Annotated in this window: 102 protein-coding genes and 1 pseudogene; 42 read left to right on the forward strand and 61 right to left on the reverse strand. The window is 59.3% G+C overall.

Going from position 1 to position 111,994, the window contains the following annotated elements:
- From CVS29_RS15280 to CVS29_RS15305, 6 genes and pseudogenes are all read right to left on the reverse strand, one after another.
- Positions 1-617 (reverse strand): annotated as a pseudogene (locus CVS29_RS15280) (hypothetical protein); the annotation flags it as partial.
- Positions 614-1,033, reverse strand: coding sequence for a PadR family transcriptional regulator (locus CVS29_RS15285; RefSeq protein ID WP_110107277.1), 420 nt, complete (start codon positions 1,031-1,033; stop codon positions 614-616). The gene CVS29_RS15285 and the pseudogene CVS29_RS15280, both read right to left, overlap by 4 nt.
- 123 nt (positions 1,034-1,156) lie before the next feature.
- Positions 1,157-1,810 carry a CatB-related O-acetyltransferase gene (locus tag CVS29_RS15290; RefSeq protein WP_110107199.1) on the reverse strand — a complete coding sequence of 218 codons (654 nt, stop codon included), beginning with the start codon at positions 1,808-1,810 and terminating at the stop codon, positions 1,157-1,159.
- An 87-nt stretch (positions 1,811-1,897) separates the two neighbouring features.
- Entirely contained in the window at positions 1,898-2,596 is a 699-nt protein-coding gene (locus CVS29_RS15295) for a DUF4166 domain-containing protein (protein ID WP_110107200.1), read from the reverse strand.
- Positions 2,597-2,604: 8 nt separating this feature from the next.
- Complete coding sequence (locus tag CVS29_RS15300; protein ID WP_170121004.1) at positions 2,605-3,351, reverse strand: hypothetical protein; 747 nt, start codon at positions 3,349-3,351, stop codon at positions 2,605-2,607.
- 193 nt (positions 3,352-3,544) lie between these two features.
- Entirely contained in the window at positions 3,545-3,946 is a 402-nt protein-coding gene (locus CVS29_RS15305; RefSeq protein ID WP_110107278.1) for a LexA family protein, read from the reverse strand.
- 127 nt (positions 3,947-4,073) lie between these two features.
- On the opposite strand from CVS29_RS15305, the gene CVS29_RS15310 reads away from it, so the two are divergent.
- The 4 genes from CVS29_RS15310 to CVS29_RS15320 all read left to right on the forward strand — a co-directional run bounded on the left by CVS29_RS15310 (position 4,074) and on the right by CVS29_RS15320 (position 7,537).
- Complete coding sequence (locus tag CVS29_RS15310) at positions 4,074-5,285, forward strand: MFS transporter (RefSeq protein ID WP_110107279.1); 1,212 nt, start codon at positions 4,074-4,076, stop codon at positions 5,283-5,285.
- A 362-nt stretch (positions 5,286-5,647) separates the two neighbouring features.
- The gene (locus tag CVS29_RS18980; RefSeq protein ID WP_245932275.1) at positions 5,648-5,866 is read left to right on the forward strand and encodes a hypothetical protein; all 219 of its coding nucleotides are present in this window, start codon (positions 5,648-5,650) and stop codon (positions 5,864-5,866) included.
- A gap of 54 nt (positions 5,867-5,920) precedes the next feature.
- Positions 5,921-6,787 (forward strand): AarF/ABC1/UbiB kinase family protein, encoded by an 867-nt coding sequence (locus tag CVS29_RS18985; protein ID WP_306457064.1) that lies wholly within the window; start codon positions 5,921-5,923, stop codon positions 6,785-6,787.
- 255 nt (positions 6,788-7,042) lie between these two features.
- Entirely contained in the window at positions 7,043-7,537 is a 495-nt protein-coding gene (locus CVS29_RS15320; protein WP_110107202.1) for an AAA family ATPase, read from the forward strand.
- A gap of 136 nt (positions 7,538-7,673) precedes the next feature.
- On the opposite strand, the gene CVS29_RS15325 is transcribed toward CVS29_RS15320, so the two are convergent.
- A complete protein-coding gene (locus CVS29_RS15325) occupies positions 7,674-8,378 on the reverse strand; it encodes a ferritin-like fold-containing protein (RefSeq protein WP_110107203.1) in 705 nt (234 codons plus the stop codon).
- A 64-nt stretch (positions 8,379-8,442) separates the two neighbouring features.
- Here CVS29_RS15325 and CVS29_RS15330 point away from each other — a divergent pair, with 64 nt between their 5' ends.
- Both CVS29_RS15330 and CVS29_RS15335 read left to right on the forward strand, forming a co-directional pair.
- Complete coding sequence (locus CVS29_RS15330) at positions 8,443-9,927, forward strand: RNB domain-containing ribonuclease (RefSeq protein ID WP_110107204.1); 1,485 nt, start codon at positions 8,443-8,445, stop codon at positions 9,925-9,927.
- Positions 9,928-10,267: 340 nt separating this feature from the next.
- Entirely contained in the window at positions 10,268-11,914 is a 1,647-nt protein-coding gene (locus CVS29_RS15335; RefSeq protein WP_373366724.1) for a DEAD/DEAH box helicase, read from the forward strand.
- 114 nt (positions 11,915-12,028) lie between these two features.
- Here the strand turns inward: CVS29_RS15335 and CVS29_RS18715 are convergent, their stop codons facing one another.
- The 3 genes from CVS29_RS18715 to CVS29_RS15345 form a co-directional block, all read right to left on the reverse strand.
- Positions 12,029-12,160: a putative transporter small subunit gene (locus CVS29_RS18715; RefSeq protein WP_211315159.1), complete on the reverse strand. Its 132-nt coding sequence runs from the start codon at positions 12,158-12,160 to the stop codon at positions 12,029-12,031.
- 9 nt (positions 12,161-12,169) lie between these two features.
- Complete coding sequence (locus tag CVS29_RS15340) at positions 12,170-13,861, reverse strand: sodium:solute symporter family protein (protein ID WP_110107206.1); 1,692 nt, start codon at positions 13,859-13,861, stop codon at positions 12,170-12,172.
- A gap of 360 nt (positions 13,862-14,221) precedes the next feature.
- Positions 14,222-15,070, reverse strand: coding sequence for a PHP domain-containing protein (locus CVS29_RS15345; protein ID WP_110107207.1), 849 nt, complete (start codon positions 15,068-15,070; stop codon positions 14,222-14,224).
- Positions 15,071-15,135: 65 nt separating this feature from the next.
- Between CVS29_RS15345 and CVS29_RS15350 the strand changes: the two genes are divergently transcribed.
- Entirely contained in the window at positions 15,136-16,710 is a 1,575-nt protein-coding gene (locus CVS29_RS15350) for an aminopeptidase P family protein (protein WP_245932276.1), read from the forward strand.
- Between the two features lie 125 nt (positions 16,711-16,835).
- Here the strand turns inward: CVS29_RS15350 and CVS29_RS15355 are convergent, their stop codons facing one another.
- The 3 genes from CVS29_RS15355 to CVS29_RS15365 all read right to left on the reverse strand — a co-directional run bounded on the left by CVS29_RS15355 (position 16,836) and on the right by CVS29_RS15365 (position 18,593).
- Entirely contained in the window at positions 16,836-17,123 is a 288-nt protein-coding gene (locus CVS29_RS15355) for a transcriptional regulator (RefSeq protein WP_110107208.1), read from the reverse strand.
- Positions 17,120-17,575, reverse strand: a complete 456-nt coding sequence (locus tag CVS29_RS15360) for a hypothetical protein (protein WP_110107209.1) — start codon at positions 17,573-17,575, stop codon at positions 17,120-17,122. The genes CVS29_RS15355 and CVS29_RS15360 overlap by 4 nt, the downstream gene beginning before the upstream one ends.
- A 217-nt stretch (positions 17,576-17,792) precedes the next feature.
- Positions 17,793-18,593 (reverse strand): YflT domain-containing protein, encoded by an 801-nt coding sequence (locus CVS29_RS15365; protein ID WP_110107210.1) that lies wholly within the window; start codon positions 18,591-18,593, stop codon positions 17,793-17,795.
- A gap of 166 nt (positions 18,594-18,759) precedes the next feature.
- Here CVS29_RS15365 and CVS29_RS15370 point away from each other — a divergent pair, with 166 nt between their 5' ends.
- From CVS29_RS15370 to CVS29_RS15380, 3 genes are read left to right on the forward strand one after another with little or no spacing between them, the layout of a single operon-like run.
- Positions 18,760-20,043: a magnesium transporter MgtE N-terminal domain-containing protein gene (locus tag CVS29_RS15370; RefSeq protein WP_110107211.1), complete on the forward strand. Its 1,284-nt coding sequence runs from the start codon at positions 18,760-18,762 to the stop codon at positions 20,041-20,043.
- Entirely contained in the window at positions 20,036-20,689 is a 654-nt protein-coding gene (locus CVS29_RS15375; protein ID WP_179442468.1) for a DUF1003 domain-containing protein, read from the forward strand. Before CVS29_RS15370 ends, CVS29_RS15375 begins: the two co-directional genes overlap by 8 nt.
- A 12-nt stretch (positions 20,690-20,701) precedes the next feature.
- Positions 20,702-21,829, forward strand: a complete 1,128-nt coding sequence (locus CVS29_RS15380; RefSeq protein WP_110107212.1) for an Mrp/NBP35 family ATP-binding protein — start codon at positions 20,702-20,704, stop codon at positions 21,827-21,829.
- 108 nt (positions 21,830-21,937) lie between these two features.
- Here CVS29_RS15380 and CVS29_RS15385 read toward each other — a convergent pair whose 3' ends face one another.
- Both CVS29_RS15385 and sigE read right to left on the reverse strand, forming a co-directional pair.
- Positions 21,938-22,363, reverse strand: coding sequence for a twin-arginine translocase TatA/TatE family subunit (locus tag CVS29_RS15385; RefSeq protein ID WP_110107213.1), 426 nt, complete (start codon positions 22,361-22,363; stop codon positions 21,938-21,940).
- 111 nt (positions 22,364-22,474) lie between these two features.
- Entirely contained in the window at positions 22,475-23,122 is a 648-nt protein-coding gene (gene sigE, locus CVS29_RS15390) for an RNA polymerase sigma factor SigE (RefSeq protein ID WP_110107214.1), read from the reverse strand.
- A gap of 183 nt (positions 23,123-23,305) precedes the next feature.
- Here sigE and CVS29_RS15395 point away from each other — a divergent pair, with 183 nt between their 5' ends.
- Positions 23,306-23,938, forward strand: coding sequence for an O-methyltransferase (locus CVS29_RS15395; protein WP_110107215.1), 633 nt, complete (start codon positions 23,306-23,308; stop codon positions 23,936-23,938).
- Between the two features lie 87 nt (positions 23,939-24,025).
- On the opposite strand, the gene CVS29_RS15400 is transcribed toward CVS29_RS15395, so the two are convergent.
- The 5 genes from CVS29_RS15400 to CVS29_RS15420 form a co-directional block, all read right to left on the reverse strand.
- A complete protein-coding gene (locus CVS29_RS15400; RefSeq protein ID WP_082000207.1) occupies positions 24,026-24,193 on the reverse strand; it encodes a DUF3117 domain-containing protein in 168 nt (55 codons plus the stop codon).
- Positions 24,194-24,344: 151 nt separating this feature from the next.
- On the reverse strand, positions 24,345-25,613 hold the full coding sequence (locus CVS29_RS15405) for a hypothetical protein (protein WP_110107282.1): 1,269 nt from the start codon (positions 25,611-25,613) through the stop codon (positions 24,345-24,347).
- On the reverse strand, positions 25,606-26,259 hold the full coding sequence (locus CVS29_RS15410) for a DNA-3-methyladenine glycosylase I (protein ID WP_110107216.1): 654 nt from the start codon (positions 26,257-26,259) through the stop codon (positions 25,606-25,608). The genes CVS29_RS15405 and CVS29_RS15410 overlap by 8 nt, the downstream gene beginning before the upstream one ends.
- On the reverse strand, positions 26,216-26,608 hold the full coding sequence (locus CVS29_RS15415; protein ID WP_110107217.1) for a DivIVA domain-containing protein: 393 nt from the start codon (positions 26,606-26,608) through the stop codon (positions 26,216-26,218). Before CVS29_RS15415 ends, CVS29_RS15410 begins: the two co-directional genes overlap by 44 nt.
- Positions 26,609-26,740: 132 nt before the next feature.
- Positions 26,741-27,514: an LOG family protein gene (locus CVS29_RS15420; protein WP_110107218.1), complete on the reverse strand. Its 774-nt coding sequence runs from the start codon at positions 27,512-27,514 to the stop codon at positions 26,741-26,743.
- Between the two features lie 128 nt (positions 27,515-27,642).
- Between CVS29_RS15420 and CVS29_RS15425 the strand changes: the two genes are divergently transcribed.
- From CVS29_RS15425 to CVS29_RS15440, 4 genes are all read left to right on the forward strand, one after another.
- Entirely contained in the window at positions 27,643-28,401 is a 759-nt protein-coding gene (locus CVS29_RS15425) for an amino acid ABC transporter ATP-binding protein (protein WP_110107219.1), read from the forward strand.
- Between the two features lie 60 nt (positions 28,402-28,461).
- Complete coding sequence (locus CVS29_RS15430; protein WP_373366698.1) at positions 28,462-29,391, forward strand: glutamate ABC transporter substrate-binding protein; 930 nt, start codon at positions 28,462-28,464, stop codon at positions 29,389-29,391.
- Positions 29,392-29,483: 92 nt separating this feature from the next.
- Positions 29,484-30,134 (forward strand): amino acid ABC transporter permease, encoded by a 651-nt coding sequence (locus CVS29_RS15435; RefSeq protein ID WP_110107220.1) that lies wholly within the window; start codon positions 29,484-29,486, stop codon positions 30,132-30,134.
- A complete protein-coding gene (locus CVS29_RS15440) occupies positions 30,131-30,973 on the forward strand; it encodes an amino acid ABC transporter permease (RefSeq protein ID WP_110107221.1) in 843 nt (280 codons plus the stop codon). The genes CVS29_RS15435 and CVS29_RS15440 overlap by 4 nt, the downstream gene beginning before the upstream one ends.
- 88 nt (positions 30,974-31,061) lie before the next feature.
- Here the strand turns inward: CVS29_RS15440 and dapE are convergent, their stop codons facing one another.
- Positions 31,062-32,180 carry a succinyl-diaminopimelate desuccinylase gene (gene dapE / locus CVS29_RS15445; RefSeq protein WP_110107222.1) on the reverse strand — a complete coding sequence of 373 codons (1,119 nt, stop codon included), beginning with the start codon at positions 32,178-32,180 and terminating at the stop codon, positions 31,062-31,064.
- 174 nt (positions 32,181-32,354) lie between these two features.
- On the opposite strand from dapE, the gene CVS29_RS15450 reads away from it, so the two are divergent.
- The 5 genes from CVS29_RS15450 (at position 32,355) to dapD (ending at position 37,305) form a co-directional block, all read left to right on the forward strand.
- Positions 32,355-33,041 carry a fasciclin domain-containing protein gene (locus CVS29_RS15450; protein ID WP_373366699.1) on the forward strand — a complete coding sequence of 229 codons (687 nt, stop codon included), beginning with the start codon at positions 32,355-32,357 and terminating at the stop codon, positions 33,039-33,041.
- 79 nt (positions 33,042-33,120) lie between these two features.
- On the forward strand, positions 33,121-33,702 hold the full coding sequence (gene sigK / locus CVS29_RS15455) for an ECF RNA polymerase sigma factor SigK (protein WP_110107285.1): 582 nt from the start codon (positions 33,121-33,123) through the stop codon (positions 33,700-33,702).
- A complete protein-coding gene (locus tag CVS29_RS15460; RefSeq protein WP_110107223.1) occupies positions 33,699-34,538 on the forward strand; it encodes an anti-sigma factor in 840 nt (279 codons plus the stop codon). Before sigK ends, CVS29_RS15460 begins: the two co-directional genes overlap by 4 nt.
- A 126-nt stretch (positions 34,539-34,664) precedes the next feature.
- Complete coding sequence (locus CVS29_RS15465) at positions 34,665-36,254, forward strand: molybdopterin-dependent oxidoreductase (protein WP_110107224.1); 1,590 nt, start codon at positions 34,665-34,667, stop codon at positions 36,252-36,254.
- Between the two features lie 37 nt (positions 36,255-36,291).
- The gene (dapD, locus tag CVS29_RS15470) at positions 36,292-37,305 is read left to right on the forward strand and encodes a 2,3,4,5-tetrahydropyridine-2,6-dicarboxylate N-succinyltransferase (RefSeq protein WP_110107225.1); all 1,014 of its coding nucleotides are present in this window, start codon (positions 36,292-36,294) and stop codon (positions 37,303-37,305) included.
- Between the two features lie 33 nt (positions 37,306-37,338).
- On the opposite strand, the gene CVS29_RS15475 is transcribed toward dapD, so the two are convergent.
- From CVS29_RS15475 to fdxA, 6 genes are all read right to left on the reverse strand, one after another.
- Positions 37,339-37,950 (reverse strand): hypothetical protein, encoded by a 612-nt coding sequence (locus CVS29_RS15475; protein ID WP_110107286.1) that lies wholly within the window; start codon positions 37,948-37,950, stop codon positions 37,339-37,341.
- Between the two features lie 158 nt (positions 37,951-38,108).
- Positions 38,109-38,732 carry a TetR/AcrR family transcriptional regulator gene (locus CVS29_RS15480; RefSeq protein WP_110107226.1) on the reverse strand — a complete coding sequence of 208 codons (624 nt, stop codon included), beginning with the start codon at positions 38,730-38,732 and terminating at the stop codon, positions 38,109-38,111.
- A gap of 56 nt (positions 38,733-38,788) precedes the next feature.
- Positions 38,789-38,974 carry a hypothetical protein gene (locus CVS29_RS15485; protein ID WP_110107227.1) on the reverse strand — a complete coding sequence of 62 codons (186 nt, stop codon included), beginning with the start codon at positions 38,972-38,974 and terminating at the stop codon, positions 38,789-38,791.
- Positions 38,975-39,077: 103 nt separating this feature from the next.
- Positions 39,078-40,361 carry a citrate synthase gene (locus CVS29_RS15490; protein WP_110107228.1) on the reverse strand — a complete coding sequence of 428 codons (1,284 nt, stop codon included), beginning with the start codon at positions 40,359-40,361 and terminating at the stop codon, positions 39,078-39,080.
- Positions 40,362-40,577: 216 nt separating this feature from the next.
- A complete protein-coding gene (gene dapC / locus CVS29_RS15495; RefSeq protein WP_110107229.1) occupies positions 40,578-41,717 on the reverse strand; it encodes a succinyldiaminopimelate transaminase in 1,140 nt (379 codons plus the stop codon).
- 64 nt (positions 41,718-41,781) lie between these two features.
- Positions 41,782-42,105 (reverse strand): ferredoxin, encoded by a 324-nt coding sequence (gene fdxA / locus CVS29_RS15500; protein ID WP_110107230.1) that lies wholly within the window; start codon positions 42,103-42,105, stop codon positions 41,782-41,784.
- 108 nt (positions 42,106-42,213) lie between these two features.
- Between fdxA and CVS29_RS15505 the strand changes: the two genes are divergently transcribed.
- Positions 42,214-42,459: a putative acetyltransferase gene (locus CVS29_RS15505; RefSeq protein WP_245932277.1), complete on the forward strand. Its 246-nt coding sequence runs from the start codon at positions 42,214-42,216 to the stop codon at positions 42,457-42,459.
- A 48-nt stretch (positions 42,460-42,507) separates the two neighbouring features.
- Here CVS29_RS15505 and CVS29_RS15510 read toward each other — a convergent pair whose 3' ends face one another.
- The 9 genes from CVS29_RS15510 to CVS29_RS15550 all read right to left on the reverse strand — a co-directional run bounded on the left by CVS29_RS15510 (position 42,508) and on the right by CVS29_RS15550 (position 54,718).
- Positions 42,508-42,924, reverse strand: coding sequence for a hypothetical protein (locus tag CVS29_RS15510; RefSeq protein ID WP_110107231.1), 417 nt, complete (start codon positions 42,922-42,924; stop codon positions 42,508-42,510).
- Positions 42,921-43,934 (reverse strand): PIG-L family deacetylase, encoded by a 1,014-nt coding sequence (locus tag CVS29_RS15515; RefSeq protein ID WP_146213076.1) that lies wholly within the window; start codon positions 43,932-43,934, stop codon positions 42,921-42,923. The genes CVS29_RS15510 and CVS29_RS15515 overlap by 4 nt, the downstream gene beginning before the upstream one ends.
- A 125-nt stretch (positions 43,935-44,059) precedes the next feature.
- Entirely contained in the window at positions 44,060-45,826 is a 1,767-nt protein-coding gene (locus tag CVS29_RS15520; RefSeq protein WP_110107289.1) for a dipeptide ABC transporter ATP-binding protein, read from the reverse strand.
- Positions 45,827-45,846: 20 nt separating this feature from the next.
- Positions 45,847-46,860, reverse strand: a complete 1,014-nt coding sequence (locus tag CVS29_RS15525; RefSeq protein ID WP_110107232.1) for an ABC transporter permease — start codon at positions 46,858-46,860, stop codon at positions 45,847-45,849.
- Complete coding sequence (locus tag CVS29_RS15530; protein WP_110107233.1) at positions 46,853-47,779, reverse strand: ABC transporter permease; 927 nt, start codon at positions 47,777-47,779, stop codon at positions 46,853-46,855. Before CVS29_RS15530 ends, CVS29_RS15525 begins: the two co-directional genes overlap by 8 nt.
- 228 nt (positions 47,780-48,007) lie before the next feature.
- On the reverse strand, positions 48,008-49,654 hold the full coding sequence (locus CVS29_RS15535; RefSeq protein WP_110107234.1) for a peptide ABC transporter substrate-binding protein: 1,647 nt from the start codon (positions 49,652-49,654) through the stop codon (positions 48,008-48,010).
- 272 nt (positions 49,655-49,926) lie between these two features.
- Positions 49,927-51,843, reverse strand: coding sequence for a translational GTPase TypA (typA, locus tag CVS29_RS15540; protein WP_110107235.1), 1,917 nt, complete (start codon positions 51,841-51,843; stop codon positions 49,927-49,929).
- Positions 51,844-52,214: 371 nt separating this feature from the next.
- Positions 52,215-52,862 (reverse strand): hypothetical protein, encoded by a 648-nt coding sequence (locus CVS29_RS15545; protein WP_110107236.1) that lies wholly within the window; start codon positions 52,860-52,862, stop codon positions 52,215-52,217.
- A 50-nt stretch (positions 52,863-52,912) separates the two neighbouring features.
- Complete coding sequence (locus CVS29_RS15550) at positions 52,913-54,718, reverse strand: ABC transporter family substrate-binding protein (RefSeq protein ID WP_110107237.1); 1,806 nt, start codon at positions 54,716-54,718, stop codon at positions 52,913-52,915.
- 97 nt (positions 54,719-54,815) lie between these two features.
- Here CVS29_RS15550 and CVS29_RS15555 point away from each other — a divergent pair, with 97 nt between their 5' ends.
- Positions 54,816-55,100 carry an NAD(P)H-binding protein gene (locus CVS29_RS15555; protein ID WP_110107238.1) on the forward strand — a complete coding sequence of 95 codons (285 nt, stop codon included), beginning with the start codon at positions 54,816-54,818 and terminating at the stop codon, positions 55,098-55,100.
- A gap of 352 nt (positions 55,101-55,452) precedes the next feature.
- Here CVS29_RS15555 and CVS29_RS15560 read toward each other — a convergent pair whose 3' ends face one another.
- The 4 genes from CVS29_RS15560 to CVS29_RS18255 are packed head-to-tail and all read right to left on the reverse strand — an operon-like array spanning position 55,453 to position 58,015.
- Positions 55,453-56,034 (reverse strand): DUF2238 domain-containing protein, encoded by a 582-nt coding sequence (locus CVS29_RS15560; RefSeq protein WP_110107239.1) that lies wholly within the window; start codon positions 56,032-56,034, stop codon positions 55,453-55,455.
- The gene (locus CVS29_RS15565) at positions 56,031-56,915 is read right to left on the reverse strand and encodes an endonuclease/exonuclease/phosphatase family protein (RefSeq protein ID WP_245932278.1); all 885 of its coding nucleotides are present in this window, start codon (positions 56,913-56,915) and stop codon (positions 56,031-56,033) included. Before CVS29_RS15565 ends, CVS29_RS15560 begins: the two co-directional genes overlap by 4 nt.
- On the reverse strand, positions 56,912-57,745 hold the full coding sequence (locus CVS29_RS15570) for a glycosyltransferase family 2 protein (RefSeq protein ID WP_110107241.1): 834 nt from the start codon (positions 57,743-57,745) through the stop codon (positions 56,912-56,914). Before CVS29_RS15570 ends, CVS29_RS15565 begins: the two co-directional genes overlap by 4 nt.
- A gap of 42 nt (positions 57,746-57,787) precedes the next feature.
- Positions 57,788-58,015 (reverse strand): hypothetical protein, encoded by a 228-nt coding sequence (locus CVS29_RS18255; RefSeq protein ID WP_146213077.1) that lies wholly within the window; start codon positions 58,013-58,015, stop codon positions 57,788-57,790.
- Positions 58,016-58,100: 85 nt separating this feature from the next.
- On the opposite strand from CVS29_RS18255, the gene CVS29_RS15575 reads away from it, so the two are divergent.
- The 3 genes from CVS29_RS15575 to CVS29_RS15585 are packed head-to-tail and all read left to right on the forward strand — an operon-like array spanning position 58,101 to position 60,139.
- Positions 58,101-58,793 carry a histidine phosphatase family protein gene (locus CVS29_RS15575; protein ID WP_110107242.1) on the forward strand — a complete coding sequence of 231 codons (693 nt, stop codon included), beginning with the start codon at positions 58,101-58,103 and terminating at the stop codon, positions 58,791-58,793.
- 24 nt (positions 58,794-58,817) lie between these two features.
- Positions 58,818-59,372, forward strand: a complete 555-nt coding sequence (locus tag CVS29_RS15580; protein ID WP_110107243.1) for a DUF3090 domain-containing protein — start codon at positions 58,818-58,820, stop codon at positions 59,370-59,372.
- Positions 59,372-60,139, forward strand: coding sequence for an SCO1664 family protein (locus tag CVS29_RS15585; protein WP_110107244.1), 768 nt, complete (start codon positions 59,372-59,374; stop codon positions 60,137-60,139). Before CVS29_RS15580 ends, CVS29_RS15585 begins: the two co-directional genes overlap by 1 nt.
- Here the strand turns inward: CVS29_RS15585 and CVS29_RS15590 are convergent.
- Both CVS29_RS15590 and CVS29_RS15595 read right to left on the reverse strand, forming a co-directional pair.
- Positions 60,113-60,577 (reverse strand): hypothetical protein, encoded by a 465-nt coding sequence (locus CVS29_RS15590; RefSeq protein ID WP_110107245.1) that lies wholly within the window; start codon positions 60,575-60,577, stop codon positions 60,113-60,115. The genes CVS29_RS15585 and CVS29_RS15590 overlap by 27 nt on opposite strands.
- A gap of 603 nt (positions 60,578-61,180) precedes the next feature.
- On the reverse strand, positions 61,181-61,621 hold the full coding sequence (locus CVS29_RS15595; RefSeq protein WP_110107246.1) for a YtoQ family protein: 441 nt from the start codon (positions 61,619-61,621) through the stop codon (positions 61,181-61,183).
- A gap of 551 nt (positions 61,622-62,172) precedes the next feature.
- Here CVS29_RS15595 and CVS29_RS15600 point away from each other — a divergent pair.
- Positions 62,173-62,583 (forward strand): TA system antitoxin ParD family protein, encoded by a 411-nt coding sequence (locus tag CVS29_RS15600; protein ID WP_110107247.1) that lies wholly within the window; start codon positions 62,173-62,175, stop codon positions 62,581-62,583.
- Between the two features lie 3 nt (positions 62,584-62,586).
- A complete protein-coding gene (locus tag CVS29_RS15605; RefSeq protein ID WP_110107248.1) occupies positions 62,587-63,153 on the forward strand; it encodes an ATPase in 567 nt (188 codons plus the stop codon).
- A gap of 705 nt (positions 63,154-63,858) precedes the next feature.
- On the opposite strand, the gene ychF is transcribed toward CVS29_RS15605, so the two are convergent.
- Positions 63,859-64,944: a redox-regulated ATPase YchF gene (ychF, locus tag CVS29_RS15610; protein WP_110107249.1), complete on the reverse strand. Its 1,086-nt coding sequence runs from the start codon at positions 64,942-64,944 to the stop codon at positions 63,859-63,861.
- A 107-nt stretch (positions 64,945-65,051) separates the two neighbouring features.
- Here ychF and CVS29_RS15615 point away from each other — a divergent pair, with 107 nt between their 5' ends.
- Positions 65,052-66,314, forward strand: coding sequence for a DNA recombination protein RmuC (locus CVS29_RS15615; protein WP_110107250.1), 1,263 nt, complete (start codon positions 65,052-65,054; stop codon positions 66,312-66,314).
- A gap of 73 nt (positions 66,315-66,387) precedes the next feature.
- Here CVS29_RS15615 and CVS29_RS15620 read toward each other — a convergent pair whose 3' ends face one another.
- Positions 66,388-67,467, reverse strand: a complete 1,080-nt coding sequence (locus tag CVS29_RS15620) for a 4-hydroxy-3-methylbut-2-enyl diphosphate reductase (protein WP_110107251.1) — start codon at positions 67,465-67,467, stop codon at positions 66,388-66,390.
- Positions 67,468-67,477: 10 nt separating this feature from the next.
- Positions 67,478-68,311 (reverse strand): hypothetical protein, encoded by an 834-nt coding sequence (locus tag CVS29_RS15625; RefSeq protein WP_110107252.1) that lies wholly within the window; start codon positions 68,309-68,311, stop codon positions 67,478-67,480.
- A gap of 161 nt (positions 68,312-68,472) precedes the next feature.
- Here CVS29_RS15625 and xseA point away from each other — a divergent pair, with 161 nt between their 5' ends.
- Together xseA and CVS29_RS15635 are read left to right on the forward strand one after the other, a co-directional pair.
- Positions 68,473-69,789: an exodeoxyribonuclease VII large subunit gene (gene xseA, locus CVS29_RS15630; protein WP_110107253.1), complete on the forward strand. Its 1,317-nt coding sequence runs from the start codon at positions 68,473-68,475 to the stop codon at positions 69,787-69,789.
- A complete protein-coding gene (locus tag CVS29_RS15635; RefSeq protein WP_110107254.1) occupies positions 69,786-70,013 on the forward strand; it encodes an exodeoxyribonuclease VII small subunit in 228 nt (75 codons plus the stop codon). The genes xseA and CVS29_RS15635 overlap by 4 nt, the downstream gene beginning before the upstream one ends.
- A gap of 54 nt (positions 70,014-70,067) precedes the next feature.
- Here CVS29_RS15635 and CVS29_RS15640 read toward each other — a convergent pair whose 3' ends face one another.
- The 4 genes from CVS29_RS15640 to CVS29_RS15655 form a co-directional block, all read right to left on the reverse strand.
- A complete protein-coding gene (locus tag CVS29_RS15640) occupies positions 70,068-70,922 on the reverse strand; it encodes a PPK2 family polyphosphate kinase (RefSeq protein WP_110107255.1) in 855 nt (284 codons plus the stop codon).
- A gap of 12 nt (positions 70,923-70,934) precedes the next feature.
- Positions 70,935-72,152 (reverse strand): pyridoxal phosphate-dependent aminotransferase, encoded by a 1,218-nt coding sequence (locus CVS29_RS15645; RefSeq protein ID WP_110107256.1) that lies wholly within the window; start codon positions 72,150-72,152, stop codon positions 70,935-70,937.
- A gap of 92 nt (positions 72,153-72,244) precedes the next feature.
- Positions 72,245-73,204: an ABC transporter substrate-binding protein gene (locus tag CVS29_RS15650; protein WP_146213078.1), complete on the reverse strand. Its 960-nt coding sequence runs from the start codon at positions 73,202-73,204 to the stop codon at positions 72,245-72,247.
- A 39-nt stretch (positions 73,205-73,243) separates the two neighbouring features.
- Entirely contained in the window at positions 73,244-75,196 is a 1,953-nt protein-coding gene (locus CVS29_RS15655; RefSeq protein ID WP_245932279.1) for a glycoside hydrolase family 35 protein, read from the reverse strand.
- A gap of 206 nt (positions 75,197-75,402) precedes the next feature.
- On the opposite strand from CVS29_RS15655, the gene CVS29_RS15660 reads away from it, so the two are divergent.
- Positions 75,403-76,422, forward strand: coding sequence for a LacI family DNA-binding transcriptional regulator (locus tag CVS29_RS15660; protein WP_245932280.1), 1,020 nt, complete (start codon positions 75,403-75,405; stop codon positions 76,420-76,422).
- Between the two features lie 89 nt (positions 76,423-76,511).
- On the opposite strand, the gene CVS29_RS15665 is transcribed toward CVS29_RS15660, so the two are convergent.
- Entirely contained in the window at positions 76,512-77,426 is a 915-nt protein-coding gene (locus tag CVS29_RS15665; RefSeq protein ID WP_245932281.1) for an N-acetylglucosamine kinase, read from the reverse strand.
- A 17-nt stretch (positions 77,427-77,443) separates the two neighbouring features.
- Between CVS29_RS15665 and CVS29_RS15670 the strand changes: the two genes are divergently transcribed.
- The 3 genes from CVS29_RS15670 (at position 77,444) to corA (ending at position 80,244) form a co-directional block, all read left to right on the forward strand.
- Entirely contained in the window at positions 77,444-78,475 is a 1,032-nt protein-coding gene (locus CVS29_RS15670) for a nitronate monooxygenase (RefSeq protein ID WP_110107258.1), read from the forward strand.
- Positions 78,476-78,690: 215 nt separating this feature from the next.
- A complete protein-coding gene (locus CVS29_RS15675) occupies positions 78,691-79,206 on the forward strand; it encodes an Lrp/AsnC family transcriptional regulator (RefSeq protein WP_110107259.1) in 516 nt (171 codons plus the stop codon).
- Between the two features lie 42 nt (positions 79,207-79,248).
- On the forward strand, positions 79,249-80,244 hold the full coding sequence (gene corA, locus CVS29_RS15680) for a magnesium/cobalt transporter CorA (RefSeq protein ID WP_110107260.1): 996 nt from the start codon (positions 79,249-79,251) through the stop codon (positions 80,242-80,244).
- A gap of 45 nt (positions 80,245-80,289) precedes the next feature.
- On the opposite strand, the gene CVS29_RS15685 is transcribed toward corA, so the two are convergent.
- Positions 80,290-81,576, reverse strand: coding sequence for an ATP-binding protein (locus CVS29_RS15685; protein ID WP_110107261.1), 1,287 nt, complete (start codon positions 81,574-81,576; stop codon positions 80,290-80,292).
- A 205-nt stretch (positions 81,577-81,781) separates the two neighbouring features.
- Between CVS29_RS15685 and CVS29_RS15690 the strand changes: the two genes are divergently transcribed.
- Together CVS29_RS15690 and CVS29_RS18260 are read left to right on the forward strand one after the other, a co-directional pair.
- A complete protein-coding gene (locus CVS29_RS15690) occupies positions 81,782-82,411 on the forward strand; it encodes a malonic semialdehyde reductase (RefSeq protein ID WP_110107293.1) in 630 nt (209 codons plus the stop codon).
- Positions 82,412-82,736: 325 nt separating this feature from the next.
- Positions 82,737-87,191 (forward strand): family 20 glycosylhydrolase, encoded by a 4,455-nt coding sequence (locus CVS29_RS18260; protein ID WP_245932285.1) that lies wholly within the window; start codon positions 82,737-82,739, stop codon positions 87,189-87,191.
- A 991-nt stretch (positions 87,192-88,182) separates the two neighbouring features.
- Here CVS29_RS18260 and CVS29_RS15725 read toward each other — a convergent pair.
- The 3 genes from CVS29_RS15725 to CVS29_RS15735 all read right to left on the reverse strand — a co-directional run bounded on the left by CVS29_RS15725 (position 88,183) and on the right by CVS29_RS15735 (position 97,663).
- A complete protein-coding gene (locus CVS29_RS15725) occupies positions 88,183-92,790 on the reverse strand; it encodes an endo-alpha-N-acetylgalactosaminidase family protein (RefSeq protein WP_211315160.1) in 4,608 nt (1,535 codons plus the stop codon).
- Between the two features lie 398 nt (positions 92,791-93,188).
- The gene (locus tag CVS29_RS15730; RefSeq protein ID WP_110107262.1) at positions 93,189-96,416 is read right to left on the reverse strand and encodes a right-handed parallel beta-helix repeat-containing protein; all 3,228 of its coding nucleotides are present in this window, start codon (positions 96,414-96,416) and stop codon (positions 93,189-93,191) included.
- 215 nt (positions 96,417-96,631) lie between these two features.
- Positions 96,632-97,663, reverse strand: a complete 1,032-nt coding sequence (locus CVS29_RS15735; protein WP_110107263.1) for a LacI family DNA-binding transcriptional regulator — start codon at positions 97,661-97,663, stop codon at positions 96,632-96,634.
- A gap of 231 nt (positions 97,664-97,894) precedes the next feature.
- Between CVS29_RS15735 and CVS29_RS15740 the strand changes: the two genes are divergently transcribed.
- The gene (locus CVS29_RS15740; protein ID WP_110107264.1) at positions 97,895-100,033 is read left to right on the forward strand and encodes a beta-galactosidase; all 2,139 of its coding nucleotides are present in this window, start codon (positions 97,895-97,897) and stop codon (positions 100,031-100,033) included.
- Between the two features lie 94 nt (positions 100,034-100,127).
- On the opposite strand, the gene CVS29_RS15745 is transcribed toward CVS29_RS15740, so the two are convergent.
- Positions 100,128-100,505 carry a hypothetical protein gene (locus CVS29_RS15745; RefSeq protein WP_110107265.1) on the reverse strand — a complete coding sequence of 126 codons (378 nt, stop codon included), beginning with the start codon at positions 100,503-100,505 and terminating at the stop codon, positions 100,128-100,130.
- Entirely contained in the window at positions 100,477-100,698 is a 222-nt protein-coding gene (locus tag CVS29_RS15750; protein WP_110107266.1) for a hypothetical protein, read from the reverse strand. The genes CVS29_RS15745 and CVS29_RS15750 overlap by 29 nt, the downstream gene beginning before the upstream one ends.
- Before the next feature lie 135 nt (positions 100,699-100,833).
- Here CVS29_RS15750 and CVS29_RS15755 point away from each other — a divergent pair, with 135 nt between their 5' ends.
- Positions 100,834-101,829: a malate dehydrogenase gene (locus CVS29_RS15755; RefSeq protein WP_110107267.1), complete on the forward strand. Its 996-nt coding sequence runs from the start codon at positions 100,834-100,836 to the stop codon at positions 101,827-101,829.
- Between the two features lie 649 nt (positions 101,830-102,478).
- Here the strand turns inward: CVS29_RS15755 and CVS29_RS15760 are convergent.
- Both CVS29_RS15760 and CVS29_RS15765 read right to left on the reverse strand, forming a co-directional pair.
- Positions 102,479-102,688 (reverse strand): PLDc N-terminal domain-containing protein, encoded by a 210-nt coding sequence (locus CVS29_RS15760; protein WP_110107268.1) that lies wholly within the window; start codon positions 102,686-102,688, stop codon positions 102,479-102,481.
- A 51-nt stretch (positions 102,689-102,739) separates the two neighbouring features.
- On the reverse strand, positions 102,740-103,450 hold the full coding sequence (locus CVS29_RS15765; protein WP_110107269.1) for an NUDIX hydrolase: 711 nt from the start codon (positions 103,448-103,450) through the stop codon (positions 102,740-102,742).
- An 82-nt stretch (positions 103,451-103,532) separates the two neighbouring features.
- Between CVS29_RS15765 and CVS29_RS15770 the strand changes: the two genes are divergently transcribed.
- The 4 genes from CVS29_RS15770 (at position 103,533) to CVS29_RS15785 (ending at position 107,403) form a co-directional block, all read left to right on the forward strand.
- The gene (locus tag CVS29_RS15770; protein ID WP_170121005.1) at positions 103,533-104,213 is read left to right on the forward strand and encodes a TetR/AcrR family transcriptional regulator; all 681 of its coding nucleotides are present in this window, start codon (positions 103,533-103,535) and stop codon (positions 104,211-104,213) included.
- 10 nt (positions 104,214-104,223) lie between these two features.
- Positions 104,224-105,177 carry an ABC transporter ATP-binding protein gene (locus CVS29_RS15775; protein WP_110107271.1) on the forward strand — a complete coding sequence of 318 codons (954 nt, stop codon included), beginning with the start codon at positions 104,224-104,226 and terminating at the stop codon, positions 105,175-105,177.
- An 8-nt stretch (positions 105,178-105,185) separates the two neighbouring features.
- Entirely contained in the window at positions 105,186-106,826 is a 1,641-nt protein-coding gene (locus CVS29_RS15780; protein WP_110107272.1) for an ABC transporter permease, read from the forward strand.
- A gap of 106 nt (positions 106,827-106,932) precedes the next feature.
- Complete coding sequence (locus CVS29_RS15785) at positions 106,933-107,403, forward strand: hemerythrin domain-containing protein (RefSeq protein WP_110107273.1); 471 nt, start codon at positions 106,933-106,935, stop codon at positions 107,401-107,403.
- A 66-nt stretch (positions 107,404-107,469) separates the two neighbouring features.
- Here the strand turns inward: CVS29_RS15785 and CVS29_RS15790 are convergent, their stop codons facing one another.
- The 3 genes from CVS29_RS15790 to CVS29_RS15800 all read right to left on the reverse strand — a co-directional run bounded on the left by CVS29_RS15790 (position 107,470) and on the right by CVS29_RS15800 (position 111,761).
- Entirely contained in the window at positions 107,470-109,350 is a 1,881-nt protein-coding gene (locus tag CVS29_RS15790) for a DUF2264 domain-containing protein (protein ID WP_110107274.1), read from the reverse strand.
- 110 nt (positions 109,351-109,460) lie between these two features.
- Positions 109,461-109,739, reverse strand: a complete 279-nt coding sequence (locus tag CVS29_RS15795) for a DivIVA domain-containing protein (protein WP_110107275.1) — start codon at positions 109,737-109,739, stop codon at positions 109,461-109,463.
- Between the two features lie 72 nt (positions 109,740-109,811).
- Complete coding sequence (locus tag CVS29_RS15800) at positions 109,812-111,761, reverse strand: penicillin-binding transpeptidase domain-containing protein (RefSeq protein ID WP_110107276.1); 1,950 nt, start codon at positions 111,759-111,761, stop codon at positions 109,812-109,814.
- Between the last annotated feature and the right edge of the window lie 233 nt (positions 111,762-111,994).

A 111,994-nucleotide genomic window follows, 5' to 3' on the forward strand; every position in this document is an offset into this window, starting at 1 on the left:
TAACAGGCTTTTATCAAGAAAAACCCCGAAAAATCGACGAACCCCGAACCCGTCACCAGAGCGTGTCCAGAGTCCTGGGTACACCAGGTGAGCAGGATCAACAAAAGGCCTGCCGAAGCGAACCATGTTCTCGCTGTACCGGCATCGGCTTCCTCGAAACCAAGGGCCACACTCATGGCTGCCAAGGCCGTGAAAGTAAAGGTTGGCACGGTGCCCATGGCCGCGCATAGGGCAGCGGGGGCAGAGAGTGTTCCTCTCCTATGCAGAATCACGATGGCGGCAACGGCCAAGGTGAGCGGTCCCACCAAAACTGCTAAGAGAGTTCGCACAACGCCCACTTCTGGAACTAAGAGGGTGTTGCTCAAGAGAATTACTGCGGCCCCCAAAAAAGCCACCAGCGAAAGAGCCGCGAAGACTACTGCCCAGCGATAGCTTGCCCGCTCACCCATTCCATGGGAGCGGATGGACCATGCCTCAGCCATCGATGGCCGCATGATCCCCTGATCACTGGCATATTCATCCAATGTGTCCAGCATGAAACGGCCATGTTCTGCGCGCCAGCGTTGCGGATACCAGCGGAGCAGGCGTGCATACTTTTTGCGTCTCGGACTGCTCATCCTGTGAACCCCCAACCCAAAGTGGCAGGTGCTGCACGGCCAGGCACAGCACGGCCAGCAGTACTTGTTCCCGGCAGAACGCTGCCTGGCAAAGTACCGCCCGCAGTAGTAGCGGTGCCTGCCAACCGCTTTTCCGCAGCCCCCAAGCGAACAGAGAGCCGCTCCTTTTCCAACGTCAGTATTTGTATGCCGGCGTCCGTCAGATCGTAATAGCGGCGAGCCCTGCCATCAACTATTTCCTCGCCAGCGCGGCGCACAAGCCCGTCCCGTTCCAGACGCTCCAACGAGGCGTAGAGGGTTGTCACCCGCAGCGATACTGCACCATCCGTCAAACTCTCTACGTCACGCAGCACGGCGTAGCCATGTGCACGCCCGCCCGCAAGGGAGGTGAGTATCCAAAACGTATTCTCATTCATGAACATTAATATACCCGTTATGGGAATATCCCGGTAGGAGAAGTAATAACGTGGAGCCGCAGGGTATCGAGGTGAGGCAGAGCCTTCCAGCGGCCCCCATCAAAAGGCTGTGGCCTGGCCTGATCAGCTGTCGATCGATGCCGCTATAGCACTGAGTGCGGCTACTGATCCGTCCGCAATGGCACGGAGGTTCTCAGTAATTTTCGGTAGCGGCCAGTTCCACCAGGCAAGCTCAACGAGGGTTCGGATGTCCGGTTCTTGGTACCTGCGTCTGATAAGCGTGGCCGGGTTTCCTCCTACAATTGCGTAGTCCGGCACGTCCTTAGTAACCACAGCTCCTGTGGAAATCACGGCTCCATGGCCGATCCGTACCCCTGGCATGATCGTTGCGTTCGCGCCGATCCAGACATCGTTGCCAACTATTGTGTCCCCACGGGAGGGTAGATCTGTGATCAGATCACGGTGTTCGCCCCACGCCCCGCCCATGATGGGGAACGGATAGGTGGATACTCCGTTCATGCGGTGGTTTGCACCATTCATGACGAACGTAGTGCCGGAGGCAATGGCGCAGAACTTCCCGAGCACCAGCTTCTCTGGACCGTAGTGATGGGTGACGTTCCTGGTCTCAAATTCAGCGGAATGCAGAGGATCGTCATAGTAGCTGTACTCCCCAACCTCAATCAGTGGGTTCTGAATCAGCGGTTTGAGGAAAACCACTCGGTCCTGCCCCGCGATTGGATGGATCTGCATGGGGTCAGGAGCGCCAACGGTAGACATCCCGTTAGCTTAGCCCGTTGGGCTGATATACCCATCTGGGAGCCAAGAAGAATCTGATGACAGGACCGGCCCACAAGGGGACATGAGTTACTCGCGGACTTCTTCCCGTACCGGTTTGAGATGGCTAGGCACCGCTTTTCCCACCATGGCCGGGAATTCGCAGCTGAACTCGCCCTTATATCCGAAGAGGAAACCAAAGTAGGGGTTGCGTACCTGCATCTGGACGGTGAACACCCCACGTGCCTCGTCATAACCTTCGTAGAGGTCCGCCGTGCCGGTGCCAATCCGCGGAAAGTTGAAGGCCACGGGTCCCTCATAAAAACGCTGGCCAGTGGTTTGCAGGTGCAGGGAGCCATCATCAAGAACTTTCAGGACAAGATCCGTGGCTAGATGCTGGTGAGTGCCGAGATAGTCCACAATGGTTCCACGCGCTTTGCTGTACACCATGGTGGCGTCAAAGCGGCGCTTCTTCGCCTTCTCTGCCCTGGCGCTGGGCATGTCCAAGGTCCGGACAAAGGTCACGGTGGGACGGCCAAAACCATCAACGTAAGGATAGTTCTCCACCGTGAACGGGATGTTATTTCCGTGGTCAGGGAACAAGATGTTGCGGAAGGCACCCAACCGCAGAAATGGTACCGTCCACCAGGCACCGCGCCGCACCTGCGTGAAGACTCCCGTCCCCACGCAGCCATAGCCGGCTTCAACACCCACACCGAAGCGCTTTTGCATCATGGGGTGCAGCCGTTGAAAGTCTTCGCCCAAGGCAGTTTCAAAAATTGATGCCATGAGCTTTCCTATCCCTGCCGGCCGGTCCCGGTGTTTGATTGTTCGGGTTCTTGTAAGTCTGCGAGAGCAGCAGGGGCACGTGCTGCCTGTTCATCAGGTGCGCGGCGCAGGCAACGCCCAGCCCGCGGGACGGACCAATGCCTTGGAAACAGAAGAGCGGCAACGGCAGCCCCGGCACCCAGCGCTCCCAAGCCCGCTTCTTGCTTCTGCACTGCCCGGACCAACAAGCCGGCGCCGGCAAGTACCCCGCCTGCACGGACACCCGCGTCAAGGAACCAGCGGTTGCGGGCAGTGCGCGGATCCAGATCCGTCTCGGCCCACAGCCGGAGGCGGTCAAAGCTGATGGCCGTAGCCCAGCCGAGCGCCGGACGGATGAGACGCACATCCACGGCTTTCCCGACGAGGCCCATCCCGGGCCTGTAGTTGTAGCCGGTGACGAAGCGGAGCCCGCAGCTGGTGGGGATGTAGCGCCAGTAGCCTGAACCCGGGCCGATGGGTGAAAGCGAGTCGGCGGTGTCAAACTTCAGCACCGATGTGGCTTGGCCATCCGCACGGTGCCGGTGGCCGAGGGAAGTCCCCGTACCTCTGATCGCATGGAAGGGCAGCAGAAATTCGTAGCGGAACCGGACCTGTCCCTGCTCGTCCTGGTCGAGGGGAATGATGCGGGAGAACCGCAGGTCCCAGCGCGGATGTTTCTCCGGGTTCTGACTCAGCTCCCACACACGCTCCATGGAGGCCCGGATATGCGCTTCCACGTACAGTGGTTTCCCGGGTTTCCCCAGTTTCCCGACTTTTTGCTCTCGCCCCAGAGTTCTCCCCATCAAGCCATCTTATGGGCCCAGCGAATGAGCCCAGGCAACGGCAGGCATCGAAAGCAGTTACTCCATCTCATGCCTGTAGCCCTTCCCTTCTCCGATTGCCAACCCAGGCCTGCCGCCCTAGCTGCGCCTAGACGTGGTGCAGGCACCGGGTGACAACGCCCCACACGGCAGCCTCGCCAGTCAGGAAAAGCACCTCCGCAGCAGCCGGGGACGGAGCAGTGGCGGGCGCGGTGAGCAAGGAGGTCACGCCGTCGTGCATGGAAAGGCGGCGGATGAGCAATTCACCCTCCACAACCACCACCACCACGGAGCCGTCACGCGGGGTGAGCGCCCGGTCCACGATAATCTCATCGCCGCTGGCAATGCCGGCACCGGCCATGGAATCGCCAGCCACACGCATGAGGAATGTGCTGGTGCGGTCACGAATCAGGTGGCGGTTGAGGTCGATCCCGCCGTCGAAGTAGTCGCGGGCGGGCGAGGCGAAGCCTGTGGGTTCGGCGCTCTGATGTCTGGGTGCGGGCACGTCCATACCAAACACAACACCACCGCCTAGAACAAAGATTCGAAACATAAGCGTATCACTGCTCAGGCAGCGCCGTTTGGTGCTGCGGGGTGCGCGTTCTACGGTTGGAGTTGTGAATGTTGCAAGCACTGTCATGCCATGGGACGGCCACCGGCGGGGCAGCACCGGGTACCGCCGGGTACTGGCCGCGCTGGCATGTGCCGGGGTGGCGACATTCGCTCAACTGTATTCATTGCAGGGCCTGCTTCCCCTTGTTTCACGGGATCTAGGAGTCACAGCGGCGCAGGCCTCGCTCACGGTTTCCATGGCGACGATCGGGCTGGCCGTGGCCGTCCTGCCGTGGTCCTTCGCCGCCGATCACTGGGGCCGGATCCGCACTATGGGCCTTGCCGTTATTCTGGCCACTGTGTTTGGCCTGCTGGTCCCGGCGGCCCCGAACTTTGAAATCCTGCTCCTCCTGCGAGCGCTGGAAGGCGCAGCCCTGGGCGGCATACCGGCCCTGGCCATCGCGTATCTGACGGAGGAAGTCAGCCGCTCCAACGCTGCTGCCGCCGCCGGGGCCTACGTTGCCGGGACAACGCTGGGCGGGCTTTTTGGCCGCCTGCTGGCAGGGCCCGTCGCCGACCTCGCCGGCTGGCGGATAGGCACTCTTGCCGTCTCCCTCTGTGCAGCGGCCGCCGCCGTGGCGTTTCTGCTGTTGGCACCCAAGCCCAGGGGGTTTGTGCCGTCCCCGAGGGAAGGGTTTGGCTCCGTGCTGGGCAAGCTCCTGCCACAATTACGCAGCACTTCACTGTTGGCGCTCTACGCCCAGGCATTCCTGCTGATGGGCTCCTTTGTCAGCGTGTACAACTACTTGGGGTTCCGGCTCGAAGCGCCTCCGTACTTGTTCCCGGCGTCGGCCGTGGCGCTACTGTTTCTGGCGTACCTGGCCGGGACGGTGTCCTCGCGCATGGTGGCCGGCGTGGCCGCCCGCTGGGGCCGGCGGGCCGTGCTCTTGGTATCCGCCGGGGTCATGGCCGCCGGATTGGCCATGACGTTGGCGGCCCCGATCCCCGTCATTCTGGTGGGGCTGGTCCTCTTCACGGCCGGGTTCTTTGGTGCCCACAGCATCGCCTCGGGGTGGACTGGCGCCTTGGCGCTCATGGGCGGGGCGCAGGCCTCATCGCTGTACAACCTGAGCTACTACGCCGGCTCCAGCGTGGTGGGTTGGAGCGCGGGGCTGGTTTTCCAGCAGTTCGGCTGGACCGCGATGGCCGGCGCCTTGGCAGTACTGATCGCCCTCGCCGTAGTTGCCGCGGTGACGCTGCTGCCGCGGTCTGCCGGGCGGGCGGGCGGCACCCGCTAGGCGCTTGGGGCTGCCGGCGCCACTAGGCGCTAGGCGCGGGCGGAGCCGTGGCTGATGGCCGCCCTGGATGTATTGCTGATCGTGCTGCTGAGCATTGCCGCGGTCCTGTTTTTAGCGTTGCAGTCATGGCTGGCCGTCACTGTGGTCCGGCGCGTGGTGGACCGGCACCGATACCAACACCACCGGGCTGGATGTCTCACCCCTGGTGGCGCTGCTTCTGCTGGTCCTGGCCGTGTGCTGAATTTTTGCCTTGGGTGTGGCTGTGCTCGTGTTCATCGAGGCGGCGTTCACCACCGGCACATTGCCATCCCTCGCGCATTTTTTCACTGGCGCGAAGGCACGACGGCGGCGCACCCGGCGGTATGGGCGAAGTCATCTCCATCGCGGTGCGGCACGGGCTCGGTTCACGGCTGCGCGGCTTCGGCCGGGACGACGGGTTCGGTCAGGAGGCGAAAACGGCCCGGGCCCTGCGTCATGCCTTGGACGAAGCAGGGGTCACGTTCGTCAAGCTTGGTCAGATGCTCTCCACCCGGCGTGACCTTTTGCCGGAAGCGTTCATCAAGGAACTAGAACTGTTGTAAAGTGACGCCTCCCCTGCCCCGCGGGAATTCATTGAACCAGCCATTGAAAAGAGTCTGGGCCAGCCACTGCCGGCGGTCTTCTCCCACGTGAACCCGGCGCCGCTGGCCGCAGCCTCGGCCGCACAGGTGCACCAGGCCACCTTGCTGGACGGGTCCGACGTCGTGCTTAAAGCCCAACGCCCCAACGCCCTGGATCAGGTCACCCTGGACACGGACATCATCTTGCGCCTGGCCCGCTGGCTGAACACCACCACGCCGTGGGGCAAGTCGCTGGGTGTGCTGGCGCTGGCCCGTGGCTTTGCCGATTCGCTCGAGGAGGAGCTCGATTACCGGATCGAGCTGAATAACATGCGCAGCATTGAGGCGTCGCTGGCACACTCGGGCAAGTTCTCCGTCACTGTCCCGCACGCCTGTCATCAGCTCTCCAGCGAGCGGCTGCTGGTCATGGAACAGCTGCCAGGGAGCCCCGTGAGTTCCGCCGGCACACTACTAACTGAGATCTCCGGCGGCGAGCGCACGGCCCTGGCGCAGACCCTACTGGGCGCCACGCTGGAGCAGATCATTTCCGACGGCGTCTTCCACGCAGACTTACACCCCGGCAACATTTTCATCACCCCCGAAGGCACACTGGGGCTGTTGGACTTCGGCTCCGTGGGCAGGCTGGACCCAGCCACGCAAACCGCGCTGGGCATGATGCTCTACGCCATTGATAAGCACAACGCCGCCGGGGCCACGGACGCCGTGATCGAACTCCTGGACCGGCCCGAGAATCTGGATGAGCGTGCGCGTCTTGAACGACCCCTCCGACCGCTGCTTCCTCACCGGCCTGTTCCAGCAGCTCATTGTTGCAGTGCTGGCAGGATCCGCAGTGCTGGGCGCCATCTTGCTGATAACCAACAACGGCGGACCTGTCCTCACTGAGGGCATCAACCTTTACGGTTTCTTCGGCTTCGTCCTACTGTTCCGCGGGTTTGTGCTGGGCATGCGCGCCCTCATGCTCGTCTTCAAGAGCACGTCGGACGAATAACGCAAAGCTGCCCGGCGGCAGAACCAGCCCGGCGGCGAGCTGGCTGCGGCAGAACCAGCCCGGCGGCGAGCTGGCTGCGGCAGAACCAGCCCGGCGGCGAGCTGGCTGCGGTAGGCGCCATCCGCCGTCGAACGTGCTTGGATTGAGTCATGTCCACACTCATTGTGCTGCGCGGTAATTCCGGCTCGGGCAAGAGCACCGTGGCCCGCGCGCTGCAACGGGATCTGGGCGCGGTGTGGATTGAACAGGATTATCTCAGGCGCACCGTACTGGGTGAAAGTGGCAACTATTCCCCGCTGAGCGTGGAGTTGTTGGAGCAGTCGGCAGCGCTGGCGCTGGCACACGGGCGCACTGTCATTGTGGAGGGCATGCTGAACCCGCGAAAATACAGCTGCGTCCTGCACCGCCTGTGCGGCGGACATTCTGGCCGATGCCTGTTTTACGCCTGGGACCTGAGCCTGGCTGAGACGCTGCACCGGCACGCCACACGCCCGGGGAAGCAAATGGACTTCGGGGAGAAACAAATGCGCAGCTGGTACCGGGGCTGGGATCCCCTCGAGGGAATCGCCGAACGGCGCATCACAGCGGAGGAAAGTGCGTTGGAGACCGTGGCGCGCATTGAGCGCGACGTCCGCCAAGAGTGAGATTTGGCGATGAGAGCCATGGAAGCGCTGAAATATGTGCTGCGCACAATCGATCCGTGAGATAAGGCTGCTTTGGGACGTCAAAGCGACCTTTTCTCACGGATCGATTCACGGGGACACGCGTAGAGCCGCGAAGCTACGCGGTCAGGCCCAGCTGGCTCATCCGCCTGGAGTGGTTGCGGGTCAGCGTACTCAAAATGGTGGCAATGTCGGCCGCGGCCTGCTCTTGCGTGGCATCAGCTCGCAACCCCATCAAGAAGCTGTGCTTGGCGCCGATCCGCTGTACCTGCGTCAGAGCCTCCCCCACCAGGCGGCGCCCCCACAACGCCAGACGGGAGGACAACCGGGGGTCCTGGGCCAGCATCTTCTTCAACAAGGTGGTCAGTTCCTGCAACTGCTCATCGCTGGTGCGCACCTTGGCTACGGCCTCACGGGTGGACTCATCCAGACGCTCGGCTATAGCCGCGTAAAACTCTTCCGTGATGGCCTCCACCACATAGGCCTTCATCAAGGATTCATGCCAGTCCGCGGGCCGGGTCCGTTCGTGAAAAGAATCAACCATGCGCTGATAAGGAGCCATGGCCAGTTCCGGGTCCATGCCCATTTCCACCAGCCGGGCGCACATGGCCTCATAGTGGCCAAACTCTGCAACAGCCATTTTCCCCAGAACCGCCCTATCGGAGAGCGACGGGGAGTGACGGGCATCAGTAGCCAACCGCTCAAAGGCTGAGAGTTCGCCATAGGCGATACTGCCCAGCAAATCCACCACAAAGTTGTCATAGCGGGCGCTCAGTTCACCCGCGGAAACACAATCGTCAGGCTCGGACGCTGAAATACTCATAGACACCAGCGTAGTCCGTGCCGCGCCGCGCTCGTTCCGGCGGGGAATCGTTTACGCTGAAATAGTGCCGTACTCCTACATTGGCGTTAGACGCAGCGCCGCGCAAGCCTCCCTTGCCCAAGCCCTAGCCGCCTTGAGCGAGGAATTCAGACTGCCGGACGGATTTGGCCCGGAGGTGCTGGCGGAGGTTGAAACGGTCATCGCCGGCCACCAATTGCCCGCACCGGATCTGACCGCTTTGCCCTTCATCACCATTGATCCGCCCACGTCCTTGGACCTGGACCAAGCCATGTATCTGGCGCGCAGCGGCGACGGCTACGTGGTCTATTACGCCATCGCCGACGTGCCCGCCTTTGTCCCCGCTGGCGGTCCGCTGGATACCGAGACACGCCGCCGCGGCCAAACCATTTACACCCCCGGCCAGCGCATCCCGCTACACCCGCTGCGCCTGAGCGAGGGCGCCGCGAGCCTCTTCGCCAATGATCCGCGCTCGGCTTACGTCTGGGAAATCCAACTCGCCGCGGATGGTTCCCAGACCAGCTGTTCGGTCCAGCGCGCCACTGTGCGCAGCATTGCCAAGCTTGGTTATGAGCAAGCTCAGGAGATGTACGACGCCGGGACCGGACCATCCGCGGTGGCTGGCATCTTGGCGCTTTTGGCTGAGATTGGGACAAAACGCATCACGTTGGAACGGGCCCGCGGTGGTGCCAGCCTGAACGTACCGGCACAAGAAGTTGAGTTAGTTGAGGGCAAGTACGTGCTTGAGTTCCGCCCCAACCTGCCCATCGAGGACTGGAACGCGCAAATTTCACTACTCACCGGAATGGCCGCGGCCCAGGTCATGATTGAGGGCAAGGTGGGCATATTGCGCACCATGCCGGCCCCTGACGAGGAAGCCATTGCAGCGTTCCGCCGTCAGAGTCTCGCGTTGGGCAAACCGTGGGGTCATGACATGGCTTATGGGGCGTACTTACGCACGCTGGATACGGCAGATCCGAAGCATCTCGCGTTGATGCACGCCGCCACCACACTGTTCAGGGGCGCCAGCTACACCCCGTTCAACGGAACCGTCCCGGAACAGATTTTACAGGCGGCCGTTGCGGCACCCTACGCCCACACCACCGCGCCGCTGCGCCGGCTGGTGGACCGTTTTGTACTGGCCATTTGTGCCGCTCTCTGCGCCAAAGAGGCCGTTCCGGAATGGGCCATTGCAGCACTGGACGAACTTCCAGAGATCATGGCCGCCTCGAATCAGCTGGCCAACAAAGTGGACAAGGCAGCCATTGACACAGTGGAGGCCGCACTGCTCAGCCATCAGGTGGGAGGCGAGTTTGACGCCGTGGTACTTGCCGGGCCCAATAAGAACGGCCACACCACCAAAGCAGCCCCAGCCCGCTCCTTCATCCAGATCACGGTGCCGGCCGTGAGTGCATATTGTGAAGGTGATCTGGAGCCGGGTTCGGTGGTTCGGGTCAAACTGGAGTCCGTGGACATCGCCACCCGGAAGGTGAAGTTCGTTCTTGCGCAAGCCGCCACCCCTGTCATATGAGCCTGGGCAGCAAATTTTTTCAAGTGGTAAGGCTAGACTGAGGGTGTAGACATGGATGCCCGGTCGTTGATTATTAGTATTTGTTTCAACAAGCCCGCCCCTACGCGCGTCTTATCAGCTGTTCCCATACCCGCCTTTCTGGCTTTGGGACGGCACGAATTTGCAAGCCCGCGATCGGCTTCCCCTAAGGTAGTGCCGCTGTTCTGCGGTTCCGTGAGGCCTCTTGTGCCCGCGTTGAGCCCGGTTGGCGGCACCTTGTATAGACGAATTGAATGGTAAGCATTTGAGCATTGAAACAGATTCCCTGCTGCAAGCAGAGGACAGCAACGAAAAAGTTGAAATTGACGGCACGCTCAGCAGTAACGAGCCGGCACGCCAGGAAGAAAAGGAAACGTTCGCCAGTTTTGGCGTGCACCACGAGATTGTTTCCTCCCTCACGGAAGCCGGGATCACCCACCCCTTCCCCATCCAGGCCATGACACTGCCCATCGCCTTGACCGGCCATGACATCATTGGCCAGGCGAAGACAGGTACCGGCAAGACGCTGGGCTTCGGCATCCCCGCTCTTAACCGCATTGTGGCTCCCAAGGATGAGGGCTTTGAAAAGCTGGCAGCCCCGGGCGCACCCCAAGCCATGATCATTGTGCCCACGCGTGAACTGGCTGTCCAGGTTGCCGGCGACCTCACCACAGCGTCCAAGCACCGTGGCATTCGTATCGCCACCATTTACGGCGGCCGTGCGTACGAACCCCAGGTCGAAGCCCTGCAGAAGGGTGTGGAACTTGTTGTTGGCACCCCCGGCCGTTTGATCGATCTGCTCAAGCAACGCCACCTGAACGTCAAGCACGTTCGCATGGTCATCTTGGATGAGGCCGACGAAATGCTGGATCTGGGCTTCCTACCGGATGTTGAAACGCTGATTGCCGGCACTCCGGCGGTCCGCCAGACCATGTTGTTCTCGGCCACCATGCCCGGCCCTGTAGTGGCCATGGCCCGGCGCTACATGACCCAGCCCACGCACATCCGTGCGGCTGATCCGGATGACGAGGGCCTGACCAAGCGCGATATCCGCCAGCTCATCTACCGCGCCCACAACCTAGACAAGATCGAGGTCCTGGCCCGGATCCTGCAGGCCAACGGCCGCGGCCGTTCCATCATCTTCACCAAGACCAAGCGCACCGCCGCGAAGGTTGCCGAGGAACTCGTTGACCGCGGCTTCGCCGCCGCTGCCATTCACGGCGATCTGGGCCAGGGTGCCCGCGAACAGGCCCTGCGTGCCTTCCGCAACAACAAGGTGGATGTTCTTGTTGCCACAGATGTTGCTGCCCGCGGCATTGACGTTGATGATGTCACGCACGTGGTCAACTACCAGTGCGTTGAAGACGAGAAGATTTACCTGCACCGTGTGGGCCGTACGGGCCGCGCCGGTAACAAGGGTACGGCCGTGACGTTTGTGGACTGGGATGATATGCCCCGCTGGGCGCTCATCAACAAGGCCCTGGGCCTGAGCGTACCCGAACCCATAGAAACGTACTCCTCCTCCCCGCACCTGTACACGGATCTGGATATTCCGGTGGGCACCAAGGGCCGTCTGCCGCGCGATAAGCGCACGCACGCCGGCATTGACGCCGAGGTTCTGGAGGATCTGGGCGAGACAGGCAAGCGCAATTCCCCCAAGACAGATTCGGGCCGGGGCCCCCGTGAAGGTGAGCGGGGAGGCAACCGTGGAGGGAACCGCTCAGGGGCCCGCCATGGTGAGAAGCGCCGTGATGAGAGCCGCACGGGGGATAAGCGAAGCGATGAGAGCCCCACAGGCGAGAAGAACGACGGCGGCCGCAACCGCCGCCGGACATCCTCCGCAGCGCCTGCCCAGGCGCAGAGCTCTCCGGTTGAGGCAGGCGCTCCTGCGGATGCTCCCCGGGCACGGCGCACCCGGACCCGCCGCCGCAATGGGGAGACAGTGAATAAGCCCGCTACGGGCGAATAAGCACCCCGACTAAACACCGCTTAAAGAACTTTGCTCCCACCACCCGTTCCGGGTGGTGGGAGCAAAGTTCTTTAAGCTTTAAATCAGTAGGCTCCTGGATCAGGCGGCCACTGACTAGATCAGCGGGCGGCCCTCACGCTTGGCTGCCCGAATTTCTTGGATGAATGCTTTGCCCAGGACATAGAGCACCCCGGCCACAATGACGGGCCAGATCAGGATGTAAAGGGTCAGAAAAAATACGCTCATGCCTGTTCCCTACGCTTTCTTTTCAAGAAGTGAACCGGAGTCGGTGTGGTCAGCTTCGGCGCGGTCGTCGAAGTCGCCAATGCGCTTCTTGATGCTGTCGAAGTCGAACGTGGCGTTGTTGCTAAAGCACATGAAGTAGCAGACAAGGGTACTGACGGCGTAGGCCACGAGCGAACCGGACAAGACTGTGTAGCCGTGCAAGAAGCCGATGGCGAAGGGTGCCGCGGCCACCATCGCCACACCGGCCACAATCTTGGCGGTCTTTAGCCCAAAGAAGCCAAAGGCCATCAAGCCCAGCACCACACCGATGCCAATGACCGAGAGCACATCAACAATGATGCCGGTGGCACCGGTCATGGGTATCCATTCGAAACGGATCGGCAGGAAGAAGGCCAAAGCCACCAGGACCGAGACCGTGAACGCCTTGTTGGTGACCTTTTGCCAGTAGAAACTGGCGATGACGGGGAACACCAGGGCACCCCACAGTGCACCGACAAAAACCAGCAAGTCCAAAATATTCAGCTTGCCGCTGGCGAAGTATAGGCCCGCGCCGGTGGCCACAATCATGGTGATGCGGCCTACGAACAGCATGGTCTTGGGATTCGCTTCACCCTTCTTGGCAATGTTTTGCCCGTAGATATCGGCCATCATGATCGAGGACATGGCGGAGAGGTCCGAGTCCGCCGTCGAGGAGAGCGCGCCGATGATCATGATCAAGAAGATGCCCAACAAAACGGGACTCAGGTAGGTGGCCGCCATCTGCGGGATCAGGTTATTCGTATCCCCATCCAGCGGGGCAACGCCAGCGTACAGGGCCATGACACCGAGCATGCCAATGCCAATGATCGTGGCCCCGTAGCCCACCGTGGCCGTGATAAAGGTCTTCTTGATCAGATCCTCACGGACGGCAAAGAGGCGCTGCGCAATGGTCTGGTTGCCAATAGCGTACGCCAGAACGGCAGCAATGTACGGGGCGCCCTGGTTCAGGAATGCCTCGGAGGAGAAGAAGTTGGACTGCTGCGGTGTCAGCTTGGACGCCCCCGTCACCAACATGTCCGTGCCACCCGCAGCAAAGAACACCACCGGGATGATAATGACCACAGCACCCAGCATGGCAAACACCTGGATGGCATCGGTGAGCACCGAGGCACGGAATCCGGACCACAGCGAGTACAGCAGGATTCCGCCACCAATGAACAGGATGCCCTGGGTGAAACTGAAGGGCGAAAGCAGCGAAATTAGTGCCCCGCCGGCAATGAAGTTGGAGGTGATACTGACCATTGAGCCAACAATGTTGGACCCCGCAAGCATGAGCTGGCTGGACTTGCCGTGGCGTGCGTACATAACCTCAGCCAAGGTGTGGGCTTTCGGTGCCACTGCCCGGATCCTCTTACCGAAGGGGTAGATGAACAAGATCATCAACGCCCCCCACAGGCCATAGTGAATGGGCCCTGAAATCCCATAGGTGTATCCGGAGGTGGCTGAGGCGTACATTGAGGACGCCCAGATCCACGTGGCCGTCATACTGCCGGCCGAAATGCCGAACCCCACCTTGTTCCCGGCGGTCATGTAGCCGTCTGCGTTTTCTTTTTTGCGACCAATGAACAAAGTCATCATGAAAGTGCTGCCAAAAAACAACACTAAAAGCCCTATTACTGTCCAGCCCCCAAGCTGGTGAAGTCCTGCGCCATCCGGCACCATGCATATCCTCTCGCAAGGACGGAACTCACCGGCATTCCGCCACAAAATAGCGTGCGCCGCCCAAAAAAGATGCATAAGCAATCCGGTGAAGGATCCAACAGGCGCACTTCCCCGCCCGGGACCAGCCGCCAAGGCAAGCAGTTTTATCTGCGCAGGCGGCCCAAAGCAGAGCACCGACAAGGTGCATCCACTACCGGAAATTCAACGGCTGACGTTCAGCCGGCAACGGGAATACAACGGGCTCGAGAGCAGTGTTGATTGCCCAGTCGAACCAATAACGTGCTTCACACTAACAGCCTCAGTCTGCGCCATGATGGATATTACGAGCATCAAAGGATAACAATGATGCAACCATTGGCGCTATGGCAGGAAGGGCGCCGTTCCTGTGCCCCACTCCAGAAGCCGTTCCAGTGCGTCGGGTGAGGTGAGGTTTTCGCCGAGCAGATTGGGTTTTCCCGCCCCGTGGTAATCGGAAGAGCCTGTCATAAACAGTCCGCGCTCACGGGCAAGCACCCGCAGCCACGCACGTCCCTCAGGAGGATTGTCCCGGTGCTCAACCTCCAAACCCAGCAGGCCGGCGTCGATCATGTCATGAAAAATCTCAGGTTCAACCACGCGGCCCCGGCCCGTAGCCACGGGATGGGCAAAAACGGGCACGCCCCCGGCGGCGCGGACAAGTTCCACAGCCAGCACCGGGTCCACGGCATAGTGGCTGACAAAGTACCTCGAGTGCGAGGTAAGAATGCTGGCGAAGGCCTCATTGCGGTCGGACACAATGCCTGCCGCCACCAAGGCGTCCGCAATGTGGGGCCGGCCCACGGTGGCACCCGGGGCAACATGGGCACTGACGTCATCCCAATTCAGCGGGTAGTCCTCGGCGAGGCGCTCCACCATGCGCTCGGCGCGAGTCTGCCTGGCCACCTTGGCCTTGGAAATCTCCTCCAGTAGGCCAGGATGGAGGGGGTCTTGGAGGTAGCACAGCAAGTGCACGCTGATGCCTCGAGCTGTTTTGCACGAGATTTCCATGCCTGGAATCAGCCCTACACCGTGCAGCTTGGCGGCGTGCAGCGCTGGGGCCCAGCCATCCGTTGAGTCATGATCCGTCAACGCCATGACATCAAGGCGGGCCGCTGCAGCCGCGGCCACTAATTCGGCGGGCGGCTGTGTACCGTCGGAAACATTTGAGTGCGTGTGCAAATCGATCTTCACGCTCCAAGCGTACGTCGCTTCGCCCCACCTTTGTCCCAATGCGTAAGCGGTGGGAGACTTAAGGGGTGAACCAGACAGAGCAAACCTCCGTGCACCCCGACCCTTCAAGCGAGCTGCCCCTTGAGGAGCGCGTGAACAACCGTTCGCACCGCCCCGATTCGGACGCCTTCCGTACTTTCATGGCCTCCAGCTGGGCCCCCACATCAGCTGAACTCCCGGCCCGCGCCGAGGTGGCAGACCACGCCGCACGCCGCCGCCACGGAATTTCATTACAATTCCCAGGCGAACGCCTGGTCATCCCGGCCGGGCCGCTAAAGGTTCGCTCCAATGACTGCGACTACCGTTTCCGCCCGCACTCCGCCTTCGCGCACCTGAGCGGCCTGGGCGTGGACCATGAGCCCGACGCCGTGCTGGTGCTGGATCCCGTGGCAGAAGGTGAAGGGGACAACGGCTCCAATCACAGAGCCACCCTCTATTTCCGTCCCATGGCTGGCCGGGACACCAAGGCGTTCTACGCTGATTCGCGCAGCGGCGAGTTCTGGATTGGCCGCCGCCCCACCCTGGCCGAATTTGCGGCACAATTGGGACTGCCCACCGCTGACGTTACCGAGTTGGAAGTGGGCATCACCAAAAATGTTGGTGAGACCAGCGTGGGCGGCACCTCCATCCGCCTAGTACGCAAGGTTGATGAGAACATTGACGCACTGGTGGACACGGCCCGCTACAACACTGCAGCGAATCCCGACGCCCTCGATTTCGGGGCCCTCGATGACCTCGACGGCAAGCTGGCGGAAGCCTTGTCCGAGCTGCGCCTGATCAAGGACGCTTGGGAGATTGAACAGATGAAGGTGGCTGTAGCAGCCACCATCAACGGTTTCGAAGACATCGTGAAGGCACTGCCGCGCGCAGTAGCCCACCAACGCGGTGAACGCATAGTGGAAGGGGCCTTCTTCGCCCGCGCCCGCGAAGAAGGCAACGAGCTCGGCTATGACACCATTGCCGCAGCCGGCAATAACGCCACCGTGCTGCACTGGAACCGCAACACCGGCACCGTCAAACCGGGTGACATGCTGCTGGTGGACGCCGGCGTCGAGGCTGATTCCCTCTACACGGCGGATGTCACCCGCACACTGCCCATCAACGGAAAGTACTCAGAGGTCCAGCGCAAGATCTACCAGGCCGTCCTGGATGCTGCCGATGCCGCCTTCGCCGTAGCCGTCCCCGGACGGAAGTTCCGCGACGTTCACACCGCCGCCATGGAAGTTTTGGCCAGCCGCCTCGCTGACTGGGGCCTCCTGCCAGTTTCTGTGGAAGAGGCACTATCAGCCGATGGCCAGCAGCACCGCCGTTGGATGCCGCACGGCACCAGCCACCACCTGGGGCTGGATGTCCACGACTGTGCCCAGGCCCGAGCAGAGCTCTACCTTGACGGTGTCATCACCGAAGGCATGATCTTCACCATTGAGCCTGGCTTGTATTTCAAGGATGAGGATCTGGCCATCCCGGCCGAGTACCGCGGCAACGGCGTGCGCATTGAGGATGACATCCTCATCACCGCCAACGGGCCCGTGAACCTCAGCGCGGCACTGCCCCGCACCCCGGATGACGTCGAGGAGTGGATGGCGAACCTCTCCGACTAACTCCCCTGGCGCACTTTTGCCGCTGCTTGCCGTACCTTGCCGCAGGACTTCCTGAGGCATAATGCGCCAAGCGGCGGCATTTTTGCCTTTCAAGTACGACGCCGGGAGCCCGCCTCACGCTGCTCTCACACCCCGGCGATGAGCGCCTTGAGTGCCGTGACATGGTCCTGGTAGGCGAGTTGTCCTTCGGGAGTCAGCGCCGCCCATGTCTTGACCCGTCCCTTGCCTGTTGGTTTGCTCAGCGTGAGGTAGCCGGCATGTTCTAGGACCTTCAAGTGTTTGCTCGTCACGGAATCGGCCACGCCAAGCATGTCCCTGATAGTGCCGAATTCAGCTTGGCTGACGCCGCTGAGGAACGCACAGATCTGCAGCCGGTTGGGAGCATGGATGACCTCGTTGAGTTGGACGGTCACAGCTTCTCCCGCAGCTGTTTGCGCAGTGCCACGTCGAAGCCCCGGCCAAAGACATTCACAGCAACAAAAACAACGATTCCGGCCACCCAGGCCGGCCAGTCGAGCCCCTTCTCGGCGTGAAAATAGTACGCACCGGCCATGCCGCCAACCACGACCACAAGCAGGGGAAGCGTCCACCAGCTGGCCTTGCCTGCCGTGAGGCCGTTGATCCACATCCCGGTCTTCTTTTTATATGCACCCATGAGGACGCCCAGGCCTAGGAAATACACCACGGTCACGGCGATGATTGCCACGGTGCCGCCAATCGTGATGGTCACGACAAACATGGCAGCCAGCAAGCCCAGCACGGGGTGGTACCACCACGGTGTGGTGAGCCGTTCGGCGGCGTTGCTTCTAGCGCTGGCGATGGCGGTCAGTGCTTCTTGGGCCTCGCGGGCTGATTGATTTTCCATAGTGGAAAGTCAAGCACATTCCATAACGGAAAGTCAACGGCGCCTCCCCACCGCGCTGGCGCGGCGATCCCCGCCCCGCCCGCCACCGCTGCACTCCGCGTCCTCCCCCTGAGGATCGAGTACGCGCCCATATTAAGGTACGACGGCGGGAGGTCACCTTTTCACAAAAAGGTGACCTCCCGCCGTCGTACCTCAGATGGGGCTACTTCAGGTGGGGCTACTGCTGCGGCCCGTTGGGCTCCTCGGGAGCAGAAGGCGCCGGCGCGGGCTCTACCCGGATGCCGTACTGCGGGCGGCCATCCGGCAGATCATGGAACTGGCCCCGGGGAGTGGCCCCTGACTGGGCTCCGTCAGCGTCCTGACCCGCGTGAGCTGTCTCAGCACCAGGCTCAGCCGGCGCATAGGGGTCATGCCAACCCTCGGGGCGGGAAGGAGCTTGCTGCGTCGATGCAGGGGGCTGAACGGGCGGACGGTAACCGCCTTGTCCCTGAAAAGTGTGGGGCCGCTGTGCCGTGGAGTTCATGGGTAGCTGGGTCAGCAGGCGGCGTGCTTCACCGGCCACATCGGGGGTGACAATCACGTCATAGCTGGAAGCTAACACCTGGTTGGTGGAGGTGAAGTCACGCTTACCGCGCTGTGCCGCGTAGCCAATGATCGCGAAAAGCATCCACAGGGCAGCACCGAGGAATACTGAGGTGATGACATTGATGTACGGGGCACCGCCATTGCTTCCTGAGTCAAAGAAGCTGAGCATGACGCCAATGAACAAGCCAAACCAAGCCCCTGTCATGGCTCCAGTGAGGGCCACCCGGGGGTAGCTGAGCTTGCCCGTGACACGTTCCACCATTTTCAGATCGTTGCCCACAATGGAAACGTGCCGGACGGGGAATTTCTCATCGGCTAAGTAATCGACCGCTTTCTGCGCATCCAAGTAGGAAGTATAAGAACCGATTGTTTCTCCAGCGGGAACAATGCGGGCCTCATCCAGGGGTCGAGAGCGTCCAAAAAGGTTTGCCATCTCTCTATTGTCCCCCATTTTCCTGCACGTTGGCTGGAGTATCGCTGGCAGTGAAATGAACAATGTCAGTGTGCCTGCTCCGCTTCTCCGGCACGGGCGCCACTTTTTGCGCTTCGTTGGGCCTTTCTGTTGGGCCATTCTTTGGCATGGGAAGTAGCCTGTAAGAGTGAGCACACAACCTACCCGCATCTTTGTGGCCCGTCTGTTGGGCCTTGACGTCTTTGACCCCCTCGGCGACAGGCTCGGCAAGCTCCGTGACGTGGTGGTGTTGGGCCGTGGCGCACAGTCAGCCCCCCACGCAGTGGGCATTGTGGTGGAGGTACCGGGCAAGAAGCGTGTTTTTGTGCCCATGACACGGCTGACTTCCATGGACCAATCACAAATTATTTGCACGGGACTAGTCAACTTGCGCCGCTTTGAACAGCGCGGGGCCGAGCAACTGGTTCTGGGCGGCATTTTTGACCGCAAGGTGACGTTGGTGGACGGTAGCGGCTTTGCTGTTATTGAAGACATTGCCATGGATAAGCAGCGTCACGGGGACTGGCTGGTGACCAAGCTATTTGTGAGGCGTGGTGCCTCCACCTCACGTCTGCGCGGGCTGCGCCGTGGCCACACCATGCTCATTGACTGGGCCGAGGCCCGCACGGAAGATGAGGCAGAGCCACAAAGCGCCACATTCTTTGTAGCTACACATGAGGATCTTAAGGCCGCCGATTTCGCCGATGCGCTCCAGGAAATGAGTGACAAACGCCGGGTGGAGGTTGCCAGCGAACTCCAAGATGAGCGCCTGGCTGACGTCATGTCCGAGCTCCCGGAAGATGACCAGGTCACGCTGCTCTCCGCATTGGATAATGAACGCGCAGCAGACGTCCTTGAAGAAATGGACCCCGACGACGCTGCGGACCTCCTTGCCGATCTTCCCCAGGCCAAGGCCGAGGAACTGCTTTTGCTGATGGAACCGGATGAAGCCAAGGATGTCCGCCGCCTGCTCCAGTATGCGGAAGGCACCGCTGGCGCACTGATGACCCCTGTGCCGGTAATTCTGCCCCCGGAAGCCACCGTGGCAGAAGCCTTGGCCCATGTGCGTAGTGAAGATATCTCCCCCGCTCTCGCCTCAGCCATCTTCATCTGCCGTCCCCCCTTGGAGACACCCACGGGACGTTTCCTTGGCGTGGTGCATATCCAGCAACTGCTGCGCAGCGCCCCACCGGAACTGTTGGGCACCATTGTGGATAAAAACTTAGAACCTGTCTCGGACCAGGATGACATCTCCGTGGTCAGCCACATCATGGCTTCCTACAACTTGAACTCTCTCCCCGTAGTCAGCAAAGAGGGCCGCCTGGTGGGGGCTGTGACCGTTGATGACCTACTAGATCACCTTTTGCCCGAGGATTGGCGAACCCATGAAGATGGTGCCCCCATCAAGAAATTAGGAGGACGCATTGGCTGAGCGGCATCACGCCAGGGACGGCGGTCTGGACACACCCTTGGAGCTCAAATCTCGGCTCCTGCCCAACCTGACCAGTGATCCGGACCTTTTTGGCCGCTTCGCCGAACGGTTCGCCCGCTACATGGGAACAGCCAACTTCCTGCTGTACATGACCATTTTTGTGATCGTCTGGATCGCGATCAACGTCATTGGCCTCTTTGGACTCAAATGGGACCCCTACCCGTTCATCTTGCTGAACTTGTTCTTCTCCACGCAGGCTTCCTACGCAGCCCCACTGATTCTGCTGGCCCAGAACCGTCAAGATGACAGGGATAGGGTTCAGATTGAGCAGGACCGCTCCCGCAATGAGCGTAATTTGGCTGACACCGAATACCTGACACGTGAAGTGGCCGCGTTGCGGATTACGTTGCGTGAAGTTGCTACCCGTGATTTTGTTCGCTCAGAGCTGCGCGGCCTCTTGGAGGACCTTCTAGCGCTTCAGGAGGAGGGTGTGTCAGATTCCTTCGACGGCGGCGCTCAAGACAATGGCGATACCCTAAAGGAGTCGCGTGCAGCAGCGCGCCGGCCGGCCACGAGTTCATTCAAGGCCGTTTCACCCAAAAAATCAGCCAAGGGTGCCGCCCCGAAGCGCCCCACCGATCCTTAAGGCCAGCATTTCATGACCGCCCCGTCCGAATCCGCTCTCCTCGCCGCGCTGGCAACTGTCATTGATCCGGAACTGCGCCGCCCCATCACCGACTTGGGGATGGTTGCCTCCGTTGAAGCGTTCGAGAACGGCGCGGTTACGGCCGGCATTCGGCTCACCATTGCGGGGTGTCCCTTGCGTGAAACCATCACTGCGGATGTCACAGCGGCCCTGTCACAGCTCCACGGCGTCACTGATGTCCGCGTGGAACTTTCTGTGATGACCCCCGAACAGCGCGCCGAGCTCAAGGAACGGCTCAAGGGCAGCACCCCGGAGCGCGGCATCCCCTTCAACGCAGAAGATTCCCTCACCAGGGTCTATGCGGTAGCCAGCGGCAAGGGCGGGGTGGGCAAGTCATCGATCACCGTGAATTTGGCCTGCGCACTAGCGGCCCAGGGATTGCGCGTGGGCATTGTCGATGCGGATATTTACGGTTTCTCCGTGCCCGGGCTAATGGGCATCACACAGGCCCCCACCCGGGTCGATGAAATGATCTTGCCGCCCGTGGCCCATGGAGTGAAAACAATTTCCATTGGCATGTTTGTGGCAGGCAACCAGCCCGTTGCCTGGCGCGGACCCATGTTGCACAGGGCGCTGGAGCAGTTCCTGGCCGATGTCTACTTTGGTGATCTGGACATCCTGCTCCTGGATCTGCCGCCCGGCACGGGAGATGTAGCCATTTCGGTGGCGCAACTATTGCCTAAGGCGGAGATCCTGGTGGTCACCACTCCTCAGGCAGCAGCCGCAGATGTGGCCGAACGTGCCGGCGCCATTGCTGTGCAGACAGGCCAGAAAGTGGCTGGCGTCATTGAGAACATGTCATTTTTGACGCTCCCGGACGGCAGCACCATGGAGTTGTTTGGCTCCGGTGGCGGAAAAATTCTCTCCAAACGGTTGAGTCAAACTGTGAATGCGCCGGTGGAACTGCTGGGGCAGATCCCGTTGGATGTTTCCTTGCGTGAGGGCGGCGATGCGGGTCTGCCGATCGTCTTGTCCAACCCGGAATCACCAGCGGCCGCGGCACTTTTGGCCATAGCGGGAAAGCTGGCTGTTCGCCCCCGCGGACTGGTGGGGCGCCAGTTAGGCGTCACTCCCAAATAACGCTATCCCACCAATGGTGCCATTTTGACGTACGCTATCCCACGGTGTGGGATAGCGTACGTCAAAATCAGGCCATTGGTGGGATAGCGTTGAGAATTGGTGGCTGGTTTAGGTCGCTTCAGTGTCGTAAGGGGCCATCTGCCCGGCAGGGAGGCGTTCCACCTCGGGCAACGCGGGTCCGGCGTCGGTTGTTTTATTCGACTCAGCGGAGTCCTTGCCCATCATGCTGGCAATAGCCGCACCCGGAGCCGTCTTGAGCGATTTTAGAGTGTCCAGATCCTCGTCATCAATGAGCGCTTCGCGGATGATGCGGCGGGGATCGTACTGGCGCGGATCGAGCTTCTTCCAGTCGATATCGTCAATATCAACCCCGGCTTCTTCCTTGATGGTTTCGCGCGCGCCGGAAGCCATCTTGCGCACCTCACGGATGAGGTTCTTCAGCTTTTCCACATATCCAGGAAGCCGGGAGGGACCGATCACCAAAACTGCCACAATGACAATCAGGACCAGCTCAGGGGTATTGATACCAAACACGTTAGGAAGATTACCCTCTCAGTACTCAAAGCAACGATTCCTAGCGGTAACGCTTGAAAGTTTACGTACTTGTTCTGTGCACCAGTGATGGCGGACGCCGTCCAGATGATTCTAGCGTGCGCCAGAAATCCTCGGCATCGACAGCAGCGGCTTACGCGCTGGGCGCAGATCCTCACGCCGGTTCGGTGCCCGGTCCGCGAGAGATTCGCGCAACATGGCCCTTCCCCTGTGGATACGCGAGCGAACGGTACCCAGCTTGATGTTCAACGCGTGCGCCACCTCGTCATAGGAGAGGCCTTCCATGTCACAGAGCACAACGGCGGCCCGGAAGTCAGGCGGCAACGCCTCCAGCGCGGCGGCAATGTCCAGGTCCAGATTGTTGAACTCAAAGGTGCGTTCTGGCCCGGGATCGTTCCCTGCCAAGCGGGCCGTGGCATCCTCCGAGAGCGCATCAAAACGGATGCGTTGCTTCCGGCGGGCCTGATCCAGGAACAAGTTGGTGGTGATGCGGTGCAGCCAGCCGTCCAGGGTGCCAGGCTTAAAGTTAGCCAGTGACTTGAACACGCGCACAAAGACCTCCTGGGTGAGATCTTCGGCGTCGAACTTGTTCCCTGTCAGGCGGTACGCGAGCCGGAAGACTTTCCCGGAGTGGTTGGCCACTACTTCATCCCACGACGGCGGCATCCAGCCGGCGCTCACAGCGAGTTGGTCCGGGGCGCCTTCTGCAGGGCGGCCGGCCAACGGGGTGGCTGTTGTCATAGCTGCACCTCACGTCTTTGGCTGTTGCTGCTCCCCTCGGAGGGAGCAAAGGAAGATTTCCTTATAGTGTCAATAGTGTGCCAAAGAAAGCTGGCGTTTTGCTGGGTGATGACGTTGATGTACCTGAGTGCGCAGGCAGTAGGCTATAGAGCAGTCACCGCAACAGTTTAGGAAACACTGCCCATGAGTGCCGATAAATCCACCAGCTGGTCCTATACAGAGGGCCTACCCGTGGAAGATGCTGTTCTGCGACGCGCCCGCGAGCGCTCGCATGATCTGGGCTTGTTCCCTGTGAGTCCTGGAGTGGCTGCGGTGCTGACCGTCCTCGCGGCAACGTCCAAGGCCCAGACTGCTGTGGAAATCGGCACCGGCGCAGGCGTTTCAGGTGTAGCCCTGCTGCGTGGGCTCGGGCCCAAAGCTGTGCTGACCACGATCGATCCGGATGTGGACCATCTCAAGGCCGCGCGTGAGGCGTTCACCGAATCCGGTTCCCCCGCCAACCGCACACGCACCATTTCAGGACGCGGCCAGGACGTGCTGCCACGTTTGACCGACGCGGCCTACGACCTGGTTTTCATTGACGCCGACAAGCCCAGCTTCCCTGACTATGTAGAACAAGCCATCCGGCTCCTGAAGTCCGGCGGGCTGCTGATCATCAACGATGCCCTGGACAAGGATCGGGTTTCCGATCCAGCCATCCGTGAAAGCAGCACTGTGGTGCTGCGCCAAGTGGGCAAGCTGATCCGCGAGCACGATTCCCTGATCTCGGCCATGTTGCCAACAGGCGACGGCCTGCTCTTGGCCGTCAAACGCTAAGCAACGTTTTTGTTGCCCGTTGGGCGTTTAAACAGATCAGGCGGGGCAGCATGTTCGCTGCCCCGCCTGCTAAATCTTGTGTTGGAATTACTCCGTCACGCCTACCAAGCACTCTTTGAGGCTAACAGCCTCATCTGCGTTCATCTCCACTACGAGACGTCCACCACCTTCTAACGGCAGTCGCAGGATCAAGCTCCGACCTTCTTTAGTCACTTCCATTGGACCGTCCCCGGTTCTAGGTTTCATGGCTGCCATCAGGAGTTCCCCTTTTCGTAGTACAAAACCGCATCCGCAGAGCTTTCCCCTGCCAAGCGTCGATGTTGTATCGCTCACAAACTATTATTCCGTATTTCAGTACCCGGGTGCTAATCGTTGCCTCAGCCGGTGACAATCGTGACATTCTTCCTTAGGGCGGCCAGGCCGCTCCGGTGCTGATCGCGGAGAACTGCCACAGCCAAACAACCCACACAATTTCCAAGATGCTGAACATGACCAGCACACTCCACCGGTAGGCACGCGAGTTAGAAATGAATGCCGCAGCAAGGGCCAGCGGAAACAGCGGCAGCAGCATCCGGAACGTGCTCGACTGCGGGTGCAAGACAGCCATCAGATACAGCAGGTACATGCCACACCAAATCTGCAGCTCCAGGCCAATGCGGCGCACGGCACGCGAGTTCAGGTAGAGGAAGGCAAGAATCACCAGCAAAACCGGCAGCACCGGTCCCCAGAGCGGACCCACAAGGTCCACCCCAGCGTCGAACCACGGCTTGAACAGAACCAGCGCCGAGCCGCGCCATGCCGTCTCCGTGTCGGTGTAGGCGGTGCGCTCCCCCGTCACCCACCACGCGGTGAGCATCCAGGCGAACGCCATGACTGCGCTAACCACCAAGAGCACTAACCCGCTGACCATCTCACTGCCAGGGAAAGGGCGCTCTTTCCGATGCCACCAGCGCAGTCCCACATGGATAGCAACGACGGCGGCAAAGGGCACCCCTGCTGGTCGGGACAGACACAGCAGAATCACCAGGGGGATCGCCGCAACGTACTTTTTCTTGATGAGCAGGTGGAGGGCAGCCGCCAAGAAGAAGATGCCCAGGGACTCGGCATAAGGAACCTGCAGGATGGCAGAAACAGGGAAGGCGGCGAAGAACGCCACACCCCACAGCGCTGTCCCGGGCAATGCGAAATTCCTAAACAGCAGGTACATCATCAATGCAGCAGCCAACCCTGCCACGGTGGCCACAATGGCCCCGGCGCCCGCCCATTCCAATCCCGTCACCGCACTCAAACCGCGAGCCAGCATGGGGAAGACTGGGTAGAACGCCCATTGGTTGGGCTGCGCCGTACCGTCGTCGTTGCGTGGAATGGTGGTGGGATAGCCGCCGTCGAAAATTCGCTCGTACCACCCGGCATCCCACCTGTTGATGAAGGTCAGGTAATCGGGTTGCCGGCCACCCCAAGGGGACGCCTCAGCGTGCCATGCGGCGCCCAGAAAAATTGCGTAAGCCAACACCCTGGTAGCGGCATAGATCAGCGTTACCTTAATCCACCAGGGAGCCCGCCTAAGCGGCGCCAAGAAGCGGCGGAGCAGGGCATACAGCTCATCATTGATTGTTGGACCCGGTGACGGTTTTACTGGCAGCGTTGGTGACGCCCCGGATGCCACCTCATTCATGGTCATGAATTGTAGCCCCGGCCGCCAGCCAGCAACCGGGCTGGTGGTCATTGACCACACCCACTGCCTGCATCATGGCGTAGGCCGTAGTTGGGCCCACAAATGAGAAGCCGAGCTTTTTCAGGGCCTTGGCCAGTTGCTGTGATTGTGGTGTTTGCGCCGGGATGGGCTCGTCTGCGGCTCTGCGGGTTTGAGGTGCATTCTGCGCCAAGAGTGAGGCGAGAGTGATACCTTCGGGCAAAGCCAGCAATGCCTTGGCATTGGATATGGTGGCATTGATCTTGAGTCTGTTGCGCACAATGCCGGCGTCATTCATGAGCCGTTCAAAATCGGTTTCATCAAAACTCGCCACACTATGCGGGTCAAAGTTTACAAATGCTTCCCTGAATGATTGGCGCTTACGCAAGATCGTCAACCAGCTAAGGCCCGATTGGAAAGCCTCAAGGCTCAATCGCTCAAAGAGTTCGCGTTCCACGGACGCTGGATCCCCGGAAACCGGACGCGCCCATTCGGTGTCATGATAGCGCTGATACTGTTCATCGCGCTCCATTCCGCCCCAGGCACAGCGGGCCCTGCCGTCGCTGCCAACCACTGCGTCCACCTCAGGAAGCGGACTCGGTGTGCGCAGGTGCCGGAGAACCAGCATGGGTACTGGCCACAGGCGCGTCCAGCTCCTCAGCAGCACCAGTGTCCGGTGTGCCGGCTACTAACTCTGCAATGCGCAGATCCTTCGCAGCCAGTTCGTCACGCAGCCTGTCTAGGACCTCGTCCACTTGATCCATGCGGTAACCGCGCAACCCTAGGGAGAACCGCAATTTATCAACATCAGCCGGAGCAGGCTCGCCGGGGAGCAGCACTGGTGGCAGGTTCGCTACCGGTGTTGCCAAGACGTCGTCATAAACGGCATTCTCAGTCTGGGGCTTCTTCAAGCCCACAAGGTAAAGTCCGGCAACAGCAGCCACAACCACGGCGAGAAAGATCAAGAAATAGGTCACTAGACCATGGTGCCAGATGCACAGCGGGAATTGAGCAACATGTCCAGACTCGAGTTTCCCCTCGCTGCGACGCGCTGGCGCGGGGTAAGAGAAGGATCCACGCCAGCATCAGCCCTGCAGCAAGGCTCCGTTTCAGCCCTTGGCGGCTACCCTAGTTCCGGCCTTACCTTCCATGACTCGCTGTACGGCTTCCTCAGCCGTGTCAACAAGCTGAACAATATCCAGGTCCCCGGCCGAGACCAGGCCCTGTTCCACCATGACGTCCCGGACCCAGTCCATGAGCGGGCTCCAGAAGGTTTTGCCCAGCAGCACTATGGGGAATTGACTGACCTTGCTGGTCTGCACAAGAACCATGGCTTCAAATAATTCATCGAGGGTACCAAGACCGCCAGGGAGCACAATGAAGCCCTGTGCGTACTTCACAAACATGGTTTTCCGGGCGAAGAAATAACGGAAATCAACGCCCAGTCCAACCCACTCGTTCATGCCTTGTTCAAAGGGAAGCTCTATCCCCAACCCAATGGATAATCCACCGGCCTCGCTTGCACCACGGTTCGCTGCCTCCATGGAACCGGGCCCGCCACCGGTGATGACTGCCACTCCGGCTTCAACCAAAAGCCTGCCCACGTCAACACCGGCGGCGTAGTAGGGCGAATCCGGCTTGGTGCGGGCCGAGCCAAACACGCTGATGGCGGGGCCAATCTCTGCCAGGGCGTCAAAACCCTGAACGAATTCACTTTGGATACGCATAACCCGCCAGGGGTCGGTGTGGGTGAAGTCGCTGCTGTGCGGGGTTTCCAACAGGCGCGCATCGGCGGTGTCGAGACCGGCGCCGTTCTTGCGCCAGATTCCAAATCGTCGCAGTTCGGAGCGGATGGGGCGGCTGGATCCTGTAGGTGCACTCATGCCCCCAAGGCTACTAGTCCCAGCGGAATGGGGTGTGAGCGTGGAGATATTATCTCGTTACCGTTACGATCAGTGCCGATGTGGGGGAATTCACGCCCCTGTCCCCAGAAAATAGATAGATTGAAGGCATGACAAATCCCGTACATGCTCCTGCGCTCGTGGAACTCAAGGATGTAAATAAGCATTACAGCACCCTCCACGTGCTGCAGAATATCAATCTGCAAGTAGCCAAGGGTGAGGTTCTCGTTGTTCTGGGGCCTTCTGGATCAGGCAAGTCCACGCTTTGCCGCACCATCAACAGGCTCGAAACCATTGACACCGGTTCCATCACCATTGATGGCAAGGAACTGCCCAAGGAAGGTAAGGCACTGGCCAACCTTCGTGCCGATGTGGGTATGGTGTTTCAGTCATTCAACCTCTTTGCCCACAAAACCATTCTGGAAAATGTGACGCTGGGACCCATCAAGGTCAAGGGCATGTCCAAGGCCGACGCCGAGAAGCTCGCCTTGAGCTTGCTCGAACGTGTCGGTGTGGGACATCAGTCAGCCAAGCTTCCCGCTCAGCTCTCCGGTGGACAGCAGCAGCGCGTTGCGATCGCCCGGGCTTTGGCGATGAAGCCCAAGGTCATGCTTTTTGATGAGCCCACCAGCGCACTCGATCCAGAGATGATCAATGAAGTTCTGGACGTCATGGTTGAACTGGCTAAAGAAGGAATGACCATGGTGGTTGTCACCCATGAGATGGGTTTTGCCCGCAAAGCGGCGGACAGGGTCATCTTCATGGCTGACGGGCAGATTGTGGAAGAAGCTAGCCCTGAGGAGTTCTTCACCAACCCGCAGACGGCCAGAGCCAAGGACTTCTTGTCCAAGATCCTCACTAACGGGTAACTAACCCTCCCTATTTTTGGCTCGACGAGCCAGTTTGTTCCCGGCCAATATTGGCCGTTTATGAAAGGAAATCTCTTGAAAAAATTTCTCTCACGGAAGAGCCTCAGCGTAGCGGCCCTCCTCACCGCAGCAGCCCTGGCCATGACAGGCTGTGGCGGGGACACCAGCGGCGGTGGCAGCACTGACGGCGGCGGCAAAGACGCTGCTGGCCTGAGCTTTGACGTGGCTAAGGACGTTGCCCTGACCGGCAGCCCCACGTTCGATAAAATCAAGTCCTCAGGTGCCATCCGCATCGGTGTGAAGGAAGACCAGCCCGGCCTGGGCTACCTCAACGCCGCCACGGGTGTGCGCAGCGGTTTCGATATTGAAATAGCCACGTGGATGGCCGCTTCCTTGGGCGTCCCCGCTGACAAGATTGATTTCAAGGCGATTCCCTCGGCCAACCGTGAATCGGCCCTAGCCAATGGCGACGTTGACCTCTACGTGGGTACCTACTCCATCACGGACAAGCGCAAGAAGCTTGTTGACTTCGCCGGACCTTACTTCGTCACAGGCCAGGGCCTGCTGGTGGCCAAGGACAACACGGACATCAAGAGCGAGAAGGACCTGGACGGGAAGAAGGTTTGCTCCGCAACCGGTTCAACCCCCATCCAGAACATCCGCGATAACTTCCCCAAGGCCATCCCGGTGGAGTTCGATATCTACTCCAAATGCGTGGATGCGCTCAAGTCCGGCACGGTTGACGCTGTGACTACCGATCAGGCCATCCTGTTGGGCTTCGCCTCACAGGAGCCTGACAAGCTGAAGGTTGTGGGTGAGCCGTTCACCACGGAGAACTACGGAATCGGTCTGCCCCTGGGCGATACCGCACTGCGTACCTTCTTGAACACCACACTCACTGACGGCAACGCCACGTGGACCAAGATCTTCGATGCCACACTGGGCAAGTCCGGCACCAAGGTTGAGCAGCCCAAGGTTGACCAGTACTAAAAATCTTTGTTCGCGGTTGCGGTGCCCTGGCCTTGCCACGGCACCGCAACCGGTTCATCCTCCAGCCAATTCACTGAAAGCGACACTGCCCTGTGAATGTACTTATTGATAACAGCGAGCTGTTCCTCACCGGTTTCAAGAACACCGGAATTCTCTTTATCATTTCCGCGTTCTTTGCCTTGATTCTTGGCACCATTGTTGCCGGCATGCGCGTCTCGCCGGCACCCGCCATGAGGGCCGCCGGAACGTTTTACGTTAACGCGGTCCGCAACACACCTCTGACGCTAATTTTGGCCTTTTTTGCTTTGGGCTACCCCCAGCTGGGACTGCCCCAGATCAGCTTCATGAATGCCGCCATAGTGGGGCTCTCCCTCTACACGGCGACGTATGTTTGTGAGGCCATCCGATCTGGCATCAATACCGTCTCCGTGGGACAGTCCGAAGCCGCCCGAGCCATTGGCTTGCCCTTTATTCCAACCTTGACGCTGATTGTGCTGCCTCAAGCGTTCCGTTCCGTGGTGCCGCCGTTGTTCAGCGTGTTCATTGCGCTGTTGAAGAACACCACGGTTGCAGCAGGGTTCTCGGTGTTGGAGGCTGGCGCCATCCGTGCCTACCTCAGCGAACGTGGAGAACCCCTGCTGCCCGGACTGCTCTGGGTTGCCTTAATCTTCATTTTGCTAGTGCTCGGCATATTGTCACCGCTGCAGCGCTACCTCGAGAAGAAATGGAAGGTTGCGCGATGAGTTCAGTCCTTTTTGACGTTCCGGGCCCCAAAGCCCGCGCACGCTACGTCTACCTAAATATCATCACGCTCCTTGTAGTGGTTGGCATCATCGGCTTCATCTTGATCCGGTTCTACCAATCAGGGCAGTTCACAGCCCAAAAGTGGGAACTGTTCACTTATCCGCTGGTTCAGCAGAATTTGCTCAAGGCCATCGGTGCCACGCTGAGTGCCTTTGCCGTTGGTGCTGTGGGCTCTCTGGTGCTGGGCATCATCCTTGCCTTCGGCCGCCTCTCCGATACCAAATGGCTCAGCCGCCCCTGCTACTGGTTCACGGAAGTGTTCCGTGCAGTGCCGCTGCTGATCCTGATGATGATCATGTACTACGGGCTCCCCTCGGTGGGGGTTACGGGCATCACACCCTTTATTGCCGTCGTTGTGGGTTTGATCTTGTACAACGGTTCAGTTTTGGCCGAGGTATTCCGTGCCGGCATTGAGTCCCTGCCCAGTGGCCAGCGCGAAGCTGGACTTGCCATCGGTTTGAGCAATGGGCAGGTGCTGCGCAGCATCTTGTTGCCGCAAGCCGTCCGCGCCATGTTGCCAGTCATCATTTCCCAGCTGGTGGTGATCATGAAGGACACCGCACTTGGTTTCCTGATCACCTACAACGAGATTCTGAAATACGCGTCCGATCTCGGCTCGCAGGGCGACTTTGGTTTCCCCGTGGTCCCGGCGCTCATGGTTGCAGCCGTCATCTACGTGGGTCTGTGCCTGATCCTTTCGGGCGTGGCAAAGTTCGTGGAATTCAAGATGTCCTCCCGTGTGAGAGTTATCAAGGCCAAGGTCGGCATCGCCGGCTAGCCCGAACCAAACGCAAGTGCCGGTACCGTTCTTTGTAAAGAACGGCACCGGCACTTTGCTTTGCCCTCCACCCCAATGACACGGGTATTCACGAGAGCCAGCGGGTCAGTGCGGCCAAACACTCGCGAATGGCCTCGGCGTGTACATGTTCGTTATCTGAGTGGGCCAGCAGCGCGTCACCGGGGCCAAAATTGACGGCCGGGATCCCCATCTCGCTCAGCCGGGCCACATCCGTCCACCCGTACTTGGGCAGAGGTTCCCGGCCCACCGCCGCCACAAACGAGGCCGCGGCCGGAGCATTTAGACCGGGCCGGGCCCCCGCGGAGGAGTCCGTGCACACCAGCTCAAAGCCGCCCAGCAGTTCACGCACGTGTGCCTGCGCCTGCGCTGGGGTCTTATCCGGGGCAAATCTGTAGTTGATCTCCACCACGCACCCATCAGGGATGACGTTCCCGGCTGTTCCGCCATGAATTTTCACGGCGTTCATGGATTCGCGGTAATCCAACCCGTCAACGTTAACCGTGGCCGGCTCATAAGCTGCCAGGCGTGCCAGAATGGGTGCCGCAGCGTGGATTGCGTTCTCCCCCATCCAGGCCCTGGCCGAATGGGCCGCAAGTCCGCGTGTGGTTGCCTCAAAGCGGATGGTGCCGTTGCAACCACCCTCCACGGTCCCGTTAGTAGGCTCGAGTAGTATGCCAAAATCCGCGTTCAACAGTTCACGGTTTTCTAGCACCAGCCGTCCCAAGCCACTCTTGGCAGCAGCAACTTCCTCATGGTCGTAGAAAATAAAGGTTAGATCCTTGCTGGGGGCGCTTAGCCTTGCGGCCAACGCCAACTGCACCGCCACTCCCCCCTTCATATCGGTGGCACCGCGCCCATACAGCACCTCACCGTCCCACGAACTTGGCACGGTTCCACGTGAACCCGTCGCCGTGGGCAGCGGCACGGTATCTAAGTGCCCCGCTAAAATGATCCGTTCAGCCAAGCCCAATTCTGTGCGGGCAACAATGGCGTCACCGTTGCGTGTAATGCTCAGATGTGGGAGAAGACGCAACGCTGCTTCCACTGCATCAGCGAGCGTTTTCTCATGTCCGGAGACGCTTTCAATATTCATCAGGGCAGCTGTCAAGGCAGCCACGTCCCCCTTCAAATCAAGGACTGTAGTGGTACTCGACGGGGTGGTTGCCTGACTTCGCGGGGTGCTCATGGGCCCAGTTTACCGGCGTCAAAGCAACAGAAAAATATTTCTCAACTTCTTTCCAATCCATGTTTGCCGCGGCTCCGAAGTACTTCCTGACAGACCGCAACGGAGCTAAGCAAAACGGCAACGGAACGGACAGCAAAACGGAATCCTTCCGCTTTCACACTACGGAGAATCATCATGAACAGCACCTTGAAGTTTGGAAACCGTAAGAGCCTGAGCATGGGTCTTGGCATCTTGGCAATCGCAGCAATGGGCTTGACCGCCTGCAGCGGATCCACCACAGCCACCCCGAGCTCAGAAGCTCCCATGGCCTCAGAAGCACCCATGGCCACCGAGGCGCCCATGGCAACAACGGAAGCCATGGCCGGCGATCTGGTAGGCCCCGGCTGCGCCGCCTACGCCGCATCCGTTCCCACCGGTGCAGGCTCCGTTGCCGGCATGGCTGCTGACCCGGTTACCACTGCAGCTTCAAACAACCCGCTGCTGAAGACCCTCACGGCCGCTGTCTCCGGCAAGCTGAACCCGGACGTAAACCTGGTTAGCACGCTTGACTCCGGTGAGTTCACCGTCTTCGCACCCGTTGATGACGCCTTCGCCAAGATCCCGGCAGCAACCATTGATGGCCTGAAGACCGATTCTGCGGCCCTGACGTCCATCTTGACCTACCACGTGGTTCCCGGCCAGCTGGCCCCCAGCAAGATCGACGGCGAGCACACCACAGCTGAAGGCAGCACCCTGAAAGTTACCGGCAGCGGAGATGACCTGATGGTCAACGGCGCCAAGGTCATCTGTGGCGGTGTCAAGACAGCCAACGCAACCGTTTACCTGATCGATACAGTCCTGATGCCCCCGGCTAAGAAGTAATAGGGTACACCACTGAATTTCTCAAACACGCGGAGAAGGGTACGGGGCTATGGCCACAGATCGTGACAAGGTAGAGGCAATGCGTATACCTTGGCTACGATCCGTGGACACTCTGGCACCGCCAACCCATGAGGAGCTCATCCGCCTCGTCGCCCTAGGCGACGAGGCGGCCTTCGCCGAACTCTACGACGCCGTAGCACCCCGAGTTTTCGGTCTGGTGCGCCGTGTTGTGAGAGACCCAGCACAAAGCCAGGAAGTCACCCAAGAAGTCTTTATCGACATTTGGACCCAGGCTTCCCGGTATGACGCAGACCGCGGCAAGGCCATCTCTTGGATTCTCGTCATTGCGCACCGCAAAGCAGTGGATAAGGTCCGGGCTAGCCAAGCCAGCAGCGACCGGGACCTACGCCAAGGCATCAAGGAATTCCAAGAAAGCTATGACGACGTTGCTGACACCGTGGAAACACGGTTGGAAGCCGAACGTGTCAATAAAGCTCTGGAAACCTTGACAGCACCGCAACAGGAAGCAATCAGGTTGGCCTACTACGGTGGATACACACACCAAGAGGTAGCTGACTTTCTCAAAATCCCGGTAGGGACTGTTAAAACAAGGATTCGTGACGGCATGATCAGGCTTCGAGACAGATTGGGAGTGGCATGATGGAACAGCAACTGCACCTCCTGACAGGCTCTTATGCCCTCAATGCCCTGGACGAGGGTGAACGCCAAGACTTTGAGCGCTACGCCTTAACAGATTCTCAGACCCTGGAAGAAGTTCGCTCCCTCAGCGCAACAGCTTCCCTTCTGGCCTACGGTACAGATGAAGAAACTCCTCCTCCGGCCTTGAAGGCGGATCTCATGGCGGCTATTCGCAATACCCGCCAGCTCCCGGCCACTTCAGTGGTCCGAGATATTAACTCTGCCAAGGGTTCTCATTCAGGAACGGGTGCCCGGGATACACGGCACCCCGCAAAAACAACCGACGCGCGGCGTACCCGCTGGGTTCCGACTTTGAGCGCCGCAGCAGCACTGCTTATTTTCGGTGGTGTCGGTGTGGGCGGCTGGGTTGCCGGCCAATCGAGTAATCAAGAAGATATGGCAGCGAAAATTGTTGCCCTCCAAAAGCAGCAAGAGGCTTCCCAGGAGCAGCAGGACGCCATGTTGGCCATAGTGGGTTCCGCCGATGCCAAGATCGCCACCACCAGCTTGTCCGACGGCGGATCGGTAACGGTAGCTTCCTCGGTCAAGGCTAACAAAGCAGCCGTGATGGTCCAGAGCCTGCCCCCACTGCCCACAGATAAAGTTTATGAGATGTGGTTCATCTCGGCTGCAGGTGCAGTGCCTGCCGGGACCATGGTAAATGACACTCCCACAGTTCCGGCCATGGCGATCCTTCAGGGCCCTATGGGCGGTGCCACACATGTTGGCATCACCGTTGAGCCCACCGGAGGTTCCCCCACCCCGACCACCACACCGGTGGTAGTGCAGTCACTCTAACGGGTTTATTCTCTGAATAAATGCCGTCGCGGCAGCAATCCGACGGCGGCTTGGCTCCGAAGTACCACTAAGTACACCTACCGTCAGAGACTGCGGTAGCCAAGCAACCGTTTTAAGGAGCCTCTGATGGCTAAGCAGGGCAATTACGCCAGAAAAACTGACTGGCAAGGCAGATTTTTCGCATCGTTAGCAGGTGTGGTTTCAGCAGGACTTCTCTTCGGAGTGGCAGAACTCTTCTCGGGATTCTTTGGGCCGGCAGCTTCCCCACTGACGTCCGTGGGAGCCACATTTATTGACTTCACTCCGGCCTGGATGAAGAACTTTGCCATTGCAACTTTTGGAACCAATGACAAATTGGTCCTCTTGATCTCCCTGGTCATCGGCGCAGTAATTTTGGCTGCTGTGGCAGGTTTGTTGGCCCGCAAGAACATCATGGCAGGCGCTTCTGCGGTGGTGGCTTTCGCCGTCGTCATGGGATTGTGCGTGATTTCACGAGCCGGCGCAGATATTTTGGATCTTATACCCTTGGTTCTGGGCACCGCAGCCGGACTCTGGGCACTGCGTTTGCTCATACGCGCTATTTCCACACGCCAGGGCACCTCTGCAGAGACTGAACAAGAGGGCCAGAGTGATCTAAACACCGGAACCAGCAGGCGCGCATTCTTGGTCCGTTCCGCTGCACTGGCGGGTGTGGCCGTTGTAGTTGGCCTGGGTGGCAGGGCGCTGACCAGCGCACGCAACACCACCGTAGCTTTCCGCGAAGCCTTGAAGCTGCCCTCCGCGAAGAGCAAGGCGGCCGCTCTGCCCGCTGGCGTTCAGGGACCCGTAGAGGGAGTTACTCCCTTCGTCACTGCCAATAAGGATTTCTACCGTATCGACACTGCTTTGGTGCCGCCGGATGTTGACCCCACCAGCTGGTCATTGCGTGTGCACGGCATGGTTGAAAACGAATTCACCATGACCTTTGATGAGCTCCTGGCGCAAGATCTTGTGGAGTCATACGTTACTCTGACCTGTGTTTCCAATATTGTTGGTGGAAATTTGGCCGGAAATGCTAAGTGGCTTGGCTACCCGTTGCGGGAGGTCATGGCCCGTGCGAAGCCCAAGGATGGGGCTGACATGGTCTTGTCAACGAGCATTGACGGTTTCAGCGCCTCCACTCCCCTTCCCGCTTTGCAGGACGACCGTGAGGCTTTGCTGGCTGTGGGCATGAATGGTGAACCGCTGCCAGTGGACCACGGTTTCCCTGTCCGCATGGTGGTTCCGGGGTTGTATGGATTTGTCTCCGCAACCAAGTGGGTGGTTGACCTTGAAGTCACCACCTTCGAACAAATGTCAGGATATTGGACCTCCCGCGGCTGGTCCTCGCATGGGCCTATTAAGACCGCTTCCCGGGTGGAAGTTCCCCGTGCGTTGGCCCGTGTGCCGGCCGGAAAGGTCGCGATCGGCGGCAGCGCCTGGGCCCAGCAATCCGGCATCTCCAAGGTTGAAGTCCAAGTGGACAACAATGGCTGGCAGCTTGCAACATTGGCTGATGAAGCCTCAATAGACACCTGGCGCCAATGGTCTTACTACTGGGAAGGCGCTACATCCGGAACTCACAAGGTACAAGTACGTGCCTACAACGGCGCCGGCGAGATGCAAATTGAGAAGCAGGCACCGCCGGAGCCCGATGGTTCCACCGGCTGGCACTCCATCACGTTCACGGTTGAGTAGTAAAGTTCAGTGGCAAAGTTGCCGATAAACTAAGGCCATGACCGAATCAGCTGCCCTGCCCGACCGTTCCGCCCATGGCTTTGGCCTTGCCACGATCACTGATGCGGGGGCTGTGCTCGATGTATGGTTCCCAGACCCCGCGCTGGGCTTGGCCACCGAGGCGCTGGGCAGCACTCCCGAAGCGAGTCCGGAGCTGTGCGCCCTAGCCGAGCTGGGCACGGATCAGGACAGGGGCGTGCACCAGAGCGTGGTCTTCGTCCAAATCAACCTCGACGCCGAACCAGTCGATGCACCTGACGCCTACCTGCGCCTGCATCTGCTCTCACACAGGCTTATCACCCCGAACAGCATCAACCTGGACGGCATCTTCGGCAAACTCAACAATGTGGTGTGGACCAACTTTGGCCCGGCCGCCGTGGATGGTTTTGAAATGACCCGGGCCAGGCTTCGCCGGCGCGGTGCAGTCACCGTCTTCTCGGTGGACAAATTTCCCCGCATGGTGGATTACGTGATCCCAACAGGCGTGCGAATAGGAGACGCAGATAGGGTCCGTCTGGGCGCTTATCTGGCTGCGGGCACCACTGTGATGCATGAGGGCTTTGTGAATTTCAACGCCGGAACACTAGGCGCCTCCATGGTGGAAGGCCGCATCTCAGCCGGCGTTGTGGTGGGCAACGGCACAGATGTTGGTGGTGGTGCCTCCATCATGGGCACCCTCTCCGGTGGCGGAGTGCAACGGGTGGTTCTGGGCGAACGCGTTCTGCTCGGCGCCAATGCAGGTGTGGGCATCAGCATCGGGGATGACTCCGTGGTGGAGGCGGGTCTGTACGTTACCGCCGGAACCCGGGTTAGGGTCATGGGCACCAAGGATGCCAGTACCAAGAATGACAGCGGTAGTAATGACAAGGACACGTCCGTGATAGTCAAGGCCAGTGAACTCTCCGGTGTACCCAACCTGCTTTTCCGCCGCAACTCCAGCTCAGGCGGCGTGGAGGTACTTCCTCGCCACGGCACCACAGTGGCCCTGAATGAAAGCTTGCACCTGAACTAGCGTGGCGGGCTCCTGCCCCGAGCCGGAGCTTCCTCACACCAGCAGATTCACCACCGGTTGCACGTAGCTGCGGAAATTATCCGGATCGTCGAGCAGATGCGAGCTCATGATCAACCTGTTGGGTTCAATGAACCAGGCCCGCGGCTCAGCCAGCGGAACTTCCACAATGATCAAGGTGAAGTCTCTGGAGCTGCGTCCCAGTTCCATTTCCCTGTTCTGCACCAGATCTGCCAGGATCTTGTGCGCGCCCATGGTCTCGCGCTGAGCGGCCATGCTTGAATACACTTGAGCTTGTTCCCTGGACCAGCTTACGGCTGAGCCAAAGTGGGCATGGGCCACACGTTGCAGTGCGGGCATACCGGCAAGCTCCGGAAAATCCGGGGGGCTCAGGCTTGGTGCATGGTCAGGTATCGCCTGCAGCAGCTGGCTCCACCAATACTCCCATTGGCCCCGCAAAGCATCGTCACCGCCTACCCCGGAGATCAAGAGGGAATGGTCCGCTGACCGTACGGCCGGAGCCACTTGGGACAGTGAGGGTGTTCCCGCACCCAACAGGCCAGCCACATCACGGAAGTACAAGGCCATGAGCATGGGGGTGCAGGTATCCATGGTAATCCGCCACCCTGGGCCACCGGTGTGATGCATGGCAATCTCCTCCAACCGTTGCATGGGAGGTGCAACAATCCCATATTCAAGACTACTCGCTTGGCCACGCCATAGTTAGGGAAATTGCCCGGTCTGCAGACCCCAGACACACTCAACTAACTACATGGTGTCCCGCATACGGGCATTTGTGGCACATATTAGGAAACGAGCAAGGAGAGCAGGTGGCGGCGCAAGGTGCTCTGACCCTGTGCTGGTGGCGCCCATGCGGGTTGTAGAACCATCCGCAGGCTCAGCCCGTCCAACAATCCCATGAGACGTTCCGCCTCATCCACGGGAACCAGCCCCGGCACAGCCAAGGGGTTTTCCAGCAATTGCAGCACTACCCGTCCCACCACCGCGCCGGTGGCCCGGTAACCGTCCTGAGCCGCATCAAAGAGCAGGCTGTTGGTGCGGGCGTCAAGCAAAAATTCCATATGTACCACAGCGTCAGCACTGCTTGCGGCATCAAGAGGCAAAAGCTCTTCCAAAACGCCTGCACATTTCTCGAGCAAGTCCGCAGGCTCCGTGGGCAGTTCCGTTTCCTCCAGCTCCACCAACTTATCAAGGGCGCGCAGGTGAATTCGCTCGGAATTGACCCGAAAAGCAAACTCCATCAATTCCGCTTGGTTCTCAAAATAATGCCGCACGGACCCCAACGCCAAACCGGCCTCAGCCGCCACGTTACGTAGCGAGGCTTGTGCCATCCCCCGCTCCTGCATAACCCTGAAGACGGCATCTGCAACAAGTTCACGGCGGTCATCCGCATCTACAATTTTCGGCACTCTACTGTTTTAGCACAGATGTCTCACATATACCCAGTGCAAGGGAGCCGGGGCTGCTACTTGCCGGCTGCCCCGGCTTTCTTCTTGTCCCGGCGCAGCAACACCAACAGCACGATCATGATGATAAGCGAGCCAATAAACCAGGGCAGGAACACGCTCTTGCCAATCAGCACCATGACGCCCAGGACCACAACAACAATGGGGAAAGCCATGGAAAACGTGTGCAGCAACAGGGTAGACATTTTCATATTATTTGCTTTCGTCGCAGGTAATACATGAGAAAACGGTGGGAGGCCCTCCCCAAGGGAAAGCCTCCCACCGCAGCCATACTTAACTATTGTGGTTTCACCGCGAGGGGTACATGCGTTCCGGTTCGCCTGTGTACAACTGGCGTGGGCGGCCAATCTTCGTCTCCGGGTCCTTCATCATCTCGCGCCACTGGGCAATCCAGCCCGGCAGGCGCCCAATGGCGAACAGCACCGTGAACATCTTCTCGGGGAAGCCCATGGCCTTGTAGATCAGGCCGGTGTAGAAGTCCACGTTCGGGTAGAGCTTGCGGGAGACGAAGTATTCATCCGTCAGGGCAACCTCTTCTAGGCGCATGGCGATCTCGAGGAGCTCGTCATTGCCGCCGAGCTTCTCCAGGATTTCGTGGGCCGTGGCCTTGACGATCTTGGCGCGGGGATCGTAGTTCTTGTAGACGCGGTGTCCAAAGCCCATGAGCTTGACACCGTCTTCTTTGTTCTTGACGCGCTCAACGAACTTCTCAACGGGCTCGCCGCTCTCCTGGATCTGGCGGAGCATGTTCAGCACTGCCTCGTTGGCGCCGCCGTGCAGCGGGCCAAAGAGTGCATTGATGCCTGCGGAGACCGAGGCAAACATGTTGGCGTTGGCGCTGCCCACCATGCGTACCGTGGAGGTGGAGCAGTTCTGTTCGTGATCTGCATGCAGGATCAGCAGCAGGTCCAGAGCCTTGACTACTACGGGGTCCATCTCGTAATGCTCTGTGGGAACACCGAAGCACAAGCGCAGGTAGTTCTCCACCAGGTTCATGGAGTTATCCGGATACAGCATGGGCTGGCCGATGGACTTCTTGTGCGCGTAGGCGGCGATGACGGGCATCTTGGCCATGAGGCGGATGGTAGCCATCTCAACCTGCTCGTCGTCGAACGGGTCCAACGAATCCTGGTAGAAGGTGGACAGTGCCGAGACGGCGGAAGAGAGCACCGGCATGGGGTGCGCGTCGCGCGGGAAGCCGTTGAAGAAACCCTTGAGGTCTTCGTTGAGCATGGTGTGGCGGCGGATGCGCTGATCGAACGCGTCCAGCTCTGCCGGGGTGGGCAGGTTGCCGTAAATGAGCAGGTAGGAAACTTCCAGAAAGCTGGAGTGCTCGGCAAGTTCTTCGATGGGGTAGCCGCGGTACCGCAGAATGCCCTTGTCACCATCAATGAAGGTGATGGCCGAGGAGGTGGCGGCCGTGTTGACGAAGCCGGGATCGTAGGTGACGTTCCCGGTGGTCTTCAGGAGCTTGGAAACGTCATATCCGGCGTTACCTTCGACAGCTTCAAGGACCGGAAGATCAAGCTCTCCGCCGTCATAGCGCAGGGATGCGCTCGTGGAATCAGTCATGGAATCCCCTTCATGAGGTGGCCTTGAAAAAGGCATTCAATAGTTCTAAAACTTCTCCGTCCGCGATGCATTCTCGCACCGGACCGAAAAATCCCCAATAATTCTTGGCAACATAAGCGTGCGGCGGCCTGGACGGCTACCTATGAAACTACCGCTTTATGTGCCTTCAACACTAATCCAGAGCGCATTTTGTGTGGAATATACGCCAAAAGTGGGCTATTTCGCACTGAGCCGCGTCACGGCGGCCGCAATGCGCTCATTGCTTCCTGTCAGTGCTACCCGGATAAAACCGTGCCCGGCTTCGCCATAAAAAGTGCCCGGTCCGGCAACAATACCCAACTCGGCTAGGCGGCCGATGGTGGTCCAGGTGTCCTCCCCCGCCGTGCACCACAGGTACAGCCCGGCTTCGGAATGGTGGATGGTGAGCCCAAAGGCTTCCAGCGCACCCACCAAGGCCTCACGCCGCCGCCGGTAGAGCGCCTTCTGCAAGCGCACATGCTGCTCATCGGCAAGAGCCACACGCATGGCCTCTTGCACGGGCATTGGCACAATCATTCCTGCATGTTTGCGGCTGTTGACCAGGTTGGCCATGATGGCACTGTCTCCGGCAACGAAAGCCGCGCGGTAGCCAGCAACATTTGATTGCTTGCTCAGCGAGTAAACGGCCAAGAGATTCTCATGCGATCCGCCGCAAACGCGCGGATCAAGCACACTGGGAACAGCTTCGCCGCCGTTTTCTTCGTCCCAAGGCCCCCATCCCAGCTCGCCATAGCATTCATCTGAAGCTACGACGGCGCCAACCTCACGTGCCGATGCCACCAACGCCGCGAGTTCGGCAACGCCGCGGACAATTCCCGTGGGATTACCCGGGGAGTTGACCCAGACCAAACGCACCCTGGCGAGGGTCTCGGCGTCGAGCTCGTCAAGGGAGTCCGCAGCAACACTCGTGGCCCCGGCAAAAACAGCGCCCATGTCATAGGTGGGGTAGGCGACTGTGGGCCGCACCACCACATCTCCGGCACCCAAGCCCAGCAACAACGGCAGCCAGGCCACCATCTCCTTGGACCCCACGGTGGGCATAACATCCTCCGGGGAAAGCCCGGGAACGTTCCGACGCCGCGCAAACCACTCCACAATGGCTTCGCGCAGAGCCGGGGTGCCATGCGTTGTGGGGTAACCCGGGGCATCTGCGGCAGCCGCGAGGGCTTGCTGAATCAGGGCCGGGGTGGCATCCACCGGGGTCCCAATAGACAAGTTGACGAGCCCGTCGGGGTGCTTGGCGGCCGTCTGAAGGTAGGGGGCAAGCGCATCCCACGGGTAGTCGGCAAGCTGGAGGCCAAAGGGCTTGTGATTCACGGTGTCCTTGCTGTTCGCAGGTTGTGGTTCGCGCTCAGAGGGGAGCTGTTAGGCGCCTAAGCGACTAATCCTGGTTTTGCGGCGGAAGAGCCGCGATGATGGGGTGATCGGTGTGCGTGTTGCCGATCTTTGCCGCACCGCCCGGAGACCCCAGAACATCAAAGAATTCAACGTTGGCCTTGTAGTATTCGGCCCACTCATCAGGGGTGTCATCCTCGTAGTAAATAGCCTCTACGGGGCACACCGGTTCACAGGCGCCACAGTCAACACACTCGTCGGGGTGGATATAGAGCGAGCGTTCACCTTCGTAGATGCAGTCAACCGGGCACTCCTCAACACATGCCTTGTCTTTGACATCAACGCACGGCTGCGCAATTACGTATGTCACGGCCCCAACCTTCCTCGCAAGTCCTAATCCGGCACAAATCGCCACCGGCCCTCCCATTATCCCCTACCGCTGCCGCCCTCGCATCTTAGCGAGACCTAGTATGAAGAGGTGAACACTGCACTTGAGAGACTCGCCCAGCTTCCTTTGGGCACCCGCATGGTGGTTCGTTACAGGATTGAGGGCGGATTGACCGACGCCTTGGGCGAGCTGAGCTCCCGTGATGGCCTCAGCGCCACCCTTCTGACCCGTTCCGGTTCCGTCACCATCAATTACCACGACGTCCAGCTCGCCAAGGAGGTTCCCCCACCCCCGCCGCGCCGCAGCAGGCGTCTGCCAACGCCGCCCACCGGCTGAAAGCTCCGGCCCTTTTGCGATCCCACCGCCCTTGCGATCCTGCCGCCGTTATTTGCGTTGCGAACGTAAAACGGCCCACGCGAGCCATGCCGCCACCGGTGTCATGATCGCAATCCCGTAGATCCAAACGCTACCTTGTACATTGCCCGTGATAATTCCCACTGAGCCCAATTGCAGCGATAAGGCTCCAGCCGTGATGTAAGCGCCCGCACCACAGAGCACGGACACCCAGGCGTTCTCACTCCAAAGTCCCACATAGAGGGCCACAGCCACCAGTAGCAGCAGTGCCAGGGCTGCCCCGTAGGGGAATACTGTTGGCCCCGTTCCCACGTACCACGCGTGGCTGTGCAGCGAGGTGCCCAGCAATCCGCTGCCCACCCCAGCGCCAAGAGCGGCGGTAATGAGGGCCCAACGCTTAGGCGGGCGCGGGTACCGCGGGGCTTCTAACCCACCGGGCTCGCTCATGGGGCACCGTAAATCTGTGTCTGATCCACGGCCACGAACTCCTCTATAGCGAAGATGTTGCGCCACACGTTATCGGAGAGTGCAAAAAGCTCTCCCGCTACTGTGATCTGGGTGCGGTGAGCTTTCATGGCCGCCGTCTTTGCGCCGAGATCCCCTGCCACTGCTATTCGCGGCACCCCGGCCGCAAGAGGACGTTCGGGCCGGTCGCTGACAATGGCGTACACGGCGGGTACCGTCCAGCCCGCCAACTCATCCTGCCCGGCAGATCCTTCACCAGGCGAAGCGGGAGAGGAAGCCGCAGAAGAGGTGGCGGGAGAGGCGGCTTCGCGAAGGGCTGCCATGGTGAGCTGGTGGGTCCGGACGTGATCGGGGTGACCGTAGCCGCCATCGGCGGCATAGCTGACAACCACGTCGGGGCGCAGGGAACGGATCGCAGCGGCCAGCAAGGGCGCAACCTGCTCCAACGGCTCCCGGGAGAAGGAACCGGACAGCACTATGGGAGCTGCCATGGCACGGCCATCAGCACCCCACGCCATGCCGGAGTCACGGAACACAACAGGGCCCGTGGCGGGCGCGGTGAGCCCTTGGCCCAGCCACATGTGTTCGTGGACTCCCAAAGCCGAAAGCGCGGCAGCCAACTCGCGTTCACGTTCTTGGGCCAGCCCGGCACCGGGCGCTGTGTCCCCCTCGAGGGCCGCTACGTCGTGGTCCTCCCCCTGGCCGCGGGCGTCTAGAGCCTGCTCTTCGAAAGCGTGCGTGCCCAGCGAAAACTCACTCTGGTCTACTTCCAAATGGGCCAGCTCAGCAGGAATGACCTCCCCCAGCTCACCGCGCGTACACGTCACCAGCACCACGCGGGCCCCGGCAGCTGAACAGGCCGCCATGGTGGCCCCGGTGACGATGGTTTCGTCGTCAGGGTGGGCGTGGATGAACATGATGGTTGAACCCTGGCCCACCCCCGGAAGCAGGGACAGGGGTGCGGAGGCCGGCATGCCGGTGGTGAAAGCCATACCTCTAATCTACCGGCCCAGGCAGCCACCTTCCTGCGCCGGGGTAGGCAAAAGGCCGGCACCCCCGCAATACTTGCCCGGGTGTGCCGGCCTTTGCCGTGCTCATGCTGTAACTGCGTTGTGCGCTAGATCAGGAGTTGTGCTCCGGGAATGGCGCTGAGCAGGTCCTGCGTGTACTGCTGCTGCGGATTGTTGAAGACCTCATCAGTGGTGGCCTGCTCAACGAGCCGCCCGTGCTGCATGACGGAGACGTCGTCGGCGATCTGGCGGACCACGGCGAGGTCGTGCGTGATGAACAGGTATGTCAGGCCCAGCTCCTCCTGCAGCTCGTTGAGCAAGTTCAGCACCTGCGCCTGAACCAACACATCTAGCGCTGAGACGGCCTCATCACAGATGATGACGTCCGGGTTTAACGCCAGAGCCCGCGCAATCGCTATGCGCTGGCGTTGACCGCCGGAGAGCTCATTGGGGAAGCGCTGCATGGTGGAGGAGGGCATGGATACTTGATCCAGTAACTCGCGCACCTTCTTCTCCCGCGACTTGGCGTTCCCAATTTTGTGGATCTTCAACGGCTCCTCAATAGTGCGGTAGATGTTGAACATCGGATCCAGAGAACCGTACGGGTCCTGAAAGATGGGCTGCACCCGGCGGCGGAAGTCAAAGAGCGCCTTCCCTTTCAGCGTGTTCACCTCCACCCCGTCGAACAGGATGCTTCCCTCAGTGGGCGCCAACAGGCTCAGCGCCATCTGCGCCACCGTAGACTTGCCCGAGCCAGACTCGCCCACAATCGCCATAGTGGTGCCGCGCTTGACGCTGAAGGAAACGTTATCCACGGCCTTGAAGTCCGTAGATTTACCCAGCGAGCCGCGGAGCTTGAAGACCTTGGTTAGATTCTTGATTTCCAAGATGGTCTCCCCCCGGCCCGCAGGTTTCTTGTGGCTGCTGAGCTCGCCTTCGTGAGCTACCGCTTCCATCTTCCTGACATCGGCGGGTTCGCGCACTTCCACGGTGGTTGCTGCCGCAGCTGCGGCCAGCGCCTCCCGCGCCTTCCCAGACTGCAGCCGTTTGGATGCCAGTGAGGGCGCCGAGTTCACCAAGCGCTGCGTGTACGGGTGACGCGGGTTGCGCAGGATCTCCAGTGCGGGCCCCGATTCCACCACCTGGCCTTTGTACATCACCACGAGCTTCTCGGCACGTTCCGCCGCCAAACCGAGATCATGGGTGATCAGCAGCACGGCGGTGTTCAACTCTGTAGTCATGCGGTCAAGATGGTCCAGGATCTGGCCCTGCACCGTCACATCCAACGCCGAAGTGGGTTCATCGGCAATGAGCAGGCGTGGACGGCAGGCCAAGCCAATGGCAATCAATGCGCGCTGGCGCATACCTCCGGAGAACTCATGGGGGTACTGCTTGGCGCGGACCGCCGCATCGGGAAGTCCGGCTTCGGCGAGTACCTCCGCCACGCGTTCCTTGGAATTGGAGCCAGCCAAACCGTTGGCCTTGAGCGTCTCCTTGACTTGGAACCCAATTTTCCAGACCGGGTTCAAGTTGGACATTGGGTCCTGAGGAACCATGCCGATCGAGTTGCCTCGCAGTTCAATGATCCGCTTCTCGCTGGCGTGGGTAATATCCTCACCATCAAAGATGATCTGGCCTCCACTTACCCGCCCGTTGGAAGGGAGCAGACCAATAGCAGCCAGGGCCGTGGTGGATTTGCCCGAACCGGACTCCCCCACGATTGCCACTGTTTCTCCGGGCATGACCGTCAGATGAGCATTGCGCACAGCATGGACTTCCCCACCCTGCGTGTCAAAGGTGATGGCTAGGTCCCTGATTTCCAGCAGCGGGACATCATCAATGCCCGGCGCTGCTGGACGGGGGGACTTGTTCATGTTGGAACCGGACAAGCCGATCACCTCTTCCTAGCTTTGGGATCCAGGGCGTCGCGCAAGGCGTCACCAAGCATGATGAAACTCAGCACGGTCACGGACAGTGCCGCGGCGGGCCAGAGCAGCACCGCAGGGTTGTTGCGCACTTGCGGCTGGGCATCTGAAATATCGTTGCCCCACGACATGACACCAGGGGGAAGTCCCAGACCTAGGAAGGACAAGGTCGCCTCAGCAACAATGAAGGTGCCTAGGGAGATGCTGGCCACCACAATGATGGGGGCCAAGGAGTTGGGCAGTACATGCTTCACCAGCGCACCGAAGGGCGAAAGCCCCAAGGCCTTGGACGCCGTGACATAATCCGAGCTTCGGTTTTCAATCACTGCTCCGCGCGTGATCCGTGCAATTTGGGGCCAGCCGAAGGTCACTAGTGCTATCACAACCGTCCACACGCTCTTGTTGTCCCGGAAGAGGGGCAACTGGTTGATGATGATGGCACCGAGGATCAAGGGCAAGGCAAAGAAGACATCCGTCAGTCGAGCCAGGATGTTATCTAGCCAGCCGCCGTAGTAGCCAGCGAGGGCACCCATGATCCCACCAATGATCAGCACGCCGATGGTGGTGAAGATACCCACCGTCAGTGATGCCCGGGTGCCGTGGATCATGCGGGCATAAACGTCGCACCCCTGAAGGGTGAAGCCCAGCGGGTGCCCGGGGCGCGGGCCTTCTGCCGAATCGTTCAGTGTGCAGCTCGTGGGGCTCACGCTTGCGAACCACTGAGGGAAGATGGCCACCACAACAACCAGCACAATCAGCAGCGCAGAGATGATGAACAGCGGTTGCTTGCGCAAGTTGCGCCAGGCCTCCGCCCACAAGCTGAGGGGGGCACCGCCTTCCTCTACCTTGTCCACTGCGGCCAGCGGTGTTTCCTCCAGCGGTGCAACGTAATGCTCGATCACGCGTGTGGAGGTTTTGCCCAGACGCAGGGACTTCGAGCCCAGATTACTCGGTTCGTTCTTATTGCTCAGGTTCTCAGACATAGCGAATCCTCGGGTCTAGCACGGCGTACAAAAGGTCCACAACGAGGTTGGCTACCACAAACACAACTACCAGGATGCTTACTACGGCAACCACCGTGGCACTTTCACCCGTCAGGATTGCCTTGTAGAGCAGGTTGCCAATGCCCGGGACGTTAAAAATGCCCTCCGTAACAATGGCGCCGCCCATGAGGGCACCGAGGTCAGCACCTAGGAAGGTGATAACGGGGATGAGGGAGTTACGCAGAATGTGGACCACCACCACGCGCCGGCGGCTCAGGCCCTTGGCGGTGGCTGTACGGACATAGTCAGCGTTCATATTCTCGCTGATGGATGCCCTGGTCAGCCTAATCACGTACGCCAAGGATACGAGCCCCAGAACCACGGCAGGCAGAATCAGTTCATTCCAAGGCGCCGATCCGCTGACCGTGGGCTTAGCCCAGCCGAGCTGTACACCCACCACGAGCTGAAGCACGAAGCCCAGGACGAAGGTGGGGATGGCGATGACCACGAGGGATGCCACCAAAACAGTGCTGTCAAACAGCTTGCCCTTGCGCAGGCCCGCGATAACGCCAAAGAGTACGCCGAACACGGTTTCGAAGGCCAGCGCCATGATGGCGAGCCGCGCGGTGACGGGGTAGGCGCGGGCAATGACAGCAGAAACTTCCTGGCCGGAGAAGGTCTGGCCAAGATTGAGCGTCACAAGGTTTTTAAGATAGAGCCCATACTGCACCCAGAAGGGCTGGTCGAGGTTGTACTGCGCACGCAGGGCTGCCTCCACCGCTGGGGCCATAGGCTTGCCGCCGGACAGGGCTGCGATGGGGTCACCAGGTGTAGCAAAAACAAGAAAATAAACCAGGAGGGTTGCCCCGAAGAACACGGGGATCAACTGCAAGAAGCGGCGGAGCGTAAACATCAACATGGGTGTTTCACCCCAGTCTGCGGTCGGAAGAACAATTCAGTCATCAAATTACCTGTTCACTAGCTGTCTGTGTGCGAACACCGCCCGTGGGTTGTAGTTCGCGAGCAGTCGCAATGTATGAGTGTGGCAGGGCATGGTTTAGGGAACGAAAAAAAGGGAACCCGGGTCAAGGCCGGGTCCCCCTTTTTTTCATGCCATAACTATGTCCATGCTTGGGTGTCGCCGTTGTTACTTAGCGGTGACTTCGTAGTACAGCGGAACACCATTCCAACCGAAGGGCACGGTGTTGACGTTCTCGCTCCACACGCCCTGGACAGCCTGGTACCACAGGGGGACAACCGGCAGGTCCTTGAGCAGGATTTCTTGGGATTCGTTGAACAGCTTGTTGCCGGCTTCAACGCTTGTCGCAGAAAGTCCTTCCTTCAACTTGGCGTCAAAAGCAGGATTGCTGTAGTTGCCATCGTTTGAGCCTGCACCGGTACCGTACAGCGGCCCGAGGAAGTTGTACAGCGACGGGTAGTCAGCCTGCCAGCCGGCTCGTGAGGCACCGGTGAGCTTCTTGGAGTTGACCAGCGCGCGCATTTCCTTGAACGTGGCGATCGGGTTCAACTCTGCCTTGATTCCCAGGTTGGTGGAAATCTGGTTGGCCATGGCCGTGATGTATTCCTTATTGCCGGCACCATCGATGTTGGAAGAGATGGTGAAGACCTTGCCTGCGGGCCAGGGACTGATAGCGTCAGCCTTTTCCCACATGGCCTTGGCCTTAGCGGCATCAAACTTCAGGACATCAGCACCGGGGAGGCTGGCGTTGTAGCCATCCAAGACCGGTGAGGTGAAGTCCGCAGCAACCTTCTTGTTGCCATAGAAAATCTTGTCAATGATCTGCTGGCGGTCAATGGCCATGGAGATGGCCTGGCGGCGCATCTGGCCGGCCTCGCCCTGGAATTCCGGCAGGTATGACGGGATGGTCATCGTGGCATTACCAGCGTAAGGCTGGTTGACATTGCGTCCGTCGAAGTCAGTCTTGAAGTTCTGCAGGCCGCTCGGCGGCACCTGGTCCAAAATATCCAGGTTGTTGGACTGAACCTCGGTATAGGCGGAGTCCATGTTGTTGAAGATCTTGAATGTCACGCCTCCGTTCTTGGCCTTGCGTGGTCCATTGTACTTCTCGTTGGGAACCAACGTGATGGAAATTTCGTGCTTCCAGCCGTCCGCTGCCAGCTTGTACGGGCCGTTGCCAACGGGGTTCTCACCGAATGACTTGGTGTTGTCATAGGCCGTAGCGGGTAGCGGGTAGAAGGCTGTATAGCCAAGGCGAAGCTGGAAATCCGATTCCGGCTGTGCCAGCTCCACCGTGAAAGTTGTATCATCTACAACCTTCAGGCCTTCCATCTTGTCCTCTGTGGATCCTTCAGCGGAGACCTTGTCGTAGCCCTTGATGGACTCGAAGAAGTAGCTGTTCAGCTGCGCGTTCTTGGCTGCGGCACCGAAGTTCCAGGCATCCACAAAGCTTGCTGCAGTGATGGCACTGCCATCACTGAACGTCTCACCGGACTTGAGCTTGATGGTGTAGTTCTGGGAATCCTTGGTCTCAATGGACTCCGCAAGTTCATTGACAATTGCACCATCGGCGTCGTAGCTAACCAGTCCGGAGAAGATCAGGTCCATGACACGGCCACCACCTACTTCGTTGGTGTTGGCTGGCAACAGTCCGTTGCCAGGCTCGGTGGTGTTCGCTGTGATCACCTTAGTGGTGTCACCACCGGCGTTGCTGCCGTCTGTGCTGTCATTGCTGCTACCGCCACCGCAGGCGCTTAGTGAGAGGGCCAGTACAGCCGCAACTCCCAGCGCTTTGTACGTCCTTGTGAAACGCATTCCGCCTCCTTATTTGAGATTTACTCGAGCCAAAACCCGGTTGTACCGGATACGGAATTCATCATTGAACCCGACAGTGTCTTAACTCATACTCATAGAGGCTATCGTCATTGGTTACTGGCAAGTACCACTAAACGCTTTCGACGCGGATCGTAATAGAGATGAGACCTTGACCACAGCCATGGTAAATGGCCCGAGGACATAGTCTCAGGGCAGAAAAAGGGCCTGCCTACCCCGCTTTTGCAGGATGGGCAGGCCCTTTGGCCAAGCTGTTAGGCCTTGGCGCGGGCGCGGAAAGCCTTGGCACGGTCGCCAGCGTTCAGGATCAGCTTGCGGATACGGATGGACTCCGGGGTGACCTCAACGCACTCATCTTCGCGGGCGAATTCCAGGGACTCTTCCAGCGTAAGGTTGCGCGGCGGGGTCATGTTCTCGAAGGTGTCCGAGGAAGCTGCACGCATGTTGGTGAGCTGCTTTTCCTTGGTGATGTTCACATCCATGTCATCGGAGCGTGAGTTCTCGCCAACGATCATGCCCTCGTATACCTCGGAGGTGGGCTGCACGAAGAAGTTCATGCGTTCCTGGAGCTTGATCATCGCAAACGGGGTGACAACACCAGTGCGGTCAGCAACGATCGAGCCGTTGGTGCGGTACTCGATGGGGCCGGCCCACGCCTCGTAGCCTTCGGAAATGGAGGCAGCAATACCGGCACCGCGGGTGTCGGTCATGAAGCGTGTGCGGAAACCGATCAAGCCGCGGGCCGGAACGATGAATTCCATGCGGCACCAGCCGGTGCCGTGGTTGGCCATGTTGACCATGCGGCCCTTGCGGGCTGCCAGCAGCTGGGTGACGCCGCCCAAGTATTCCTCGGGTACGTCAATGGTCATGTGTTCCATCGGCTCGTGAGTCTTGCCGTCAACCTGCTTGGTCACAACCTGCGGCTTGCCAACAGTCAGCTCGAAACCTTCGCGGCGCATCTGCTCCACGAGGATGGACAGAGCCAATTCGCCACGTCCCTGTACTTCCCAAGCGTCAGGACGCTCGGTGGGCAGAACCTTCAGGGAAACGTTACCGATGAGCTCGCGATCAAGGCGGTCCTTGACCTGGCGTGCTGTGACCTTGGCGCCCTTGACGCGGCCGGCCAGCGGGGAGGTGTTGATACCAATGGTCATGGAGATGGCCGGCGGGTCAACCGTGATCAGCGGCAGCGGCTGCGGGTTGTCAATGTCGGTCAGGGTCTCACCAATGGTGATGTCTTCAATACCGGCTACAGCAACGATTTCGCCGGGGCCAGCCGATTCGGTAGGAACACGGGTCAGTGCCTGGGTGGCCAGCAGTTCGGTGATCTTGACGGGCTTGATGGTGCCGTCGGCACGGGCCCAGGCAACGGTCTGGCCCTTGTGCAGGGTGCCGTTGAAGATGCGCAGCAGAGCCAAACGGCCCAGGAAGGGGGAAGCGTCAAGGTTGGTGACGTGCGCCTGCAGGACACCCTCGGGGTTGTACTTGGGAGCGGGGATGTGCTCGATGATGGTCTTGAACAGGGGCTCAAGGTCCTCGCTGTCCGGAGCGGAACCGTTTTCGGGCTGTGTCAAGGAGGCACGGCCCAGCTTGCCGGATGCGTAGACAACCGGAACGTTCAAGACGGCGTCCAGATCCAAGTCCGGAACTTCGTCCGCCATGTCAGAAGCCAGGCCCAGGAGCAGGTCCATGGACTCTGCAACAACCTCGTCGATGCGAGCATCGGGGCGGTCGGTCTTGTTCACGAGCAAGATCACGGGGAGCTTGGCCGCAAGTGCCTTACGCAGCACAAAGCGGGTCTGCGGCAGCGGGCCCTCGGAGGAATCCACGAGCAGAACCACGCCGTCAACCATGGACAGACCGCGCTCAACTTCGCCACCGAAGTCGGCGTGGCCGGGGGTGTCAATGACGTTGATGGTCATGATTTCACCGTTGGCTGACGGGCCATTGTAGGCAACCGTGGTGTTCTTGGCCAAGATGGTGATGCCCTTTTCGCGCTCCAGGTCCCCGGAGTCCATGACGCGCTCAGCAACGTTGCCGTGTTCGGCAAATGAGTGCGTTTGCTTGAGCATGGCGTCCACCAGGGTGGTCTTGCCATGGTCAACGTGCGCCACGATGGCGACGTTGCGCAGGTCATTGCGCGAGGCGGTGTTGAGAGAAAGATCGCTCATGGATGAAGACTCGTTTCAGTTGGGCCCGGCTGCAGGCCCGGAAGGGCTAAAGCAGAAAGTCACATTGATGGTTGGCCGTGAAGAATCGGCAGATAACACTATTCTAGTCGCACTGACAAATACGGCCTAGTCACTTTATCCCATGATTGGCAAATTTTTCACCACAACTGCCATCAAAGCCACCTTGAAAACACCTACAATGGCGGATTTCCGCCGCAAAAGCACGACAGCGTTAGCTAAGTTTCGTGACGAAACTCACCTCTCGCCGTCGTGCTTGGGTACGGTCAGCTGTGGTGCTTGGCCACCTGCGCGGTACTGGAAGTCCACCTAGCTAAAGTTCCCCGGGCAAGTCAGGGACCGGGGGCCGGCCATCAGCTCTGGTTCAGGGCTTTGACCGCGGCCTCGCCAGGTGTTGTGCTCCCATTTAGAACAGTAAGGGTGGCTTGGCCACCTTGTGTCAGCGGCGGTCCTGCCAGTTCAGCAGTTCCGTCAGCATTGACCTTGACCTTTGCCACTAGCGCCTCCTGGCCCTGGCGGTGACGACGCACAGCTATTAAGCCGCCACCCTTGCCTTTGGCATCGGCGGCAGCACTGGTGATGGTTTGCGCCACGAATGCCAAGGGGTTAAGCCCGGTCCGCAACGGCACACACAAGTACTGACTCAAGGGGCGTGAAAACAGTGCCGCCAAACCGTGCGGAGAATCCACTACATAAATTGGCAGGTCTGAGCTGGCCCCGTATTGAGTGATCTCAAACCACTGCTCGGCTGTGGAAAGAATAACGGAGAGGACCAGGGCGCCGCCCACTAAGTTGATGCCGTTCTGCTCTGACGCTGCCATCTCACGCACGTCCAGCGTAGTCAGGCCGGCACGTACCAGATCACTGTCCTGAGGCAGATCAGCCAAATCTAGGACCCTGCGGCTCAGGCTAGCGCCCTCCCCCGGGTTGAAGGAGAGCAAGGCCAGAACTTCGTGGCTAGTGATCCGCAGAGCACTTTCCGGGATAGCTTCAGTAGTCAAAACTTTTAGGGTCCTTTAATAGTGCACAATATGCGGTGCCGATCTGGCGGCTATTTGACGTAGACCCAGTGGGCAATGCTCTCCCACGGACCAATGGCCAGAGGAGAGTGGGTCACACCGGAGACGTGTTTCCCAGTCGCGCTGAGGGTACTGCGCTGAAATAGCGGAAGCCCGTATCCGGCGTCCATGACCAATTTATCAATTTGCATCTTGAGCGCGTTCTGCTTGGCCCCATCAGGATTGACGGCCAATTGCTCGGTCAGCTGATCCACCACGGTGTTGGAAAAGTTGTTGAAGTTTGAAGGGGCAGCTGTACGGAAAATTTGGGGCACCTGGTCGGAACCCGTGGGGTTGCTGGTCCAGCCATACAGCGCCACATCAAAGGCACCCGCCCGCAGGGCTGCCATCCATTCTTTCGAGCTCTTTCCGGCATCCATCACAGTAAAACCGGCCTTGGCGGCAGAGGCTGCCACTAATTGATACTCGGCAAGGCGTTCCGGGTCATCGCGGTTGTAGAGGACGCGAACCGTGGGCTTGGCGCCGTCGAGAAGTTCTTTGGCGGCTATGAATCCGTCAGGATCCACACCGTCCGGGGCAAAAAGCTTGCTGCCATTGCTCCCGGAGGATTCCTTGTACGGCACCTCCACGGGACGGAACACGAAGGAATTGAGCACCTCGGCCTGGGGGTCCAGGGGTGCAGCTACTTGGTCAATAATGTCTTGGCGCGGCACTGTGTGCAGGAATGCCTGGCGGATTTCCAGCGGAGCAAAGACACCCTCAAAGTTCAGCACCATCTGATCGAATCCGAGTCCTTGTCCCTGCTGGATCTTGACACCGGAAGATGTGAGTGCCTCAAGTGCGCTACTTCGCTCGGCGGTCATGGGCGGGGATATGACATCTGCTGTCCCTGCAGCAAGGGCAGCCACCTGTTTGTCAGGATCGGACTCGTATTGCACGGTGAGGGTGTCCAGGTTCGGAGCGTCACCCCAGGTGTAATCGGCGTTCCTGGTCAGGATAAGTTCCTTATCCTTGGTGATGCCCTTGACCAGAAACGGGCCGTTGGAGAGGGCCAGAGACGGGTTGGGCATGCTGCGGGTATCAAAACCCGTATTCCAAAAGTCAGCCACCTTGCGTAGCGTGGGGTTCGGTGGAATCTGCTTGGTGGGGTCCCCCTGCTGCACGCTCTCCAGCACGCTGGACAGGGCAGGAGCATCAGCCAGTCCGGCCCGGACGGCCACAATGTGCGCTGGAATGGACACCGTGGAACCCAATGCCGTCTCCCAATCGGAAAACGCTGTGGTGTAGGTCAGAGTCAGCGATTTCCTGTCATCACTAATGACAGGGCGCTCGGTTTGCGCCAGTCCTGAATGATCGCCGGCTGAATGGAAGTATGCGGTCCCTGAGGTGACGGAGAAGTTCCCGTCCAGGACGGCGTCGTTGTACCAGCCTGAGAGCGCAGCCCACTGGAGCATCAAATCATCGGCGGTGACAGGTTCCCCGTCTGACCACTGCACACCGTCATTGATGGTGTATTTGATGGTCAGGGGCTTGTCCTTGACCTTTTCATACTTGCCGAATTTCTCATTTTTGACGATCAACAGATCACTATCCACGGTGTTGAAGCCCGAATGCGTAGCTGCCTCAATCCGCGTGTTCGTTGCAGACCCGCCAGTGACACTCGATGAGTTAAAAGAGGAGAAAGGAGTGCTCTCAAGAACCGTGACATTGCCACCCACTGTGACCGTAGGCGAGGCGCTGGATTCGTTGGGCACAGGCTCTGTACCAGTGCAGGCACTCAGGGTAAGAGCTAGGGCTGCGGCAGCAGTCAATACTTTAAAAATGCGTCCGAGCCGCATTCCACCTCCAGGTTTTCGCTTCAATATGGTCTCCGGGAGCACATCAGCCTCTAGCCGGTCCCGGGAATAATCCTGATTGCTAGAGTACCGCAGCGTTATGAACGTCAGTCGTACCCTGGCCCGAGACACCGCAGCTCAGCTAACAAAGGTAATCACGGTTTCTCGCAGCGGCCTGACCCCGGAGGGAACCCTAGCCATCCAGGGCGACACCAGTAATACCGTGTTCGTAACGGAGGCCAGTTCCGGCTCCGACGCCGTTGTGGTCACCGTGGGCGGCACGAAAGGTGAGGCGCAACCTCACACAGCGGTCACCCAAGCAGTCATTGCGGCCAAGCACGCTGCGGGACTGTACCGCTTAGTTGTGCACTCTCATCGGCGCTGAACTGGGCCTTGGCCCGGCCCACGGGTCTGAGTAAGAAGCTGCACCAGGGGCAGGGAGGGCGCTGGAGGTCTCCAGCGCTGAGCGTTTGGCCGGAACCGTTACCCGAGCAGATCTAGCCGGATGCCTGCTAGGGATCCTCGGGGATGACTCCACCATTGGTAAAACTCTGGGCATCAGCGCCTGATCAGCAACGCCATTGCTGCAGGACCTCCATTTTTGATGGCCAGTGCATCGCCCCGATCGCCCGTGCGAAGAGACTGCAGTTGCTCAGGACGTACCAGGAGGAGCCATCAGGGTAGGTTTCTTTACAAAATACTTTGATACGGCCTCGGCGCAGTAGCGGGTCCTTTTGCTACGTTGCGTCTTTTCTGAGAAGGGGAATAAAGGCCACCACAAATCCGGCGGCGAGGGATCCCAAACCACCCATAGCTATGTCACCGATGGTGTCATCGTAAGCAATAAAGATTTGATCGCTAATGAATGCTCGGCCAAACCACTCCACCATTTCCCAGAGAGCACTCAGCGCTAGCCCCATCATGGCGGTCAACACTATTCCAGAACCCTTAGTGAAGGTGGTCCCGCGCGGATCAGGAACAACTTTCCCACGAGCCAGCAAAAGGTACAGGCCAGCGGCGATCACCCCATTGCCAGCTAGATGAACCACCAGATCCCACCAGCCGATGCTGGTGTATAGATCAAAAATATTGCTCCATGCGGCGATCAGTAGCGTGGCCACAAAAACCATGTCCATCCCGGCACGCATGCCTAAGAAGCGCGGGGCCACGAAACCGGGCAAGGCGAAGGCAATAATTCCAGCGTCGCTCGGCTCGAAAAATATCGCGGTCACCACCACACTCAACACAGCAACGAACCGCAGAGCCTCGGCCACGAAATCCATAGCACCATGGGGACGGCGCAGAAAATTCTCAATCATGGTTGGTCGCCACTCTGATCAAATTCCACCACGGCATGAACGGGCAGGTGATCCGATCCCCATCCGCCGTGGTGCCGGTTGGCGTTGATGCCCGCTCGTTCCACGCGAACTCCGGTGGAAACCAAAATCCAGTCAAGACGTGGACCGTTGCGACGCGGTTCCCGGTAGGAGCTGAAAGTTCCCCACTTCTCACTAACCCTCGTCTGCGCGGCGTCCCATGTGTCAACCAGTATGCCGTCCGAGAGTAGCTCAAGTAGCGGCGGCGATCCCGTAGCGGCATTGAAGTCCCCGGTCACTACCGTGGGAAAGCTGCTGGCTGCAGCCAACTGCTTGATGGCACGGGCGGAGCTCAGACGTGAGCGTCCCGAAAGATGATCTAGGTGTGTGTTGATGGCCTGAAAATGGTTTCCAGTGGCGCGGTCCAGAAAGATCCCAGTGACCACAATGCGGGGAATAAGGTTTCCCCATGACCTGGAACCGGCGTGTGTGGGCTGATCAGAGAGTGCCCGTTGTTCCCATTCCAGAAGTTTAAGCCGTTTGGAGTCAAAAATCAGCGGGCACCTTTCCCCTGCGCCATGGGGTCCCCGGCCGTGTCCCACCGCCTTGTATGTAGCTCCCAGAGACTCTTGAACAAACGCGACCTGGTGAGGCAGCGCTTCCTGTATGCCAATAAGTAGGGGGGCTTCTTGGTTAAGAAGCGCGCGGATTCGCGGTGCCCTCTGCTGCCAACGGTCGGCTGAGCGTGTGAGTATGCCGGGGACGTGGCGGCGAACATTCCAGCCCATGATGTGAAGTGCCTGCACAGGCACCTCACCAATCAAGGCCATTGCTTCCGAGGGCGCCGTCCCACGATAATCTCCGCCAACGCTTCTCCCACTCATTGGAACGCACCAGCGTTACTCCCGGCTCTGCGACTCCTCGCTGAAGCCAGCCTGCGCCATCGTCGTGGGGGAAAATCATGCGGCCAATGAATCAGGACCGTGCGGAACCCCCGGTGCGTCCGCCTTAAGAACTCACGCGCGCTTTTGAAGGGGCGCATTGACATACCCATGGCAGCGGAGCGCAAATATCTCACTCTATGGTGCTCACCCAAATGGAAGGAAAGGTCGAAATCATCGTGGAGCTCACAATCGCGCCGATGTGCCGAACTACTCACAGATTCCCAAGCTTCCCGTCGCATGGCCAGATTTGAGCCAAAGAGCGGCCGGTGTCCCAAAGCTGGCATAGCAGCTAACCAGTAGACCGTGAGGTAAAGGACGGCCAGCGGGGTGCGCAAAAATGCTGGGCCATCGATAAAGCGTGCCGTTCCGGTCAACGCGGAAGTCTGAGGGCTGTCAGCGAACGCCGTCACAACATCTTCAATCCAAGACGTCGGTGGCACACAATCAGCGTCTAAGCGGAGAATGAGATCACCGCTGGCAAAATCGTAACCACGGGAGCTCGCTGCCGGGATACCCGGCTCAGAGCAGCTAATGAGTGTTGCGCCAGCCAGACGGGCAGTCAGCGCTGAGTCATCAATTGAACCGTTGTCCACCACAATGATCTCGTTGGCTTTTATGGACTGCGAGTGCAGAGCAGCAAGACACCGCGCCAACAGAAGGCTGTCATCCTTGACAGGTATCACCACAGAAACGCGGGGCCGTGGTTCTTGACGTGGTGGGCCAAAAACCACATCTTGGGCCTTGGCTTCTGGCTGTGACTCTATGTTCATCTACTCAAGGCTACTGTCTTTGGAGTGTGGGCGCTGCCAGCGTCAGAGGCGTGGCGTCCTGTTCCAGCGCTGGTGGATAAGCCCGCTGCGGGTACCGATGGATTCAACCGTGAACTTATTTTCTAGGTAGGCTACGTAATCCCTGAGGCAGGCACCGAAGCCGAGCCTTACATCATGTACGCCAGAAGCATCGTGGGCCAGCGTCACCTCATATCCGGAAGCAAATCCGTCCGAAGAAACAAACAAGCCATGTACCAGTGCTTGGGTCATAGCGGCACGCTGAACCAGGCCAATAAGTTGCTGACATGAGGCTTTTGGTCTGGGTTGCTCCACGCAGGGTGGCTAGGCTGGTTCCATGGCGACAGTTATTCTTGTGCGGCACGGCCGCACCACAGCAAATGCCACTGGACTGCTCGCAGGCCGGGCAGCGGGCGTTGATCTGGACCAGATTGGGCGCGACCAAGCGGCCCAGACTGCAGAGCGGCTCGCGGCGGTGCCCCTTGTCGGGGTGGTTTCGAGCCCTCTTGAGCGTTGTCAGCAGACCGCACAGTTCATCCTTGATCGCCAACCTGGCACACCCGGTTTGCTGGTAGATCCGGCTCTCATCGAGTGCGATTACGGCCAATGGCAGGGCCGCACACTCAGTGATCTAGCAACCGAGTCTCTGTGGCCCATGGTGCAGTCGCAACCGTCCGCCGTCGTATTTCCTGGTGGTGAGTCAATGGCCGCGATGCAGGCTAGGTCTGTTGCAGCAATTCGACGCCACGATGCAGCCTTCGAAGCCGAACACGGGCAAGAAGCCGTGTGGGTTGCGGTCAGCCATGGTGACATTATCAAGTCCATCCTTGCCGATGCCTTCGGCATGCATCTTGACCTATTCCAGCGCATTAACATTGGTCCGGCCTCGCTATCGATCGTGCACTACGGGACTAGCAGACCGAGCGTCTACGCAACCAACACCACCGCAGGCGATCTCTCGTGGCTTTCCAAAGACACCCTCGCGGGTGATGCGCCGGTGGGCGGCGGCGCGGGGCACAAAGCGCCATGAACCAAAAGTGCCTAGAATACAGATATGCCTACACATATCCACGAATTTGACTGGCCAGACCGGGCCGTAGTTGGCACCATTGGCGTTCCGGGAGCGCGAACCTTCTATCTGCAGGTGCGCGCCGGGAAGCAAATTGTGAGTATTTCCCTCGAGAAGCAGCAGGCCGCTCAGCTAGGGCAGAAGATCGACGAAATTCTCGACCAGCTCATCACCATGGAGGGCAACCCCTTCAGCGTTCCCACGAGTACTCCGATTGAACTTGTTGACAATGACCAGCTCGAGGACGTCCCGGAGCAATTCCGTACCGGGGCCATGAGCTTGGGGTGGGACCCCACCACGGCCCAGGTTGTTATTGAGGCCCACCCCATCACCGCTGACGATGGTGATGAGAGCGAGGAATGGCTTGAAGAAGCCGGCGATAACGACTCAGAAATGCTATTGGTACGAATGCCGGTTGGCACCGCCCGCGCCTTCGCCCTGCGGACACGCGAAATTGTGGGCGCTGGGCGCCCAGCATGCCCACTCTGCGGTTACCCTATAGACGCTGACGGGCACGTCTGCACCCTTCCCGAGGTCTGATGGCAGCACCGAACCTGGCCACCTCTGAACTAATCCTCACTGGCCGCATCACGACGGCGTCAAACGCCACATTCCTGGGCAGCATTGGTGATGTGGTGGTTGTTTATAAGCCGATAGCAGGCGAAAATCCGCTATGGGATTTTCCCGAAGGTGCCCTGGCACACCGGGAGGTGGCCGCGTACCTGGTCTCGCAGGTCTTCGGCGGGGACATTGTGCCGCACACGTGGCTGCGCGATGGACCGCTGGGCGAAGGCATGGTCCAACTCTGGCAGGAGCAAGATCCCAAGCAAGACGCCGTGAACCTGCTCCCAGTGGACCGTGTGCCGGCAACTGGTTGGAAGCAAGTCCTCGAGGGACGGGATGAAAGCGGATCCATGGTGGCGTTAGTTCATGAAGACTCCCCCAAGCTGCGACGAATGGCGGTTCTGGACATCATCATCAACAACGCAGACCGCAAAGGCAACCACATCCTGGCAATGCCGGACGGCCGCCGGCACGGTGTGGACCACGGCCTCACTTTTCACCGTGACCACAAGCTGCGTACGGTTCTGTGGGGCTGGCTGGGAGAGGATCTAAGTGCGCAGGAGCTCGACGGCGTAGATCGTGTCAGCGAAGGACTCCACGGTGAGCTGGGCCGAAACTTGACGGACTTGCTCACTGCTGAGGAGATCACATCCCTCGCTGCGCGGTGTGCCCGGTTACGTTTGACAGGGCGGTTTCCGGCTCCCAGCGGTGAGATGTCAGCGGTGCCTTGGCCCCTTTTCTGAGGAAATTGCCTTCTTAGGGTCATCGCTGTAGCCGGGCGTGATGATCATTGCCTCGTGTGTCACTGTGGCCCCCAGGACCTTGCCACTGTGATCCAGAAACACAACATCAACATCGCCCAACCCTGTCCACTGCTCTTTGCTTGTAGCGTCAGGAAAGAAGCACCCCAGATCATCGAGGGCAAAAATGATGTCCCGGCTGTAGGCATACCGGCGTTTTACCGCGGCCCGGCGCGGCCGAGCATAACCGTTGCCTGGGCCAACACCAACCGTTCTGCTCGATTCAAGGTTCGCTAGCGCCCCGATCAGCGGATGATCTTCGTCCCCATTGTTGAAGACAAATTCAATATGCGCGGTCTCCCGGCGCAACGACTGCATCCAGGCAGACTGGGCAGCGCGCGACATCGTTTCTCCGACCACAGGGGGCGCCACGTTTTCCATATCCTTACACTCTCCTTGAGCGAGACACATGTACACCGCCCCATGTTACGGCGAAGCGCGAACTTCCGTGATCTACTTTCAGATGGTTGGGTTACCCACCCCCGCAGTGCAGAGCAGAGCAGTGCAGTGCACTAGCCCCACGGCACAGGATGCTGGATTACAGAGTCCTCTATAGGCAGCGGATCCACTGCGCACTCAACTACCTCAGCATGAAAAGCCCACCGAGCCTTCAAGTTCGCCAGGATCAGACCGATACCAGCAACCTTGCATTAGCCGTGACCCATAAATGTGTGCAGTTCCTAAACTATTTTCTTGCGCCTGAGTGCGTGGGCTTGGTTTTCTGCCGCTAAATTTCGTAGAAAGATTGCCGATGATGCTGCGGCAAGACAGAAGCCCCATACCTTTGCGGTGATGGGGCTTCTTGCATTTTGAAAGCTGCCTAGGAACATGGAAAGAGAGCCAGGGGTGAAACAAACACGGGTCTAAAATACGGAATCTTGGGCTCCCATCCGTGTCAAAATTGGGCTCCAAAGCGCGAGAACTCAACGAACTAGACGTTGAAGCCGAACTCCACCGAGTTCTGGCAGCGAGCAACCGCGGGGCTTACGCCTTGAGCACGTACTGCAGGGTCTGCACGACCTGCTCGGTGGTCTTGCACCAGGCCTGAGCACCGGCGTCGACCTCCTTGAGGGGGTGGATGATATCTTCATCGTGCAAAGTAACGTATGGCTTGCCCAGTGCGGCGCAGTAGCCGGCATCGAAGGCAGCGTTCCACTGTTTGTACTTGTCCCCGAAGCGGACCACCACCAAATCACTCTGTTCAATCAGGGTGCGTGTGCGGATGGCGTTGACCTTGGAGGACTGGTGATCACGCCAGAACTGGCTGGGCGTCTCGCCGAGATGGTCGCCTGCGGCGTCGCTTGCGGGATGGTCGGTCACCGGCGCGGTAAATTCCACGTCCAGCCCGGCGGCCTGTGCACCGCTCTGGATCTGGTCACGCCAGTCGGTGTGAATCTCACCGGAAAGATAAACAGTAAAACTCATGCTTGGATACTCCTTCATAAATACTGGACAGATCTGAGAGTGGTCCTCTTGTTAACCATCTACTAGATCAGCGGAAAGATCCAACGGCAGCGCCAGGGTGGAACCCGCCGGGTGCTCTGGCGCTACAGTACGGGTTAGCAACGTTACTGGTCAGACGCTGAAGCAGAACTCAGCAGCCGTGTCATCAACGAAAACCAGATCATTGACTTCAGCCAAGACAAAGCTCTCCGTATGACCCGTGCGTGCCACCGGCGTGCTTGAATCCTTGATGCCATGGTCTGGGCTGAGCGGGGCACAGGCGAACAAGCGGCCAGGGCAGCACCTCATCGAGCCCGTGATTCCCGCGTCAACTCGCGGGTTTCCAGTGCAGGATCATAAACCCTGTGCATTTCTCCATGATCCAGAGGTTATGACTCCATCGCCACGGACAGTGGCCCCCGCACACCCCAGATCGCCCTGACAGTAAAATAGACTGCTCAACCTGACGAGCCTGAACTCGACTAGCTGTCTCAACGCTAGCCACACATGTAGCAAATTGCTACACTAGATGCATGAGTAATACGATGCCAATGAGGGTGGATGGCGCCCTGTTCGACGCGGCAAAGGCCCTAGGTGCTGTTGCGAGCCGCAGCGCTGCACAGCAGTTCAACCACTGGGCACGGATCGGGCGCGAGCTTGAAGCTAGTCCAAGCACGAGCCTGCGCGACATTGAGCACGTTCTCGCCGGAGAAAAACCATACGATGACCTCGGTGAGCGGGACCAAGCAATAGTCCGGGCGAACTGGGATGAGCAAGTGACCGAACGTCTGGCCAGCTTGGATTTTGCTGCTGAATTCTCCCAGGCGGGGCGTTCTTGGACAGAGGTGGACGAGCATGGCGCCGTCGTCGTGCACGGTGGCAACGAGCACGCCAACAACCGCTCTCGTTCCACTGGCTCTGCCCCCAACGACCCGGACGCCTGACAGGTGCCGATCCTCCACCTCATCGCCGGGCCGAACGGTTCCGGCAAATCCACCTATGTCGAGCGAATCCTGCAACCGGTGACCCATCTGCCGTTAGTGAACGCGGACCTGATCGCGGCTAAACGCTGGCCGGGTGCCGAGATGCAGCATGCCTATGAGGCCTCACGCGCCGCAGCCGACGAGCGAACACAGTTGTTGGCGGCCAGGCGGTCATTCATAAGTGAGACGGTGTTCAGCCACCCGAGCAAACTCGATCTGATTCAGGAGGCCCACAGCAGCGGGTACCTCGTCCAACTTTACGTAATGCTCCTCCCCGTCGATGCGAGCGTAAATCGCGTTGCCGAACGCGTTCGGTGCGGTGGCCACAACGTGCCCGAGCAGAAGATCCGCGATCGTCACGCGCGGCTGTGGGAGCTGATCGCGACTGCGCGCTTAGTCGCAGACCGCACTGAGTTCTTAGAGAACAGCACAGCAAAGAACCCCTTCCGACGCGTCGCCGAATACGAACGCGGACGGCTTGTAGGCGAGCCAACTTGGCCAAACTGGACACCCGACGCGCTTACCGCCTAACGTGTCTCCCGACGGCGGGATGAGCGTCCTCTGTGGGGTCTCGGATTGGAAACAGCCATCACAGACTCGGTGGCGGCGTGTCCTGGGATGATGACCGGCGAACTGACCAACTTCCGTTCACGCCCAGTCACCGAAGTGCTCCGTCGAACCTAATCTAACTACGAGGTTGCAGGCCTGCTTTGCGACGACCATGCGCTCGGGATAGGCGTCTGACTAACCAGCGCGTGATCCGCCGGACGCCAGCTTCAAGTCCTCTGCCCGTAACGCAGCGCCATAGCGCTACCACCCTTGATTGTTCCCTCCATGGAGTAACTGACCAACCACGACCAAGGCCAAGGCCAAGGCCATACTGACCGTACGCCCCTGGGCCAACTGATCGTAGCGAGTATAGGGAGCGTCCAACACGCGCTACAGCCCGTAAGCGATATACCCGTAGTAGATCGAGTGCCAGCTCATAACAGCGGCGGGGGCCGACGGCGCCGAGGCTGCACAGAACTAACGAATGGAAGGGCTGCGGAAAGCAGAATTGCTACTGTAGCGAATACAGGCTTGAAGGCGGGCGCAGCGTCAGCAGGATGCACCATTTCGAGCTCACACGGCCCAGAGTAGACAATGATGTGCCACCAGTCCCGGCCCACACCCGCGGAAGAAGACGCCCGGGTTGCAAAGGCAACCCGGGCGTTTCACGAAGCAGTCCAAACACGACTAGACGTTGAAGCGGAACTCCACCACGTCGCCGTCGTGCATGACGTATTCCTTGCCTTCAATGCGGACCTTGCCCTTGGCCTTGGCCTCGTGCATGGAACCGGCCTCGATCAGGTCATCGAAATGGACCACCTCGGCCTTGATGAAGCCGCGCTGGAAGTCAGTGTGAATGACGCCGGCAGCCATGGGCGCGGTGTCGCCCTGGTGAATGGTCCAGGCCCGTGTTTCCTTGGGGCCGGCAGTCAGGTAGGTCTGCAGACCGAGAGTGTGGAAACCGACGCGGGCCAGCTGGTCCAGACCGGACTCTTCCTGGCCGCTCATCTCCAACATTTCCCGGGCTTCTTCTTCGTCAAGTTCAACAAGATCGGATTCGAGCTTGGCGTCAAGGAAGATGGCCTCCGCCGGGGCCACCAAGGCGCTCAATTCTGCTTGGCGCTCCGGATTGCCCAGCACTGCATCGTCCACGTTGAACACGTAGATGAATGGCTTCGCGGTGAGCAAGCTCAGTTCAGACAAGTGCTCCATCTCCAACTTGTCACTCTTGATGGAGGAAAAGATGGTGTCACCGCGTTCAAGAACAGTCTGCGCCGCCAATATAGCTTTCAGCTCGGCTGGGTCGCGCTGCTTGAGCTTAACGGCCTTTTCCAAGCGCGGAATGGCCTTTTCAACGGTCTGCATGTCAGCCAAGATCAGCTCGGTGTTGATGGTCTCCATGTCGGAGCGGGGATCAACCTTGCCGTCCACATGGATAACATCAGGATCATCGAAGACCCGGATGACTTGGGCGATGGCCTCGGCTTCGCGGATGGTAGCCAGGAACTTGTTGCCGAGGCCTTCACCTTCCGAGGCGCCCTTGACGATGCCTGCAATGTCCACGAAGGACACCACTGCGGGCAGCAGGCGCTGTGATCCGAAGATCTCTGCAAGCTTTGCCAAACGGGGATCGGGCAGGCTGACAACACCAATATTGGGCTCGATCGTGGCGAACGGGTAGTTCGCTGCGAGCACATTGTTGCGTGTCAGTGCGTTGAAAAGGGTTGATTTGCCGACGTTGGGCAGTCCGACGATGCCAATAGTAAGAGCCACGGTATGTGATTCTACCGTTTGCCCGCACTTTAAGCTTATTCACCCGGTGCGCGGCCCGATGCGCGGCAAAATCCAAGAATGTCAGTGCCCCGTGCGAAGGTGGTTCCATGAATGGAATTGGCTGGCTTGTAGCTATATTAATGTTGGTGGTTGGCGCCGTACTCGGTGCTGCGGCAGTGGCGTGGGTGCTGATGGCGCGGCTGCGCGCCGCGAACGAGGAAGCCGATGCCGCCCATGAGCGGGCCTCCGCGCTCACAGCGAATTTTGCAGCTGCTGATGCCGAGCGCCGGCTCCTAGCATCGCAAAATTACGCTCTGACGGCGCAGCAGGGTTCCGATTCCCACGTGTTGCAGGCACTGGGTCCGGTCTCTGAGAAGCTCAATGCTGTCCAGCGTCAGGTTTCCTTGCTGGAACGCGACCGTGTTGAACAGTATGGCCAACTCGCGGAGCAGCTTCGTGATGCGCGGGACGCTGACGCCAAATTACTGGCCACAACCTCCTCACTGGAGGCCGCCTTGCGTTCCAACAGTGCCCGGGGCAAGTGGGGCGAAGTCCAGCTGCGCCGCGTGGTGGAAGCTGCCGGCATGTTGGCCCACGTGGACTTCTTCGAACAGGTCCACTCTTCAACTGATGACGGCGTGCACCGCCCAGACATGGTGGTGCGGCTGCCCGGCGGCAAGGAACTGGTCCTTGATGCAAAGGTCCCCTTGGCTGCCTTCCTCAACGCGCACGACGCCGGCCCAACAGACAGCGCCGCATCCGCACAACACTTGGCTCGCCATGCGAAGGCGGTTAAGGCTCACATCGATGCCTTGGCCGGCAAGAAGTATTGGAGCTCAGCGCTGAACTCCCCCGAACTGGTTATTTGCTTTGTTCCGGTGGAATCCATCCTTTCCGTAGCTTTGAGCGCAGATCCAGAGCTTCTTGACTACGCCCTGTCCAAGAACGTGGTTCTGGCATCTCCCATCTCCCTCATGGCCATTCTGAAGGCGGTGGCTTTTAGCTGGCGCCAGGACGTGCTGACCGAAAGCGCCAAGGAACTCTTTGAACTCTCAGCCCAGCTATACACACGTTTAGGCACTATGGGAGAAGCAGTCTCTGCCGTGGGTGTTTCACTGAAAACCAGTGTGGACCGTTACAACAAGCTCGTGGGCACCCTTGAGGGCAGAGTTCTGCCCACGGCCCGGAAGCTCAACGCACTGGATCCCAAGACCTTGGAGACCCCGGCTCAAGTGGAAAACACTCCACGCCTACTCACCGCTCCAGAGTTCAACACACGCGATTTTAGCTCTTCTCAGCGCAACACTGCCGCCGGGTTCAGCACCGACGAAGAGTTCAGCGCCGATGGAATCGATGCTGTTAGCAGTTAGCAGTTTAAGAGCAGAATGGCCCGGTCCCCAGTGGCTGGCCCATTCTGTTTTTCATGCTTTTCTTCGCGGGTTTTTACAGCAGATTGGAGCTGCGCACACCCTTGTAGTCAGGATCACCAGCCGCCTTCATGGTGGCCCGTAGTTCCTTGGGCAGGGAGAACAAGATATCTTCCTTAGCCGTGACGACTTCCTCCACGGAGGCGTAGCCGTAGTCGGCGAGCAGGAGCAACACCTCTTGCACCAGAACCTCCGGAACAGAGGCACCACTGCTCACACCAACGGAGGCCACACCTTCAAACCAGGTCTCATCAATTTCGTGAGCAAAGTCAACACGGTAGGAGGCTTTGGCGCCGTATTCAAGGGCCACCTCAACCAGACGCACTGAGTTGGAGGAGTTGGCCGAACCCACCACGATGACGAGGTCCGCCTGCGGGGCGATCTCCTTGATGGCACCTTGACGGTTGGTGGTGGCATAGCAAATGTCATCGCTGGGCGGGTCCTGCAACTTCGGGAACCGGGCCCGCAAAATCTCAACAATCTCCATGGCTTCATCAACAGAGAGCGTGGTCTGCGAGAGCCAGATCAAATTCTCCGGATCCTGCACCTGCACGGTGCGGGCTTCTTCCGGGTTGTTGACAATGGTGGTGCTTTCCGGGGCTTCCCCGTAGGTGCCTTCAACTTCCTCATGGCCTTCATGGCCGATGAGCAGGATGTGTTTGTTTTCCTTGGAAAAACGCACCGCCTCTTTGTGGACTTTAGTCACGAGAGGGCAGGTGGCATCAATGGTGCGCAAGCCACGGTCAGCAGCTGACTGCACCACGGCCGGTGAAACACCATGAGCGGAAAAGACTACTAGGGCCCCTTCGGGCACTTCCTCGTTCTCTTCCACAAAGATCACACCCTGAGCTTCCAGCGACGTCACCACATGGACATTATGGACAATCTGCTTACGCACATAGACAGGTGCTCCGTGGTGTTCCAGCGCCTTCTCCACCGCGATCACTGCACGGTCAACACCGGCGCAGTAGCCGCGCGGCGCTGCCAGGAGAACGCGTTTTTCCCCGGTCACCGGGGCAGCAGCAGCCACCTCTTCGGGCGACCTGCGACGACGCGGAACGACGGGCATTGACAAGGAAACGGCAGTGGTGCTCATACCCATCATCCTACGTGGTGCGCGAGCGCTTAATTATGAGAGCTGCACCACCGCACACAGCCAACACCCCAGCTGCAATAAGTGTGGCTGTTATACCGCGCTGCCAGCTATCCCGTGCCAGTGCTCCCAGTTCACGCCCAAACTGTTGTGCAACTTCCGGGCCCACTGCCAGTCCGGCCAAGGTGCTCTCCACAAACCCCGAACCCATCAGCCACAGCAGGGCAACGATCGCCAGCCCTACACCCCCAAGAATGAGCGTCAATGCACGCCGCTTGGCGACCACCACGCCCAAGACAAAAAGGACTGCTGCGATCAGTGCCAGCCATCCCGACCATGCTCCGAGGATGGTCATTATGGGCAGTACCTGGGCTACCTTGGGCTGATCCGCAGTTACCACCACGTCTTGGGGTGTTGGCAGCGGAACGCCTATATTCTTGGTGACGTTATCGGCCACCAGCTGAACCAGCGGGGCAATGTCCAGTTTTAGGTCCCCCTCGATGTCGTTGTTTCCAGCTGCAGCGAAGGTGAGGTTGTGGCTGCGTTGCAGAGTCTCGGTCCAAGCCTGCTCATAACCGGGATCGGTGTAAATTGCCCGGGCGGCAGTTTTGATCAGCGCCCCCGCAAGGTCGTTGAGCATCGGTGGCAGGTTTAAAGAAGCCGTGGCTTGTTCGCTCACCAAGGCAGTTAGGCCCTCTTGAAAGTCCTTGTTATTGCCCAGCGGACCCGCCAATTGGGTGAATCCTGGACCGTCAACAACGTTGCGCTGTAGCCACAAGGCGGGGCCGGCAACGGCGGCCAGTAGCAGAGCTACGATCACAAGAAGAGCGGAAGCTGCACTGCGCATTAGAGGTCCCCAAGCTACGTTTTCATCCCGATGGTAGCTGCCAATTCTAGTGCAAGACTGTGGATAGCTGCGCTTCCGTGTCAGTGCGTGAAGATACAGTTGTATCAAGCATCAGGGCCTGACCGAACCAGCCACCCGGAACAAAAGTAAGGCGATACCTCATGGCGGAAGCACCGGAGCGAAAGGTCCTTGCGCCTACGGCTGCGCAGACCACTGCCGAGAACCCATGGCCTTTGCAAATGCTGAGCCAGAAGTTAAAGGCACACATTGAAAAGGCTCCCGCAACATGGGTTGAGGCGCAGGTTATCGAACTGAATAAGCGCGCCAATGTCAGCTACCTTACGTTGCGTGACATTGATGCAGAGGTGTCCCTGAGCGTCACTGTGTGGGGTTCGGTACTGAGTAGGTTGGAAGCGCCGCTGGAGCGAGGCTCCCGCGTGGTGGCACAGCTCAAACCCGATTTTTGGATCAAGACCGGCCGCCTCTCCATGCAAGGCATGGACATCCGGCCCGTTGGGTTGGGCGATTTGTTGGCCCGCATTGAAAAACTGCGTCAAGCCTTGGCCGCCGAGGGGCTCTTTGATCCACGCAGGAAGAAGCCACTGCCACTTCTCCCCCACCGGATCGGTCTCATTACGGGACGTAACTCCGATGCCATGAAAGATGTCCTGCGCAATGCCTCGCTGCGCTGGCCGGCTGTTGAATTTGAGGTGCGTGAAGTCGCGGTCCAAGGTGTCAACGCTGTCAGTGGCGTCATCGCCGCCCTGGAAGAGCTCGATCACGACCCCCGGGTTGACGTCATTGTTATTGCCCGCGGTGGCGGATCCTTAGAGGATCTTTTACCGTTTAGCCACGAATCTCTGGTTCGCGCTGTTGCGGCCGCGAAGACCCCGGTGGTTAGCGCCATCGGCCACGAGGCCGACCGCCCACTCCTGGACGAGGTTGCTGATCTACGGGCGTCTACCCCCACTGATGCTGCCAAACGAATCGTGCCTGACGTGGGTGAGGAATTGCAGCGCCTCGGTCAGGCTCGCACCCAGCTCAACCGCCGCATTAGGGAGCTGTTGGAGCGTGAAACTGAGCGGTTGGCGTATCTGCGCACCCGCCCTGTCCTGGCCAACCCCCACGTAATGTTGCATTCCCGGGCCGACGACGTCGCCGCACTGTCCAGCCGGGCCTTGACCGCCGTGCGCACCCAGGTCGGCAGACACACAGACCAACTGGTGCACTTGAGGGCTCAGGTCCGGGCACTCTCACCCCAAAAAACCCTTGACCGGGGATACGCGGTAGTCCAATTAGAGGACCGGAGCATCGTCAGATCTCCCGCACAGGTTTTCAACGGCACACCATTGAAAGTTCGTGTTGCCGGCGGAGATTTCACTGCCCAAGGAAGCGGCCCCATCGCCACCCACGAGGTAGCCCCAACGGCAGTAGCCACAACAGATTTAGCCACCACACTTACAGAGGATCAGACATGAGCCCCGCAGCAGCACCCGCGCAGAACGCAGACATTGCAGCCCTCAGCTATGAGCAGGCCCGTGAGCAACTTATGGGAGTTGTCAACCAACTCGAAGCCGGAAGTTCCAGTTTGGAAGACTCTTTGGCCCTGTGGGAGCGTGGCGAAGCCTTGGCTCAACGTTGTGAAGAGTGGTTAGAAGGCGCCAAAGCCCGCCTGGACGCAGCTCGATCCGATAACCAGTAATGAGGATAGCCCGGGTGGTCTGCTGCGAGCGCAGATATTCCCGGGCCACCCGGATTAGGCGTCCTTCAACCGGGCCCGTTCTACTTCCAAGTCGAAATCGCCAGCCGGCCATTGCAGATTCAACCCGCCCAGTGCCTTGATCAGGATTTCTTGAACAGCAATGCGGGCATACCATTTCTTGTCAGCCGGGACCACGTACCAGGGTGCTATTTCCGTGCTCGTCTTCTCAAATACCTTTTGGTAGGCAGCCATATAGGCGGGCCAGTGAGCGCGCTCATCGAGATCCGTGGGGCTGTATTTCCAGTACTTGGTGGGATCGTGCAGCCGGGCAGAGAGTCGTTGTAGTTGCTCATCTGGACCCACGTTGAGCATCACCTTCACCACGGTGGTACCTGCTGTTGCCATTTCCGCCTCAAAGTCATTGATGGCGCGGTAACGGCGTTCCAGTTCAGTTCCGTCAGCCCAACCATGAACCCGGTGAATGAGCACATCCTCGTAGTGGGATCGATCGAAGACTCCCAACATCCCGGCCCCGGGCGCCGCAGGACGCACCCTCCACAAAAAATCGTGGGCAGCTTCTTGCTCCGTAGGAGCTTTGAAGGTGGTGAGCTTAACACCCTGTGGATCCACTGCACCCACCAACCTGCCAACAATACCGCCCTTGCCAGCTGTGTCCATTGCCTGCAAAATCAGCAGTGCCGATTTTTTTCCACCAAAACGGCTCTCAGCAAAGAGCTGCTCTTGGAGCCGCGCTAAGACTGGCGCACGCTGGGATAGGGTTGCGACGCCCTCGGCCTTGCCCCCGGTAAATCCCGGGGCAGCATTGGTAGGCTGCTGCGCCAGGGTAAAGCCTGCTCCCACGCGCAAGAGCTCGGAGGGGTGATCGGTAAAACCAAGCGGTAGGGACACGGTGGGCCTTTCCTAGGGTTTGTACGTGCTCAGGAACTCAGCAATCCGCCCAATGGCTTCTTCTAAATCCAAGACATTGGGTAGTGTGACGAGGCGGAAATGATCTGGCTGGGTCCAATTGAACGCCCGCCCGTGAGAGATGAGGATCTTTTGTGACTCCAATAGGTCCAAAGCGAACTTCTCATCATTCTTGATGGGGTAAACCTCCGGGTCAAGCTTGGGGAACAAATACAGTGCGCCCTTGGCCTGGTTGACGGAAACTCCCGGAATATCATTGAGCATACGGTAGGCAAGATCTCGCTGGTCGCGCAGCCTCCCGCCGGGCAAGATCAAATCCGTGATGCTCTGATGACCGCCTAGCGCGGTTTGGATGGCATGCTGACCCGGCGCGTTGGCGCACAAGCGCATGTTGGCCAGCAAGTTAATGCCTTCCAGATAGTCCGCGGCAGCCGCCTTCGGTCCGGAGATCGCCAACCAGCCTGAACGGTACCCACAGATCCGGTACGCCTTGGACAAACCATTGAAGGTCATGCACAAAACATCGTCTCCGGTGAGGCTGGCCGTATTGATGTGGACGGCGTCGTCATAGAGGATCTTCTCGTAGATTTCGTCAGAGAACACCACCAGATCATGTTTGCGCGCCAGATCAACCATGCCCTGAACAATGTGTGCCGGATACACCGCTCCGGTGGGGTTGTTGGGGTTGATAATGACAAGGCCTTTGGTCCTTGGCGTAATTTTTGACGCCAAATCCTCAAGGTCCGGCCACCACTCATTGGACTCATCACACAGGTAGTGCACCGGCCGGCCACCTGCAAGGCTTACGGAGGCCGTCCACAGCGGATAGTCCGGGGTAGGAATCAACACCTCATCACCGTTATTCAGCAATGCCATTAAGGAGAGCGTGATGAGTTCACTCACCCCGTTTCCAAGGTAAACGTCATCTACATGAATGTTCTGAATACCACGCGTCTGGTAGTACTGCACTACCGCGGTACGGGCGGAGAATATTCCGCGGGAATCCGTGTACCCCTGGGCGTGGGGTAGATGGCGGATCATGTCCACCAAGATGGCATCGGGAGCTTCGAATCCAAAGGGAGCCGGGTTACCGATGTTCAATTTCAGTATCCGGTGACCTTCAGATTCCATCTGCTGGGCTTTCGCCAGCAGAGGTCCACGGATGTCGTAGAGAACGTTGTGAAGCTTGGTGGATTGGGTAAATTCTGCCATTTAACCAATATGGCACATCCAGGCCCCGCTTTTCCGCTGGAACCAACGCGGCGGGCGGGCCAATGCCAATCAAGTGGCCTGTTGGGCCGGCGTCAGGAGCCTGCTTTTACCAAGCCCACTTGAATCAGCCACGCGGCAGCTGCTTCAGATGAATTGGCGAAGTGGCGGTCCTGGGCGAGCCTGTTGAGATTCGCCAGCTCGTCCGTGGTCAGCGCGGCACTGACCTTATTCAGAATCCCCTGGGCGGCAGCGGAAACCTTGGAATTGCTGACCAGCGGCACAATATTTTGTTCCAAGAACAGTTTTTTGGTGTCAGTGAGCACCACTAGCGAGTTATCGTCAATGGCCGGTGCAGAAATATGGATATCCGCCACTTGAATGTCATCTCTTAGCAACGCCCACAAGACGTCATCACGACTGCCGTCAAAAAGCGGTTTTAACACCACAAACTTTTTCGGCACGCAGTTGTAATCGGTGCCCAAACCTACCAGTCCCCGGCCGCTGTTTTGAAAGTCAGCGGTGCCTCCCAGCAGCAATTTGTTGCAAACTTTGGTAAGGTCCGCAATGGTTTTGAGCTGGTATTTTTCTGCCGTTTCCGCCGTGACCACCAAGCTGTCACCGACAATGGCCTTGGCCGGATCCAACACGCTGATGCTCTCCGGCAGGACTTCTTGCAAGGCGCTCAGAACGTCCGCAGGAGTCTCTGGAGCAACACTTGGAACGGCTGCAGACAAGAGCTCGCGCGAGTAAGCCGGGACAATGTCTATGCTGCCAGCTATCAAGTTGGACCATGCATCCTGGGCCGACCCCGGGGTTGTCCCCACCTCAGCTTTAATTCCTGCAGCCTTGAGCGCCGCCGCATACGCATGACCCACCAGTTCACCCTCTTGGGCATTTACACCAGAGGGTGAGATCAGTGGCTCAATCCGCAGTGCTGGCACATCAGTGCTCATCGAGGCGCTTGGGACGCTCACAATCGGTTCAGGAGTGCACGCCGTCAGCGTCCCGAGCAGAAGGCACGCACTCAACGTGGCAATCAGCCTCTTGCGCACCTTTTACTCCCTGCTAGATTGACTGCTGCTAACTGGGTCTCACCCCAAATCCTCAACATACGTTACCCCGATAAGGCCCAAATTGGGTTCCTCGTGAAGTTCCGCATGGGTTCCACCATGTTCGAACTCAAGCACTGTGATCTTGTTGGCACCAGCTTTCAGCAGTGGCGCCGGAACATACAGTGTCACTTGCGGTCCCACCTCCCAGAAGCGGCCCAGCAAGAAGCCATTGACCCAGACCACACCCTTGCCGAAGCCGGGCAGGGAAAGATACGTATCAGCAGCTTTCTCGATCCGCAGTTCACCGTGGAAATATCCAGCCCCGGCGCCATCAGTGGCCGCGGACCCGTCCGTGGCAGGGTTTTCCTTGGTGCCGGAAGAATTGGGGCTTTCCAGGTTATCTGAACTGTCCTCCGCCGTACCTACCTGGAGCAATTCTGAGAGTGGCTTTTCCAAGTTCACTGGGCGCTGGTCCCATTGGAAGATGTAACGCTGATTGATCAAAACACCATCCAGGATGCCCTTACCCTGCCCGAAGAAGGGTCCGTAATTGATACGCCCCTGGTTCTCCACCAAAATTTCCACTGCTGCCAGGCCTCCTGCAGTGGTAACTTTGACGCCTTCTTCGCAAGTAGCGTCGGTCAGAACTCCTTGGTATTTCCCGTCCACCCACACATAGGCGCGGTCGTGCAAGTCACAGATCTTAATGGTGGCCTCACCCACGGGCAGAACGGCCTTGGCACTGTAGTGGACCAACCCGCGGTCCAGTCCGAGTTTTTCAAAAGACATGGGTTTGATGCTGTGGACGGGTTTGATGGCACGCACAAAATCTAGCAATGCTGTGCCGCGGGTCAGCTCGAAGGTGCAGGCGGGGATCACAGCGCCCGGACGTTCCAAGTGCACTGGGATGGGTGTCAGTTCACGCCCCGATGCGGCGAAAAATGCTTCCCGCATTGCATAAAACTTCTCTGTCAGCCGGCCATCTTCAGCGATTGGCGCATCAGAGTCGTAGCTGGTGACAGTGGGCTGGATGGCTCCATCATGGTTTGCCCCGGAGGTCAGCCCAAAGTTTGTGCCACCATGTGCCATGTACAGGCAGATGGAACCGTCAAGATCAAGGATCTTTTTAGCCTCGGCAGCCGCATCCACGCCTCCGCGCGTGTGGTGATCCTCTCCCCAGTGGTCAAACCAACCGTTCCAAAATTCGACGTTGAAGAAGGGCTCGCCGGGACGCCTGCGCTGCCATACAGCATCCGCTTCCTCGCCACGGGAGCCTAACGTTGCCGTTGCCCAAGTGTCAGGCAGGGAGCCGCCGTCAAGGTAGTAGTCGGTGCCGCCGTCGGCCGTGAAAAGAATTTCCGTGATGCCGCGGTCCAGCAACGCCTTGCGGTTCCAGCGCAGGTACTCTTTGTCATCACCGTAGCTGCCGTATTCGTTTTCAATCTGGACCGCCACTACCGGCCCGCCATGGCACGCTTGCAACGGCTCAATGATGGGCAGCAACTGATCAAACCACTTCTCCACAACGCCGGTGAACAAGGGATCAGAAGAACGCAACACCATCTCGGGATCAGAAACCGCCCATGAGGGGAATCCGCCATTGTCCCATTCGGCACAGATGTAGGGGCCGGGACGCACTATGACATCAAGTCCGGATTCGCCAGCTAACGTGATGAATTTGGCGAGGTCTTTCCAGCCGGTGAAGTCCGGGGCCACATCCTCATAGGGCTGGTGGAAGTTCCATGCAACGTAGGTGTCCAAGGTGTTGATACCCATGGCAACCAGCCGGTCAATTCTGTCTTGCCATTGTTCCGGATGAATCCTGAAGTAGTGGATGGCGCCGGCAATAATGCGGTGAGGCTGTCCATATTTGAAGAGCAAGCGAGCCGAGTAGCTCAATGCGGGCGCTGGCCTCGCAGGCGGGAAGTTCTCTTCTACCAAAGTGGCTTCCGAACTACCGGCCATCTCTGACGAGGTCATGAACGTGGACAACTAAACTCCTGGCACTAGGGATTCGTCACAGAAAAAAACAACTCTGTTATTGATAACAATTTTAGCCGATCAAACCCGATTCATGAAACATGAAACGCCATCGCCAGCTGAATTCACGCTATGTTACATGATAACAACTAGGCTTGCAGACAAACCGAAGCTAATGCTCCACGCTGGCTGCCAGCTTCCCCACCCCAAGGAAATCCATGAGCACCCATCAATTTGAGCGCGGTCCGGCAATGCGAGACGTCGCGGCAGCAGCGGGCGTGTCCGCGCAGACGGTATCCCGGGTGCTCAATGAGCATCCCAACGTTCAAGAAAGCACACGCCGGCGGGTAATGGCCGTTGTTGACGAGCTGGGCTACCGAAGGAACTACACCGCCCGGGCCTTGGTTACAGGGCGGTCAAAGACCATTGGCGTTCTGACCTTGGCTACCAATAATTACTCACGCTCATCGCTCTCGCTGGGTGTTGAACTGGGAGCCCGCGAAGCTGGCTACACCGTGAACTCGGTGACGTCCAGCCTGAGTGCACAAAGCGTCATCGACGCGGTGAGCCGCCTAGTTTCCCAAGGAGTGGACGGCATCATCATTGCCGCACCGCTCCAAGAAGCCGTGGAGACGGTGGAAAAAATCACGGCAAGAATCCCCACCGTCAACACTGACGGATCCTCCGGGATGGGCGATCGCATGGTTGGCGTTGATCAGGACATGGCAGCAGTCCTGGCAACCCGGCACCTGTTGGAGTTGGGACACAAGACGGTTTGGCATGTGGCCGGACCTGCTGACTGGTCTGACGCTTCAAGCCGCCTGCAGAGCTGGCGACGAACGCTCCAAGAGGCCGGCCGGGAAGTTCCCCCGGAGTTGCACGGAGACTGGAGCCCGGAGTCCGGCTACCGCAATGGACTAATTTTGGGGCGGATGCCCGAGGTCACAGCAATTCTTGTGGCGAGCGATGAAATGGCCTTTGGTGTTATCCGGGCGCTGAGCGAACTTGGCCGGCGCATTCCCGAAGACGTCTCAGTGGTAGGCATTGATGATATTGACCTGGCCGAATTTTCAAACCCGCCACTAACTACCATCCGTCAGTCCTTTGAAGATACGGGCCGGCGCGCTGTGCAACGGCTCGTTGCCCAGATCACTAATCCAGAAGCGGTCAGCAGTCAGGACATCCTCAAACCCACACTCATTGTGCGGGCAAGCACCGCACCACCGCCGGCCGGCTAGAAGGCCCCAAGTTTGAGCGCTCCGGGTCTGCGCTAGTTCCTGCCCTGCGCGAGCCGCAGGCCGGGCCCGCACCCAAGGCCAGGCCCGCGCTAGTTCCTGTCCTGCGCGATCAGGAGTGGGATGCCAAAAATGGGATCCTGGCGCAAAATTTGCACCTCACCCATCCCCCGCGAAGCTGCGTGGGAGGCGACTGCGGCCTGCAAGGCTGGCACATTGCTGCCTAACCCGCTGCCCAGCACAAGCGGGCCCGTCAGGTTCAGCGCCGTGGCAACTTCGGCTGCCAACCCGGCCAAATCTGATCCTGCACGGTCCACCAGTTCCAGTGCGTGTTCATGGCCGCTTTGCGCTGCCGCGAAGATCACCGGTGAGGCAGCCGCCCAATAGCGCCTGGTTGTACCCTGATGGAAATGGGCAATGAGTGATTGGGGCTCGCTCAGTCCGCAATACTTGAGCAGCCCGGCCGTCAGCGCATCGACGTCCTTGCCTGCGTCCATTCGCCGCAGGCTGTACCTGACAGCCTCGCGTGCCAACCAGTATCCGCTTCCCTCATCCCCCAGCAGGTAGCCCCACCCACCAGCGCGGGCTTGCTCTCCTGCCTCGTTGATCCCCCAAGCGGCGGAGCCTGTCCCGGCAATCACGGCAACTCCGAAGCTCAGGCCTGCCGCCGCCAGCAACAGCCGGGTGTCATGCACCACGTCAATCTGGGCACCCGGCACAAAAGGAGCAATGAGTTCCCTGAGTGCGCGGGCATCGCTGTCCGTATCAACACCCCCAGCACCGGCAAGGAGCCGGCTCGCCCCGTCCACATCCAGTGCGGCGAACAACGCTGCCATGTTCTCTACGGCGGTTTCCCGGCTAACATTCTGAACGTTGGTGCTGCCTACGCTGGCGTCACTACTGATAAGGCCGTCCGTCCAGACGATGCCTCGCGTTTTCGAGCCGCCAATGTCCAGCCCAACAAAGCGCGATGGGGCAGAGGAAAAGTTCAAGGGGTTTTTGTCCACACACCTAGACTAATGCCATGTTCATCACACCCTTGATTGCCGCACCCATGGCTGGCGGAACCACGACGACGGAACTCGCCTTGGCTGCCCAAGGTGCTGGCGCCTTTGCCTTCGCCGCCGGAGGCTATAAGACTGCTGACCAGCTCGCCGCACATATTGCCCCCTTGCGGGCCACAGGACTTGACTTTGGTGTGAACTTATTTGTTCCCCGGGATGCTCCCTTGAGTGCACGTGGCGTGGCTGCTCTTTCCGCCTACCGGACCTCCCTGCGCTCCACCGCACAGCGCTACGGGGCGCAATTGCCCGCCGTGGCACCAGATAAGGACAAAGTGCAAGACTATTGGACCGAGAAGATGGCCCTGCTCTTGGCAGATCCAGTTCCGCTGGTCAGTTTCACTTTTGGCCTGGCGTCCAACGAAGTGGTGGCCAGCTTGCACAAGGTTGGCACCCGGGTGGCTGCCTCCGTGACGAACGTGGCTGAGGCTCTCGCGGCTGGCGCTACGGGTGTGGATGCTCTGATTGTTCAGCACGCAGGTGCGGGTGGGCACACCGCCGCTTTCCTGCCGTCAAAAGCGACGCCACCCGATGCCAGCGGTACGCTGGCCCAGCTGGTTGCCGCAATCGGGGCGGCTGTTAGCTTGCCGTTGGTAGGCGCGGGCGGCGTCAGCGGCCCCTCTGATGCCAAAGCCGCTTTGGCCGCCGGAGCTGTTGCGGTGGCAATTGGAACTGCTCTCATCCGCACCGATGAGAGTGGCGCCCGGCAGCTCCACAAGGATGCCTTGGCAGACCCGTTCTACAACGAAACCGCCATGACACGGTCCTTTACCGGCAAGCCGGCCAGGGCGCTGGTCAACGAGTTTGTCCGTGAGCACACCGCCTGCGCACCTGAGGCTTATCCCGAGGTTCACTTCCTGACCGCGCCCCTGCGCAGCGCTGCTGCCGCCGCGCAAGATCCCCGCGCTGTGAACCTCTGGGCCGGGATCGGTTGGAAATCGGCGCAGAGCGGGCCCGCAGCCGCGGTAGTGGGAAGTTTTCTGCACGAACTCTAATTTTCTCCACGAACCTCGAGTGAATAGGCGCCACCAGCGGCCGCACCGCTGCCCACCCCACTCCCGCGCCGGGCTGATGCTTACGCTGGGCCGGCGCCGGGCTGCGCTACCGCTGGGCTGATAGCCCAATTGTTCGGGAATTTGCTAGAATGGCGAACTTACGGACGGCATTTTTGCCGACATTTCCGACAGCCACGTATACCTTGGAGGATCCCATGGCATCAAACGCGAAGAACGTTCGGCGCGACACGGCTCAGGCGGGTCTCCATGCGGAACCCTTGGACGCCGTCGACCGGCAGATCATTGACACGCTAGTGGCGGATGCCAGGATCACTAACCGGGACCTTGCCGACGCCGTGGGAATTGCCCCGTCCACAGCCCTGATGCGCACCCGGGCCCTCATGGAACGTGGCGCCATCGAAGGCTTTGAAGCGAAGCTGAACCTCGCCTCGATTGGTAGATCCGTGCAGGCCCTCATAGCCGTTAGGCTGCGCGCTCATGACCGGGACCAGATTGACACCTTTACAGGGCGGGTCCCGCAGCTTCCCGAGGTGCTCTCGACGTTCCACACCTCTGGTTCCGTAGATTATCTGCTGCATATTGCCGTCCGAGACACCGACGCTCTGCGTGACTGGGTTCTGGATAACCTCACCACCGACCCCGTGGTTGGTCATACTGAGACCACCTTGGTGTTCAAACACATGCCCGGCCACGCGGGTCCGTTGAACTAGCTTCGGAACACTTTTACCGCTCACCTCACCCATAATAGGCAGGTGAGCATTATTGATAACGCCGTATACGTTGACGGCTTGCGCTTTGCCAATCCCAACAGCCTAGATCAGACCTACGAGGTTATGGATTCTTGCGACGGCATGGCTTGGATAGGCATTTTCCGTCCCGACGCAGCTGAGATGCAATCGCTCGCTGCAGAATTTTCGCTACACGAGCTGGCTGTAGAAGATGCGATCAAAGCCCATCAGCGGCCCAAACTGGAACGGTACGACGACGTCCTCTTCACCGTGCTACGGCCCGCCAGATACTTTGATGAGACCGAGGCTGTGGAGTTCGGTGAGCTTCACATTTTTACCGGCAAAGACTTCGTCATCACCATCCGCCATGCCGAAACACCAGGACTGGCTTCAACCAGATCCCGGCTCGAGTCAGATCCGGATTTACTGGCGCAAGGTCCCGAAGCCGTGCTGTACGCCATCTTGGACCAGGTTGTGGATGACTACAAGCCCGTAGTCCAGGGTCTGGAAAACGATATCGACGAGATTGAGGACCAGCTTTTTTCCGGCGACCCCCACGTCTCACGGCGCATTTATCAACTGTCCCGGGAAGTCACCCAATTCCAGCGCGCCATCCACCCACTGCGGGGCATGCTGGAAAAACTCAAAAACGGATTCGAGAAATACCACGTCAACGTTGAGCTGCAGCGCTTTTTGCGCGATATAGAAGACCACATTGAAATTGTCACCGCCCAGGCCGACTCCTTCCGTGATCTCCTGCAAAATGCCCTGATCGTGGACGGGACCCTGACCACCAACCGTCAAAATGAAGCCAGCGCAGCCGAAAATCAGCAGATGAAGAAGATCTCATCCTGGGCCGCCATCTTATTTGCCCCCTCCTTTGTGGGATCGGTGTACGGCATGAACTTTGAGAACATGCCGGAGCTTCACTGGAGCCTGGGCTACCCCTTTGCCCTGGCCTTGATGTTCCTGGTGGGCCTTGTTATGTATCTCATCTTCAAAAAGAAGACCTGGCTTTAGTCCGGGCTGCGCCTGCTAAGGCTGTGCTGTGGTGACCTGTGCCGCTTAGGTCCTAGCCAGTGCTGCGATGTCATCAAGGAAGCTTTCAGCCACGGCATCACTGACGGTGGCCGTGGTCTCGCCAATGGTTTCTAGGTAGTTCTCTGTGACCGGGCCACGGCGGCCGGTGAGTGGCGCGCCGTCGGCCATGGCCTTCTCCAGCGCTCGCTGGGAGGCGCTGCGGGCAGCGAACTCAATGTCAGCCGGGGAGAATCCGGCGCTGGCCCCCACCAGCGCCTGTACGTCAATCTCCGCCACCACATGGGCCGGAATGAAGCGGTTCCACATAGCAGAGCGAGCCGCCTCATCAGGGAGTCCGATCGGGATCACGTAATCGAAACGGCCGTGGCGCAGGAACGCGGAATCCAGCGAGCGGATGAAGTTGGTTGCACACACCAGCAGCCGACCAGGCTGGTCGCGGAACGCCGGAATAATTTTCAGCAGCTCATTGGTGACACCCTGCATGGGCGACGGCGGCTCGCCGGACCGCCGCGAGGCGATCTCTTCCACCTCATCGATGAACACAACTACGTGCTCCAACTCCGCAATTTCCAGGAACGTCTGGCGCAGGGCACCGGCCAAGCCGCCGGGCTCCCCTGCCAGCCGGGACGGAAAGACTTCCACAAAAGGCCATTCAAGACGGGACGCAATGGCCTTGGCAAAGGTGGTTTTTCCCGTTCCTGGAGGACCAAAAAGAACGACGGCGCGCGGCGGCACCACTCCGAATTCCTCCGCAAGCTCCGGCTCTGCCAAAGGCAGCACAAGCCTTCGCTCAAGTAATTCCTTCTCTGCCGTCATGCCCGCAACACGGTCCCAGAGGTCCCGTGGCAGAACCCTTCCGCCAAGCTCGTCCAGTGCGCCGCGCTCTGCCCGCTGGACCGGGATCCGCCGTTCAAAGTAGCGCAGATTCTTCTTCACCACGAACCCTCGGTTGGTGAAAGCCTCTACCCGCGTTTGGGTCTCAGGCATGAGTGCGGAGAGTTTATTCAGGCCATGGGCTACCATCCGGTTCTCCACAGCGGCCAGAAGCATGGTGCCAATGCCGCGCCCACGGAAGCTCGGCACGGTGGCTAGGAAAACGATCCAGCCTTGATCGTGAGCGGCCCTGGCAACCGCGGCGCCAATGACCTGTTCGCCTTGTACCGCCACCACGGCATGGTCCTTCTCGCAGGAAGCAAGAACTTCGGAAAGATCATAGACAGGCGCCACATCACTCTCACGCAGCGACTGCCACAGGGCAAGGATGCCTTCAACATCTTGTGAATGAAAATCCCGGATTGTCCATGCGCTCATGTCCCTGCCGCTCCTTTGCGTTAGCCAGTGAATGCATCATGGCACGCCCCGCCTCATCAGAGAAATTGTTGCGACGCTCACTTTGGAGCTGCCCCGAGCTCTGAGGCAACGCCCTGTGGTTAACTTCACGCCGTTTCTGGAAACAAAACCCGCTCCAGCAACGCTAAATCCAAATGAGAACATTTTCCCCACAGAAAGTTGCATCATGACCATCGAGATAACCCGCGAATTCGACCTGGACAGCGAACTCATCCTAGACAGTGATGCTGCAGCGGCCCTCTTTTTGGAGGCTCGCACGGCCAACAGCTGGGCTGATGAACAGATCAGCGACGAGACGCTGCAGGCCGTCTATACGCTGACCAAAATGGGCCCTACTGCCATGAACATTCAGCCGTTACGCATCGCCTGGATCCGATCCAGTGAAGCCCGCGCGCAATTGGTTGAGCACATGAATGAGGGCAATAAAGTCAAGACCCTCGCCGCCCCCATGGTTGCCGTTCTGAGCTACACCAACGAATGGCACAACCTGCTTGAGCGCACCACGCCGCACATGGCCTCAATGGCTCCCACCTTTGAAAAAAACCTTGATAGCCGCAATACCATGGCAGTTACCAATGCGCATATGCAGGCCGGGTACTTCATTCTTGCTGCGCGTGCAGCAGGCCTTGCGGCAGGACCCATGACAGGATTCGATGCCTCAGGAGTTGACGCCCACTTTAATGCAAATACCTCTTATAGCGCATTCATGGTGGTGAACTTGGGCAAGCCCAGCGGTGTTATCGATCGCCAGCGCCTTCCCCGGCTGGATTTTGACTCCGCAACCGTAACGTTGTAATAATCTATTTCAAGTTTCTAACCTCGTTATGAAATTGTCTTTCACACGACACGTTGTCCTTATTTTTCATCGAGGACAACGTGTTTTTTTGCATTACTGCGCTAAATTTCGGCAATTTTCAGTTTTCCCAAGGCGGTAGCAATGACATATTTTCATAGGATAGAAACCCTCACTTCCCTAAGTCTGCTAGTTAATCAACGCACGCGTGCGGCGTTGCTCTCCACGAGGCCGGTCACACTCTTTCGCTTTACCATTGCTATGGATAACATGGGTCACGTGTGACCTGTATCTCCAAAATTCAGCGAAGGATGAACTCGTGCGTTCCATGTGGAAAAAGACTCTGGCCATGGCGGTGGTGGCACCTGCGATGCTGCTGTCAATGGCGGCACCGCCCGCGCTGGCTGCCCCGGGCGACCCCGTATCAACTAATCTCGCTCTGGCTTCCGCCGGTGCAACCGTCACCTCCTCCGGTGACGAATCCGTCGGGAGCAACGGCCCCGACCTTGCCATCGACGGCGGCGACACCACCCGGTGGTCCTCAGAGCACTCCGACACTGCACAGTTGACGGTGAAACTGGCCAAACCTGCCGCAATTGACAAGATTGTCATCAAGTGGGAGAAGGCATGCGCAGCCCAGTACAAGCTGCAGGTCTCCACTGACGGCGTGAGCTTTGTAGATGCCACGGACGTGATCTCCCGCGCCAACTGCGCCCCGGAGACGCCCGACACCCAGACCATCAAGTCTTCCCTGGCTGGCACAAAGTACCAGTTTGTGCGCATGCAGGGCATCGCCCGTACTCCCATCGCGGGAACCAAGTGGGGCATCTCCCTCTTTGAAATGGAAGTGTGGGGCGTCCCGGCAGCTCCCGCCCAAAACATTGCACTGGCTTCAGCCGGGGCAACCGTCAGCGCCTCCGGCCAGGAAGTAGCCGGCCAGTGGGGCCCCGCTCTGGTCATTGACGGAGATACCGACAGCACCAAGCCCAATGCACAGCAGTCACGCTGGTCTTCCAACACCGCTGACAGCGCCAACATCACTGTGAAGCTAGCCGCCCCTACTGTCATTGATCACGTGGCCATCGTGTGGGAAAAGGCTTGTGCTGCGAAGTACAAGCTGCAGGTCTCAACCGACGGCATCACTTTTGTGGATGCCACCGACGTAATCGCCCCAACATGCAACACGCGCGACGTGCAGAAGCTCAAAGCCGGTGTTGCCGCCAACGCGTACCAGTATGTTCGTATGCAAGGCATTGAGCGCACCCTCATTGGGGGCCAGAAATACGGCATCTCCTTGTGGGAGTTTGAGGTCTGGGATGGCGAAGAAGTCGCCACTCCAGCACCTGTGTCAGAGCCCGTCAACCTGATCCCGTTGCCGGTCAATATGGAAACACCTGACGAGGCGCCGTTCAAGCTGGGCGCAGGTTCACGCATCGTGGCCAACAACGCCGTGACCGCGAAGAGTGCCTCCTTCCTGGCCGAGCTCTTCCGCACCTCCACAGGTCTGGCCCTGCCGGTAGTGAATGGCAGCACCGGCGATGCCGATGACATCGTATTGCTCCAGACCCCTGGTGACATCCCTAATCTGGGTGCTCAGCTCCAGGCGGAGGCATACACGCTCAGCGTCGACGCGCTCACAGGTGCCAAGATCACCGCAGCCACCGACGATGGCATCTTCAACGGTGTCCAGACACTGCGTCAACTTTTCCCGGCATTCATTGAGTCCAAAACCAAGGTCAACGCCACTTGGACGGCTCCTGCCGTGGAAATCTCCGATGCCCCCCGCTTCGACAAGCGCGGCATGATGCTAGATGTCGCCCGCGAATTCAAGAACCCTGACGAAGTCAAGGTCATCATTGATTCGCTGGCTTCCTACAAGATCTCCACACTGCATATGCACCTCGCAGATGATCAGGGCTGGCGCATCGAGATCACCAATGAGGGCAAAGTAGCTGGCGATGACATCGACTACAACCAGCTGACTGAGATTTCCGGCAAGGGCGGCATGACTCAGTTCAACCGCACCTACATGGACCTCTTGGGCAACACTGGCTTCTACACCCAAGCTGAATACAAGGACTTGGTAGCCTACGCCGCCGATCGCCACATTGAGATCATTCCTGAGATTGACGTCCCCGGCCACACCTCGGCCATTCTGCACGCCATTCCGCAGCTCAACACCGCTGGAACGAAGCCGAACGTTGACGAGTGGGGCGTTGTTCCCGAAGATGGAACCGGCAACGTTGGTACGTCCACCTTGGATGTTGCTGCCCCGCAGACCTGGACGTTCCTGGAACACGTCTTCGGCCAGATCGCCGAGATGACCACCAGCGAATACATCCACATTGGTGGCGACGAGTCCCATGTGACGGGCCACGACAACTACGTGGAGTTCATCACCAAGGCAGTGAAGCTCATCCACGATTTGGATAAGAAGCCCATTGGTTGGAACGAGGTCGCCATTGGTGGTCTGGAGGCCGGGGACGGCATTCAGTACTGGACCGGCGGCACCGCCGACACGCTGAGGGCCATCAAGGACAAGGGCGCCAAGCTCATGGTTTCCAATGGCTCCACGGCGTACCTGGACATGAAGTACAACGCCAAAACCCCGATTGGCCTGACGTGGGCCGGCATGGGCGACTTCCCCAAGTACTACGACTGGAATCCGGCTGCTGTCGTCAAAGATGGCACCACCAATCTCCCCGATTCAGCCATCCTGGGCGTTGAAGCCCCGCAGTGGTCCGAGACCATTCGTGGCGGCAAGCAGACTGAATTCATGGTCTTCCCGCGCGTAATTTCCTTCGCTGAAGTTGGCTGGACGCCTCAGGCAAAGCGAAACGTCAATGACTTCAAGGTCCGCATGGCCTCCATGGGTTCGCGCTTGCTGGCTGCCGACACCAACTTCTATGACGGCAACCAAGCCAAGTGGACCCCCGCCATGGCAGGCTTGCCGGTGGCAGTCTCCCCCGGCAAGAGCCTGAAGCTTGACGTTGGCCAGCTGGCAGCCCCCGGCACCAAGGCTTCTGCCGATGGCGCCACTATTGCTGTCGATGCTGTTGATGACGCCGACGGCGTGAGCGCCTCGAGCATCTTGGGGAACTTGGGCGTAAGTGTCAACTGGGGCGATGGCTCAGCCGCCACCCCGGCAACCTTTACGGCTAACACAGCCCGTAACCACATGTCCGCTGGCAGCCTTTACCAGCTGCAGGGCACCCACAGTTATGCGAGCGCAGGGACCTTCACCGGAACGCTGACCGCTTCCAACGGCACAACCGCACAGTTCACCGTGGTTGTTGCTGCTGGTACGGCAGATCCCAAGCTCCCCTATGTTTGGGATTCGACTCAGACCCCAACGTTGTCCACAACAGCAGCCACTGTTCGTGCCGGTTACCGGGCCCTGACCACTGTGACAGGGTTCGTTCCTGGTGAATATGTGACTCTCAACCTGGGCGGCAACAAGGTTGGTACCGTCCTTCCTGATGCCGAAGGCAAGGTAACACTGCAGATGCCGGTGTACCCGAGCACTTATGGCGGCAAGAACACCCTCACGGCCACTCAAGGTGAGCGCACTGCCAGCACCACATTGAACGTCGAATCAAATATGGTTCCACTGGCGAACAAAATCACGCAGAGCGAGATCAAGATCGCCTCAGTATCCTCCGAGGAACTGACGGGTGAAACAGCCCCCAACGGACCTGCTGCGGCGCTCCTTGATGGCAAGAAAGAAACTTTCTGGCACACCAAGTGGTCAAGCCCTGCCGGTAATTTCCCACACTCAGTGGTCTTTGACCTGGGCAAAAACTACGACGTGACGGGCTTTGAGTACACTCAGCGCCAGTCAAACACCAACGGCAAGTTCAAGGACTACGAACTCTATGTATCCGAGAACACCACCGATTTTGGCACCAAGGTAGCCAGCGGTTCATTCTTGGACGTGAGCCGTCCGCAGGTCATTGACATTGCCGGGAACAAGGTTGGCCGTTACGTGAAGCTGGTTGGTCTGAACTCCATTGAAGGCAATAACTTCGGTGGCGGTGCAGAAGTAAACATTGGCGGTGTCCTCCCGGGTACCACCGAGCCCACCACGGACCCGACAACGGAACCCACCACCGAGCCCACGGTAACGGCCTCACCCTCAGTTGAGCCCACGGTAACGGCCTCACCCTCAGTTGAGCCCACGGTAACGGCCTCACCCTCAGTTGAGCCCACAGCCACCACGGACCCGACAACGGATCCCACTGCCGACCCGACGGTAACGGCCAGCCCCTCGGTTGAGCCCACAGCCACCACGGTGCCCACAACCACCACGGAGCCGACAGTAGATCCGTCTACACCCGCAGACGGTGCACCCACAGCAGTTTTGAGTAATGCATCGGTGGCCCCGGGCGAGGAACTGACCATTACGGGCAGTAACTTCAAGCCGGGCAGCACGGCCACCTTCACACTGCATTCGGATCCCATTGTTTTGGGCACCGCAATTGCAAACAGCGAAGGAATCGTTTCCCTCAAGGTCACGCTGCCTTCCACTGTTACCCCGGGCGTTCACACCGTTATCATCACGGGACTGGGCAGCAACGGTGAAGCCGCCGAAGCAAGTGTCAAGTTGACCGTGGTAGCTGCTGCTAGCTCCACCAGCAGCACGCAAGCAGGCAATTCCAACAATGACGACCTCGCCTCCACCGGTGCAGGTACTACGCCGTTCCTCTTGGGCGGACTGTTGTTGGTTGTGGCTGGTGCGTTTACGCTGATCAGCCGCCGCAAGCGGAAGTCCTCACACGCCTAACCTTCGGGTTTAGGCGGCATTAGAATAGTGCGGGTCCCGATGACATATGTCATCGGGACTCGCACTATTTTTATGCTCTTAGAGCTTCCACCCCGTGGTTCCAAAAGACATAGCCAAGCAGTTTTGCAGCTTGATGTGCTCTTGCAATCATCCACTGATGTTTGCTGGCGCCAGCCACTTCAAGCACGGCTAAAAGTCGGTGCTGGAAGGTTTCAAGTCAAGCGGTATCAAGGCGAGGTAGTTAGCCGTTAGCTTGCATTATTCTTTCGATAGTTTCTGCTGGCTGGGTGACTTTCCGGTGTGCGGAGGTAGTTGTTAAGTTCGGAGGCCTGTCGACAGACCTCCGAACTTAACAACTACCTCCGCACCGCCCACATCAAGTGGCTCATGCCGCTGAACTTGTGCAGTGATTACTCCCCCGGTTGGGCTGCGCCGCAGGTGTCCGCATTCGTGGACACCGCGACCCTACTGACCTAGATTTGGGGTTCTCCGCAAGTAGTGGACACAGGGTCTGCCTCACGCTGCTTGCGGGGCCCCGGATGTGGGCAACCAGCGAGACGTCGGTCCAACCAGAGCACAGTCAGGAAATACCCTGAGATCTATCCTGACGTACTTCAACTAAAAATAGACCAGGCCATAACAACTGGTTCCTGATTCTCCCCAAACGTGGTCAAGCCAACTTACTGTCACCGTGGAAGTGCTCCAGCCCGCCATTGCAGGGACCCCAAGCACCGCCCCTGAATGCAGCGTGACAGTCCACGCCGCCGGCACCAAAGATGTGCCGGCATGGAAGTCTTGATCGTCACCGATGCCGGTTAGTCACAGGATATTGAGATGGGCCACGAGCGCCTACCCCACACCCAAGAACTGTCTATCGCGGTTGGTAGGTCTCTCACCAAAATCCTTGTTGCGACCAACGCAGAAGGGCCCTGCGCCACCGTATATACGGTGATGCAGGGCCCTTCTGAGTTTTGCGGCTTAGCCTATGGGCCTACCCGATCCTGCGTCCACGGCCACGCTGGCGCAGTCCCACAACCAACCCGCCAGCCAGGAGCAGAAGTGCCGCGAAGGAAGCCAGTACGGCAGCGTTACTACCCGTGCTCGCCAGATCGTCACCTGAATCGGTGGCTGTCGACGTTGCAGTGGCGGTCGACGCCGCGGTGGCAGTCGTTCCCGGCTTGGTCGGCTCAGTCGTTCCCGGCTTAGTCGGCTCAGTCGTTCCCGGCTTAGTCGGTTCCGTTGTGGGCGGCTTAGTCGGTTCCGTTGTGGGCGGCTTAGTCGGTTCCGTTGTGGGCGGCTCGGTGACTTCTGCTGCTACAACCGTGATATCCAGTGATCCGGTAGCGGCTTGACCGGCCGGGTTGGTTCCGTTGACTCGTAAGGTGTAGTCACCCAGAGCACTCTCAGCTGGAATACGAGTCTTCAGCACAGCATTGCCGTCCGCATCGGCCGTGGCCTGCTCAGAGTCGCCGGGAGCAAGACTCAATGCAGCAGCGCTGCCCGATTCCAGTGTGAACGTGACATCACTGCCCGGTTTGAGGTCCGGTACAGTCACGGTGAAGGCGCTGCCCGGGTGCAAAGCCCCGGTGCCTTCTCCAAGGGCTGGGCGCAATGCAGCCGCTTCACTGACATCTACTTCACGTTCGCCAGGTTCAAAACCAACCGGCGGAGTGATGACAGGCTCCTCACCATTGGTCCCGTAGACACGCATTTCTGCGGCTGCGGCAAAGCCCAAACCGTTGTGGGCGTTGAGGCCCTCAAACTTGACGTAGCGTGCAGTGTTTCCTGCCGGGATGGGCAGAAGCTGCATTTGCACACCGGTAGTCAGGCTTCCCGAGGCAACAGCGGTGCCCCAGGTGACGCCGTCGTTAGATACATAGAGCTTGTAGTCCTTGATGCGACCATTGTCTCCACCATCCTGGCGGCCTTGGAACCCAACGCCTGTCAGGGTGTAGTCCTCGGAAAGGTCAAACACCACCGAGTGCGGGTACGGACTGCTGGCAGTGTCGTATTTGGAGTGCCAGATGGTGGAAACATTTCCGTCAAGGACATTACTGACGGGGCCTTCGGCGCCTGTTGCCGCCTGCTGGGAGTCCGTGGTCACCTTGAGCTTGTTCAGCGGAACCATGCCGGTTGACTGCACCGGAAGGGAGATCTGCTCGGAGACATGCTTGGTGATGTTCTCGTTGAAGTACACGGCCGCTGCCGTCACAGGCGTTGAGGTACCGCCAGCGTTAGCGGCCGGAACGACAACCCAGGTGGTGGATACGCTTGCACCCTCAGCTACCGAATCGAACAGGTTTCCGTTCTGGTTCTTGACCAAGAACGTCCAGCCTGCCGGCGGGGTGCCCAGGCTCAATTCAACGTTGGTGGCAGCAGTTGCTTCAGTATTAGTGAAGGTCGTAACAATCTCGGCAGGTACCTGGGGGCTAAGTGCTGGCAACGCGCCAACCTTAATAGTGGCGCAACCGGGCTGGTTGGCGGCGGGGCCAAGGTCCCGTACCACCATGTTGTCCATCACCATGTCTGTTGATCCGCTGCCAATGCGGCGCAGTCCAACCCATGCGGAGTCGCAGCCAGCTACAAACTTGCTGGAGAAACTCGTCGTCGCAAGGGCAGGAGTAAGCGTAACTTTATTGATTTCCTTTGAGATAACAGCGGATCCGGTCATCTCATCTGCGCCCGTCACCCACTGCCATTGCGAGGCACCGTTGGACTGGTAGTCAAAGGTGATCTCGTATTCATGCCCAAACGCGAACGGCAAAGTTACAGGAGTCGAACGGTAAATCAGGCCTGCACGCTCGTTGTGAGCCTTGAGTGAGTGAGTGCCGCCCTTTTCGGTGATGACGTCATCAACCTGGCCTGTACCCTTCCATGCCTTCTGAGTGAACGGTGCATGGAGCTGGCTGATGCTCGTCTGCGGATCTGAGAGCCCGCCGTTGTTGCCCTTGAAGAACGGGCCCCAACCGGGCTGATTGCCTTCGAAATCCTCAGTGAAGACCACATTGCCACCGATGGCCGGCAACGTAGTGGGGACAATAGCCAGCGGCTTGGTCATGAGCGTGTTCAACGGCGCATCGGTCATGACGCGGACGTCGTCGATGGTTACCTTGGCGGCACCTGCTGCGGCAGAAACCTCAATCTTCACCGTACCGTTGGCCGGGGCGGTGAAGGTCAGCGGGGCCCGCTGTGAGTACGTTTCGCTCTTGGAATCAGAGGCCATGCGGTTCTGTGCCGGGGTGATCGCGAAGGAGTTCTCCGCGGATAGCCCTGAGCCGGTTGCCTTCAGCGTTGTTGCACGGCGTTTGCCCTGCTCAATCTCAATGTTGGCGCTGACTGTGTACTTTTTGCCCGCAGTCAGTCCGGTCACGGTCTGGGAAATGGACGACGCCGAGTCCCCCAGCACCGCTACATTGTCACCGATCGCTGTGCGCTGGGCCTGTGCGCCACCTGTGGCACCCCAGGCGCTCAGGTTTCCGGTATTGAAACCGGGGTCAACGAGTCCTGAATCTGCACCGTAGTTAGCTGCAGGCTGGGGAGCCTTGCCGCCAACCGGAACCAGTACGTAAGCGGTGCCTGCTTCTGCGGTCAGCGTGACCTTACCGGCAGCTGCGGCAACGTCGGAGACTTTGACCCGGCCGTTGTCCGTGAGCTTGAACAGTTCAAGGTTGGTGTTGCCAGCAAAAGTGGCGGGGAGATCGAACGTGGCAGTTCCTCCCGCAGCGTTGTAGTGGTAGAGCTTGGTGGCCTTATTGGGATTTGAGACGGTGTCCGGATCCGCTACATCTTGCCACGGGATCAGGTATTTGTTGCCGTCAATGACAAGCTTTCCGTCGAGGGTGACCTTGCGGACACCGCCCACCATGTCAATGGCTACCTTGTGCCCGTCAGAGTCTTCGAGCTTGGCCGAGGTACCAGCATTCCACTGTGTGAGTTCGTAGTGCTGGAGGAACTTGGTGGGAAGGTTATCACTCCATACCTTGGAATAGGTGGCGTTAAAGTCCTTCTGGCCTGACCAGCCTTCATAGTCCTTGACTACCTGGCCACCGAGCAGCGGATCAATGTTCCACAAGTCGCGGTCTGAGTTGGCGATGAAGCGGATCATCTGTGAGCTGATGCCCTGATTTCCACCATAGTTTTTGTCATTGGCCCAGTGGGACCAAATGGAGTTGTTTTCAAAACGCGAGGCATACTCGGTAGTGATTTCATAGCCCATCTTCTGCAGGTTATTGGCTAAACCATCGGCCATCGCCCCGCTTTCCAGGTAGGCGTCTATGTAGAGACTCTTGACTCCGGGAACGGTGTCCTTCAGCTCCTGAAAGCGGTCAAGGACGTTGCCCGATCCGAGGTCATGAGGCATGTCGATGAGGTACGCGCTGTTGAGCCAATCCCAGCCTCCGCGACGGGTGCCAATGAGCTCTTCGTTGAAATACTGTGCCTGCGCGTAGGCCTCTGTGGCGTTGACGTGAACACCAAACTCGGCATTATAGTTTGAGCCCTCATTGACCAGGGTGTTGAAGTCTCCTGCGCCACCGGCTCGGGTATTGATGTCATTACCGTAGTCGGGGTGAGCTGCATCGTGGCCCTCACTTTGGTATCCCTTTTCCAAAATCCACTGCCCGAGGTTGTCAGTAGCCATGGAGAAACGTTTGACGTTATCCAAGGTCTTCAGGAAGGGGTTGGTGGCTGCACTACCGAAGTTAAAGGGGATGCGGGAGACTACCCTGTCAGGAATTTTATCTGAGCCCAAGGGCTTTTCAGAGTTCTTGCGGAAGGCAATGGCTGCATCCTGCCAGTCCACAGAACCGGAAGCATTCACATCACCGGCAAGAACTACAGTGGCCTGCGGCAAATCAAAGGTGGACACGCGGGGGTCCGTGGCGCCGACGGGGTGGTAGGTGAAGGTGCCAGGTGAGAGTGAGGCTACCTTTGCCCCTGCCGCGCCGTTCTGAATCTCCGATAACAGGCGCTTGTTCCACTCGTTGTTGCCTGAATCTTCCGTGGCGTTAGTGATGATGCCTGCGGCCAGATCGGAGGTGTTGACAAAACCGTAGGGTGTTCCAACCGCGGCGGCATCTACCGGACTACCTGCGGTGACGGACAGGATTTTGTCCTTGTTGGTGGTGGTGTCGTCCGTGTTCTCCGTCCGGGCCAAGGTGGCGCCGGACTCGGTGGAGCTGACTGAGAGGAGGGAGTGGCCTGGAATGGACAGAGTATTTAGGGTAGCTTCGCCGGCGCCCGTGACCTTTATGACCTTGAATTCAACCGTGTTGGCTGCCGTAACAGTAATGGTCGAGGTGATGACAAGCGCCGGATCTGCAATGGTGGAGACGTAGGTGGCGGTAGCTCCAGTGACGCTCACAGTGGTGGTGGCCGTTTTAGACTGGCCATTAACCAAGAAGGTTGCTAGCGGCTTGCTCTGCCCACCAATGACTTTTCCATCAAGAGTGTAGGAAACCACCTGAGGAAAGGCATCGCCCACGGCAACGTTCAGACCTTGGCCATTGCTCAGTGAGAGCGTGCTGGCATCCCCCGGAGCGGCCGATGCCGTAGTGGCAAGGCCCACGGCAGTCGAGGACATGATGGCCAGCGCTGTCATTGTTGCGAGTGTACCGCGCCAATAACCCGACCTGTGTTTTTGCGCAGAATTTCTCCTGTGCCGTTCATTGTTCTGAGCCATTAATCCACCCTTTTTGGGACAGTTCCCGCTCCGTAGTCAGCGAAAATACCGCTGAGCCACCCAGTGATCCCTGCACTCTACTTGTTATGGATAACACTCTATAGAGTGACCGGCATTACATTCAACGCCTCGGCCCAATGTTACGGAGACTCAACACTCCACTCTGCTCTGGTCAGCCAAGGGCTATCCCCAGAAGCAGAGAAGGAACCGTTGCCATACTGCTTGTGGCAGGAGGGCAACGGTTCCTTGACTGGCGTTGACTACATTCAACACTGCAACGCGATCAGGCAGTGGCGCTTTGACAGTGGCGCTTTACCTTAGTGCGCTTGCTTGTGGCGGCGGCTCATGACGGTGACGCCACCCACCAGGAGCAGCAATACACCGGCGGACAACATCACGGTTGCCGAGGAGGCACCAGTGTTGGCCAGTGAATCATCACCAGTGCCCGCTCCTGCGGGAGCTGTGGGTGCCGGCACGGTAGCTGGCACCGTCGGCCCCGTGGTGGGATCCGTGGTCGGATCCGTGGTCGGATCCATCGTCGGCCCCGTGGTGGGACCCGTGGTGGGACCCGTGGTCGGCCCCGTGGTCGGATCCGTGGTCGGATCCGTGGTGGGACCCGTGGTCGGATCCGTGGTGGGATCCGTGGTCGAATCCGTCGTCGGAGCGGCTTGAACCGTCAGCTCGGCAGATTCACTGATGGCAGTTCCCAAGCCGTTGCTAAAGACGGCACGGAATGCAGAACCATCGTGGCTCATCTCTACCGAATCCATGGTGAGCGTTGCCTTCGTGGCACCGGCAATCGCTGTCCAAACTTCTCCGTCAGAGGAGATTTCCCACTGGATAGTTGCGGCCGGGTTTGCGGTGGCCACAGCCGTGAACTCTGCGGTTTTGCCAGCCGTGGCACTCACATCTTCTGGTTGTACCGTGACAACGGGTGCCCCCAGCACAGCAGCAACGTTCAAGGTTGCCGGCGTTGAGAACACCTGACCGGCTGGTCCGTTGATCATCGCACGGTACTGGGTACCATCCATCTCCGCGGACACAGCCGGAACGGTCAGTGCAGTGCCCTGGGTGGCGGCAATATCAGTCCACGCTCCGCCAGCATTAGACTGCCACAACACCGAGGTGCTGGGAGCGCCAACAAAACTGCTGAAGAAGTATGCGCTGTTCCCCTGCGTGACAGTGGTGTCATCAGGGTTCAACGAGGCTACGGGGGCCTGAACGGCCGTGGTCATGGTGAAATCATCACAGAAACCTGCGCCGGAGCCACCTGGCTTGTAGCAGTAAACGGTCACTGCCTTGGTGTTACCGGAGTTGAAAGCAATGGTTGTGTATTTCATCTCCGGCGTTGTAACAGAGGCGAACTTCTGGTACTGATCGGGGTTGTTGGCATCCTGATTTCCAGTAAAGTTCTTCAGGCCCAAGCGCACCTCCGAGCCGTCAGCCGAGGCGACCCACCCGCTGAACAGGTAGTCGGTGTTGGGCTGCAGAACCACTGGGAACTGCTCGGAAGAGCCTGCGCCCGTGATCTTCAAAGCAAAGTTGCCGGAAACTGCCTTGGCCTCATCACGGGAAGTGTTCCATGCACCCCAAGGGGTGTTGGACAGCGCCTCAAACGAACCATCCACAATCCTGTTATCAACTGCAACCATGCTCACATCAGAGCAGCCCGCCGTGCCATCACAGTTGATGGCAACGGTTGTCGCGTCCAAAGCGGTGGAGAAAATGACATCACCGTTGCTGCCAGCCGGGGTTTTGAAGCCCTTGGGGTTGGTAACTGAAAGCGTTGCACCGGCAGCAAGTGTGCCGGAGACCTTGTAAGTGGTGTTCGTGCGAACAGGCACCTTGGTCAGTGCTGCACCGGTTGCAATGGTCTCGCCATCAACGTCACAGCTACGCTCATCGACTGCCGTGAACTGGAACGCACCAATGTCAGGGGCGCAGCTGGACGGCACGGAGTTACCAAAGAAATCCACTGTTCCAACAGGAGCAATGGGCAGGCCCTTGGCAGCAATCCTAGAGTCCTGGATCTTGAACCGTTCCAGGCCAGTACCCGCAGCAAGTGCCAGCTTGTCTGCGATGGTGACGGCTGCTGGGTCAGCGGGCCAGGCACCGCCGGGGCCGGAGAAGGCATTGTTGCGCCACTGGATGGTCTTCGCGTTGGGCGCTGCGCTGGATTGGTCACGTACCGTAGCCGACGCCACAAACAGGTTGTTGGCCATCAGCATTGAGATGGGGGTGCCACCAATATTGTTCAGCAGGTGATTCGGCGTGTTAGGCAAAATGATGGTGTTGTTGTAAAACTGGTTCTCAGTTCCGCCGGCAACAAAGTTGACGCGGTCATGATCGTTTTCCGAGACGTTATAGCGGAAAGTAGCCTGGGTGGACAGTCCGCCGCAGCCACAGAAGAGCATCATGCCGCCCTCATTGTCATGGCTGTAGTTGTACTGGAACAGCGTGTCATTGGTGCCGTAGTCAACATCGAAGGCATTGCCGTCATTGTTTCCGGGGAGCTTCTTGGTCTCAAAAACCTCGTTGTACTGGAACGTGGTGCCATCGGCATTCCACGCCCACACGCCGGCGTTGGAGCCGTTGGGGATGTTTGCCGTGTCTGAGACGGTGTTGTACTCCACGAGGGCGTTCTTGTTCATCTGGACGACAATGCCGTCGCCACCAACGTTCTTCACGGTGTTGCCGCGAATGACCAACCCTGTTGAGGGAGTCCACGGCAGGTTCGGCCGATCCGCTACGGGGCAGCCGTCCCAGCCAACCTCGGCACGGCACTTCCACCGAGTGGACATGTTAATGCCGCTGCGGTTGACGTTTTCAACGGTGTTGTTGGCGATCACTACATCGTTGAACCAGGTAGGGACGCGCTCGGCAACGGTGTCCGAGGCATAAACCTCGAACTGGATTCCACCGGAGCCCTTGAGGTCCTTCTTGCCTTCGCCGTAGACGTCATGGATGTTCAGGTTTTCGATCCGGTAGTAGTTGGCTTGGCCAATGTCCTGAACCTTGACCACCAGCCCACGGCGCTCATTTTTATAGCGCGCCGAGCTATCAGCATCGATGTTGGTAATTTCTAGGTTGCGAATTTCCCAGTACTGCTGGTTGGAAAGCTGAACCGTGGCGTCAATGCCGGCACCGTTAATGATGGGTTTGGCCGTCCCTGTGCCATAGGCGTCAAGGACAATAGGGGCTCCAGGTTCGCCGGATCCCTGCGGACGCAGGGTGCCTTGGCACGAGCTTCCACGCTTGAGCAGGATCTGGTCCCCGGCAGAAAAGACGGTGGCATTGACGCTTGTCAACGCGTTCCACGGGCTGGAAATGGTTCCGTCGCCGTTATTGGCGGCGCCGCAGTCAAGAAAGTGCAGATTTCCAATGGCGGTGGCGGCCATTGCGGCGGCCGGCGCTGCAACAGCACCGACTCCGCTCATGGCGGGGCTGTCCGTGGGGGTGGGGGCGGCGGCAACGGGGCCAGCAACTGCCAGCCCGCCCGCTACCAGCACAGCGCTGAACATAGCCAGCAATGCAGGTCTTTTCATCAATTTTCCCTATCGAGGTTGGGCTCTCGCACGCCAGCGCATCACAGAGATGTGAACGTGCACACATAATCGTGTGAAAGCTATCACAATAGGGGCACTTGGGGGGATTGTTACGGATAACAGTTCTGCGGGAAAGGATCCGCTCCGTTCATGGCGCGGATCATTGATGCTTTGATCTGCCACTGCGGCACGTTCAGCCGATATGCCGCAACAGCTCAGGCGGAGTCTCGCCACACAATGCTAGTGGGGACAATTTCATGGGCATGTCTAAGGTCCTCGCCCTTGAGCTGGCGCAACACGAGGGAGGCCATGATTGCACCCATTTCCTCAACGGGCTGCCGCACAGTGGACAATCCAGGAAAGGCGCGTTTGGCCCAGAGACTGTCATCGAAACCAACCACGCCAACGTCACACGGAACGGACTTTCCAGCTTCCCTCAGAGCATCCATGGCCCCAATCGCGAGGGCATCACAAGCGGCAAAGACGCCGTCAATGTCAGGATCCCTACGCAGAAGTTCCCGCATGGCCGCAAAACCCGCCTCATGACCCCAATCCGGGGTGGGAATCACAAGGTTCGCATCGAAATCCGCACCTAAGGCTGAGGTAAACCCCGCAAGTCGCTCCCTGGCAGCACGCATGGCCTCCGGACCTTCAATCATGGCAATGCGTTTGCGCCCGGTACCCACCAATCGCGCACAAATGCCCCTGGCTGCTTCGACATTGTCCACGTCCACCCAGGGAATGCTGCTCGCCCCGGCTGGCCTGCCGGCCATTGCGGCGGGCAGGCCCAACTCCTGAACAATACGCAAGAGCGGATCTTCCGCCCGGACAGAGACCAAGATTGCGCCGTCAACATAGCCTCCGCGGAGATGTCCGGCTATTCGACTCAGGGTCTGCTCCGTGTCCAAAATCAAGATAACCAGCTGGAAATCCGCCTCGGAGAGAACCCTGTTGGCGGCGGTAAGCATGCCGCCGAGGTTGGGGTCGTTATAAAACATATTGTGAGATTCATGGACCACGAAGGCAATATTCTTGGTTTGCCGAGTTGCCAGTGACCGCGCCGCCGTATTGGGAACGTAGCCAACCTCTTCAACAGCATCCTTGATGGCCAGTCGCGCACCCTCAGAGACATAACCGCTGCCGTTGAGGTACCGGGAGATGGTGCCCCGCGACACTCCCGAGGCGGCAGCGACGTCGAAGATGGTAACCCGCCGGGCGCGCCCGGCGTCAGGCCGCTCATTGCTCATGATCGAATTATTTCCTTATGGCTGGATTCCTTCTTATGCTATGCCACGCTTGCGGATCTCCGTTGGCGCCAGCTTGCGCCTTGGCAAAAAGGGCTCAGCACGGAGGCGGTCAGCACTACACACCGCACCGTTTCTTTTGCGCATTCAAGCAACTCTCCTATAGTGATCTCAACGGTGTGTGAGCGTGCACATAAGCCCATACTCATATCTGACCAGTGGAGGTACCCAGGGATGATTCCCGCAATCGCCTACGGGGGCGACTACAACCCCGAGCAGTGGACCGCTGAAACGGTGGACCGCGATATTGAACTCATGCACGAAGCTGGGGTCAATTTAGTATCCGTGGGAATTTTCTCGTGGGCGGTGCTGCAGCCTACGCCGGGAGTATTTGACTTCGGCTGGCTGGATACCGTCATGGACAAACTCCACGACGCCGGCATCGCTGTGGACCTGGCCACTGCCACGGCTTCCCCGCCGCCATGGCTGGGACATCTGCACCCGGACACGTTGCCGGTAACGCGCGACGGCGTGCGGCTCAGCTATGGTTCCCGGCAGCAATTCAATCCCTCAAGCGCCACGTTCCGCAGGGAGTCCCTGATCATGGTGCGTGCCATCGCCGAACGCTATGCCAAGCATCCGGCCTTGAAGATGTGGCATGTGAACAATGAGTACGGCTGCCACGTGCATGAGAGCTTCGATGAAGAATCAGCCACGGCTTTCAGGGAATGGCTGCAGGCTCGGTACGGCACGCTGGCGGAACTGAACCGGGTATGGGGCACAACTTTTTGGTCCCAGCGGTATTCGGATTGGGCGCAAGTGAGCGCCCCACGCGCCATGCCTACCCTGCCCAACCCGACCATGATGACGGACTGGAACCGTTTCTGTTCCGACGCCCTCTTGGCCTGTTACACGGCAGAAAAGGAGGTCTTGAATGAGCTCACACCGGATGTGCCACTGACAACGAACTTCATGGGCGCCTTTGCCTGGGTCGACGGCTGGAAGTGGGGTACCGAAATTGACATCATCTCCAACGATTCCTACCCCGACCCCTCGGATCCACGAGCCGGACGTGAATTTGCCTTTGAATCCGATCTGATGCGTTCGCTCGGCGGCGGCAAGCCGTTCATTCAGTTGGAACAAACCACCTCCGCTGTCCAGTGGCGCCCCCGCAACGCCGTCAAGCGTCCCGGCCAGTACAAGCTATGGTCGCTGCAGGCAGTGGCCCGGGGCGCTGACGGGATCTGCCAGTTCCAGTGGCGTCAGTCCGCCTCGGGGGCAGAAACATTCCATTCCGGGATGGTCCCGCACGCCGGCAAGGCCAGCCGCACGTGGCATGAGGTGGTTGAGCTGGGCTCCGCACTAAAAGACATTGGTGTAGTTGCCGGGTCCAGAGTCCAAGCTCAGGCAGCCATTGTGTGGGATTGGGAAAGTGCGTGGGCGCAACGCAACTCCATTGGCCCTGTTGATACAGAGCCGTTGACCATAGCCAAGAGCTGGCATGCCAGCTTGTTTGAAATGGGCATTGCTACCGACTTTGTCCACCCGGACCATGACCTGGGCAAGTACCAGCTCATCATTGTCCCGTCCCTCTTTGCCGTCAGTGACGCATTCGCGGCCGCCTTGGCCCGAGCGGCAGCCAACGGGGCCCAGGTTATTGTCAGCTGCTTGACCGGGGCCCTGAATGCGGAGGGGCATGCCCAATTGGGCGGCTACTTGGGCCCGCTGGCACCCATGCTCGGTGTTCGCGTGCTGGACTTCTCCCCCCTTGGCGTGGTTCCCCACACCACAGAGATTGAAGTCAACGGCCCACTGGATGGCCCCGCCCTGGACCCTATCTATGAGCCCATCAGCTCCCTCATCCGAACGCCCGCAACGGAACGCAGCGTAGCTCTGCTTCCCACTGCGGCTGACGGGATCACCGGAAACGCCATTGGCTGGGTTGAGAACCTCGAGGTGATCGAGGGGGCAGGGGCCTGCGTGCTCTCCACCTTTGCAGGTCTGGACACCTCCGGCTGGCCCGCCATTACCAGGCGCCAGCATGGGACGGGCACAGCCTGGTATGTGGCGAGTAACCCGGATGCCAGGGGACGTTCGGAGGTGATTTCCGCCGTCGTGCGTGAGAGCGCCGGCAGTGCACATCCCATCCGTCCGGTGCTGGATGCGCCGGTTCCCGGCATTGAAGCGGTGCTGCGCGGGCAGGTGCTGTTCCTGCTCAACCATGCGGACACTCCAGCCCTGGTGCCGGGAATCAGCGGCACCGTCTTGTACGACGGCGGTCAGCCCAGCCCTGAGGGTCCCCGCCGCGGGACCGTGCTCAGCGGTGCCGATGTCAGTGTGGGGCCACGCAACGCCGTGGTGCTGCAACTCTGACTTTTCGCAGCACACCAGCGCCAACAGTACCAAGAGGGCAGTTCCGGTCAATACGGCCGGAACTGCACTCTTGCATTTCTACGCTAATGATCCCCTACGGCAGAGCGGCGCAATTGTTGGTTGGGGCTGAACCGGCGATCAGTTTCTGCCCAGGGGCGCAGCGGCCGGCCACATAGGCGTCCTGGACGGACGGAATTACCAGCGTGTCAGCCTCGCCCTGTGCAATAAGGAGCGGGAACGGGATGTTCATGACAGGGGTGTTTTCCCGAAATCGATCCCCCATGGGCCCGGTTGTGGGGTCCTTGGCGAAGATGGTCTTGCCCTTGTCGATCGCGATGGCACTGATCAGCGAAACCAAGACACCGGGTTCAGAGAGGCAACGGCTGGAGATTTTACGCACAAATGTCCTGGCCACCGGCGTGATGTAGTCATTGAACCGGACCTCAGGATAGGCGTCGGAGGAAGCTGGCACCCACGTAGAAGGTCAGGGCGCCCAGCGACGAGAGCGGCTTCGTGGCCAACTCATACCCCAGCCAGACACACAGGACACCGACAAGGAGCACCACCCATGCTGGAGCTTTTGCCAACAAGGCGGGCAATGCCCGTGCATGGTCCCCGAAGGTGCGCTTCATGGCCGTATCCTGTTGCGGCGTCTCCAGCGTCATCTATCCCCCTGTAGCAATGCTTGTACTGCCTCTGGGCAGCCATTGGCCACGTCTAGCGGCGAGGATAGCTACTCCCCTGTTACGTTTCTGTTCCGTTCCTGCCCCAGCGGGCACTGGCATGGCTAGACTGGCCCCATGAGTGCACATGCTTCCACCCCTGTTACTGTCACTGTCACCGGTGCTGCCGGCCAAATCGGTTATGCACTGCTCTTTCGCCTTGCCTCCGGAGCCATGTTGGGGCCCAATGTTCCCATCAAGCTGAATCTGTTGGAGATCCCACAGGCAACTCAGGCTGCCGAAGGCACAGCGTTGGAACTCATGGACTGCGCCTTCCCGCTTGTGGCTGGCATGGAGGTCTTTGACGATCCCGCCAAGGCGTTCGACGGCGTCAACATCGCCATGCTTGTCGGGGCCCGCCCGCGGGGGCCGGGCATGGAACGGGCAGACCTACTCTCTGCCAATGGCGGGATTTTCTCAGTCCAAGGCAAGGCCCTGAACGCTGGCGCCGCCGAGGATGTGAAGGTGGTTGTGGTGGGAAACCCGGCAAATACCAACGCACTCATTGCTTCTGCGCATGCACCCGACATCCCTGATTCGCGTTTTACGGCCATGACCCGGCTGGACCATGACCGCGCCTTGGCCCAGTTGGCCGCAAAAATGGACCAACCCGTGGCGGCCATCCGGAAGCTGGCCATCTGGGGCAACCACTCGGCCAGCCAGTACCCGGATATCACCCACGCCACCGTCAATGGCGTCTCTGCGACATCCCTCGTAGCGGAATCTTGGATTGCGGATGAATTCATCCCGCGCGTGGCCAAGCGCGGTGCCGAGATCATCTCGGTGCGCGGTGGTTCCTCGGCAGCGTCAGCCGCCAATGCCGCCGTCGAACATATGAGGTTGTGGGTGCAGGGTACTCCGGACGGTGATTGGACCAGTATGGCTGTGCCTTCCGACGGCTCCTACGGTGTGCCAGAGGGCATCATTAGTTCGTTCCCCGTCACCACACATAACGGTGAATACTCGATTGTGCAGGGTTTGGAAATCAGCGACTTCTCCCGCACTCGGATCGACGCCTCCGTTGCGGAGTTGCTGTCCGAACGGGACGCCGTAGCCCAGCTCGGCCTGCTCTGATCCGCGCCGCCCCATCCGGGCCCCCCGACCCATCCAGGCCGTTACACTGCCTGGATTGACTGTAAAGGTTTTTGTTCCAGTGGCGGTTTCCAGCACCAGTTCGTGCCGGATCCGGCGGTTGTCGTGCCCCGAATAGCCATTCCGGCTCCGGTTCCAGATCATGTTTTGCACAATGCGGGGCAGCATGTCGCCGAATTGCCGGGACCCTGTGGCCACAACAAGGCCCTGAACATCGTGTCGCGGCACAAAATCTAGGATACCCACGGCGAGCCGGAGCAGGCCGTACAGCGTGAAGATCACAAAGAAGATGGCTGCCGGAATGGCCAGCATGCGCAGTATTCCTGCGATAGCGGCCAGCTCCGTGTCATCGCTGAGTTTGCCCCCGGCAATCCGTAGCGACCAGTACAGTGCAAAAATACCAATTGCCGTGTGAATCAATCCCTGCAGGGCCAGGCGGGCGGGCGATATGCCTTCCCCACGGTCGCAGGGGGATACCCAGCATCCTGCCAAAGTTTTGGTGGTTCATGCTCGTCCCACTTTCTACAGCCGGAACGCTTAGTCTACGAACCTTTCCCCAACTATTCTTAGCGCCTCGAGGTCGGCTTGGCCCACAGCCCTGAAACTGGGACGTGAGCTTTGCGTTCTGCCGCTATTTGCGGCCCTTGGCAAAGTAGGCGATGGGTCCGGCAAAGTTAATGAACGACGCCGCCACCCACCCCGCCTTGGGGCCATTGAGCTGCGCCGGGGTTCTTTTGGCGATGTCACGTAAGGCAGCAGCTTGTAAGGCCAGCTGCACAATTCCTGCTAGGACGATGACGATCTGGCGTCCCCTGCTCACATCACTCCATTTTTTCTTCATGCCTTCACACGCTTCCTTTTCTTCCCTTGGTTGTGCCAGCCGCTTATGCAGCTAGTTACTGTGTTCAAAGACCCAGGGCAGGCCAGTTATGGTGAGCCTGTGCCTGGCACCTGCGCCAACACCTGCACCATCCCGGAACCCTGGGTAGGCTTCGTCGCCCGCCCAAAGAACACCTGACGGGCGGCTTCCATCCGGTGGCATGAGCCAATGGGTGTTATAGGACAATGCCGTATGTTCCCGCGCATCGGCGAGGGCCTGCTGGACGGAGGTTGCGCCGTCGAGGTTGTGCAAGGTGACCCAGGTTGGGGGTACCAGCTTCATCTCGCCCCGGGCGTGGCGGGCCAAGGCCTGCCCCGGGGTCAGCCACGCATGGCGCTGATGCTCGGCAGGGTTGAGCACAATTTGCGCAGCAGTGGCAGGAGCCAGCATGAACCAGGTCCGGAAACGGCGCGGAAGCGCCTGCATGGGCGTCCACTGCGAGAGCCAGATAAGCTCATCTGGGCGCAGTGCCTGCCCAGTCTCCTCGGCCAATTCACGTAGGCCGGCCACGCGGGCTGCTGTCAGCTCGTCCAAGGCCGCACCCGTTCGGTCCACACGGTCTTCCGGATCCACTTTCCCGCCAGGGAAAACCCAGGCCCCACCAAAGGAACTGCTGCTCGCTGGCCGTTCCAGCATCAGGGTCTCAAGGCCCAGTTCACCGTCACGAACAATGACCACGGTGCAGGCATCTTCCAACGGTGCAAGTCGCGCGTCTGTCTCCATGGAGACAGCCTATCTCTCCCAGTTTGGACTGCGCCGGATATACCCATTGCCGCGGACTATACATGCGAGTAGTCTGCTATTCATGAGTACAGCTCATGCAGATCTGACAGCTCGGGCACGGTTGCGGGATGCCGCAATTGAATGCTTCGCCGCACGGGGTTTTGCTGAATCCCTGCGTGCCATCGCCGCACGGGCAGGTGTCAGCGCCGGACTGGTGCGCCATCATTTCGGCTCCAAGGAGCAATTGCGCGCAGAATGCGATGCCACTGTCCTCAACAGGTACCGGAGTCTCAAAACCGAAAGCATGGACACCGCTCCCGCCCAGCTTTTCGCCCAGCTCCCCTCGTCTAGGGAGGCTGGCATACTCCTCCTGTACATCCTGCGCAGCGTCAGAGACGGCAGCGCAGCAGGTCGCGACTTCATTGAACAAATGATTGCTGAGGCACTTGTCTTGACTCGCAACGCGGTCAAGAGGGGGCTGGTCATCCCCAGCCTCGATGAGGAGGCTCGCGTCCGGTTCCTGACCTATCAATCCATTGGCTCGCTCATGGTTCAGTTCTCCATTCACCCTGACGCCGCGCTGGATGACTTTCAAGGGGTGATGGAACAGTTTTACGCCGACATCATGCTGCCCACGCTCGAACTCTATTCAGATGGCCTGTTCACCAACCGGGAGTACCTGGAGCAGTACCTTATCTATCGTGAGGCACATCCGCTCCCCCACCCACCCGCGGGCTTCGCGGGAGAGACCGCATCACCGTAAGGAACGAATCATGGCTGTAAATACTGTGGCCATTGAGGTCAGTGGCCTCCACAAGAAATTTGGTCGCACTACCGCGCTGGCAGGCCTGGACCTGCAGGTGGAGCAAGGCACAGTTGCCGGTTTCCTGGGCCCAAACGGCTCGGGGAAGTCAACCACCATCCGCATCCTGCTGGGACTTTTAAAGTCCGACGGCGGCAGCGCAACTTTGTTGGGCGGCGATCCGTGGCGTGATGCTGTGGACCTTCACCGGCGCATCGCTTACGTGCCCGGGGATGTGAGCCTGTGGCCGAACCTCACAGGCGGGCAGGCCATCGATATTCTCTCCCGCTTGCGCGGTGGCGTGGACAATGCCCTACGTGATTCCCTGCTGGAGCGCTTTGAACTTGACCCCACCAAGAAGGCCCGCAGTTATTCCAAAGGAAATCGGCAAAAAGTTGCCCTGGTTGCCGGGCTGGCATCCAACGCCGAGCTGTTGATTCTGGATGAGCCCACCTCCGGTCTTGATCCGCTCATGGAGCAGGTGTTCACCTCTTGTATTCGTGAGGTTAAGGCCGAGGGGCGCAGCGTGCTCCTCTCTAGCCACATCTTTGCCGAGGTGGAGAAGCTGTGCGATACCGTCACGATCATCAGAGACGGCAGGACGGTTGAGTCCGGGCGATTGGACGCGCTGCGCCACCTCCACCGGACAACCGTTTCAGTGGTCCTGGACCGGGACGCCGCAATTCTTGCGTCCGTGGCCGGGATTAACGATCTAGTGCTTGACGGCGCCAACGCCACGTTCACCGTGGGCGAGGCCGAGTTGGGCGCGGTGCTGCTGGCACTCTCGGCCTACGCTCCCCGCTCTCTTCTTTCAAGTCCTCCCTCGTTGGAGAATCTGTTCCTGCGCCATTACGCAGGCACGGGGCTCGGGGCCGTGGACGCTACGGCACCAGGGTCCACGAGCCAGATTGCGGGTGCACAATGAGTTCCGCCATGGTTGGGGCAGTACAGACTCCTCGCGGCAGGGCCCGCTCGTTGACGGGCTCAGGCACCATGACAGGATTTCTGCTCTCTGTCCGGTTCATCCTGCGCCGTAACTGGCTGCAGCTGGCACTGTGGGCTGCCGTCCTAGCTGTCATGATCCCCGTGGTCTACGATTCCCAGCAGCAGGCCTTCCCTACCCAGGCTGCCCGCGATGCGTATGCCCAAGTGGCCAACACCCCTGCCGTGGCGGCCATGACAGGACTGCCCTATGCGGCCGGATCACTAGGCGGCATTCTGGTCATCAAGATCTGGATGACCTTGGCCGTAGCACTGAGTTTCGCCTCCGTTTTCCTGGTCACCCGCAACGGCCGGGCCGATGAAGAGACCGGGCGCAGCGAATTGTTAAAGTCCTCGGTCATGGGCCGCCATGCCTACAGCGCCGCCAACTATGTGGTGGCGGGTGCTCTGAGTATTGTCAGCGGCCTTCTCATCTCCTTGCTGTGCCTGTCCGTGCGGTTGCCCACGGCTGGTTCACTCCTCATGGGGGCTTCCATTGCCGGCACCGGGCTGGCCTTTGTGGGGTTGGCTGCCGTCTGTGGCCAGCTCAGCTCCACCAGCCGGGGCACTAACTCACTGGGTGTGGGGCTCATTGCACTGTTCTACTTCATCCGCGCGGGTGCTGATCTGCAATCCAACGGTGTTGACCCAGCTGCTTTGAGTTGGTTCTCCCCCATTGGATGGGCGCAAAACATGCGCCCCTTCGGGCAAGACACCTGGTGGCCACTGCTGGCCCTGCTGGCTCTTGCTGTTGGCGGTTGCGTCATGGCCTTGCGCATTGAAACGAACAGAGATCTTGGTATGGGCCTGCTGCCGGAACGCCGTGGCCCAGCCCGCGCGTCAGCCTTTCTGCGTGAACCCGTAGGCCTGGCGCTGCGCCTGCAACGCGGCAGCCTGCTGGGCTGGCTGGTGGGCGCCGTTGTTGCCGGAGCATTCTTCGGAGGTGTTGCCCAAGCCATGACGAACGCACTGGATCCCTCAAATGCCCTCGCCAAATCCTTTGTGGGCAGCTCATCGAGCATGCTCGACGGCGTCCTTGGCATCTTTGCGCTGGTCAACGGCCTCCTTGCTGGCGCCTTTGCCGTGCAAAGCCTCTCCACTGCTCGCAGTGAAGAAGAAGCAGGGCGCTTAGAGGCACAGCTCGCTGGGGCGCTTTCGCGCTACACGTGGCTGGGTGCCCACGTTCTTGTGGCCGCAGCCGGCTCTGGCCTGATGTTGCTGATTGGCGGTTACTTGGCGGGCGCATCCTCCAATGGTGCTGCCACCGGCAGCGCGATGGCGGGCGCATCTCTCGCCTACTGGCCGGCCGTGTTGTTGATGATGGGCGTGCTGCTTTTCCTCAATGGATTCCTGCCCCGTTTCAGTGTGAGCCTGACGTGGGCTGTGTATGGGATCTCTGTGCTGGTATCCATGTTTGGCGCTCTGTTCTCCTTGTCCGAGGCTGCCATTGCGGCCACTCCCTTTGGCGCAGTTCCACGGCTACCCGCCGAAAACTTCATGCTGCTACCACTGCTGGTCCTCTCAGTTCTGGCGGTGGCTCTGGCAATTCTGGGCGTCTGGCAATTCCGCCGCCGTGATCTGGCTTCTGAGTGATCTGGTTTCCGCCTGACTTGGCAACTGCGTGATGGCACAGCTGCCTGACGCCGGAGTAGCCTGAAGGAACACCAAGCTAGCTTCTCGGCTTCGTAACGGAGGAATTGTGGCGGCATTAACATTGGGCCAGGCCCTGGAACGCGAGCACCGCGAGATTGACGGCGGAATTGAGTCCTTCCTGGATGAGCTGGACAGCGGCGTCCGCGTGGATCCCTCACAGCTAGTCACGGCGTTGGAGAGCCTGCGGCGGCACATCTACTTGGAAGAAGTATTCCTCTTTCCTGACTTGAAAGCAGCCGGCCTGATGGGCCCCATCTTTGTCATGCTGCGTGAGCACGGCATGCTTTGGAGGCAGCTGGACGCCGTCACCGGCATGTTGGCACAGACCTCAGAAACCGAGGTGTTGCGCCATAGCTGTGCCACCTTGTTAGCCCTGCTGAGCGATCACAACGCCAAGGAGGAACCCATCATCTACACGCAGGCGGATGACATTCTCGGTGCCGTAGCAAGCGCTGAACTGCGTAAATTCCTTATACAAGGAACCATGCCGGAGGGCTGGGTCTGCAGCTCAGCTTGAGCTGGCGCCCGCCCCTAAGCTGCGCTGATCATCCCTCACAGGGCACCGTCCCCTGCCCCAGTGCTCCTACTCCCGCGCTTCCAGGTGAAAGCCTGCACTGAGGCGTTCACCATCCGGAGCCGTAACGCTCAGTGTGAGCACACCGTGCTGCTCCCGGATTTCCGGTTTCAGGGTGGATCCGTCCGGGGCCATGGCCTTGAGTAGTTTCACGACGGCGGGATCACCCGTGAGTACTGCCAGTGAGGCATGCACGGAGCGTGTTCCCGAGTGCTCACCCGACAACCACGGAACACTTGTCCGCTCCGCCATGGGGTTGCTGCCTTCCATGTTCTTAATACCGGAAACCGCGTAACCCGTCACTGGCAGCAAATAGCTGCGGAGATGACTATCTGCTGGTGCCGAGTAGCCGCCTTCCCGAAGGTGCGCCGATTGTGGTGCCGCTGATTCAACTACATGAACACGCAGTTCCCAGGGCCCGCGCATGGCAGTTGCGGAGGTAATTTGCCAGGGCGATTCCGTCTCCAGAGACTCGTTGCCCCACACTGGAGAATGCGCGCTGGTCAGGGTATCCGGCGTCGTACTTTCACGGCGGTGGATGGCGGTGCGGCGCGATGGAGCCAGCAGCACGTCCATGATGGCAATGTGGTTATCCAGTGGCGGGCAATATTCCGGGGCGGAGTGGGTGGAGTAGGCCAGCCGGGAGTAATGCGGGTCATCGCCGGCGACGATGCCGGGAAAGTTGTCACTACCGTGGTTGGCCAGCCGGACCACGCCGTCGGCGGCCGTGCTGGAGAGCAGGAACCCGGGAGCGGAGAGGGTGCGCACGGAATCTGCTCGCTCTACGGGGGCGGAGATTTCGGTGGCAGTCCACACAGGGTGCCCGGCATCAAGCAATAGGCCCAAGAAACCCTTTGAGGTCCAATAGGGAGAGGCCGGGCCGGAATAAATTTGTGTCATGGGAGCGAACGTACCAAACCAGCCACAGCTGAGCACGTTGTTCTCCCCGAAGGCCCCACCCTCGTTGAAGTAGTGCAAGGCGCCGCTGCCAATCCGCCGTGTGGCTCCGGGCGCCAGTGCGCTGACACCCATGAGTTCACCCAGCCAGAGCGGGGCGGTGGCGCCAAAACGGTACATCAGTGAGCGCCCTTGAAAGAGGGGCGCTCCGTTGGAACCGAAGAAATAGGAGAAGTCCTGCAGGTAGCGGCCTAGGCGTTCCTTGTAGAGGCCCGCCTTTTGCGCTGCAAGTTCAGGCACGCGAGAGGCCGCCATGAGCGTCCACAGGCAGGGGTACAGGTGCATGGCCCACCCCGCGTAGTAATCGAAACGCTGGCCATTACCGTCGCTATACCAGCCCTCACCCACATACCAATCCTCTATGCGGGCCAATCCGGCGGTGATGTCTTGTTCCTGAAAGTCCTGTCCTGTGGAGGCAATAAACTCCTGCACCATGACCTTGAACATGACCCAGTTGTTGTCCGGAATCTCAACACCTACCGAGCCGCCCAGCCAGCCAAGAACATGGTCCTGTTCCTCTTCTGAAAGCCTGTCCCAGAGCCAGCCGCGTGTCAGGTGCAGCCCTAGCACCACGGATGCGGCCTCCACCAGCGCCTGCCGTGTCACGTTGATGCGCGGCCACGCTTCAGGGGAGTCCGGATCGGTGCCGGCAATCAGGCCCATGCGGTAGAAACCGAGGTGACCGTGCGGGTCTGCTCCGTCTTCGCCAGCAACCCGGAAGGCCGCGAGAATAAAGGTGCGCGAGAATCCCTCCAAGCCGTCAGAGACCTCGCCGGACATGCTGGCGGTCCCTGGGAGATTGAAAAACGCGTGCTGTGCTGAGGCGAAGGGCCGTACCGCTTGAAGTTGAGCATCAGCAGCATCCAGCCAATGCTCCCGCGTGTAGCCGGTTATGGGGCTCAAATCCCAGCTGGCCTGTGGCATGTCAATCATTCTCTGTCACCTTGCTGCGTATCGTGGAGGATGGCGCTCCGGGCCTGCACCCGAAGGCTGCCACCAGTCTAAGGGAAAGGGCTTTCCCGCACGGTGGCGTCCAGCATGGATCAGTACTTAGTGGTATTTTTTTCGTACCCCCTAAGAGCAAACATGACCTTGTTCAGGAAGTCATCCACCTGATCCTGGTCATATCCGTCACGAAATCTCGTCGCCGAAAAACTCTGCTTGATCACGTCGTCGGACAGCAACTGTCCCGCACGCCCTGCCTCCCACTCACGCAGTGCATTCTCCGCAACGTCTAAGAATGCATCCACCTCAAGCACGTTGTAGCCCTCGCGGAAGCGTGTGGGTTGAAATTTGACTTCGGATATATCTGAGCTGCGCATGTTTCTCCTTTTTAGTGGTTGTGTGCCTGTAGTGGTTGTGCGCCTGTAGTGGTTGTGCGCCGTGCAATAACGCTATTTTGCTGCCGACAAAGCGGCTTTGGCCAGCGGGCCGCCGGTGATGGCACCCAGATCACCATCTTCCACAAAGACTGCCACGGCAATATCTCCCTGGGCGGCGATGACCCATGAGTGGGTGCGTGGCGGATTTTCCGTCCCAAATTCAGCAGTTCCTGTTTTTCCGATCGCTTCAGCTCCTGGAAGATCCGCCAGAGTAGACAAATAGCCTTCAGTGACTACTGCCCTCATCAGGATGCGCAGTTCCCCTGCCTCTTTAGCGGTCAAGACCGCGCCCTCAGCAGACTTACTTTTGCCGTCATGGCCGTCTATCAATACCGGGGTCACCACAGTGCCCTTGACCATGGATGACATCATGGTGGCCATGGCTAGCGGCGATACCTGCACCTTGCCCTGTCCAATGAGTGAGGCTGCATGTTCGGTACCCTTGGAATCGCGCGGCACAACACCCATAAAGGCATCAAGACCCAGATCATTCTCCATGCCGATGCCCAAGGCCCCAGCCGCATCAGCCAGCTTTCCTTGCGAGAGATTTTCAAACTGCGAAACAAAGGCTGTGTTGCAGGAGTGCGCGATGGCGGTGGTCAGCGAGACCTGGCCGAGCGCATCTGGCGCGTAGCCGGGTGCATTGAAGAACTTCTTGCCGTCGGCCGTAAACTCCGGGGTGCAGCTCACAATGGATTCAGGCCCCATACCCATGCGAATCAATCCCAATGAGCTTGCCATTTTGAACGTTGAACCTGGCGCGTACTGGCCCAAGAACGCCGTGTTGTAGCCGTTGCTATCGGGGCCATTAGCCGAGGCGAGGATGGCACCCGTTGATGGCCGCATGATAACGATCGAGCTAGGGGTTTTCACACTCTCCAGTGCCTGTTCTGCCGCGCTTTGCATCGCTGGAACCAGCGTTGTTTTCAGATCCTTGCCGTCCACCGGGTCAACAGCGAAGAGGATTTTTGGTGGTGCGTTGGGATCGGCTGACAAGGCCCCGGGGCCGTCCGTTGCCACAGAGGTGGCCGCACCTTCGGCTGCATTAGCGGAAGCGGCGGGAATGGCGCTGAGGGTGATGCCGGGGGTTCCGGACAGCTGGGCGTCAAAGGCAGCTTGCAGGCCGCCAGATCCCACTATCTGTCCGTCGATCACCTTGCCATCAGACTTCTCAATATCTTCGGCAGTAGCCTCATGAACTGAGCCAAGAAGTGCAGCGGCGAAGGTGCGTGTTGGTGCCAGCGGCAAGGTATCGCGAACCACGAGAATGCCTGGGACTGCCTTGAGTTTGTTCTGATCCAGTTCATTAAAGGCCTCCTCACGGAGGGTGATGGCGTCCACGAAGGCAACCGGACCGTAGGCCTTGACCTTCGCCACATAGGCCGCCGCATCAATCTCGAGTACCCCGGCCAGTGCCTTGGCAGAAGCCTCAGCTTCTGCCCCGCTCAGGCCATCCTTGTTGATGCCCACAATGTGCACCGGCCGGTCCTTCACGATGGCTTCCCCATCGGCGGAGAGAATATCTGCACGCTGCCCATTGGTGGTGCTGAGCTTGAACCGCTCACCAGCCTTAAGCTTGGGCACCACCATTTCCGGGGACCAGGTGATGATCCAACTTTTCCCGTCCCGCTTCATGTCTGCGCCGGTTGAGTAAGTCCAAGGTTTCGTAGTGTCCGGCAGCGTCCAGGTGTAATTCAGCGATACCCGGGCGGTGTCTTCAGAGAGTTCAACTCCGCTTACAGCCACCGTTGGCCATACTGGATCGATACTCTTGGCAAGCTCCGTTAGCTCTTTCTGTACGTCCGTTGCTGGCTTGTCGAAACTCAAGTCCCCTACCGTATGAGATGCCAGGGCTTTGGCCAGTGCTTCGGCAGTGGAGGTGCCGTCATCAGGTGCCGAACAAGCACTCCCGCCGACGATGAGGAAAAAGGCAATCAGTAAAATTTTAATGCGACGAAACATGGATTCCCTGACGTAGATTGTGTTTGAGCTTACCGCTCCCCCTCGCGATGCCAACGTAGCCGCTCTGCGATTCTCGCTGCGATTTGCTGTGCACTCCAACGTAATTGTTCAAGGCGCCGGGCGGGCTCTGAGCAGGCTCTGGACGGGCGCGTTTGTCTTGGTTATGAGCGTTTTTTGAGTTGTTTGGTGATGAGTTTCTTGAGCCATTTGGGGTATCGGGGGCGTGGGGTGTC

The sequence above is a fragment of the Arthrobacter psychrochitiniphilus genome (genome assembly GCF_003185915.1).
Lineage (GTDB): Bacteria > Actinomycetota > Actinomycetes > Actinomycetales > Micrococcaceae > Specibacter > Specibacter psychrochitiniphilus.

What these genes read in the sequence shown, in the direction of transcription:
- CVS29_RS15285 (WP_110107277.1), bottom strand. Translation starts at nt 1,033, where the DNA reads ATGAATGAGAATACGTTTTGGATACTCACCTCCCTTGCGGGCGGGCGT.
- CVS29_RS15290 (WP_110107199.1), bottom strand. Translation starts at nt 1,810, where the DNA reads ATGTCTACCGTTGGCGCTCCTGACCCCATGCAGATCCATCCAATCGCG.
- CVS29_RS15295 (WP_110107200.1), bottom strand. Translation starts at nt 2,596, where the DNA reads ATGGCATCAATTTTTGAAACTGCCTTGGGCGAAGACTTTCAACGGCTG.
- CVS29_RS15305 (WP_110107278.1), bottom strand. Translation starts at nt 3,946, where the DNA reads ATGGACGTGCCCGCACCCAGACATCAGAGCGCCGAACCCACAGGCTTC.
- CVS29_RS15310 (WP_110107279.1), top strand. Translation starts at nt 4,074, where the DNA reads ATGCCATGGGACGGCCACCGGCGGGGCAGCACCGGGTACCGCCGGGTA.
- CVS29_RS18980 (WP_245932275.1), top strand. Translation starts at nt 5,648, where the DNA reads ATGGGCGAAGTCATCTCCATCGCGGTGCGGCACGGGCTCGGTTCACGG.
- CVS29_RS15320 (WP_110107202.1), top strand. Translation starts at nt 7,043, where the DNA reads ATGTCCACACTCATTGTGCTGCGCGGTAATTCCGGCTCGGGCAAGAGC.
- CVS29_RS15325 (WP_110107203.1), bottom strand. Translation starts at nt 8,378, where the DNA reads ATGAGTATTTCAGCGTCCGAGCCTGACGATTGTGTTTCCGCGGGTGAA.
- CVS29_RS18715 (WP_211315159.1), bottom strand. Translation starts at nt 12,160, where the DNA reads ATGAGCGTATTTTTTCTGACCCTTTACATCCTGATCTGGCCCGTCATT.
- CVS29_RS15340 (WP_110107206.1), bottom strand. Translation starts at nt 13,861, where the DNA reads ATGGTGCCGGATGGCGCAGGACTTCACCAGCTTGGGGGCTGGACAGTA.
- CVS29_RS15360 (WP_110107209.1), bottom strand. Translation starts at nt 17,575, where the DNA reads ATGGAAAATCAATCAGCCCGCGAGGCCCAAGAAGCACTGACCGCCATC.
- CVS29_RS15365 (WP_110107210.1), bottom strand. Translation starts at nt 18,593, where the DNA reads ATGGCAAACCTTTTTGGACGCTCTCGACCCCTGGATGAGGCCCGCATT.
- CVS29_RS15380 (WP_110107212.1), top strand. Translation starts at nt 20,702, where the DNA reads ATGACCGCCCCGTCCGAATCCGCTCTCCTCGCCGCGCTGGCAACTGTC.
- sigE (WP_110107214.1), bottom strand. Translation starts at nt 23,122, where the DNA reads ATGACAACAGCCACCCCGTTGGCCGGCCGCCCTGCAGAAGGCGCCCCG.
- CVS29_RS15395 (WP_110107215.1), top strand. Translation starts at nt 23,306, where the DNA reads ATGAGTGCCGATAAATCCACCAGCTGGTCCTATACAGAGGGCCTACCC.
- CVS29_RS15400 (WP_082000207.1), bottom strand. Translation starts at nt 24,193, where the DNA reads ATGGCAGCCATGAAACCTAGAACCGGGGACGGTCCAATGGAAGTGACT.
- CVS29_RS15405 (WP_110107282.1), bottom strand. Translation starts at nt 25,613, where the DNA reads ATGAATGAGGTGGCATCCGGGGCGTCACCAACGCTGCCAGTAAAACCG.
- CVS29_RS15410 (WP_110107216.1), bottom strand. Translation starts at nt 26,259, where the DNA reads ATGCTGGTTCTCCGGCACCTGCGCACACCGAGTCCGCTTCCTGAGGTG.
- CVS29_RS15420 (WP_110107218.1), bottom strand. Translation starts at nt 27,514, where the DNA reads ATGAGTGCACCTACAGGATCCAGCCGCCCCATCCGCTCCGAACTGCGA.
- CVS29_RS15425 (WP_110107219.1), top strand. Translation starts at nt 27,643, where the DNA reads ATGACAAATCCCGTACATGCTCCTGCGCTCGTGGAACTCAAGGATGTA.
- CVS29_RS15430 (WP_373366698.1), top strand. Translation starts at nt 28,462, where the DNA reads ATGAAAGGAAATCTCTTGAAAAAATTTCTCTCACGGAAGAGCCTCAGC.
- CVS29_RS15440 (WP_110107221.1), top strand. Translation starts at nt 30,131, where the DNA reads ATGAGTTCAGTCCTTTTTGACGTTCCGGGCCCCAAAGCCCGCGCACGC.
- dapE (WP_110107222.1), bottom strand. Translation starts at nt 32,180, where the DNA reads ATGAGCACCCCGCGAAGTCAGGCAACCACCCCGTCGAGTACCACTACA.
- CVS29_RS15450 (WP_373366699.1), top strand. Translation starts at nt 32,355, where the DNA reads ATGAACAGCACCTTGAAGTTTGGAAACCGTAAGAGCCTGAGCATGGGT.
- sigK (WP_110107285.1), top strand. Translation starts at nt 33,121, where the DNA reads ATGCGTATACCTTGGCTACGATCCGTGGACACTCTGGCACCGCCAACC.
- CVS29_RS15460 (WP_110107223.1), top strand. Translation starts at nt 33,699, where the DNA reads ATGATGGAACAGCAACTGCACCTCCTGACAGGCTCTTATGCCCTCAAT.
- CVS29_RS15465 (WP_110107224.1), top strand. Translation starts at nt 34,665, where the DNA reads ATGGCTAAGCAGGGCAATTACGCCAGAAAAACTGACTGGCAAGGCAGA.
- dapD (WP_110107225.1), top strand. Translation starts at nt 36,292, where the DNA reads ATGACCGAATCAGCTGCCCTGCCCGACCGTTCCGCCCATGGCTTTGGC.
- CVS29_RS15475 (WP_110107286.1), bottom strand. Translation starts at nt 37,950, where the DNA reads ATGCATCACACCGGTGGCCCAGGGTGGCGGATTACCATGGATACCTGC.
- CVS29_RS15485 (WP_110107227.1), bottom strand. Translation starts at nt 38,974, where the DNA reads ATGTCTACCCTGTTGCTGCACACGTTTTCCATGGCTTTCCCCATTGTT.
- CVS29_RS15490 (WP_110107228.1), bottom strand. Translation starts at nt 40,361, where the DNA reads ATGACTGATTCCACGAGCGCATCCCTGCGCTATGACGGCGGAGAGCTT.
- CVS29_RS15510 (WP_110107231.1), bottom strand. Translation starts at nt 42,924, where the DNA reads ATGAGCGAGCCCGGTGGGTTAGAAGCCCCGCGGTACCCGCGCCCGCCT.
- CVS29_RS15515 (WP_146213076.1), bottom strand. Translation starts at nt 43,934, where the DNA reads ATGGCTTTCACCACCGGCATGCCGGCCTCCGCACCCCTGTCCCTGCTT.
- CVS29_RS15520 (WP_110107289.1), bottom strand. Translation starts at nt 45,826, where the DNA reads ATGAACAAGTCCCCCCGTCCAGCAGCGCCGGGCATTGATGATGTCCCG.
- CVS29_RS15525 (WP_110107232.1), bottom strand. Translation starts at nt 46,860, where the DNA reads ATGTCTGAGAACCTGAGCAATAAGAACGAACCGAGTAATCTGGGCTCG.
- CVS29_RS15530 (WP_110107233.1), bottom strand. Translation starts at nt 47,779, where the DNA reads ATGTTGATGTTTACGCTCCGCCGCTTCTTGCAGTTGATCCCCGTGTTC.
- CVS29_RS15535 (WP_110107234.1), bottom strand. Translation starts at nt 49,654, where the DNA reads ATGCGTTTCACAAGGACGTACAAAGCGCTGGGAGTTGCGGCTGTACTG.
- typA (WP_110107235.1), bottom strand. Translation starts at nt 51,843, where the DNA reads ATGAGCGATCTTTCTCTCAACACCGCCTCGCGCAATGACCTGCGCAAC.
- CVS29_RS15550 (WP_110107237.1), bottom strand. Translation starts at nt 54,718, where the DNA reads ATGCGGCTCGGACGCATTTTTAAAGTATTGACTGCTGCCGCAGCCCTA.
- CVS29_RS15555 (WP_110107238.1), top strand. Translation starts at nt 54,816, where the DNA reads ATGAACGTCAGTCGTACCCTGGCCCGAGACACCGCAGCTCAGCTAACA.
- CVS29_RS15560 (WP_110107239.1), bottom strand. Translation starts at nt 56,034, where the DNA reads ATGATTGAGAATTTTCTGCGCCGTCCCCATGGTGCTATGGATTTCGTG.
- CVS29_RS15565 (WP_245932278.1), bottom strand. Translation starts at nt 56,915, where the DNA reads ATGAGTGGGAGAAGCGTTGGCGGAGATTATCGTGGGACGGCGCCCTCG.
- CVS29_RS15570 (WP_110107241.1), bottom strand. Translation starts at nt 57,745, where the DNA reads ATGAACATAGAGTCACAGCCAGAAGCCAAGGCCCAAGATGTGGTTTTT.
- CVS29_RS18255 (WP_146213077.1), bottom strand. Translation starts at nt 58,015, where the DNA reads ATGACCCAAGCACTGGTACATGGCTTGTTTGTTTCTTCGGACGGATTT.
- CVS29_RS15575 (WP_110107242.1), top strand. Translation starts at nt 58,101, where the DNA reads ATGGCGACAGTTATTCTTGTGCGGCACGGCCGCACCACAGCAAATGCC.
- CVS29_RS15580 (WP_110107243.1), top strand. Translation starts at nt 58,818, where the DNA reads ATGCCTACACATATCCACGAATTTGACTGGCCAGACCGGGCCGTAGTT.
- CVS29_RS15585 (WP_110107244.1), top strand. Translation starts at nt 59,372, where the DNA reads ATGGCAGCACCGAACCTGGCCACCTCTGAACTAATCCTCACTGGCCGC.
- CVS29_RS15590 (WP_110107245.1), bottom strand. Translation starts at nt 60,577, where the DNA reads ATGGAAAACGTGGCGCCCCCTGTGGTCGGAGAAACGATGTCGCGCGCT.
- CVS29_RS15595 (WP_110107246.1), bottom strand. Translation starts at nt 61,621, where the DNA reads ATGAGTTTTACTGTTTATCTTTCCGGTGAGATTCACACCGACTGGCGT.
- CVS29_RS15600 (WP_110107247.1), top strand. Translation starts at nt 62,173, where the DNA reads ATGAGTAATACGATGCCAATGAGGGTGGATGGCGCCCTGTTCGACGCG.
- CVS29_RS15615 (WP_110107250.1), top strand. Translation starts at nt 65,052, where the DNA reads ATGAATGGAATTGGCTGGCTTGTAGCTATATTAATGTTGGTGGTTGGC.
- CVS29_RS15620 (WP_110107251.1), bottom strand. Translation starts at nt 67,467, where the DNA reads ATGAGCACCACTGCCGTTTCCTTGTCAATGCCCGTCGTTCCGCGTCGT.
- CVS29_RS15625 (WP_110107252.1), bottom strand. Translation starts at nt 68,311, where the DNA reads ATGCGCAGTGCAGCTTCCGCTCTTCTTGTGATCGTAGCTCTGCTACTG.
- xseA (WP_110107253.1), top strand. Translation starts at nt 68,473, where the DNA reads ATGGCGGAAGCACCGGAGCGAAAGGTCCTTGCGCCTACGGCTGCGCAG.
- CVS29_RS15635 (WP_110107254.1), top strand. Translation starts at nt 69,786, where the DNA reads ATGAGCCCCGCAGCAGCACCCGCGCAGAACGCAGACATTGCAGCCCTC.
- CVS29_RS15645 (WP_110107256.1), bottom strand. Translation starts at nt 72,152, where the DNA reads ATGGCAGAATTTACCCAATCCACCAAGCTTCACAACGTTCTCTACGAC.
- CVS29_RS15660 (WP_245932280.1), top strand. Translation starts at nt 75,403, where the DNA reads ATGAGCACCCATCAATTTGAGCGCGGTCCGGCAATGCGAGACGTCGCG.
- CVS29_RS15670 (WP_110107258.1), top strand. Translation starts at nt 77,444, where the DNA reads ATGTTCATCACACCCTTGATTGCCGCACCCATGGCTGGCGGAACCACG.
- CVS29_RS15675 (WP_110107259.1), top strand. Translation starts at nt 78,691, where the DNA reads ATGGCATCAAACGCGAAGAACGTTCGGCGCGACACGGCTCAGGCGGGT.
- CVS29_RS15685 (WP_110107261.1), bottom strand. Translation starts at nt 81,576, where the DNA reads ATGAGCGCATGGACAATCCGGGATTTTCATTCACAAGATGTTGAAGGC.
- CVS29_RS15690 (WP_110107293.1), top strand. Translation starts at nt 81,782, where the DNA reads ATGACCATCGAGATAACCCGCGAATTCGACCTGGACAGCGAACTCATC.
- CVS29_RS18260 (WP_245932285.1), top strand. Translation starts at nt 82,737, where the DNA reads ATGTGGAAAAAGACTCTGGCCATGGCGGTGGTGGCACCTGCGATGCTG.
- CVS29_RS15725 (WP_211315160.1), bottom strand. Translation starts at nt 92,790, where the DNA reads ATGACAGCGCTGGCCATCATGTCCTCGACTGCCGTGGGCCTTGCCACT.
- CVS29_RS15730 (WP_110107262.1), bottom strand. Translation starts at nt 96,416, where the DNA reads ATGAAAAGACCTGCATTGCTGGCTATGTTCAGCGCTGTGCTGGTAGCG.
- CVS29_RS15735 (WP_110107263.1), bottom strand. Translation starts at nt 97,663, where the DNA reads ATGAGCAATGAGCGGCCTGACGCCGGGCGCGCCCGGCGGGTTACCATC.
- CVS29_RS15740 (WP_110107264.1), top strand. Translation starts at nt 97,895, where the DNA reads ATGATTCCCGCAATCGCCTACGGGGGCGACTACAACCCCGAGCAGTGG.
- CVS29_RS15750 (WP_110107266.1), bottom strand. Translation starts at nt 100,698, where the DNA reads ATGACGCTGGAGACGCCGCAACAGGATACGGCCATGAAGCGCACCTTC.
- CVS29_RS15755 (WP_110107267.1), top strand. Translation starts at nt 100,834, where the DNA reads ATGAGTGCACATGCTTCCACCCCTGTTACTGTCACTGTCACCGGTGCT.
- CVS29_RS15760 (WP_110107268.1), bottom strand. Translation starts at nt 102,688, where the DNA reads ATGAAGAAAAAATGGAGTGATGTGAGCAGGGGACGCCAGATCGTCATC.
- CVS29_RS15765 (WP_110107269.1), bottom strand. Translation starts at nt 103,450, where the DNA reads ATGGAGACAGACGCGCGACTTGCACCGTTGGAAGATGCCTGCACCGTG.
- CVS29_RS15770 (WP_170121005.1), top strand. Translation starts at nt 103,533, where the DNA reads ATGAGTACAGCTCATGCAGATCTGACAGCTCGGGCACGGTTGCGGGAT.
- CVS29_RS15775 (WP_110107271.1), top strand. Translation starts at nt 104,224, where the DNA reads ATGGCTGTAAATACTGTGGCCATTGAGGTCAGTGGCCTCCACAAGAAA.
- CVS29_RS15780 (WP_110107272.1), top strand. Translation starts at nt 105,186, where the DNA reads ATGGTTGGGGCAGTACAGACTCCTCGCGGCAGGGCCCGCTCGTTGACG.
- CVS29_RS15790 (WP_110107274.1), bottom strand. Translation starts at nt 109,350, where the DNA reads ATGATTGACATGCCACAGGCCAGCTGGGATTTGAGCCCCATAACCGGC.
- CVS29_RS15795 (WP_110107275.1), bottom strand. Translation starts at nt 109,739, where the DNA reads ATGCGCAGCTCAGATATATCCGAAGTCAAATTTCAACCCACACGCTTC.
- CVS29_RS15800 (WP_110107276.1), bottom strand. Translation starts at nt 111,761, where the DNA reads ATGTTTCGTCGCATTAAAATTTTACTGATTGCCTTTTTCCTCATCGTC.